Consider the following 103,969-nt stretch of genomic DNA (forward strand, 5'->3'; position numbering starts at 1 on the left):
GGAGGGTGAACCCGTAATAAACAAAAAGCCCCTCACGATCAGGCAAGGGCTTATCAGTTTAACTTAAAGCACTACCAGCCCTTTTTGGCGAAATCTTTATCTTTTTAAGGCCTTGTGGCGGTTGTTTTGCTTTTTTTAGACGTTTATCGGCAGCGATTACAGGTGACGCCGCGACAATACGGACCTCTCTATTCCACCTCTTCAACAATATTAGATTTGATTAGCTCTTGATAAGACTTCTTTAACAATTTCAGGTTCTTTTCTTTGTCCGCCGGCCTTAGTTTGATATTATTTATTAACAATGAAGGTTTATCACCGTGCCCAAGAAAGCCAAATTGCAAGCTTTGAATAGTGTCTTTGCCACCATTCAGGACGAGGTTATTGATCACATAATACTCAGCCCTGCCACCGTTATATTGCGAGGTGTCAATTTCGACCCGGTAACCTTTTGCTTTCAGTTTAGCCAGCGCCTCTTCTTTAGACATCTTCATTGCGTAGGATTTCCCGATGTGAATATCGCCGCCCGGCTGCATATAATAACTGGTTGGCGGTGCGGTGGCCATAAAAACCAGGGCAATAGGAACCATGGACACAAAACGTAAAGAAACAGGCGGAAAATTGCTGACCCTGTATTTGTCGATACGTTGTATCAGGTACCAGGATAAAGGTAAAACAGATAAAGCAATATAATCGCTATAGTCAACTGTCCTGGTGATCTGTATCAATGTGACTTTATTATAAACTTCAATAAAACCCGTTGAAAGAGGCGTTTTCCAAAAAACAAAGAAGAGGCCAGTGATGATAACCGACCACGTGGAGAGTCTAGGAAACAGGAACAATAAAAACATAGGAAAGATCAACAGTCCTGCAAAGTCGGACAACTTCCCGGTCAGCCAGCTGGTATAATGCTGTTTGAAATAATGATCATTGAGCGCTAATAACAGCAAGCCGGCAATAAAGATCCAGTTAAAGACCAGGTAATTGTTACGGTTCGGATGGATAGGGTTTTTCATTGTTTTATGTTTTTAGATTGTGATTCGTTTAATTGCCGGACAATCTCACATACATATAAACTATAAATTGCCGGCTTTGCATAATGTTCGTTTGCGCGCAACAGTTACACAAGTGGCGGCCATATCCGGGTACAACCATTAAGCATTCGAATTGAGGTAATTGTGATGGTTTCATGCCTGAATAGCAAAACATAAGCGCTATTTGAGTCAACGTAAATTTATTAAAATAATTATTCCTTGCGATGTTCTTGTCTGTTCATAGCTTAACAGTCGAGGGGGATAATTTCCATCTTCCCGAAACATGATAGCAGAAAGTGAGCCATTAAACAGGAATTTTTACATTTGGCGTCGAATTCTATTGTATCTGTCAAAACAAAGTTTTAGGTTGCGCTTCAAATCTGCCTTATTTATGAAAACCGCGCTGATATTATTGTTTTCCCTGTTTAGCTGTACTGTTGGTTTCGCTCAAATCTCTGCGTTGAACCAGGGGTGCAATACCGCTCCAAATTATTATGCAGAATTACCCTACACAAGCATAAATGGAAAGCTGTTAGTTGATGCGGAACTATATGGTAAAAAGCATAAATTCTTATTTGATACAGGAGCGCCCGTGCAACTGAGCAACGAGCTGACAGCCGAGCTGAAATTGACTGCGGTGAATAAAATCAATGTGAGCGATGTAAACGGAACAACAGATTCCACCCGCGTAATGAGGCTCGAGATTAAATTAGGCAACGTGATTTTTGCCGATGTACCGGCAATTAATGTTTTTCCGGAAGTTTATAAATGCTGGGGCGTCGACGGTGTAATTGGCAGCAACCTGTTACGTAATTCAATAATACGAATTGATGCAGACAGGCATGTTATTGTTTTGACCGATCATGCTGATAAGCTGTCGCTAAATCCGGACCATAGCCTGCCATTGAGTACGCCTGATGCACAAAGCACGCCTGTTATCCAAATCAGCCTCGATAAAAAATTGAATTTAACCCTCCCTTTTGATACCGGCGATAATGGCTTTTTACGCTTCTCTGAAGATTTAATGACCCGGTTTGATAAAAAGGGGCTTTTTAAAACGCTTGCCAAAGGATATGGAGCTAACCAAATTGGCGTACTTGGGCTGCAGGCTAACGCCGAAAAATACCTGCTGAAAATACCGTTTTTAATGATTGGCTCAGCTCGCTTTAATAACGTTATTACCCAAACCAGCAAAGGCGCCATACCTGGCATAGGCACCAAACTGCTCGACTATGGCAACGTTACCATAGACTTTATCCATGGTAAATTTTATTTCGATGCCAAAGACGAAACAACCGATCTTAACGAAAAGCAGTGGCCGTTTCAACCCACACTGTCGGGCAATAAGCTTGTTATTGGCGTAGTTTGGGATAAGGGGGTTAATGTTGTAAAACCTGGTCAGCAAATCATCGCTATTGATGATAAGGATTTTTCGACGGTAAACATTTGCGATATGGTTAATAGCAAGCCGTTATTATCAGGCAGGGAATCGGCGATCATTACATTGAGAGACGCAGACGGGAAGGAAAAAAAGGTGCCGATCACCCGTGAATAATAGTATACAGCAATGATAACTGGGAGGGAACTTAAATCCTTTTCACCAAAATCCATCCCAAAGCAACTAACGTAGTTATTAAATACGTATACATTAAAGGGGGGTAATTATGCCTGCCCGGTAACCGGCAATCAACATAATAATTTCTACTTTTATTTTAGCAGTATACATAAAGCGGCAAAAATCCGTTATTCAACTTATTATTAACTGCGTACATGATTTAGTTTATATGGGAAAAGTTTACAAAAGTTACCTTCGGACATGTACCGGGGTATTATTTTTAACGGTATTAATGGCATCCTGTAAAAAGGAGAGCACAAATAAAACCAATAATACGGTAACCACGCCAGCCGTGCCTATTGCCACGCTAGGGTTATATGAAGTGCAAAGCTCCATTTACCGCCGGGTGTATATTGGCGTGGCGGTGGGCACTTCAAAAACGGTTTTTTATAGCGTTTTTGACACCGGCTCATCAGCAATGACACTACAGGCCGACAGCACGTTTATTCCCAAATCAATGTTCAACGATAATGGATTTATAATTCCCAACGACTCGTTGAACGTAAATGGCATAACCATAACGAAACAAACAGCTACCTTAGCTTATGGAGATAATACAAGCGGAACAAAGGAGTTTGGCAACCTGGCTTACGCAAAGGTTACCATTGGCGACGAAAACGGTTCAGTAACAACGAAACGGATTCCGTTCTTCCTGTATTACAAAGCTATTGATACACAAACAGGCAAGGCACTTGATCCGCACGAAAATGATGTGTTTGGTGTTGGACCCTACAATAAGTTCCAAAATCTTTCAATTGCCAGTCCACTAAGCTATTTCGACCTGCCGGCTAATGTAACGCAGGGCTTCAAGCTTTCTAAATTTGTTCAGACTTCGTACTCGGGCAATGGTACTTATGTACGCGATTTGCTAACCATTGGCCTAGTTCCTGATGACCTGAGTTCTAAATCCGGTTTTGTTATGCACCCGCTTACGCTTACCACAAGCGGCTATTCACCAAACCTCCCTGCTAGTATAACTTACGGGGGTAAAACCATACAAGGTTTGTTATTATTTGATACAGGGACACCTGCCTTTTCCAATATAGAAGATCCAACGGCGGCGGCCAATACGACAACGCTGCCAAATAATTCAGTTGTGACTATTACAACAAACAGTGGCTTTTCTTATACTTATACAGTTGTAAATACACAAGCCGCAAGTCACAACCTTACTCAAATAGAAAAGCCGTCATTTACAGGCGACACTCGCACAATTTTTAGTATAGACTTTTTTAATGATAACCAGTTTTTATTGGATTATACAAATCACAAAATCGGCTTAAAGAATTAAGGAGGAGTTCAAAGTAAAAAGTCTTGGGTGCCGAGTCTGCTGTAACGCAAACCCGGCACTCAAGACTTCGACCTTAAGACTCAGGACTAACTAATACTTAGCAGGTGTTCCCGGCTTAGGTGTTGATTCCTTTATAAAGTTTCTCAGGCTTTCGGCAGCGCTAATAACATCGTCCTTGCGCAGGTACATCATGTGGCCGCTTTTGTAGCCTTCCCATTTTAAACGATCTTTAAGACGTCCGCTTGGGTCCAGCTGCCAAAGGCTGTATTTGGCGTTGAAATAATCGCAGGCGCCATCATAATACCCTGATTGGATCAGCAAATGCAAATATGGGTTTTGTGCGATAGCCGAACGCAGGTCCTCGCCGGTGTGGTTGTTTTTATCGTCCCATGGCCATACGTTGCCAAACATGTTATATTTCAGGTCGGTTTTGTAATTCAGCTCATCGCGCAGGTAAATGTTGATTGCCGGGGTGAAAGCGTGAAGCCATGCGGTCAGCTCGGCATTATAATCCGGGCTGGTGCCGCCGGCCTGGCGGTCAATTCCCTTATAGCGCGAATCGAGGCGGCCAACGGTAAAGCCCTTTTCGCGCAGCAGTTCCTTCCAGAAGAGATCGTAAGAAACATCAAGGTTGTTGTCCAGGTATACCTTTTCAGAAATACCACTATACCGTGCCATTTTTGCGGCTATGGTTTTGCGTTGTGCATCATCAATAAAGCCACCGCGCGATAGAGCGGGAATCAGCTCATTAATCGTGAAGTTTTCAACCTCGGGCAAAAAGGCAGTTAGATCTTTTTGCTGAATATCGGCAGCCAGCATCCCATGGTACCAGGCAGTGGCGGCAAAATATGGCAATTTCAATGCTGCCTGTACAGGGCCGCTGCGCTCAATACCCAGATCAGTTGGTGATACCAGGATCACGCCGTTCAGGTACATCCACTGTGAGTTTTGCAGCTCGAGCGCCAAACCGGCGGCACGGGTAGTGCCATAGCTTTCGCCAATCAAAAACTTAGGCGATGCCCAGCGGTTTTTGCGTGTAACAAATGTATTTATCCACTCAGCCAGGTAGTGAATATCCTCGTTCACGCCAAAAAATTTAGATCCCGGTGTGCCTTTATTTACGATACGTGAATAACCGGTATTTACCGGATCGAGGTAAACAATGTCGGCAACATCAAGAATCGAGTTTTTATTTTCACCAATACCGTAAGGTTGAATAGGATAGCCTTCACTGTCGATATTAAGCAGGCGCGGGCCGGTATAGCCAATTTCCATCCATACAGATGGTGTGCCCGGTCCACCGTTAAACGAGATCACCAGCGGGCGGGTGCTGCGGTCCGTAACATCGTCACGCTCGTAATAAGTATAAAAAACACCGGCTATCGGGCGACCGTCTTCGTCCCATATCGGCATGCTGCCTGCGGTGGCCGTGTACGGAACAACCTTGCCTTTTATGGTTACCTGGTGCTTGGTAACCACGGCAGAATCCACCGATAAAATGCGGCTTTTGGTTATAGGGTTTGTGTTTTTAGGTGCGTCCTGGGCTTGCGCGAAGGTTATACCGGCAAAGCAGCAAACGGACGTAATTAGGGTAAGGTATTTATTCATGTTGATGATTTTGAAAAGCCGGGAACGGGATAACGACCCCGCTATTATAAATAACAGAACAGCCAGCAAAATACCGGACAGCTACTAATTACAATACTAAACTTTTCCAACAGCTTTTGCAATTTTTATAGGCGAGGCGCACAAGCTATTATGTAAAAAGATTATAACAAATAAGGGCCGCAAAAAATAAATTAAAAAAAATAGACATAGCGCTTGTTTCGTACGAAAATATTCCTATGTTTGTAATATGAATTCAGAACAGGAAAACAACAGCCGCAAATTCGATCCTACAAAATCAGAACTGGAGATCCTGCAGGTGCTTTGGGAACATGGCCCGTCGACAGTAAGATTTGTGAACGATAAGCTGAACGAGAGCAAGGATGTTAATTACACATCAACCTTAAAGCTGATGCAGATAATGGTTGAAAAGGAGATCCTGAAGCGCGATGAAAGCCAGATGAAGCACGTGTACATAGTAATTGAGGACGAGCAGTTAACAAAAAATCACCTGCTGAATAAGTTTGTGGATGCCATGTATAAAGGCTCGGCTGGCACCCTGGTAATGCAACTTTTGGGCAACAACCAGGCATCGAAGGAAGACATAAAAGCAATAAAGGAATTACTGAATAAACTGGACAACGAATAATAACCGGATTTTAAAACGTACCGATATGACACTATCAACCACAGGCAGCCTTTTAACCGATCAGCTTATAAAGGCATTGGGTAATACATTAATGCACTCGCTTTGGCAGGGGATCCTGCTGGCTGTTGCAGGCGGGTTGATCATTGTTTTTACCAAAAGACTAAGCGCTGCCCTGCGTTATAACCTGCTTTTAGGTGCAATGGTGCTGTTTACCTGTGGTGTTGCAGTTACGTTTATTATGCAGTTGCAGCCCTTGCAAAGCCATTCGGTAATTTACAAGGGCGGTGCGATGATAAGCGCGCCGGCTAACCAAAATGCAGTATCGCCTATAATTAATGCCGACGTAAAACAAAGCCCTGCCGACCTGGTCACAGGGTTCCTGAACACACATAGCGATACCATCGTTTTAATCTGGTTCCTGATCATCTGCATAAAAAGTATTAAGCTGGCGGTTGGCGGCTACGAGGTTTACCGGCTAAAACATTCAAAAATTTATTCTGTAAGCGATTATTGGGATAATCGGATTTCCCAATTAGCCAATCAGCTTAAAATAAAACAGGCAGTAAGCTTGCTGGAATCGGGGATTGCAAAGGTGCCAATGGTGATAGGACATTTAAAACCCGTGATTTTGATCCCGATAGGTTTTATAAACGCACTTTCTTCGGATGAGGTGGAAGCTATCCTGGTCCACGAGCTGGCGCACATCCGCCGGCGCGACTACCTGGTGAATTTGCTGCAAAGCTTTATGGAGATCGTGTTCTTTTTTAACCCGGCGGTAATATGGATCTCGCAATTGATAAAAGCAGAACGCGAAAACTGCTGTGACGACATAGCACTCGGGCAGGCGGGCAATAAATCGAACTACATCCAGGCGCTGCTGAGCTGCCAGGAATACCAGGCGCCGGGCTTAAGCATAGCGCTGGCCAACAACAAAAACACCCTGCTGAACAGGGTGAAGCGAATAGTTAACAATCATAATCAATCATTAAATATCATGGAAAAAACATTGCTTACCATTGGTTTGGTAACTGCCGGGTTGTTCACAGTGGCATTCTCGGCAAAGGATACAGTTAAAAAAGCTGCTAAGGTTAACCAGGTTCAACAACCTGCGATAGTGGTTAGCCCGGTTGTTGACGTAAAAGTCGACGCAAAGGTAAAGGTTAACACAAAAGTGGACCTTGGAAAAATTGACACTACTCAAAACATGCATGTGAAGGTTTACAAGCCTTCGGAAATTTCGGAGGGTACAACCATCAGGATGCGCGACCGTAAAAACTGGGACGGGTACGACATGTTCCTGGTTAAACGCAACGGAGAACTATACCAGCTGATGATCAGCCATAATAAAGCAACAAGGCTGTATGTTAATGGCGAAGCTGCGCAAATAGATAAATACAGTGCAAAGGTTGACGACCTGATGAATGAATTTAAAAAGCTGGGTAAGACCCCTCCGGTACCACCGGTTGCCCCGGCACCGCCGACCGGCGCGGTAATAGCTACTCCGCCAACATTGGGTGCGGTACGTGCACCGCGTGTGCCAAAAGCCATGGCAATGACCGGACCTGCTGCGCCTGCGCCGCCGGCTCCCATGATTGCAATGACCGGTCCCGCCTTAACTGCACCGGCAGCCCCCAGGATTGCAATGACCGGTCCCGCCGCACCTGTGCCGCCAACTCCTGTGGTTGCCATGGTAGCAAGCCCCGCCGTACCTGCGGCTCCGGACCGGCCTGCCGTGGTAGCAATGGTAGCCCCCGTAGCTCCTGTAGGCCCTAAAAGTTTAGACTCAGATGTTGTATATAACAAGATGACCGATAAGCTGATCCAAAAGGGGATAATCAACGATAAAAACAACCTGGACATTTCGATAAGCAATGATGAGCTGAAGGTAAATGGCGTAAAACAACCCGAGAACATTCATCAGGAGATCCTGAAATTGTATGTAACACATCCGGGCGACAAGGTGAGCTGGAGTTACAGCAACCATAAGTAATTTACGCCCTTTCCCCTCTTTTTATATTGCTGCCGGCCAGGCAAAGCGTTCCATTTTTGCACATGGAACACGTGGAACACTATGAAACATGCTGATTATAAGCATGTTTCATTTTTGCGCCGACTAAAACTTAATGGTTTTGCCCGGAATAGCTTACACTTTTATTGCTTGTTCCTGTTTTGAGTTTACACTTTCCCGTTTCTCACGCCTTTGTTAGTGTTGTCACCATCGGTGTTCGGAAGAAATCATGCAAGCCGTGGCCATGTGCGATTCCCGCCTCGGGGCGGGGAAGGGTGGGGTTTCTCGAACTAGGATACCATTGATAATCAAGCGTAAAAGCTTGGTGTAGAAACCCCTCCCTACACCCTCCCAAGGGAGGGAACCGACTTTAGGAGCTCATGAATGCATAATCAAGCGTAAAAGCTTGGTGTAGAAACCCCTCCCTACACCCTCCCAAGGGAGGGAACCGACTTTAGGAGCTCATGAATGCCTTAAAAAACAAGGCGATGAGGCTTGTGATTTACAGGCGGTTTTATGGAAGCACAAACCAAATACTGCTTGTTGGAGACAACTCCAACAAGGGCGCAAAAAACCGCTGCAAAGCGTTCCATTTTTGCACATGGAACACGTGGAACGCTATGAAACATCCTGATTATAAGCGCGTTTCATTTTTGGGGCGATTAAATTTTACTGGTTTTGCCCGGAATAGTTTACCCTTTTATTGCTTGTTCCTGTTTTGAGTTTACACTTTCACATCTCTCACGCCTTTGTTGGTGACAACACTATCGGTGTTCAGAAGAAATCATGCAAGCCGAGGCCTTGTGCGATTCCCGCCTCGGGGCGGGGAAGGGTGGGGTTTCTCGAACTAGAATACTACTGATAATCAAGCGTAAAAGCTTGGTGTAGAAACCCCTCCCTACACCCTCCCAAGGGAGGGAACCGACTTTAGGAGCTCATGAATGCATAATCAAGCGTAAAAGCTTGGTGTAGAAACCCCTCCCTACACCCTCCCAAGGGAGGGAACCGACTTTAGGAGCTCATGAATGCCTTTAAAAAACAAGGCGATGAGGCCTGCGATTTGCAGGCGGTTTTATGGAAGCACAAACCGGATACAGCTTGTTAGAGACAACTCCAGCAAGGGCGCAAATACTATAGCCCGTATTTGTTCTTGTGCCATTCCACGTACCGGCGGAGTTTGGTAAACTCAATTAACTCGTCTCTTTCGGGAACTGAAGGCAGGCTTTTCACCTCCACATAGCCTATATCCAACGCACAGGACTTCTCTCCTAATAAGCAATCCAAAGCTAAATAAGCAGCGGTTAAAAACTCCGTTTTGAGGTTGGGGTCATATCCCTCTGCATATATTCTTACCCCAAGTTGCGTGGATGCTTTATTGCTGAGCGGGATAAAATACATTTCTTTGGGATTAAGCCTGATGCCGTTATATTCGGTGACAAAATCGTCCATTACAGGTTTAAAGGCTATTATATTCCAGCGTTCCACTTGCGGGGCTGCTTTTACAAGCGATTCAACCGCATCAAAAAAATCGGTGTTTCCTTCGGCTGAAATAATCAGGTCCTGTTTTTCATCGGGGTGACCCCCAATTTCAAAGAACAATTTGTCGCAATAGCGGTGTAAATGTTCCAGGAAATCATCCAAAAGCCTTTCTCTTTCATCAGCATCATCCACCTGGCAGAGAAAAAAATATTTGCCTTCGTTCTTTATAAACCAATCCCAGAATTGTTGTTCCGTCGACATATTAGCCTGCCTTGTAAATGATAAAATTATAACACCAAAGATATAATTTTCGTTTATGCGGAGGTTGCATATGGCAGATTTGCGTTGGCTTCAATTTCTGTTTAATCTCTCCACCCTCCCGTCCGGATAAATAAAATTCATCGCACCGATCTTTCCCCCGCTGCCGCATAGCGTCCCCGCTTGTGGCCCGCTGATAAGCAACGCGCAGATAGGCATTAGGGCTCTAAATTCCATATTTCTCCCGAAAGTGCAACACGCCATAGCAGCGTGGCTACCTAAACGCGGGCCACAAGCGGGACGCTATGCGGCAGCGGAAAAAAACGCTTGCAGTGCAGGGGCGGCAGCGGGAAAAAGCTTGCGATAGCAGGATAGACCTATTAATATAAAACATAAATTAGCACCTTAATTACTTTATAGTACCTAAGCAACAATAATGGCTAAAACAGCAAAGACAGAACAGGAAGAACCTTTAGAGAAAAAGCTTTGGAAGGCAGCCGACAAGCTCCGCAAAAACATGGATGCGGCTGAATATAAGCACGTAGTTTTAGGCCTGATCTTTCTTAAATATATTTCTGATGCCTTTATTGAGCTGCACCAGCAATTGGTTAATCAGGTTAGCGAAGGTGCAGACGCGGAAGATAAAAATGAATACATAGCCGAAAAAGTATTTTTTGTGCCGGTAATAGCCCGGTGGAATCATATACAGGGGCGGGCCACACAGCCAACCATAGGAAAGGACATTGACGATGCGATGGACGCCATTGAAAAGGACAATCCATCATTACGCGGCGTTTTGCCAAAAGTATTTGCGCAGGAAAAACTGGATAAAGCCAGTCTTGGTGGTTTGGTTAATTTGGTTGGCTCGGCTACATTAGGCACAAAAGAAGCGCAGAGCAAGGATCTGCTGGGTAAGGTTTTTGAATATTTTTTGGGCGAATTTGCTTTAGCCGAAGGCAAAAAGGGAGGGCAGTTTTATACCCCGGGCAGCGTGGTAAAGCTACTGGTTGAAATGCTTGAACCGTATGAGGGACGGGTATTTGACCCCTGTTGCGGCAGCGGCGGCATGTTTGTGCAAAGCGAAAAATTTATTGAAAGCCACCAGGATCATTATAAAAAGAACGGCAAAACCGGCCTGGCATTAAACCCAAGCGACCGCATTTCCATTTACGGCCAGGAAAGCAACCAAACCACCTGGCGGCTGGCTAAAATGAATTTGTCTATCCGGGGGATTGACAGCAGCAATGTAAAATGGAACAATGAAGGCAGCTTTTTAAATGATGCCCATAAGGATTTGAAGGCAGATTTTATTATTGCCAACCCGCCGTTTAACGACAGTGACTGGAGCGGCGAACTTTTACGGGATGATGCCCGCTGGACGGTTTTAGGCGAAAGACTGGTGCCGCCAACCGGCAATGCCAATTATGCATGGATCCAGCACTTTCTGTATCATTTGGCGCCAACGGGGCAGGCGGGTTTTGTGCTGTCAAAAGGCTCATTAACTACCAATACCACCGGGGAGGGCGATATCAGGAAAGCTTTGATTGAAAACGGACTGGTGGATTGCATTGTAAACCTGCCCACCAAATTGTTTTTAAATACGCAGATCCCGGCTTGTTTGTGGTTTTTGTCGCGCAATAAAACCAATGGCGGCTTCCGGAAGCGTGAAAACGAAATTTTGTTTATGGACGCCCGCAATATGGGCTTTTTGGTGAACCGCAAAAACCGTGACCTGAGCGATGCTGACATAGCCTTAATTGCAGGCACTTACCATAATTACCGCAACCCTGATGGCAATTATGAGGACGTTGCCGGTTTTTGTAAAGTAGCCACCATAGAAAAAGTACGGGAATTAAATTATGTATTAACTCCAGGCAGGTATGTTGGTCTTGCTGATGAGGAAGATGATTTTGATTTTGCCGAGCGTTTTACCGCATTAAAAGCGGAACTGGAAGCGCAGATAGCTGAGGAGGCTGAATTGAATAAACAAATAGCAGAAAATCTTGCCAAAATAATTATCAGGTAAATAGCTATGAACGAAATTATCAAAAGACGAACTATCAGGCCGTCGACCAGGTTAAAAACCTCTGAATTTTATAGAGTAGATATTAATAAAATCACGGCATCGGATACTTTGATAGTTAATGTTACCCATGAAAGCAAACCATTTCAAAAGACATTTAAGTTTAAGGGAAGTGAGGTTATAAAGAAAAAAAGCCTTGGCTTTAAAGTAGTAGACAATGGGGAACACATACATTTGAATTGGACAAGCACTCAACCTATAAATGGAAAATAAAGACATCCGCTGGATCCAACGTTTTAATAATTTCCGGAAAGCATTAAAACGGCTTGCTTTTGCCGTGGAGCTAAGCATAGAGCGCCCGCTGTCTGATTTGGAAGAACAAGGCATGATTCAGGCTTTTGAGTTTACTTATGATTTGGCCTGGAAAACCCTGCAGGATATTTTGAGAGAACTTAAAAGGCCGAATGATAATGGCGGCCCTACCATTATACTCGATCAGGCTTTCGCTGATGGTTTTATTACGGACCGGGAAGGCTGGAAGGAATTAAAAAAATCGCGCGAGCTGTCATCTCATACTTATGATGAAGAAACAGCCGATGAAATTGCAGCCAATATTGTAGCGCAATACTACGGTTTGTTTGTGCAGTTGGAAACCCGCTTACAAATAGAAAAAATAAACCAGGAGAAGAACGGATGAGATTTGGATTGGATGATAGCGTAATTGAAAAGCTCACCGAGGTTTTTGAGGCCCACCCAAAGGTGGATAAAGCCTATATTTTTGGCTCGCGCGCCAAAGGGAATTTCCGTGCCGATTCTGACATTGATATTGCCATAAAAGGCTATGGCCTAACGCTGGACGATATTTTAAAAATGAGCGTGGCTTTTGAGGATAAAGGCATAACCCATAAAATTGACCTGCTGGATTATAACGAGATAAAAGAGCCTGCTTTAATTGAACATATTGACAGGGTTGGGGTGGAGTTTTATAGTAGGTGGAAAGAATATAAATTTTCAGAATTATTATTAGATGAAAGTATTTCATACGGAATTGTACAACCAGGAACACATACTGAGATAAATTCAGTTCCAATTATCCGGGGGAATAACTTGAAGAATGGAAAAATCATCACGGATGAAATCATGAAAGTATCAGCTACTATTGAAGAAAAGTTTTTACGTACTCGGCTTATAGGTGGCGAACTTTTAATTACAGTAGTCGGCAGTGTTGGTGAATGTGCCATTGTGCCTGCTGCTTTAAAGGGCTGGAATGTTGCACGGGCAATTAGTGTGGCGAGAATTAAGCAAGGATTTGATACAGAATATATAAAATATGCATTTAAAACAGATGATTTAGCGTTTCAAATGTATGGCAATACTAACGACACGGTTCAGCCAACGCTTAATCTTTCCTCTTTAAAAGGGCTAATACTTACGCTACCCTCATTTAAAGAGCAAAATAAAATAACTTCTATTTTACTCAGCCTTGATAATAAAATAGACCTCCTTCACCGCCAAAATAAAACACTTGAACAACTTGCTGAAACGCTTTTTAGGCAATGGTTTGTGGAGGAAGCGGAAGAAGATTGGGAAGAAAAGCGATTGATTGATGTAATTAAGCTTATTGGGGGCGGTACTCCCAAAACAGAGAATCCGGAATATTGGGATGGCAATATAAAATGGATCTCAGCAAGAGACATTACTCCAAATCACAAAGGCTTTATAAGTAACACTGAAAAATCAATAACTGAATCGGGTTTAAAAAATAGTTCAGCAAAAATTATAGAAAAATATTCAACAATAATTTCTGCACGTGGAACAGTAGGAAAGTATTGTCTTCTATCTGAACCGATGGCATTCAGTCAGTCTAATTACGGTATTCAACCAAAATTAGGAGGACTGTTTTTCTTTACATATTTATTAATTGCCCATAGTGTAGAAGAATTGCAGGCAGCAGCATATGGTAGCGTTTTCGATACTATAACTACTAATACATTTACTGAACATAAAATTAAAATACCACCCGAAACTGATCTTTTTCAGTTTGAAAAAAAAATTGAATCATATTTTAAAAAAATTGAATCTAACCAAACCCAAATCCAATCGCTCACCAAAATGCGCGATACCTTATTACCTAAGTTAATGAGCGGAGAAGTAAGGGTAAAAATGCCGGGATAAATACACACCTTTATAACCTAAACCAAATTATATGAAACCAGAAGATGTAACCCCGGCCAAATTTCACGTTCACACCATTATTTATAACAATGATGGTTTTTCGGTAGCTTATGGCGTTTGGGAAGACGATAAGTCTAAACGCCTTGCTATGCGATGGAACGGGAATAATGAAGAAATTGGATACCCAAGCCAGGGTGGTAACCCACTTTGGTTTCAGTTGCCTAATGAAAGTATTTGGACAAGTGAAATATTAAGGGCTGTTGATAACATAAATACTCATGAAAAGCGGGTAGAAGATTTGGATTCAAAATTGTAATTTCGGCTTAATGAAACCCATCACCGAAAGCCATATAGAAACTTTCGCCATTGAAACCCTGCGAGAGATTGGCTGGGCCTATGTGCCGGGGATTGCTATAGCGCCTGGTGCGGAGCTGGCGGAGCGTGAAAGTTTTGAGCAGGTTATTTTAACCGCGCGTTTGCGCAAGGCGGTTTCGGTATTAAACCCGGACATTCCGCATGATGCACAGGAACAGGCCGTACAAAAGGTGCTGCGCATTTATTCGCCGGAGCTGCTGCACAACAACGAAAACTTTCACAGGCTACTAGTAGAAAAGGTGAAAATCCCCTATCAAAAAGACGGCTTTGAGCGCAGCTATGAAGTTGCCCTTGTTGATTTTGAAAACGTTTTCAACAACGAGTTCAGCGTAATAAACCAATACACCATAGTTGAAAGGAACCAGAACAAACGCCCTGATGTATTGCTTTTTGTAAACGGCATTCCGCTGGTAGTTATCGAACTGAAAAACCCGGTTGATGAAAAAGCCAAAATGCAGAGCGCTTTTAATCAAATTGAAACGTACAAGGCCACTATCCCGACCTTATTTACATACAATGCTATTTGTGTTATATCCGACGGGCATGAGTGCAAAGCAGGTAGTGTATCAGCAGGCTTTACGCGTTATATGGCCTGGAAAACATCAGACGGTAAAAAGGAAGCATCGCGTTTTAGTCCGCAATTGGAAATTTTGCTGAAAGGGTTGATGAACCCGGCTGTGCTTTTGGATATGGTGCGCAACTTTATTGTATTCGAAAAAACAAAAAAAGTTGACGCGGCCGGCATCACCCAAATAGAAACCGTAAAAAAATTAGCAGCCTACCACCAGTATTATGCGGTAAACAAAGCAGTTGAATCAACCATTACCGCATCGGGCATTAAGGGCGATAAAAAAGGCGGGGTAGTTTGGCATACGCAGGGCTCGGGCAAAAGTTTAAGTATGGTTTTTTATTCGGGCAAGCTGATTACTGCTCCCGAAATGCAAAACCCAACTATTTTAGTTATTACCGATCGTAATGACCTAGATGAGCAGCTGTTTGATACGTTTGCCGATTGCAGGCAATTACTAAGGCAAGACCCGGTAAAGGCAGGTAACAGGGAAGAAATAAAACACTTGCTGAAAGTAGCCAGCGGAGGCATTGTGTTTGCCACGATACAGAAATTTATGCCCGAAAACCAGGGCTCGATATATGAGCAGCTTTCGGAACGCAGAAATATAGTAGTAATAGCCGATGAAGCCCACCGTACCCAATATGGCTTTGAAGCGTCGGTAAAACAGGTAAAAGATAAAGAAACCAAAGAAAAAATTGGCGAGCGCATTGCTTATGGCTTTGCCAAATACATGCGCGATGCCCTGCCAAACGCTACTTATATCGGTTTTACAGGTACGCCCATTGAGGGCACCGATATAAACACGCCGCAGGTATTCGGCCAGTATGTTGACGTTTATGATATAGCCCAGGCGGTTGCCGATGGCGCGACAGTTCGCATTTATTACGAAAGCCGGTTAGCTAAAATAAACCTGGACGAGGAAGGCAAGCGGTTGATAGAGGAATTTGATGAGGAACTGGACAGGGACGAGGAAATTTCAGAATCGCAAAAGGCCAAAGCCCGCTGGACAAAGCTGGAAGCTATTGTAGGTAATGCCGGCCGGGTTAAAAACCTGGCGAAGGATATTGTAAGCCATTTTGAACAGCGCCAAACAGTTTTCGACGGTAAGGCAATGGTAGTGGCCATAAGCCGCCGGATTGCCGCCAACCTATACAAAGAAATTATCGCCTTAAAACCGGATTGGCATAGTGATGATTTGAGCAATGGCGCTATAAAAGTGGTAATGACCTCAAACAGCGCCGATGGCCCTGAGCTGCAAAGGCACAATACATCAAAACAACAGCGCAGGGATTTAGCCGAAAGGATGAAAGACCCTGCCGACCCGATGCAACTGGTTATAGTTTGCGATATGTGGCTAACCGGATTTGACGCCCCCTGCCTGCACACGCTTTATATTGACAAGCCCATGAAAGGGCACGGCTTAATGCAGGCTATTGCCCGGGTTAACCGTGTTTTTAAAGATAAACCGGGCGGTTTGGTGGTTGACTATTTGGGGATAGCTACCGATCTGAAAAAGGCGTTGTCCTTTTACTCTGCTGCGGGTGGTAAAGGTGAGCCAACATTAGACATTACACAGGCCATCAACTTAATGGAAGAAAAGATGGAAGTGGTGCAGCAGTTTTTTAACGAAGAAGCCCGTACCCAAAACGATATTTTAGTGGAGGAGCCGGAAGCCTATTATAAAAACAGCTTTAAGTTTAATTACCGCAGGTTTTTCCATGTATCGGCACAGGAAAGAATGTCGATCATATTACAAGCCGAAGAACATATTTTAGGGTTAAAAGATGGGAAGGAAAGGTTTATACGCGAAGTTACCTTATTAAGTCAGGCATTTGCTTTGTCTATTCCGGATGAAAGCGCCATGTTGATAAAAGATGATGTTGCGTTTTTTCAGGCGGTAAAAGCCCGGCTGGTAAAATTTGAAGGAACGGGAACAGGCCGGTCGGACATTGAAATAGAAACTACCATTAAGCAGATAGTTGACCAGGCCATAAGCTCAGACAGGGTAATTGACATTTTTGAAGCCGCCGGGCTTGATAAGCCGGAGATAACCGGGCTTGAAGTGCTTTCGGACGAGTTCCTGATGGAAGTAAAGGGAATGAAGCATCAGAATTTAGCTTTGGAACTTTTGAAAAAGCTGCTGAATGATGAAATAAAAACCCGCTCAAAAACCAACCTTGTAAAAAGTAAAAAGCTGCTGGAAATGCTGGAAGGGGCAATAAAGAAATATCAAAATAACCTGTTATCAACCGCCGAAATTATCCAGGAGCTGATCAACGTCGCCAAAGAAATTAAAAAAGCGGATGCCGAAGGCGAATTGCTTGGCTTAACAAAAGATGAAGTAGCATTTTATAATGCCCTGGAAATAAACGACAGTGCCGTACAGGTTTTGGGCGACGACCAATTAAAAGAAATTGCCAGGGAAATAACGGATAAAGTAAGAGCCAACGCTACCATTGACTGGACCATTCGTGAAAGCGCAAGGGCCAAACTAATGGTAATAGTAAAACGCACCCTTACCAAATGGGGCTACCCACCGGATAAGCAGGCAAAGGCAATTGAAACGGTGTTGAAGCAGGCAGAGCAAATGGCGGAACTTTTTACCAATCTTCCGCGTTAGCGATTGCCGCGGATACCGGCCTAAATCAGTTGGCAGTTTGTAGTTGGCAGTAAGCAGTCGCCTTGCAGTGGGTTAATGGTTTGCAGCAATTGCGCCTAAGGCCTGCAGCCGTATGAGCAGAAAGCGCGGCCCTCGCTTCTACCGGCGGGGAAACGCCCAGATCCCCTCCCAAAACCTGCTCAACTCAATCAACCTGATCCAACCCAATGCAAGTCAATACCCCACAATAGCAAAAAACTTAATTCCCTATAATTAAAACCATTACCCAATATTCCACGTAGTTCACTAACACACACTTTAAAAACATACTACCATGGGATTAGGCGTACCGGAAATCATTTTGATTATTATAGCTATTTTGATATTGTTTGGCGGTAAAAAAATTCCGGAAATGATGAAGGGGATAGGCAAAGGCATGAAGGAATTTAAAGATTCGCAAAACGGCGAACCAGAACAGGCTGCTACTACTGCTTCGGATAGGCCGAGAGTTTAATGGACATTTGCGCCTTTGTTGGTGTTATCTTCATCGGTGTTCGGAAGATTGTTTAACCAAGCGATTTGTCATTCTGAGCGAGAGCGAAGAACTATCTCTTGAGCTTCACTATGTTACCTATGACAAGTTATTTTACCCTAGGAATGGGTGTCACTCTGAGGCACTCGAAGAGCGACGTGCGCAGTGGCCGGTCCGCGTGCTGAGCAAGGTGCAAAGGCCTTTGCCCACATGCTTCACTTCGAGAGCCTCAGTGCAGGCTTGTGCATGACACCCTTTTTTTGTCATTTCACCTTCAGAATCCAACGGATTTAATATCTCAGAATGACAAAATAGTCTTGTTGTGATCATCCGAACAATACGCTAACAAGGGCGGAAAGCATAACCCTGTAAGCGACTGTAGTGCCACCGCCTCCGGGGAAAGAATGAAGCAACATTTACCAAAAAAATCTCCCGGTCTTCCGGACTTTTCCGACTTCCGGACTCCCCCCACAACTAATTCAAAAAAATGTATAAACATGTTCTCACAAAACGTATCTTTGCACCCCGACAAGAAGAATACCGAATTGCGGAATGCGCGCCACCAATCCCGGATGTTTTAAAGTTGGCATTTCGCAGCGGCTCTCTTGAAAAATAAAGAAGATGCCCAAAGACACCTCCATAAAATCCGTTTTAATTATTGGTTCAGGTCCTATTATTATAGGCCAGGCCTGCGAGTTTGATTATGCCGGTTCACAAGCTGCCCTTTCCCTTAAGGATGAAGGCATCTCGGTTTCCATCATCAACAGCAACCCCGCCACCATCATGACGGACAAGGTTATTGCCGATCATGTGTACCTGCTCCCCCTTGAACCCGAAAGTATCGAAAAGATCTTGCAGGAACAGCATATTGATGCCGTGTTGCCTACCATGGGGGGCCAAACTGCGCTCAACCTGTGTATTGCCTGTGCAGAGCGCGGCATCTGGGAAAAGTACGGGGTGAAGATTGTTGGTGTTGATTTAGCCGCAATCGAGAAAACAGAAAACCGCGAGGCTTTCCGCCAGCTGATGGTGGACATTGGCGTGGGTGTAGCAACCTCAAAAATAGCCAACTCGTTTTTAGAAGGTAAAGAAGCTGCGCAGCAGATCGGTTTCCCGCTGGTTATTCGCCCGAGCTATACGCTGGGTGGTAAAGGCGCAGGCTTTGTACATAAAAAAGAAGACTTTGATGCGGCGCTTAGTCGCGGTTTGCAGGCGTCGCCAACCCACGAGGTATTGGTGGAGCAGGCGGTTTTAGGCTGGAAGGAATACGAGCTGGAATTACTGCGCGACAGCAACGACAACGTGATCATCATCTGCTCTATCGAGAACTTCGACCCGATGGGCATCCATACCGGCGACTCGATCACCGTGGCCCCGGCCATGACCCTGAGCGACCGCTGCTACCAGGATATGCGTAACCAGGCTATCCGCATGATGCGCGCCATCGGCAACTTCGCCGGCGGCTGTAACGTGCAGTTCTCGGTAAACCCTGCCGACGAAGCCATCATCGCCATAGAAATTAACCCGCGCGTATCGCGTTCATCGGCACTTGCATCAAAAGCAACCGGTTACCCTATCGCCAAAATAGCTGCAAAGCTGGCCATAGGTTACAACCTCGACGAAATAGAAAACCAGATCACCAAAACAACCTCGGCCTATTTTGAACCGACGCTGGATTACGTGATCGTGAAGATCCCCCGCTGGAACTTCGATAAATTTAAAGGCGCTAACCGCGAGCTTGGCCTGCAGATGAAGTCTGTTGGTGAGGTGATGGGCATAGGCCGCAGCTTTATAGAAGCGTTGCAGAAGGCCTGCCAGAGTTTGGAGATCGGTCGTGCCGGTCTTGGGGCCGATGGTCGCCAGAGCCGTAACCTGGAAGAGATCATGCACAGCCTGGAGCATCCAAGCTGGGACAGGTTGTTCCACATTTATGATGCTTTAAGTTTAGGTGTGCCGATCGAATCGGTACGTAAAGCTACCAAAATTGACCGCTGGTTCCTGAACCAGATTGCCGATGTGGTGAACCTGGAAAATGAATTGAGGAGATATTCACTGAATAACATTCCTGAAGACTTCCTTTTCACCCTGAAACAAAAAGGATTTTCAGATACCCAGATTGCCTACATATTGGGCAACGTAACCGAGGAGGATGTTTACCAGCGCCGCAAAGCGTTGGGCATGCACCGCGTTTACAAAATGGTGGATACCTGCGCGGCAGAGTTCCCCGCCAAAACACCTTACTACTACTCTACGTACGAGGGCGAAAATGAGTCCATCGTATCTGATAAGAAAAAGATCATCGTATTAGGCTCGGGCCCTAACCGTATTGGCCAGGGGATTGAGTTCGACTACAGCTGCGTTCACGGTCTGCTTGCCGCAAAAGAAGCCGGCTTTGAAGCCATCATGGTGAACTGTAACCCCGAAACAGTAAGTACCGACTTTAACATGGCCGACAAGCTATACTTTGAGCCGGTTTTCTGGGAGCATGTGCGCGAGATCATCGAGCTGGAGAAACCTTATGGTGTGATCGTTCAGCTTGGCGGGCAGACTGCCCTTAAAATGGCGGAGAAAATGCACCAGCATGGCATCAGGATCATCGGCACCTCGTTCAATGACATGGACATCGCCGAGGATCGCGGACGCTTCTCCGACCTGTTAAAAGACCTTGACATCCCTTACCCTAAATATGGTGTTGCCGAAAGCGCCGAAGAAGCTATTGAAGTTGCGCACCAGGTAGGTTACCCGGTGCTGGTTCGCCCAAGCTACGTGTTAGGCGGGCAGGGCATGAGCATCGTGATCAACGACGAGGATCTGGAAAAGGCCGTAGTAAGCCTGCTGAAAAATCTTCCCGGCAACCGCGTGCTGATCGACCACTTCCTTGACCGTGCTGCCGAAGCAGAGTCGGACTCGATAAGCGATGGCGACGATGTACACATTGTGGGAATCATGGAGCACATCGAACCTGCGGGCATCCACTCAGGCGATTCATTCGCCGTATTGCCACCGTTTGATTTGTCGGACAGCGTGATAGCCCAGATAGAAGAATACACCGTTAAAATTGCGAAGGCTTTGAACGTGATCGGCCTGCTGAACATCCAGTTCGCGGTTAAAAACGACAAGGTGTATGTGATTGAGGCTAACCCGCGTGCATCACGTACGGTGCCATTCATCGCCAAAGCATACGACGTGCCTTACATCAACATTGCTGCTAAAGTAATGCTGGGCGCCAATAAATTAAAAGACTTTACCATCGAACGCAAATTATGGGGTTATGCCATAAAAGAACCTGTGTTCAGCTTTGATAAATTCCCGGAAGTAAATAAGGAGCTTGGCCCCGAAATGAAGTCGACCGGCGAGGCTATCCGTTTTATACCCAACCTGCAGGACCCCTACTTCAGGCATCTATACAAAGAAAAATCAATGTACTTAAGCAGGTAGCAAATATTTTGCGCTGCCAAAATTAAAGTTTACCGGTGTTGTTTTCAGCGCCGGTAAGCTATGGTTTCACTTAGTGAATTTGTTTTGAAAGTTAACTTTAAGAATGATAACCGGACCATCAATTTAAACACGATTGACCCGGCTGATATCACCCACATGCTGACGAAGATCCAGCATTCATTTGACATCAGGTTTGAGCAGGAAGACCTCAACCCCATAAAAAACTTCAGCGGCCTTTGCGACGCTGTTGTTAAAAAGATGAAGCTCAAAAACGCCGATGCATGCTCAACACAGCACGCGTTTTACATCCTGCGTAATGCCATCAACTTATCTGTCCCTGCGGATAAAGAGCTAATAAAACCACAAACCAAACTCTGCGACATTTTTCCGCGCGATACCCGCTTGCAGGTAATCGCTGAAATTGAAAAGGAAATGGGCTTTAAAATGAACCTGCTGAAACCAAAAGGATCGGTTGTGTTTATTTTCTCGCTGATCCTTGGCGCATCTGCAATTGGCTTATTCTTTTGGCCTGTTTTTGCCGCTGTTGGGTTGATATTATCGGTAGCAGGCTTAGTGCTGGCCGGTAAATTCGGCAAAGAAATGCAGGTTAAAACCTTAGGTGATCTGGCTGAAAAGATCTCCCGCGAACATTACCGCAACTGCCGCAAAAATGCATCAACCGTCAATCATAACGAAGTGTCTGAAAAGGTAAGGGAACTATTTATTCGCGAGCTTTATTTGGAGCCGGTTGTCGCAACAAGGGGAGCGAAGTATTAATATTTTCAAATAGCGATGGGTTTGAAACCCATCGCTATTTGAAATTGAAGCATCATCAACTCTTCGGCCCGCCGAACTCCATTAAATAGGCTTTCAGGAAATCATCCAGGTCGCCGTCAAGTACGCCGGCGGCGTTTGATGTTTCGTGATCTGTGCGGAGGTCCTTAACCAGCTTATAAGGGTGCAGCACGTAGTTACGGATCTGCGAGCCCCATTCAATCTTTTTCTTGTTGCCTTCAACCGCGTTGCTCAGCTCCATGCGCTTGCGCATCTCCGCCTCATACAACTGCGACTTCAGTAACCTGATCGCATTCTCCTTGTTCTGCAACTGTGAGCGCGATTCCTGGTTCTTGATAATGATTCCCGACGGCTTGTGATATAAACGCACCGCAGTTTCCACCTTGTTTACGTTTTGTCCGCCTGCGCCGCCTGAACGGAAGGTTTCAAATTCAATATCCGCATCCTTTACCTCAATCTCGATGGTATCATCAACCAGCGGGTAAACATACACCGACGCAAACGACGTATGGCGTTTGGCATTGGAGTCGAACGGAGAGATGCGGACGAGACGGTGAACGCCGTTTTCGCCTTTGAGGTAGCCGTAGGTAAAGTCGCCCTCAATTTGCAGGGTAACGGTTTTTACACCGGCAACGTCGCCTTCCTGGAAATCCTGTTCGGTAACCTTGTAGCCATGCTTTTCGCCCCACATAATATACATGCGCATTAGCATGCCGGCCCAGTCGCAGCTTTCGGTGCCGCCTGCGCCTGCGGTAATCTGTAGTACGGCGTTAAACTGGTCCTCCTCAGCCGAGAGCATGTTCTTGAACTCAAGCTCTTCAACCTCTTTTATTGCGGCGTTATATTGCTCCTGCATTTCGGCTTCGGTAGCATCACCCGCCTGGAAGAATTCATAAAGCACCCCGGTATCCTCCACCGTGGCCAATACCTTCTGAAAGGCGTCGGTCCAAACTTTTTTGGTTTTGATGGAGGCCAGCACCTTTTCGGCTTCCTTGGGGTGATCCCAAAAATGGGGGCCAATCGTTATATCCTGTTCAATTTGCAGTGCATCGAGTTTCTTATCGATGTCAAAGATGCCTCCTCAGGGAAGTTATTCTATCCCTTAAATCCTGAACTTGTTCTTTAGTCATGCAGCAAATATAATGGTTTATGGGGAAAAGAGGTGGGGTTAGGGGTGAACTGTGTTTATATGCTGATTAGCGGCGAAACGTGGGACTGTCCGCTGCTTCGATTTTCCTAAATTTTAGCTTTATTCCTACGAAGGTTGCTTCATTCTACCACTTAATGATCCTCCCGCTCATAGCCGCGGAGGCCTATTTCTTTTTTCTTGACAAAAAAAACAAGACCGAGCATAGCGAGATAATGAGCGCCATTAAAAAAACAAACAAAACGCGAATAACATCAAGTCACCAGAAAGGCCTCTTGGCGCACGAGGCCTTTTCAGCACAAATCCGAAAAAACCACGGGCCGGAATCTTTTTGCAGTGAGACCCTTTCAGGCGAAGAACCATTATGCAAAAATTTCCTATGCCCTTTCCCACCTCTTAAGGCCACCTGTTTTTCCGGATTTCTTCCGAGGCTTGTCTGCTGACGGGGAATTCATTTTGGAAACCATAATCTTTTGTACGAGAACTTAAAAACCAAAGCTATTTAGTGTTCGGGTATGCACAAAGCTCTTCCCTCCCCCTAAAATTAGGGGGGGAGGTGTCTCCGCGAGGAGACGGAGGGGGTAAAATCGGGTGTCCCAAAAGTTCACCGCCTCCATCGGTTGAAAAAAACACCCCATTGGTTGAAATTCCCAAATTATCTGTATCACCCGGCCAGTTTACCGCGTAAGGGTGAAAAACCAATTATTATGAAAGCAAGATCTATTTTAATACTGGCCGTGATCCTGGCAAGTGTGAGCGCCTGTAAAAAGGATAAACACAACCCTCAATTAACAGGAACCTACACCGGCATGTTTGATGCAAGACCCGATCATCCTACCAATGGCGCGGCGCAACCCGGTCCGTTTGCAGTGCAGTTGATAATTTCGGGTGATAATTTCCAGTCGGGGCAAAGTGCCGCTTATATCACGGTGGGCGGGGGTGCGGTACAGGCAACCGGCAGCACCCTAAATTTTACCGATCTCGAAGCCTTTCCCGACAATACCTCCATTAATTCAGAAGCGGCCCTGAGCAACAGTTATAGCTATACCCTTAAGGGCGATAGCCTGTTGTTCAGCAAAACCGAGTTAAATGTAACCTATACCTATAAGCTGAAGAAACAGTAAGGGGCGGCCCTGCACGGACAGGAAAGTTCAGGTATACCGCTAATCAGCAACCCCCTGGGTATCCAAAAAGCTCTTCTCTCCCCCTAAGTTAGGGGGAGGTGTCTCCGCGAGGAGACGGAGGGGGTAAACCCGCCTGCAAGTCGGGTGCCCGAAAAGTTCAACTATACCGCTAACCCCAGCAGCCCCTGGGTATCCAACAAGCTCTTCCCTTCCCCTAATTTAGGGGGAGGTGTCTCTGCGAGGAGACGGAGGGGGTAAGCGCGCCTCCAAAGCCCTACGGGGATTGGAGGCACTATTTCGTTGTTTTGTGATTTATACGCTAATTTTACTGACATGATAGATTATAATAACCGATCCTTCTCTACAATTAGCAACACAGACAATGGAGAGACCTCCTCTGAAACAATTTTCCATTATGTGCAAAGTGGTAAAATAATAACGGCCGCATACTCCGGTGGAAAAATTAAGCTAGGGCATTTAATAGGAGTGGTAAATGAAGACGGTGTAATTGATATTAGATATCACCAGGTGAATGAGGAAGGAAAACTCATGACAGGGATTTGCAGATCAGTTCCGGAAGTTCTAAAAAACAATAAGATTAGGCTTCATGAAACCTGGCAGTGGACTTCTGGTGATCATTCCAATGGTAAATCTATAATCGAGGAAATTTAATTATGTAACAATTTGTTAGGGTTGAACTTCCGCCCTCGCGGATTCCTGAAAGTGCCCCCCTTCGACGCTTGCTTAGTGTGCGACAGAAATTATACGCTACTCATGCATTTCTGCAAACCATCGCAGGGTTCTCTGCGAAAGTCTTTCGGAGACAAGATGTAGCTGCACTCTTCCACCTAATAATCCTCCCGCTCATGGCCGCGGAGGCCTAGTTACTTTTGGCTTGATCCAAAAGTAACCAGACCGAGCATAGCGAGATAATGAGTGCCTTAAAAAAACAAACCGCCCACGAATAACATCAAGTCAGCAGAAATGCTTCTTGGCGCACGAGGCCTTTTCAGCACAAATCCCCAAAAGCTGCGGGGCTGGAATCTTTTTGCCGGACTACCTTTTCCAACGCACACCTTTTATGCAAAAATCTCCTATGCCCCAGCCCATCTCTGCAGGTCGGCAGCTTTTTCGGATTTCTACCGAAGCTTGTCTGCTGACGGGGGAAAGCTTTTGCAACCCCAAATCATTTTGCTGAACCAAAAACAAAAGCGGGCAATGGCCTGACAGAAAAGCGGGCCGGGGAGTCTGGCATGCAGCGGGGAAGCTTTTTTCTGTCTTGATTTTTTTGGTCCTTTTTGTATCAAGACAAAAAGGACTAGCCCCCGCGGCAACTGAGCGGGAGGATGCCCAAGTTCATCCAATACAACCCCGGGTTTATACCCACATGCCTGCCAACTAAAAACCGCCAACTTTTTACCCCCCTCCTACATCCTTGCCGTTTTAATAAAGGCGTTTAACATTTTAACGGCCAGGTGCTTGTCCTGGATGTCGTTTGCCGGACTGGTTGCCGGGTCCAGGTATTTTTTGAACGGCGTATTGCCGATGGCGCCGATGGATTTAAAGCCCATGGCCCATTCGGGGAAGTTTCTATTTGCCAGGGGGCCGCTTGCTATTTCGGTGATGCCGCGGTGGCGTTCGTCGAGGGAGATTTTTTTATAGGTTTCCAGTACGGCGGCTTCCTCGCCTTCCAATAACTGGATAAAGTTTCCATCCGCATACAACAGCAGGCCGGTTATGCTGTTGCGGTTGTTATTCCTACTACAGGCTGCCAGCAACTCGATTAAGTCGCTATCAGTAAACCAGTTAACGCCGGCGCTCAGGTATAGTATAAAGTACATGTTTTAAAGTTTTTCCCGGTCTTAATTAACCGGCCACATGGTGTAACGCGGGTAATGCAAAGATCCTGCCTGAGTTAAAACCACCGGACAACCCAAAAAAACTCCCGACGCAAAAGGACTGCTACTACCAACTGCTTACTGCTACTTTTCCAAAGAATGGCATTGCCTGCGGCCCGGGCTGTACGTTCATACGCCTACAGCCCTTAGGCGCAATTGCTGCAAACCATCAACCCGCTGCAAGATCACTGCCCACTGCCAACTACAAACTGCATACTGAACAAAGGCCGGTATCCACTGCCATCCCTAATGCTCGCATCGGGGTTAATAAAAATTCGCCCCCTGCTGTTGCAAATAGCCTCAGCGCCAGGCCATCCTGACCCTTTGACCCTTCCTGCTGCTCCTTACATGGCAATAATTTTTTAGATTGGTGATATTTGTATAATGTTGAAGATTTAACATAATTTTATAAAAATCAACCTTACGCCACCATGAAACTTGTTGCATTAATATTAATAGCCCTGGTTGCTGTTGAACATTTTTATATTTTATGGATAGAAATGTTTGCATGGACCACTAAAGGCCGGTCGACTTTTAAAAGCTTCCCCGCAGAATTATTTGAGCCAACCCGGGGCCTCGCGGCCAACCAGGGGCTTTACAATGGTTTTCTTGCTTCGGGTTTAATATGGGCTTTGCTGATTAATGATCCGTTATGGTCAAAAAATGTGGCGATATTCTTTTTAAGCTGCGTGGTAACTGCTGGTTTATATGGGGGCCTCACGGCCGGAAAAGTAATTTTTATCAAGCAAATGCTCCCTGCTGTTATAGCCCTGTGTGCTGTGATAGTGTGGATGTAAGACGATCATTTGTTTTCTGCCCCTGCTGACGCAAGCGTTTTTCCGCTGCCGCACAGCGTCCTCGCTTGTGGCCCGAGTTTAGGTAACCACGTTGCACAGCAGCACAATTTTTAATTGCCCTACACTCTCCCCACGTAATTATACGCATCCCATAACCCGTGATTTTACCTATAAGAACAGGTACCCGCCCTATTGCCGGGGAAGCCGGGGCAAGCTACCTTCACCTGTACAAAAAGCAATAATTATACAGGCCGGGCAGGGGAACCGCAATCGGCCCCATTAACATACTGTTATGACAACCGCTGTTCAAAACGACTCCCACGGAGTAAACTTTATCAACCAAACCACCATTTACGTGTCGACCCGGTCCCGGCTCAACGACGAGCAAACCCGGGGCATCACCAACGAGCTGCTGCGCATCATCGGAACCACAAACCACACCCACGACGTCACGTTCCGCTTCATCGACGAGGACAACCTCACCCAGGCCCACGCCTCTGTTGATGATAAGCTTCGGGTTTCGGTGAATAATTGAGCTCCTTGCTAATCGCATGTAAAAACCTGGCGCTGAAACCCCTCCCTGTACCCTTCCCGGTGGCTACCGTGTACCAACATCTTTTGTCAGTCATATTTTTCCTGCCCCATAGGGTCTACCGCTTTGTAGCTAATGGGAAGAAAAATGTTTTGCCCCGTAGGTGGCTACCCTTTACCATCATTTCCGGCACGATGCGGGTACGATGGTTACAAATCTAACGGCTGGGTAGCCTCCATGAGGCAAAATCTTAATCAACGTTTTTCTACAAAGCGATAGAGCCTACGGCTCATTGTCATTCGCGTGTTCTTAAAAAATGTGTACACGGTAGCTTCCGGGGAGGCATCCGCACGGGGCCGTCGCTTTCCAAAAGCAATAGGGTTTCCAAAAATTCCTTTCCCTCCGTCAGCAGACAAGCTTCGGGAGAAACCCGGAAAGGCTGCCGGCCAAGAGCGGCGGACTGGGGCATAGGAAGTTTTTGCATGCAAGGTATCAAAGCGACGGGGTCACAAGGCAAAAACATTCCAGCCCCGCAGCCTTTTCGGGTTTGTGCTGAAAAGGCCACGTGCGCAAAGAAGCATTTCGGCTGACTTGATGTTATTCGTGGGCGGTTTGTTTTTTTAAGGCACTCATTATCTCGCTATGCTCGGTCTGGTTACTTTGTATCAAGACAAAGTAACAGCCCCCGCGCAATTGAGCGGGAGGATCATCGGGTTATAATACAAAATACCATTCGAAGCTCAACAGCCGCATTTCAATAACCCGCGTATATCACTATATTACCCCAACTTTCAATCATCAAAAATGAAAAGCCTTTCCCACCTCCTTTTATTAGGCGATCCGCGCTTGTATGAAACCTGCGAACCGGTTTTGCAAACGGAGCTGCCCCTGGTTAAAGACTGGGTTGCTGACCTGGATAATGTTATGAAGGAGATCAGGCTGAAATACAATTTCGGCAGGGCCATTGCAGCGCCGCAGCTTGGCATCATGAAACGGCTTATTTATATGAACATCGACAAGCCCGTTGTATTCATCAACCCTGTATTAAACAACTTAAGCACCGACCTTTTTGAGCTTTGGGACGATTGCATGAGTTTCCCTAATTTGCTGGTGAAGGTAAAAAGGCACCAGTCACTAACCATAAACTACCTCGACGAAAACTGGCACCCCCAGGAATGGAAAATGACTGGCGATTTGTCCGAACTCTTACAACACGAGTACGACCACTTGAACGGCATTTTATGCACCATGCGGGCGATAGATGAAAAATCGTTTAAATGGCGGAGTTGAATTGGATTAAGTTTGCACATGAATGAAGCCACATAAATGGACTTATTGCACATCACATAGGAGCCCCGAAAGCCTATTTAACTTGGGATGGGGTGTCACCCTGAGGTACTCGAAGGGCGACGTGCGCAGTGGCCTTGTCCTCATGCTAATCAGGGCGCAAAGGCCTTTGCCCGCATGCTTCGAGTGCCTCAGCATGACACTCCTTTGTTAGTTCTCCAAAAACTCTTTCCTCCGTCAGCAGACAAGCTTCGGAAGAAACCCGGAAAGGCTGCCGGCCAAAAGCGGAGGGTTGGGGCATAGGAAGTTTTTGCATCTAAGGTATCAAAGCGACAAGGTCACAAGGCAAAAACATTCCAGCCCCGCAGCCTTTCCGGGTTTGTGCTGAAAAGGCCCCGTGCGCAAAGAAGCTTTTCGGCTGACTTGATTTTTTTGGTCCTTTTTGTATCAAGACAAAAAGGACTAGCCCCCGCGGCAAATGAGCGGGAGGATGTATAAGTTATAACACAAATACCCTTCGCAGTTCAAAAGCTGCGTTTAAGCGCCCCGCATTTTTGGCATTATCTCCAACAACTGAATATTATCCTATCTTTACCCCGCAATTATACCAACCCGGTACCCATTTACAACCCATCATGAAAAAGTTTAACCTGGTAATAACCATTGTTTGTATCACCATGCTTGCATCCTTTAAACCTGCGCCCAAGACAGATCTGTTTGCTGATTATCCGGCCTATTCCGGGAACGATCTCGGGGTTAACTATTCGCCGCAGCAAACTGTGTTTAAAGTGTGGGCGCCAAGGGCGATCGAGGTGAAGTTGCGCTTGTACGACGCCGGAAATGGCGGCGAGGCTACCGCAACAACCAATATGACAAAGGGCCTCAATGGCACCTGGGAGCTGGCCATCAAAAAGGACCTGAAAAATAAATACTACACCTTCCAGGTAATGCAGGACGGTAAATGGCTGCTGGAATGCCCCGACATTTATGCCCGTGCCGTCGGCGTTAACGGTGCGCGCGGCATGGTGGCCGACCTGGCCTCCACCAACCCCAAAAACTGGCAGAACGACAAAAAACCGGCGCAAAAAAACTTTACGGACATTGTGTTATATGAAACCCATGTACGCGATATCTCCATCTCCTCAAACTCCGGCATAAAAAACAAGGGCAAGTTTTTGGGCCTTGCCGAAACCGGCACCAAAAGCCCCGACGGCGAACCCACCGGCCTAGACCATATCAAACAGCTCGGCGTAACGCATGTTCACCTGCTGCCTTCGTTTGATTTTAACACGGTTGATGAAACTACACCCGAGGCCAACAAGTACAACTGGGGCTATGACCCGCTGAATTATAACGTCCCCGAGGGAAGCTACGCCACCAACCCCTACGACGGCAATGTGCGGATCCGCGAATTTAAAACCATGGTGCAGGCCCTGCACAAAAACGGCCTGCGGGTGATCCTCGACGTGGTGTATAACCATACCAGCGATACCAAAGGGTCGAACTTTAACCAGTTTGCGCCGGGCTACTTTTACCGCCAAAATGCCGATGGCAGCTACGCTAACGGAACGGGCTGCGGCAACGAAGTAGCGTCGGAACGGGCGATGGTAAGGAAGTTTATGATCGAGTCGGTGGTGTATTGGGCTAAGGAATACCATTTGGACGGTTTCCGGTTTGACCTGATGGGCGTGCATGACATTGAAACCATGAACCAAATTAGCGCCGCGCTGCACAAAATAGACCCCACCATTTTTATTTATGGCGAGGGCTGGACGGCAGGGAACAGTCCGCTGCCCGAAGACCAGCGTGCGGTTAAAAAGAACATGGCAAAATTAAACGAGGTTGCTGCCTTCGGCGATGACCTGCGCGACGGCCTCAAGGGCGGCTGGGGCGACCTGAAAGAAAAAGGTTTTGTTAGCGGCGCCACCGATAAAAAGGAAAGCGTAAAGTTCGGCATCGTGGCGTCGACCCCCAACACGCAGGTAGATTATACAAAGGTAAATTACTCTAAAGCCCCCTGGGCCGCCGAACCGTTTCAAACCATTACCTACGTTTCCTGCCATGACGACAACACCCTGTTCGACAGGCTGAAGATCAGTAACCCCAAAGCCTCAGAAGCCGATCTGATAAAAATGGACAAGCTGGCAAACGCCATTGTGCTTACCTCGCAGGGGGTGGCATTCCTGCATTCCGGCGCCGAGCTTTTACGCACCAAAAAGGGCATCGCCAACTCCTACAACTCTCCCGACAGCATCAACAAAATCGACTGGAGCCGCAAAACAAAATACAAGGTCGTTTTCGATTATTATAAGGGAATGGTCGCCTTGCGCAAAGCACACCCTGCCTTCCGGATGCCATCGACAAAAATGATCCAGGACAATTTAAAATTTATCGAAACCGGGGACACCGGCCTGATCGCCTACAAAATCAGCAACAATGCCAATGGCGACAGCTGGAAGAATATTTTGGTGGTGCTTAACGGCAATACCTCGCCCAAAACAATAAAAAAGCCCGCCGGTAAATGGACTTTGGCGGCTGACGAAAACGGGGTTAACCTTAAAGGAATCAGGACCATTGGCACCGGCGATATAACTATTCCGGCTACATCGGCCTATGTTTTATACCGAAAGTAAGTCGCGTTTGTAACATGTTTTGCCCATCGCCATCAAAATATTATTAAACAATCGCCGTTTTATTTAAAAACTTAAAAACATGGGCTTATTAAAATTCATTATAGTTGGCGCTGCCGTAGGATACGGCATTAACTACATTACTCAAAAAGGACCGGATGGCCGATCCATCATCGACGACCTTGCCGAAAACGCACCGGATTGGTTCGACAAGGCCAAACAATTCGCGGAAGACGCACTTGGAAAAGTCGGCAAAACGGCTGAAGACGTTAGGGCTAATTTTTAAGGCCTGAACAAAACTAGCGATGGGTTTGAAACCCATCGCTAGTTTGCATTTTGGTACGCGCTTAACCCTCATTTCCCACAGCCCCTTTATCCCCCATAAAAACTAAACCGCATAAAACAGCGTTATTATTGTGCACATACCACATGAAATAACAAACGTTAAATGGATTCTCCCGCTTTATTTACCCCAAAGGCTAACTTCTCACGTACCCTTAAATCAACAAAAAACATAAAAAAACACCCGCTTTTAATAAAAGTGCTGGCTGTTATGTTGCTGTCATTCCCTTTTTTTACTAACGCGACGGGCTTTAAGTTCAAGATAAAGAACACTGCAAAAACCAATGTTGCCGTGTTTTATAAGATCAGCAAAAGCTCGGGCAATTTTAAACTGAAGACACTTTTAAAGTTGAAACCCGGCGAGGAAAAGATAAAGGAAGTTTCGTTAGCCAAGGGTGATACCATTGCCTTTTACGGGCAGGACGCCGAGGATGAAACCTCCGTCACCATTAAACGTGATTACACCGCGCTACAGCAAAACGGCGACAAAATAGTGTACGTCCCCATTATCATACCGGAAAAGCAAACGTCGAATTTTGAATCGCTGGAGGGATTGAGCGTAAAGCTGGAGCACAACAAGGTGCTGAACTTTTTGCTGAAGATGGATTCATCGTCCATGAGCAGTCTGTCGATGCTGGAAAAGAACTTTCAGAATGTGTACCCGCTGGGCACCTTTATTTTTGTCGACGTAAAAACAAACCGGTTGTTATTGCCGCCGCTTGAGCCATCGTTCTGGAACAACAGCGAGAATTACCTCACCATCCAGGATAGCCTTTACGCCATGGTGAACAAGGGTAAGAGCGGGATGGCCGGCGCGCAAATGGGCTACTTCGTCGCAAAAATGTTCGACTCATTGCATGTAAACAATACCGCCGAACTCGAATTTAAAGCCAAACTTTCTCTCATCCGCTGGAAGCCATCGCCCGAAGCCGATATTTACCAGGTGTTTAACGACAAGGCCGTGGAAACCTTCCTGCAAAATTGCTACGCCCAAATTGATAACCCCGACCAGGAATACCAGCGCTACAGGCTTTACTTTCTGTCGTCATACGAACGTATTGACGACCTGGAGATTTACGGAAAGCAGTATTATAACTTCGGCAACGAGGCTGACCTTTCACTGGGCGGGCCGGCGCAGGTATTCAGTACCAACCTGGGCGTAATGTATACCAAGAATAAAACGCTGAGCAATTATTATTCCGTTCAAAATGCGGTGCTGCGTACCAAGGCTTATGATTTTACCTCCCTGCTGTTCAACAGCTTTAAGAAGAACGTGCGGAACAAAATTATGGCGGATACCTACGCGGATCAGCACAAAATAATCGCCGCCATTGTTGATGAATACAAAAGCTTGGTGGCTTACAACCCCGACCCGGTAAAGCTCACCCTGCAGGCAGTTGACCCCAAGGATGCCAACCCATCTATAGTGCCTATTGAAACTACGGTAAATAACCTGTCGCCATACAACAGCATGGCTCCTGATACTGCCAAGGCTGCAACCGCAGCTGCTAATAATGACAAGATAGATGCTTACAACAATAAGGTTAGGTTCTTTAACTCGCACCTGAAGGAGATCCATAACTTATTCAAGCAGCTTGATCAAACCGAAAGCGACCTTGATAAGCTCTCGCACAGCAACCCTGATAAGGCATTCAGCAGCACGTCAAACTCTGCCGGATTATTGAAGGAGATTGAAGTGAACAGCCAGATTGTGCGGAAGGAATGATAAAGACATATTGCGCTGCTACATAAAAGCAATCTTCCTGTTTCTCTGCAACAAGACAAACCCTGCGGTTGATCACGGGGGCTGGGGCGCCCTGTTTTAAGATGAATTATACTTTCGATTCCCTTTAACGCGCTATAAAATTTGTGTGAACCAAGTTGTACAATCTTGTACGGGCTTGTTAAAGCAAGATGCTTTTTGACGCATTATATTTGTTATAGAGGTTTTAAGAATTTGGTGGGGACACAGATAAGTACAGGGGCACAAATTATACTTAGTGTTATTTCAGCAAGCTCACCGGCAGGGTTTCCATAAACGGATGCCCTGTTTTTTTATGGTCACCCGTGAAAATGAAAACTTCTCCGAACTTCCGCATACAATGAGGCTCCTGTATAAAACCACTGAATTCAACCGAATTTTCAGAAAAATAAATACTTGTTTTCCTTAACTTTATCATACTGGCCTGCCGTAACTTTATAGTCGGCAAAACCTTTAATGCGCCGGCTCCGTAAACCTGTAACAAGCCTTATACATGGCTTGATATTTTACATATGAAATCAACCTAACCGGCCTGCTCCGGGAATGATTTTGAACCAATTTATAGACCATGGAAAACATAAACGTTGCGGTGGTTGACGATCATAAACTGTTCCGTAAGGGCATTGCGGAACTTGTAGCTAACCTTGAGGGTTTCACCGTGCTGTTTGAGTGCGGCAACGGCGACGAGATGAAAACTCAAATGTCAGCCAAAATCAAACCTGATATTATTTTGCTGGATATTCATGATGGAAACCAGGACAGCCTGGCTACTGCCACCTGGCTTAAAAAGCAATACCCATGCATCCCCATTGCCGTACTGGCGATGATTGAAAAGGACGAAACCATTTTATTAATGATCCAACTGGGCGTAAAGTGCTACCTGTGTAAGGATTTCGATCCCGGTGAGCTGGAACAGTCATTACGCAAGGTTGCAGCCGGAGAAGTGTGCATTCCGGAGTTCGTGATAAAGTTGTTATTAAGCACCTACAACAAGCCCATGCAAACCGTACTGAACGTGCGCGAACATCAGTTTATACAGCTATTGAGCACAGAGCTCACCTACGCAGAAATTGCCGCTCAACTGCACATCAGCAAGCGCACTGTTGACGGGTACCGCGATACGCTATTCGAAAAACTGAACGTGAAAAGCCGGGTGGGCGTGGTGTCGTACGCGCTTAGACATAAGTTGATAGAATTGTGAGGGTGTGTTCATGGTGGATGGTTCATAGTTCATGGCTGGGGAAAGTAGGAGGAGGTAGTAGTAGCAGTATAAATTTCCCCTATTTCTTTACTGTTTGCGCAAGAGCGGTCGTCTCCGGGTGAGTCCGCTCTGTGCGATATTCACGCCATAAAATCTCTTCTCCTATCATCCTTTCATCCCTAAATCAAGCACATCACGGTTCAAAATACGCCATAAACTCACGCCATCTCATTAATAAAGCCTTTGCACAACAACGTAATAATCAATCAATTACGCAATAAACCGTTCGCTAAACCCCCAAATAATCAGCAAAATCCTTGAATCATAAAAATCAACGGTTTATCTTTGCACCCATGGACATTCTACCCAATGACCTGCAAACGTACCTTGATGAGCACTGCGAGCCGGAGCCGGAAGCCCTGCAAAACATCAACCGCGAGACCTATTTAAAGGTGTTGCGTCCGCACATGTTGTCGGGCCATTATCAGGGTCGGGTGCTTAGCTTTTTGAGCAAAATGGTGCAGCCGAAGCACATCCTGGAGGTGGGCACCTTTACCGGCTATGCCACCATTTGCCTTGCCGAGGGCTTAACTGATGATGGCATTATCCACACCATCGAAGTTAACCGCGAACTGGAAGAAATGCTTAATTCACATTTTAATTCCACAAATGTTGGCAAAAAAATAAAGCTGCATTTCGGCGAGGCAACGGCTATAATCCCTGAAATTCAGGCAGATAATTGGGATTTGGTATTCATTGATGCTGATAAAAAGAATAATTATACCTATTTTGAACTCGTATTCGAAAAAGTAAGGTCCGGAGGATTAATAATAATTGATAATGTTTTGTGGAAGGGAAAGGTGTATGGCGAAGAAAACGACGCCGATACGCAACTTATCCGTGAACTAAATGACCGCATTTCCGTAGACAGCCGTGTAGAAAAAATGATTCTGCCCGTGCGCGATGGATTGCTGGTCATCAGAAAAAAGTAAATTATGAAAAAACTCGTACTAGTTACCCTGATGCTGGCTTCAGCACTATTTGCTACTGCACAAAAAAACACCCCAAAATCATACATTGAACAGTTTAAGGACGACGCCATTAGAATAATGCACGAAACCGGGGTTCCGGCAAGTATTGTTTTGGGCGTTGCCATGCATGAGTCGGGTTGCGGCAACAGCACACTGGCGCAAAACCTCAACAACCAGTTCGGTGTAAAGGGCGGCGGTGGCGCCGTTTTCTACAAGCACAAAAAGAAAGTAACCACAAAATACAAGCGCTACGAGTCTGTTTATGATTCGTTCCAGGATTTTGCCCGCATCATGACGGAGCGCGCCCAATTCAGCAGCCTTGCTGATAAGTTCACACACTTTGACTATACTGGCTGGGCAAAGGGCATCCAGAAGCATGGCTACTGCAGCAGCCACAAATGGTCGGCCCAGGTGCTGAGCATCATCAAAAAATACCAGCTTTACAATTTCGACGAAAACCCGGCTACTCCTGCGGATACTTCGAACCCGTCGCAGCTGGCCCAAAATAACTAAAAAGCACAATAATAGCGTTTAACGTAACCTCCTGAACCTTACCTCCGTTAAAAGAGATAATCCCCGGCTTGATTTGGCCGGATATTATTTGATTTATTATTGAAGGATGAGGAAATTCGTATTTTTATGTATGGGCCTGGTTTTATTCACCGCATGTTCGGCGCGCAAAACCTCAGTGGGAAGTCGAACGGCCCGCAAAAACAACAAAAGCGTTCAAAAAGCTAATAGTAACGCCATCGCTAATTACACGCCGCTAACATCATTACAGTATATTGATAAGTATAAAGACATTGCCATAAAGGAAATGAACCAATACGGCATCCCTGCGAGCATTACGTTGGCGCAGGGCATGTTTGAGTCAGGAAGCGGCAACGGCGAGCTGGCCAGGGTTGCCAATAACCATTTCGGCATAAAAACCGGCTCATCATGGACGGGCAAGGTTTATTACAAGGATGATGACAACCCCAACGATAGCTTCCGGGTTTATGATTCGCCGGAAGATTCGTTCCGGGATCACTCCGTCTTCCTGCAAAAGAAAAATTACAGCAAGCTTTTTGAACTGGATAAAAACGATTACCAGGGTTGGGCATACGGACTGAAAAAGGCAGGCTATGCCACCAATCCAAGGTATCCGCAACTGTTGATCGGGTTGATCCAGAAGTATAACCTTAACCAATATGATGCCCCCGAAGGTGAGGTCTCCAAAATAAAACGGGTCGACCGCGTGTTTACGCAGATAGACAAAAAGGAGGAAAAGGCCCAAAAGGATTCGATACAAGCTACCCCCGCAATTTTACCGGCACCGCCGGATAAAACTTATACCATTAGGCAGGGCGATACACTATATAACATTTCCAAGCGTTTTGGTTTGACTGTTGACGACCTGAAGGCACTGAACAACATGGCTGATAACAATATTAAAATTGGCCAGAAGATTGTAGTGACTAAGTAGGCCTGTTAATTTTTGTTAAATAGTATACTTGAAATTGACCGAAAGCTGTAGTTTTAGTGTTGCAATGAAATGGGGTTTGGTATTTTGCTTCCTGGTCGTAGGGTTAAAATGTTTTTCGCAGGACAAAACGGTTGCGGGTATTGTATTTGACCGTGACACGAGGGACCGCATTGCCACCATCAGCATTCATAACATCACCACAGGCGCCTCTGCCTATGATAACCTGAAGGGCGAATTTAAAATCGACGCCGCGCCGGGGGATTTCCTGGTGTTCACCAAATTTGCATATTACCCCGATACCGTAAAAGTTTTAAGCGATGCGCCGCTAGCCATTTATATGGCCCGCACGGCTATTGTGCTGAAGGAGGTTACCATACATGATACAGTGCTCAGCCCGCTGATGCGGATGCACGCCAGTAAGCAGGAGTTTAGCAAGGCATATGGCTCATTGGCATATAGCGACTTGTTAACCAGCCCATCCAGCGGCGGCGCAGGCCTGAGCATTGATGCCCTTTGGAACGCCTTTAGCCGCGAAGGCCGCAATGCCGAGAAGCTGCGCGGAGAAATTCAGCGCGATTACGAACAAAACACCATCGATGCCCGCTTTAACCGCACCTATGTGGGCAAAATTACCGGCCTGCGCGATGCAAAGCTTACCGCATTTATGTACCGGTACCGCCCGGGCTATTACACCACCAAAACCGCCAGCGAATATGAGTTTGTGGCCATGATAAGGGCAAACCTTCGCCGGTTTATGCGCAACCAGCGCAATTATACGCTGCCCGCCCTGGTAACCCCTCCGGTTACCAATAATTGATTTTTGGCCTTTGCAATGTATCATTGCTGTTAATAATTGTTAAATTTTTTAACTTCTATAATATGAATCATATAATTGCAGTTCATTTAAATAAAACTGTTTAGCGCAAGCTGCATGGAATAAATTTTACACCCTTTATCTTTTTTTGCATGAAAAACCCCTATTTCCGCAAAGCATCACTGTCTGCTGTGCTTTTATCACTTGTTTTTTTAACCAACAGCTGCAAAAAAACCGCCAGCACCACAACAACTTCCGCCTTGCCTACTATTACAACGGTGGGATTGATCATCAACCTTACATCAACTACAGCGCAAAGCGGGGGAACCATTACCAGCATCGGCGGCTCATATATAACTGAAATCGGCGTCTGCTACAGCTCAACCAATAAAGCGCCCAACACCTTAGATAATAAGGTAACCACAACATTAACGTCAACGGCAACAATACCTGTTACCTATGCTACTGACTTAACCGGACTAACCGCCAATACCACTTATTATGTACGCGCTTATGCCATCAACAGCGGCGGTATCGCATATGGGAATGCCGTTACCTTTACTACCGTTGCCAGCCTTAGCGGTGTTAGTACAACAATAAGCACACTTGCCGGTAACGGCGCGGCAGGCTATGCCAATGGTTCGGGTTCAGCCGCCCTGTTTAATTACCCGATGGGCATTGCTACTGATGCCTCCAACAATATTTTTGTTGCCGATTCATACAATAACCGCATCCGCTCACTTACTACGGGTGGTTTAGCAGGCACTATTGCCGGTAATGGAACACCTGGTTACAGCGAAGGCGCGGCGTTAACTGCCGAATTTTATGGCCCAAGCGGCGTTGCCGCTGATGGTTCAGGCAATATTTACGTTGCCGATTTTGGCAATAACGTAATCCGCAAGATAACCGCAGCAGGCGTGGTAAGCACCTTTGCAGGAAATGGAACCGCCGGTTTTGTAAACAGCACTACAGCTGCTTCTGCCGAGTTTAACAATCCCGCCGGCGTGGCGGTTGATGCTTCAGGAAATGTTTATGTTGCCGACCATGGCAATAACGCCATCCGCAAAATAACACAAGCAGGCGTTGTTACTACACTTGCGGGCGTTAAGACGGCTGGATATGTAAATGCTACAGGAACAGCCGCTTATTTTAATAACCCAACCGGTGTTGCTGTTGATGCCGCAGGCATTGTTTACGTTGCCGACCTTGGCAACTCCGCCATCCGTAAAATTACTGCCGCAGGCATAGTTACTACCATAGCGGGCGGCCCTACGCAACCTACTTTGCTTAACCTGCCCGTTGCGCTTGCGCTTGATAAGCAAGGCAATATTTTTATTGCTGACGAGGGCGGCCGCATCCTGGAATGCACCACCTCGAATGTATTATATACATTGGCAGGAACGGTTGGCACTACAGGCCTGGTAAATGGGGCCGGCACAACTGCGCTATTCAACAACCCACAGGGAATAGCTGTTGATTCCAACAACAATATTTACGTAAGCGACCAGGATAACAGCAGCATCCGTAAGGTGGTTGTTGTTAAAACACCATAAGAAAAGAGCAGAAAGCTAAAAGGTTAAAGGCGAAAGGTTTTGGTGAGTTTCTTAACCTTTCGCCTTTTTTTCTTCCTCCAGCTTCATCAAAGCATAAAATAGCCCGGTGCAGTGCAGTGCCTGGGCTATTTTATTTTCGGCCAGCAGTTGCTTTACTTCGTCGATGGTGTAGGTATTAACTATTAGTTCTTCGTGCTCATCCAAATCCTGGTCCTGCACTTTTTTGCCGCCGCGGGCCAGGTAGCAAGAAGTGTAGTTATTTGCGGTAGATGGATTGGCGTAGGTAACGCACAACAATTCAAAATCATCAAACAGGTAACCGGTTTCCTCCAGCAGTTCGCGGCGCAGGCCATTTTCGGCAGATTCGCCTGCTTCAATTACGCCTCCGGGAAGCTCGGTAGAAACGATGCCTGCTGCGTGGCGGTATTGTTGCACCATCAGGATCTTGCCTTCATCGGTAAGCGCAACAGCATTTACCCAGTTGGGGTATTCTAAAACGTAGTAGTCTTCAACAATGCGACCGTCTGGCATTTCGCACCTGTCGCTCCGAAGCGTGGCCCAGGGGCCTTTGTGGATATAATGTGATGAAAGTTTTTTCCAAACTAGTTCATGGCTCATAGTAAACAGTTCATGGTTGAACGGTGCGAATTTAAGGATTAGCCGTTGAACTTCATAAAGAGGGGAATGCTCCGGGTTATCAAATAATTCCTTTACCTGTAGGCAACCTTGAATTGCAGGCTGTCCGCCAGCATAAGTTATTGAGAGAACTTACTTTTTCTATACACTGCAGGCGTCTGCCCTGTTTTTGATTTGAAGATCCGGTTAAAAGCCGCTTCAGACCGATAACCCACGTTTGCTGCAATTTCCGATATATTACTGCTCTCTGTTGTCAATAGTTTTTGTGCGCGCCTGATGCGCCAGTTGGTAAGGTAGTCCTGCGGTGTTTCATGCACTAATTTTTTAAACTGGTTAAAAAATACAGAGCGCGACATGCCAATTTCCGATGCAAGGGATTCAAGCGTCCAATTGTTTTGTGGCGAATCCTGTATCAATTTTAGCGCTTTACTGATCCTTGGATCGTTTAATGCGGAAAGAAATCCACTGCCGGGCAATGCCTGTTCTAAATATGCCCTGACGATATTGACAAACATGATTTCTGATAAACACTTCAGCATAACACTGCTTCCGGGCCTTTCGTTATTAAGCTCTTCAAATATCAATTGTGCAACCTCTTTTACTAAAAGCTGGTTTTCTGTTACATACTGCCTGATATGGATAATTGGCGGCAGGTCCTTTAAAAAAGGATGTAAGGGCTGGTAATCAAATTCAAAATGGCCTGCTATAAGAATAGTTTTATCTTCCCCCTTATCAAAAAGAGGGATCCCCTCTCTCCGGGCCTTAACAAATTCGGGCGATGGCATGCGAAAGCTTGTAGGGCTGTCTGCTATCCAATGGGCGCTTCCGTGAGGCACAAATACCAAATCGCCCTCTGCCATTTCTATAATACGGCCATCAGGCGAGCCAACTGTACAACTGCCGCTCACCAGCCGCCAAAATTGCGAATTCTGATCCTTAACAATATCCAGCCCCCATGGGGTTGCAAGCGGGAATTTGCTGTAAACAACACTCCTCAACCCAACTGCTTCCAAAATGCTACTTAATGCGTCCATATTACATTTGATACGATTAAGCAAATATACAGCACTATTAAATGCTTTTAGTATGAATCGGCAGAATACCTTTGTACTATTAAAAATAAATCAAAGAAATATGACAACTCAGGAATTAGCCAATCGTTATTATGATCTGTTTAAGCAAAGACAGGTAGCAGAAATTTATGAACAATTGTACAGTGTCGACATCGTTTGTACCGAACCCGAACATGCTTTGGCAATGGGAGTGCCTACCATAACCAGGGGTATTGAAGCGGTTTTAGCAAAGTCAAAAGCCAGGCAGGAAATTATAGCAGAAGTACACAGCTTTTTCAGCAGCGAACCCGTTGTTGGCGGTAGCTATTTTAGCCTGGCCATGGGCCGGGACATGACCTTAAAAAACGGACAGCGGTTACAATTGGCAGAAATTGCGGTTTTTGGCGTAAAAGACGATAAGATCATAACCGAAACCTTTTTTTATTAGCAATGGATTATTCTACGTAAGTTTTCGGAGATCTTCAGAAATGTAGTTCGGGTTTTGCAGCGCTGCACCTCAAATAAGGTGGAGCGCTAGCAGCACTCAAACCGAAAATTAGCAGGATTATCCTGATGACGAAATCCATTAGTGTTATGCTCCCCTGGCTGGGCAGAATTCGAACCGCTTGATCGAAAATCTTCGACATTTGTGTCAATTAGATTTGCAGACCAATTGTATTTTAATATAAAGACTGCTTACAAAAAGTGAACACTTATAATGGTGGTTACGTATATTTATAAGTTTTGTATCTTGCAGACAATTAACCACTTATACTACATAACTAAATGAACCTTTGAGCAAATATATACAATGTCCGTGCCTGCCGGAAAAGAGAATGCTTTTACGGAACTTAGGGTTATTACTATTGGTTTTTGCTTTTATGTCGTGCAAGCATGAGGGTACACCCGCGTCAAAAATAGCGGCGAAACACAGTAAATCGCTTATCCCAGGCGCGACCAAAGCCGGACTCGGGCCTCCAAAGAGTGTCGCGATCACCGCAAATAACCTGCCTGTAGTATCTGTAGCGGGCAGGCCTCTTGTTATCTCTGATTTGTCGCACGGTGGGGTGCCTTTTTTTACTCACTATGGAACGGAACAAGGGCTTCCGATTAATAATATTATCTGTAGTACCATCGACAGGATGGGTAACCTTTGGCTCGGCACCGGTGGAGGCGGCGCCAGCCGGTTCAATGGGAAAAACTTTACCAACTTTACCACAGCGCAAGGTTTGGCCGCCAACGTGGTCTTCGCCATCAGGGAAGACCGGGCAGGCAATATTTGGTTCGGAACAACAGCCGGAGTGAGTAAATTTGATGGTAAAAAATTCAGCAATTATACGGCTGAGCGGGGCCTGGCAGGTAATTTCGTTTCCTGCATCCTACTTGACAAAACAGGCGCGCTGTGGTTTGGTACCCATGAAAATGGAGTAAGCCGGTTTGACGGCAAGCATTTTACAAACTATAACAAGGCTAATGGGTTGTCTGCAAATTATGTCCGTTGTTTATTACAGGACAGGCATGGAAAGGTATGGCTGGGTATGGACGGGGGAAGCTTGTGTGTGTATGACGGAGTCCATTTTGTCAACTATAACGCCGCAAATGGGCTGGCTGGCCAGACGGTTAATTGTTTAACAGAGGATACATCCGGGACGATCTGGGCGGGGACGGATGCGGGGGCTAGCGCTTATAATAATGGACATTTTACAAATTATTTGAGGAAGCAGGGCTTGCCTGATGACGCCGTATATTCGATAGCAGAAGACCAGGCAGGCAAACTCTGGTTTGGAACAGGAACAAAAGGACTCAGTAAATTTGATGGTTACAAGTTTACAAATTACCAGGGCAAAGAATCACTTCCATCGGGTAAGATCAACAGCCTGCTTTTGGACCGGGACGGGAACTTTTGGTTTACATCACAGGGGGGCGGCCTGAACAAATTGGAGCGGCCGGGCCTGACCTATTATACCACCGCGCAGGGGCTTACAGGCAACCTGGTGTTTTTTATTACCCAGGACCGGCCCGGTAACCTATGGTTCGGTACATACGAGGGCGGGGTGAGTAAGTTTGACGGTAAAAGTTTCACTAACTATACTGCGGCCCAGGGCCTGGGTGACAATATCATCTGGAGTATATTGTGTGACAGGGACGGAAATACATGGTTCGGAACCGACCTTGCAGGGGTGACCGAATTTAACGGAAAAACGTTTACCCATTATACTACCGCCCAAGGCCTGCCGAGCAATTCCGTGATCACAATTACGCAAGACCGCGATGGCAACCTGTGGTTCGGAACGCGCGGGGACGGCGTCTGCCGGTTTGACGGGCATCGTTTTACAACCTTTACAACTGCGCAGGGGCTGCCCGGAAATAATATTCAACGGATAGTCCAGGACAGGACCGGCGACATTTGGCTGGCAACACATGACAACGGCATCAGTCGTTTCGATGGACGGTCATTCAAGAATTATAGCACACAGCAGGGTATGGTGAGCAACAATGTTGGTTCTATGGCTATGGATAAAAATGGTCATATCTGGGCCAGTACCTCCCAGGGCCTGAGCGAATTCGACGGAAAGAAATTCACGAACTATACCACGCTTGAAGGGCTGGCAGACAACTACATTACTGAGATTGCGCAAGGCCCCGGTGGCGACGCGATGTGGTTCGGGACAAACAAGGGCTTGTCAATGCTTCTTAATAAGCCTGCAAACCTCAATGGCCCTACCCGGGTGTTCGAGAACTTTAACCAATCAACGGGCTACCCATTTGAAGATGTAAGCACTTCAGGTTTGTTTGCAGATAAGGCAGGAAACATCTGGATGGGTAGCGGGTCTGGTAAATTGATCCGCTTTGATCCAGCAGTTGCAGGCGGGCAAAAGAGACCGCCGCTACCAGCATTGCAGCTACAAACAATTCGCATCAATAACCAATTGATCTGTTGGAACGGGTTGCTGCGGAATAAAACGGCAGATGGCAAGGCCGATAGCCTCACCTTGCTCAACGAGCAAGTCTCCACGTTCGGAAAAAAACTGAGTCCCAGAATTACAGCAAGCCTCAACAAGCAGTTTGGCCGCATTGAGCTCGAAAGCGTTGGGCGCTTTTATCCCATACCAGCAGGCCTGGTATTACCTTTTGATGATAACACCGTCAGTTTCGACTTCGCCGCGATCTCGCCCTCCCTGGGAAGTCTCATAAAATATCAGTACGAATTGGATGGCTATAGTAACAGCTGGAGCCCTTTAAACAATAATACGACAGCCACTTTCGGCAACCTCGGTTCGGGTACTTATACCTTCAGGGTGAAAGCGCTTGTTCCGTGGGGTGTCTGGAGCCGTGTTGCTTACAGCTTCCGGGTGCTGCCGCCCTGGTGGCTTACGTGGTGGATGGAGTTTATCTATTTGTTGGCAGGCGCCGGCGTTTTGTATAGCCTTTATCGTAACCGTATTGGTGTACTTGAACGCCGGCAGGCGGTGCAGCTCCGCCTGCTGGTAGCAACCCAGGAGGACGAACGCAGGCGCATATCACGGGAACTGCACGATGAGGTTGGGATCAAGCTATCGGCGCTGAAACTGTTCTTGTCTGCCTTGTACGAAAAAACATTCCGGGCAGGACAAGAGGATATTCGCCAACTCGCCCAAAACTCTGAGGATCTTATAGGGGAAGTGATGCAGGACGTCAGGCAACTGCTGCATGATCTGAGCCCGAGGGTATTGGAAGAATTTGGGTATCTTACAGCAGTTGAAGGCCTGCTCGGCAAGATCAACAAGGCCCAAAAAGTAGCGTTTAAACTTAACGTATTTGGCCTCGAAAAGCGCCTTAAGAAAGATCATGAGCTTGCCCTTTATCGGATGACACAGGAACTTATTAATAATGTATTGAAGCACGCCAACGCCAGGCAAGTGTTTTTGGAAATTGGCAGGCGCGACGGGCAGCTTATTTTAATGATAGAAGACGACGGCAAGGGCTTTGATACCAGCGGCCAAAAAGAGGGGTTCGGGCTACATAACCTGGCCACGCGGACGAAGCTATTGCGCGGCGACCTGCATATTGATTCGTCACCCGGAAAGGGGACCACTATACTTATAAAAATCCCTTATAACCCGGAATAGCTATGGCACAATATCAATTCCCTATCAGCATATTGATAGCCGACGACCACCGGCTGATCACGGATGGCCTGGCTACTATTCTTGGTGCGGAGAAAGATATCAGCGAGATTTACACAGCCGACAACGGGCGCGACGCGGTCGAATTGGTGATGCAACATGCGATCGACTGCGTGATTATGGATGTGGATATGCCAATACTTAATGGGCTGGAAGCCACTAAACAGATCAAACAGCAAAAACCAAATGTAAAGATCATCGTGGTCAGCATGCTGAGTGATGCTGCTATCGTTAACAAATTGCTACGGGCTGGTGCAGATGCTTTTATCAATAAGGAGAGCGGGAAAGCGGAACTGCTGAAAGCGATCAATGTGGTTATCAACGGCAAAAAATATATCAGCCCGGAAATATCTGCCTATTTATTTACCCGGCTCTCCGGCCCGAAAGCTGATCAGGAGGAAACTGTTGAACGGCAACTTACACCACGGGAATTGGAAATTATCCGGCACATTGCCGATGGCCTTACCAACCAGGAGATCGCAGGAAAACTCTTCCTCAGTACCGTAACGGTAGACACCCACCGTAAAAATATGCTCGCCAAGCTGAACCTGAAGAACACAGCTTCCCTCGTCCGCTATGCGGCAGAGCACGGCCTGCTCAAATAAATAAACTTTCCCAGGTATTTTATCTACACCAAAAAGGGTATGCCCAAAATACACTAAAGCGTGTATTTCAGCGGCGGGGAGTGTTCATGACCTTTGATATCAACAAATTAAAGTTCATTAAACACTTAAAAACTATTACCATGAAACAGTTATCAAATCCAACCCGCACATTCCGTTCAGAAACGTCCCGCTTTTTTTGCCTTATCCTGATTATTGGCATCACTGCCTGCGGCTGCAAGAAAGAGGCCAATGTGAAACAAACTGTTGCTTTCCAGGCAGAGTTTGAAACCGTATCGACCATCGTTCAGCAAGGCCCTCCCGAGATAGACCAGATCAATGGTAAAGGGCAAGGCACGCCCATGGGCAAGGCAACATTTGTGGCCAATGCACAATTCGATGCCAATTATAACCTGACTGGCACCATCGTGGCTACGACCGCAGACGGCGACAAAATTTTAGCCAGTATTTCTGCTAAAACCCCGCCGGATATTGATACCAATGGCAATATTACCCTGCATTTTAACGCAACCATTACGGGCGGCGAGGGTAAATTCGCAAAGGCCACAGGCAGCTTTACAGGGACCGCTCATGAAAGCATCTACAATACCAATGGCGCTGCTTCCTGGGATGGCACGATCACTTATTAACCGAACATAAACTAAGTTCGAACCTTTTTATACGATTTGGGTCAGCAAATTTATATTAAAAACAAAGAGACCACCCTTTAACGGTATGACAACTTAGAAAATTACTTTCAATCTATTTTACAGTTTATGAAAGATCTGCATAATAAGTCTTAAAATATTTTGCAAAAAAGGCCGCATCAAAAAAATGATGCGGCCTTTTCAATAGAAATTTTCTCTAATAATTTTCACACTTTCATACCACTGTGTGAAAACTCCCCCGCCCAACCGAACGTATTCCGCTTGGTTGCAAGCAATTTTGAGCGTCGACGCTCAAGAATTTTACAGCGCTTGTATGTGCAATATTCTGCGAAGTCATAAAAAAAGCGGACACCCTTTTCGATTTTGCTCCCGAGGCCAGGCTCGACCCAGAGACCCTTCTCTGTTAACAGAAGAATTTATGGTTACTGGCAAGATAAAAAATGAAAACGTCGTTTTTTGAGCAGATTCTATAGGAAGAACTATCAGTGAACCAATATTTGAAAATAATTTTTGGTGTTCCCGGAATTCATTGAGGCCCCGTCCATGAACTATGAACCATCCCCCATGAACTCCAGCAACCTACCAGCTTCCGCTTGATCCGCCGCCACCGAAGTCGCCACCGCCAAAACCACCGAACCCGCCGCCGCTGTCGCCTCCTGATGATCCGCCGCCAAAGCCGCCGTCACCGTTCGAAAATCCACCCCAGCCGCCGCTTCCACGACCAAGCATGGCGCCGCCAAGGAACCACCAAAACGGACTTGCACCACCCCGGCTACCAATAATGTGGCCGCCACCGCCGCCACGACTGCGGAATACGATGATAAGAATAACAACAACGATAATAATTATAAATCCTATTGGGCTGCCGCCGTCATCATCTGCTTGTTTTGCCTTCTTATCGCTCTTGTACTCCCCCTTCATGTATTGCATCAGTTTGTCAGTACCGGCATCAAGGCCGCCATAGTAATCGCCCTGTTTAAACCGGGGAGTTATATCGTTTTGGATTATCTCGTGCGTGGTAATGTCGGGCACCGCACCTTCAGCGCCTGTACCTGTTTGAATCGCAACCTTCCGGTCGGTTACTGCAACTAAAATTATAATCCCGTTGTTTTTACCTTTTTCGCCAATGCCCCATGCCCGGCCAAGCCTTTGGGCATAATCGTTAATATCATATGCGCCAACAGATTTGATCATTACCACCGCAATCTGGGTAGATGTTGAATCGGCAAACGTAACCAGTTTATGCTCCAGCAGGGCCTTTTGTTCATCGCCTATACTGTTGGTATAGTCTGTTACCAGCGTGTTGGATTTTGGCGGCAGATCCTGCGAAAACCCGATGAAGGCTATCAGCAAAAACGCGCAAAATAAAATGAGTTTTTTGAACATGAGCTTATATTTTATTCGCCATCCATAAAGGCGATATCGTCAGAAATTTCGTTGCTGCCATCAGCCTGGTGCGGAAAGAATTTTTTCAGGTTATCCCCGGCTATTTCTAACCCGGTAACAATCCCGTCAACAAGGTTGCCATATTTAAAGTGGTTCAGCATATCCTCCTTTGTATCGTCCCAGAAATTATCGGGTACAACTTTATTTATGCCGGCATCGCCGATGATTGCAAATTTACGGTCTACAGTAGCAAGGTATATGAGCACCCCGTTACGCTGCCTTGTTTTATGCATGTCAAGCTGGTGAAAATATTTGGCGGCGCGATCAAGCACGTCCTCACTGCAGGTTTTTTCAATGCAGACCCTTATCTGCCCCGAAGTGTTCTTCTCGGCGTTTTCAATTGCCATACGGATGCGTTGCTGCTCTTCGTCGTTAAATACTGCCATTGTTGAATTATGATTACACTGATTTGTAAAACGATTTCACCGATTTTTAAAGTAACACTACCGATGCAAGGCAATCGGTGTAATCGCTATAAATCGGTGTAATCCCCAATTAAAATTGAACCTTTGGCGCGTTTTGGGCGTTGGCTTCGGCTGCAAAACCGGCCTTTTCGCTAAAGCCGAAGATCTTGGCAGTAATAACAGCCGGGAACGAGCGAATGGTAGTGTTATAGTCCTGCACCGCTGCGTTAAAATCGTTGCGCGCTACGTTGATCCTGTTTTCAGTACCTTCCAATTGCGTTTGCAATGCAGTAAAGTTTTCATTTGATTTTAACTGCGGATAATTTTCCGAAGCAACCAGTAACCTGCCAAGTGCCTGACTTAATTGCCCTTGTGCTGCCTGGTATTTCTGGATAGTTTCAGGATTAAGCTTCGAGGCATCTACCTGTATAGAGGTTGCCTTTGCGCGGGCCTCAGTAACATCAACCAAAGTGCTTTTTTCAAAATTAGCAGCACCCTTAACGGTAGCTACCAAATTAGGGATCAAGTCGCTGCGACGTTGATAGCTCGACTGAACAGTGCCCCATTTTGCCTTCACGGCCTCATCCTTTGTTACCATCCCGTTATAGCTGCATGAGCCTACAAGGCAAATTACAACAACAATACCTAATATTATCAGTAAGTTTTTCATGTTTATTTGTTTTTAGATTTAATGCCGGTAGTTTCCAGCAGGTGAATTTACAAATTAGATTGCAAAATGCATACCGTTGTTACATACCGCTGATTTTAGATGCCATTATGACAATCGGCTTTTGTAAATATAGGTAATTGGATGAGGTTTGGGAATTAAAAAATGGAGAGGATTCCTGTCGCTTTGTTTTGAACCATGATTCTCCTGATTTAAGGATTATCCGATGCCTGTCCTATATATGAGATCAAGAAATCTTCTAATCCTTTGCAGGATTTGAGGATTCGTTTCGCTTTATTTTATTGGAGGGTTAGAGGCTGTAATAAAATGTAAAATACCATGGTGACCAGTGAATTATTGGGACTAATTTATTAATATTGATTTTGCTTTGATCTTATCCCCAATTAATGAAACACCAGGAACTTACTGAAAGAATAATAGGATGTACCATGCGCGTTCACAGCACACTAGGAAACGGCTTCCAGGAATTGATTTACCAAAAGGCATTAGAAATTGAGATGGGCCTGGCTGGCCTCGGATTTTCAAGGGAGATGGAAATGCCAATATTTTACAGGCAACAAGAAATCGGAACCCGGCGTGTGGACTTTTTTGTTGAGGACGTTATTATGGTAGAAATAAAAGCAATAATAAACTTAGAAGACGTCCATCTTGCGCAGGCGATGAACTATTTGGAAGCATATAAAATGGAGATAGGCCTGCTAATAAACTTTGGAGCCAAAAGTTTACAGTTTAAACGGGTACATAATAACAAGATAATATAAACCCTGCAGACAAATAATCTACCACGGCATCCTTCAATCTCCTAATCAGGTGAATCATGGTTCAGAAAAAAGGTAATCAACGGTTAGAAACGCGTGGTCATGTACGACTGCAGCAATATCACCGCCGAAATCGTATCCACCAATTCCTTATTCTGCCGGTGCTTTTTGTTCATGCCGCTTTGGGCAATAGTAGCCGACGCCATTTTTGAGGTAAAGCGCTCGTCCAGCATTTCGATGGGGACCTCGGGGAAAGTTTTTTTCAGCAGGTTTACAAACCCCTTAACATGTATGGCCGATTGCGATGGTGTGTTATCCATCTGCTTGGGTTCGCCAACAATAAAGCGCTCCACCTGTTCTGTTTGGAAATATTTTTTCAGGTAGTCGATGATGTGCAGGGGGTGAATGGTATCCAGCCCGGTGGCGATAATCTGCATAGGGTCGGTCACGGCTATGCCGATTCGTTTAGTCCCGTAATCGAAGGCCATTATTCTCATGGCTTCGCAGAGATTTGAAATTGGAGATTAGAGATCAGGCAATGCATCCGGCAAAGATAGCGGTTATATGTTAGCATCCGAAAGCTCCATAAAGGGATAGTGGTTTTTACTGCCATTTTCAAAACATCATATCATCTGATGTTTTGGGGTTTTTGTAAAAACTTCTTCATAAACAACGCTTCCTGGTTGTTATCTTAATTCTCATATCCTACATCTCAAATCTATTCCCTATTTTGCACCAATGCAGTTTAAACAGATAGTGGGGCAGGATGCCATAAAGCAAAGGTTGATCAACTCGGTGAAGGAGAACCGGGTAAGTCATGCGCAGTTGTTTTTGGGTCCGGGCGGTTCGGGGAGCCTGCCGCTGGCTGTTGCCTATGCACAGTATTTGTCCTGCGAAAATAAGCAGGAAGACGACTCCTGCGGTGAGTGTTCATCGTGTCGCAAGTATCAAAAACTGATGCACCCCGACCTGCATTTCTCCTATCCTTTCTTCGCCAAACATAAAGACGATACTGCAATAACCTTTATTGAACAATGGCGCGATGCTTTTATAGCTAATCCGTATTTAAGCCTGGATACCTGGCGCGGATACCTGGATGCAGAAAACAAGCAGGCCAACATTAATATTGCGGAGTGCCACCAGATCATCAAAAAACTAAGCTTCAAGCCATTTGAATCTGCCTATAAAATTCTGATCCTTTGGCTGCCTGAATATTTGGATAAGGAGGGTAATGCCCTGCTGAAGATCATCGAGGAACCCCAGCCGAATACGCTGTTTATACTTGTCGCCCAAAACCAGGACCAGATCCTGAACACCATTTTGAGCCGTACGCAGCTGATAAAAATTCCGGCTTTAGGGTTCGAAGAAATTAAGAACAACTTAATTGTACAGCATAACCAAACGGAGGATTCGGCTTCAGAAATTGCCTACCTTAGCAATGGCAGCTTAACCGAAGCATTAACCATGCTGCAGTACGATAACAAGGGCTACCATGACAGCTTTGTGCAATGGCTGCGCCTGTGTTTTGCCAATAAAGGACTGGAAGTAATGGGCTTTGTTGACCAGGCAGCCAAAATGGGACGGGAGAATCAAAAGAACTTTTTACGCTACGGCATAAACTTTTTAAGGGAGTGTTGTTTGTTATTATCTGGTGCCGGCAGCCTGGTGCATTTGCCTGCCAATGAGCTGGAAACGGCCCAAAAAATGAGTAATGTGATGATTGTTGAGGAAGCGGCGGCGATAGTTGCCGAACTGGAAAAGGCTCATTACCACGTGGAAAGAAATGGGAACCCTAAAATTTTATTTTTAGATGTATCTTTACAGATTATAAAAATACTTAGCTTTAAAACGATCCGTGCTGAGCGGACACAATATATACCGAATTAATTATGGGATGCGGAAGTTGTTCAACGGGGGGCGGATGCTCGCCGGCTGGCTGCAAAAGTAATGGCTCATGCCTTACTAATGGTTGCAGCAAATTAGATGTTTACGATTGGCTGTCGCACATGGACATGCCGACAAATTATAAGCCCTTTGGCGTAATCGAGGTTAAATTTAAAGGTTCGAGGAAGGAGTTTTTTCTTAATTCCGATAACATTTACCTGGAGGCGGGAGAGCTGGTGGTTGTTGAAGCGGCTACCGGCGGCTACGATGTGGGCCACGTTTCGGTAACCGGCGAGCTTGTGCGCATGCAGATGGTTAAGCGCAGGGTAAGGGAAGAAGACGTGGTGAAAAAAATCTACCGCAAAGCCACCGTTGCCGATGTTGACAAGTGGAAAGCCGCAAAGGACCTGGAATGGGAAACCATGCACAAATCACGCACGCTGGCGCTGGAACTAAACCTGAGCATGAAGCTAAGCGATGTAGATTACCAGGGTGATAAAACCAAGGCGACCTTCTATTATACTGCCGAGGGCCGTGTTGATTTCAGGGAACTGATCAAGAAAATGGCCGAGACTTTCCGGATCCGCATCGAGATGCGCCAGATAGGTATGCGCCAGGAGGCAAGTCGTTTAGGCGGTATCGGGTCATGTGGGCGTGAGCTTTGCTGTTCAACCTGGCTTACCGATTTTAAAACGGTGTCAACTTCTGCCGCTCGTTATCAAAATCTTTCATTAAATACCTTAAAGCTGGCCGGCCAATGCGGTAAGCTAAAGTGCTGTTTAAACTACGAGCTGGATACTTATATGGATGCGCTTAAGCACATCCCCGATAATGTAAATGTGTTAAAAACCGAACGCGGCGATGCCCGTTTACAAAAGACCGACATCTTTAAAAAACTGATGTGGTTTGCCTATCCGCGTGAAGAATCATGGATCCCGATCCCGATCAGCCGTGTAAAGGAATTACAGCAAATGAACCGTGATGGCGTTATACCGCCTGATCTGGGTGAAGTTGTTGAGATAGAAACCAAACCGGTTAAAGTACTTGATTACGAAAACGTAGTTGGGCAGGACAGCCTTACCCGCCTTGACGAGCGCCGTAACCAGAATAACAAAAAGAAAAACAAGAGCCGGAATAAAAACCAGCGCAATGATGGCCCGCGCGAGGGCGGTAATAATGCGCCGCGGCAGGAAGCCGGTGCCGGTCAGCAGCCAAGGCCGCAGGGCCCACGTCCGCAGCAAAATGCCGGAGGGCAGCAGCAAGGGCCGCGCCCGCAGCAGGGACCTCGTCCGCAAGGTGAACGTCCTGAAGGCGGGGGAAATCCAAACCGCAATAAAAACTCAAGGCCGAACAGGAACAATCAAAACCGTCCAAATAATCCCGACAACAACCGGAACAAGGGCGATCAGCCAGGTACACAGGAATGAAAAAAGGGTTAGTTTTCTTTTATTTAGTATTAATGGCAAGCCTGCTTTTGTTTGCAGGCTGCGCCGATCCGAACACGGTTATTGATCAAAACAGCGAGGTGGCCAATCATAACTGGACCTACCTTAACCGTTTTAAATTCACCTTTAAAATTGACGACGAAAAGCCGGGTTATAACCTGTACATGAACCTGCGGGTAACCGGCGACTATAAATATTCAAACCTTTTTGTGCTGATCTCGCAAACCGGCCCGGGCATAAAAAATGCTGTAAAGCGCTACGAAATGCGCCTGGCAAAAAAGGATGGCGAATGGCTGGGCAAGGGCTCGGGTAATTTGTACAGCTTCCAGGAACCGTTCCTGATCAATCATAAATTCCCGGCAAAAGGCACCTATACCTTTACCCTTGAACAAAATATGCGTGATAACCCATTACGCGAGGTGAGCGATGTAGGGATGAGGGTGGAGAAAGCAGCCCCCTAACCCCCTGAAGGGGGAATTCGGTCGATACTTCAGCTTCAGCGCATTCAAGTACCGCAGACGCACCTTCGTCTTCTTATATACCGGTCAAAATTCTCCTAAAATCCTTCATTCCTAAAAATCTTAGTTATTTTTATCAAATGAACGACTACATATTAGTGGCTTCCATCGTTATTCTTTTAATTTCGGTTATTCTGTTCCTTAAGAAGCCAAAATCGGCGGAGGGCATATCGGCAGATGATCTGCTGCGTTTGAAAAATGAAAATAACTTACTAACCATTGCCCTTGCAAAAGCCGAACAGCAAGCCGCCAGCCTTGAATCTGAAAAGGAAAACATCACCAATTTTTTAAAGGACGACAAAACCCGCCTGCTTGACGAACTTGTGGACCTGCGCGACCAATTGGCCGCTGCAAATAAGTCGCTGGAAAGTGCGCGCGCATTTTACACTTCGCAGCAGGAAAAGATCAAAGAACAAAAGATCGAGGTGGAACAGATCCGCAAGGAATTTCAACTTGAATTTCAAAACATAGCCAATAAGCTGCTGGACGAAAAGTCACAAAAGTTTATCGAAACCAACCGCACCAACCTGGATATCTTACTAAATCCGCTTAAAGAAAATATTAAGGCCTTTGAAGAAAAGGTAGACAAGGTTTATAATATGGAAGCCGCCGAGCGGAATACCCTTAAAGGCGTAATCACCCAGCTAATGGACCTGAACAAGCTGATCAGTAATGAAGCGCAAAATTTGACAAAGGCGCTGAAGGGTGATAATAAAAAACAAGGCAACTGGGGCGAGCTGATCCTTGAAAAGGTTTTGGAACGATCAGGCCTGGTTAAGGACAGGGAATACCGCCTGCAGGCCAGCATTACCGGCCTGGATGGAACACGACTGCAGCCCGACGCCATCATTGATTTACCCGATGAAAAACACCTGGTCATTGACTCGAAAGTTTCGCTGATCGCATATGAGCGCCTGGTAAATGCAGAAACTGAGGATGAGCGAAAACTATATTCAAGGGGGCATATCGAATCGATCCGCTCGCATGTAAATAACCTGTCGTCCAAAAACTATCACGACCTGTACCAGATCAACTCCCCGGATTTTGTTTTGCTTTTTGTGCCGATAGAATCGTCCTTCAGCTTTGCTGTGCAACTGGATGCTGAACTTTTCAGCGATGCCTGGGACAAGCGGGTGGTTATTGTAAGTCCGTCGACGCTATTGGCTACCTTACGCACCATCGCCAGCATCTGGAAACAGGAGCGCCAAAACCGCAACGTGCTGGAGATTGCCCGCCTGAGTGGTGTAATGTATGATAAGTTTGTGGGCTTTGTAGGCGATATGGAGGGGATCGGCAAAAACATCAAACAAAGCCAGTCGGCCTATGACAGTGCGCTGAGCAAGTTAACCGAGGGCAACGGAAACTTAACAGTTACCGCCGATAAGATCAAAAAGCTGGGCGCAAAGGCGAACAAGCAGATAGACCAGAAGTATTTGGATGGCGAGGAATCTCCAAATTCTGATCGGGAGCTTTGAAATTAGCCCTTATCTTCGTTTTTGTAAATCAATAAATTCCCGCTATTTTGTCTCAATATCGACACATGCACCAGAAACTAAAGATCATACCCGTTGTTCTGCTTGAGGAGTACCTTAAACAGGTGAGTGTTGATATTACTGCGTCGTTTGATAACTTGAGGGAAGCTGAGATCTCGACAAATACCTTTAGCTTTTATACTTCTGTGTCGGCCATTGCATCTTCACGTATTGAGGGTGAGCAAATGGAGATCGACGGCTTTGTTAAGCACAAAATGCTCGATATTGAATACCTGCCCGACCTTGTTCAAAAACCCAATGATCTGTATGGTGCATACCTGTTTGCACAACAAAATGATCTTACGGACCCTCATTTCCTGGCGACTCATAAATTAATCACCAAACATTTACTCCCCGCCGTCAAGCAAGGAAAACCGCGCACAGGTAACATGGTGGTGATGGAACACAATACCGGCTGCATGCAGTTTGAGGCTGCACCAGCAAGCAGGGTAAAGGAACTTCTTGATTTATTGTGGACGGATATTAAGCAATTAAAAAAGGAATCGTTGTCAACCCCGGAAGTGTTTTACTTCGCTTCGTTCATTCATTTGGTTTTCGTTGATATCCATCCATTTGAAGACGGGAATGGTCGTGCCGGGCGATTGCTGGAAAAATGGTTTATTGCTGAAAAGTTAGGCCGCAAGGCGTGGTACCTGCAAAGCGAGCTGAATTATTATAACAACATCAACCAATATTATAAAAATCTGAACCAGCTGGGTGTTTTTTATGACGAGCTGGATTATACTAAAGCTATACCCTTTTTATTAATGCTGCCACAGAGTTTGGATCTTAATAATCAATAAATCCCTCGCGTTTTTCCCGGCTCCCATTCATTTATTGGCTAAACAGATCTGATGTAAAATTTCTATTCAATCGACCGATAATTCAACCTGCCAAAATGATTGACCCATAGGGTCTACCTATTTGTAGAAATATAAATAGGCTAATTTTTTGCCTCGTAGAGGTTACCCGTCTGCACCTTGCTTTGCGACCGGAGTATGAACAATTTTTCGCTTTCGGCAAATTCTCAATGTAAAACTTCTCCCATTTGTACATAGCGACAAAGGGTAGCCTCTATGAGGCAAAAGAACGTTCTACTGTTTTCTACAAATAGGTAGACCCTATGGGTCATTGCTTTTGTCTTAAATTAAAGAGACTTAAACAATGATGGTACTATCAGTGGGCCGGGGGACTAAACGCATTCCATCCCTGCGCTGTTAATGCATGTACCGCACCGGCCTTTGTAACCAGGTTACAGCCTGCTGATGGCTCGGTGATGTAGCCAATGATGGTGATATCCATTTTAAACTTGATCTTGTCGTAGTCGGCTTGTTTAACGGTGAAGAGGAGTTCATAGTCCTCGCCGCCGCTTAATGCACAAACTGTTGGGTCCAGGTTAAACTCGCGGGCGGTATCAAATGTCATTGGGTCAAGCGGGATCTTTTCCTCGTATAAATTACAGCCCTTATTGCTTTGCTTGCAAATGTGTAAAAGCTCAGAAGCCAGGCCGTCTGATATGTCGATCATTGCAGTTGGTTTTACTTCAATTTCCTGTAGCAGGTCGATGATATCCTTACGGGCTTCGGGTTTTAGCTGGCGTTCGACGATGTAATCCTTTCCTTCCAGGTCGGGTTGGATATTTGGGTTTTCGAGATATATTAGTTTTTCGCGCTCCAGCAACTGTAGCCCGGTATAGGCACCGCCCAGGTCGCCGGATACGCAGATCAGATCACCCTCTTCGGCGCCATTACGGTATACCACATCCTTTTCATCGGCATAACCTATTGATGTTATACTGATCACGAGTCCTTGTTTTGACGATGAGGTATCGCCGCCAACAATGTCGACGCCGTACTTATCGCACGCAAGGTAAATTCCATCATACAATTCCTCAACGGCTTCCAGCGGAAATTTACTGCTGATACCGATAGAAACCGTAACCTGTGACGCTGTTCCGTTCATGGCATAAATATCGCTCAGGTTTACCTGTATGGCCTTATAACCCAAATGCTTCAATGGCGTATATGCCAAATCGAAGTGAATCCCCTCCAGCAGTAAATCGGTTGAAATGAGCGTTTTTTTTCCGGCGAAATCAAGCACAGCGGCATCGTCGCCAACACCTTTTGTGGTGCTTTTTTGGGTTAATTTTATATTTTTTGTCAGGTAATCTATCAACCCAAACTCACCTAACGCTTCAATATTTGTTCTTTCCTTGTTATCAAACATATCTTTTTTATGATTACACCGATGTTTTAGATTTAAAAATCCGCAATCTGTCAACATTATTATCCGCCGTAGGCGAAAAATTTTTGGCTTTTCAGTATAAGCCTGCAAAAATACGAAAGCTAAACGCAATTATCAGGATTACTGTAAAAACACCGTTACGCACCGTCTAAAACTATAAGATTATCAATTAGTTATAAAAACGTAAATTAACTATTTGGTCGTTTTTAATTTATACCATATAAATATTAACATTAGATTAATGTTCACTATGGATATTTGTAGTATAAATTACAAAAACTATGAAATTTAGAAAATTACTTATTGTTTGCGCCAGTATAATGCTTGTTATAGCCAGTTGTAAGAAGGATAATAAACTTCCCGGAGGAGGCAGTACAGGCAAAGGGGACACAACTGTTACCACAAAGCCAACGCCATATACCATTACAGAGACTTTTGAAAGCGGGAAAAAACCAGGTTACGCCGCTGCCGATGTCACCCTTAGCACCGGGTCGTGGAATTTTAACGATGCCCTGATTGGCAACTTGGCTGGTGACGTAAAGGATGGTAACTGGGCTGTTCGCCTGCGCACCGGCGATATCGCCATGAACTTTGATATCAACGGCTTAACCCAGATCAGCATAAAACATGCTAAATATGGTTCGGACGCGAGTTCAGTTTGGCAGTTAAAAATGTCGACAGACGGTGGCGCAACTTATACTCAAGTTGGTGCTGATATCAACGAAACCAATACAACCCTGGTTACCGATTCATTTAAGGTAAGCACCACAGCAAAGGTTCGGTTCGAGATTGTAAAAACAGGCACAACCCGCATCAACATTGATGACATTACCTTTAAAGGTACTGGAGATCCGGGTTTAACTGTTGGTCCGCCGGATACAACCGGCGGAGTGGATACCACAGGTACCGGCACATCTTCTAAAACCCGTGGTGTTACTGTAGGCCCGGATGCACCACCCGCAAGCGGCGACAACAGCGATCTTTTATTCGGCAATCCATCAGGCGCAGTAAATTCCGTAGCCATGATGGATAACTACCTGATAGACCAAGGTTATTACACGGAATCATACAACAGTACCAAGGCTGAACCGAACTGGGTAAGCTGGCACCTGGATGCAAGTAACATCACCAACGTAAGCGACCGCCTAAATAATTTCGCTGGATTCAGTGGTTTGCCATCCGGCTGGTATACGGTACAAAGCAATAGCTACAATTACAGCACCTATGGATTCGACAGGGGGCATAACTGCCCTTCAGCCGATCGTACCAGCTCAGTAAATGCCAACTCAGCTACGTTTTTAATGACGAATATGATCCCGCAGGCACCTCAAAACAACCAACAAACCTGGGGTAATTTAGAGAACTATTTACGTGAACAGGTAGTTGCAGGCAACGAAGTTTATATTATTATGGGCAGCTACGGCACAGGCGGTACAGGTGTAAATGGGCCATTCAGCAGCATAACCGCGCCGGACAACGGCCATGTAAACGTACCAAGTAATGTTTGGAAAGTTGCAGTGATCATACCGGTTGGCGACGGCGATGTTAATAGGGTAACCGCATCAACCAGGGTTATCGCGGTGAATACACCAAACATCAACAGTATAAATTCTGATTGGAAGCAGTATATCGTAACTGTAAAGGATATTGAAACCGCAACTGGTTATAGCTTATTAACAGCTTTATCACCAACTGTGCGGGCAAGTTTGGAAGTGAAAAAGGATAGTGGGAATTAAAGCACAGATTTCACTGATTAAGACTAGGGATTTCACCGATTAAAAGTGGATAATTCCTAGAAAATCGCGCAACCTGTCAACATAATATCCGCCGAAGGCGGGAAAATTTTTTTTGAGTTTTTAGGGTTTGGATTAACCTCCCCCTTTTTTATCATCATTGCGAGGAACGAAGCAATCTCTAAACTATACAGATCAGGGACCGGAAATATTTGTGGCGTGCAGTCAGCGGCTGTAAGGTCCAAATCAACATCAAGGTTCGTTGATTGTCCTGTGCAGAGATTGCTTCGTTCCTCGCAATGACGCTGGGGATATTATAACCCCAACCTCGCCGAGATCTCCAGCATTCTTTCAATAGGTTTTACAGCCTTTTCAATAATATGCTGAGGTACCGTTACTTCGGGATATTCATTTTTAAGGCACAAATACAATTTTTCCAATGTATTCCGCTTCATGTGCGGGCAATCATTACAGGCACAGCTGTTATTTGGCGGGGCCGGGATAAATGTTTTCTCCGGGTTTTCCTTTTGCATCTGGTGCAAAATGCCTGCCTCTGTTGCTACTATAAATTCCTTATCAGTATGATTTGATGCATATTTCAGGATGCCTGTTGTTGAGCCGATATAATCAGCCATCTGCAAAATAACATCCTCACATTCGGGGTGGGCAAGCAGCTTGGCTCCCGGGTGTCTTTCTTTTAGTTTGGTGATCTTCTCCCTCGAAAAAATCTCGTGAACCATACAGGCGCCGTTCCATAAAACCAGGTCTCTGCCGGTCTTTTTTGCTACGTAAGCTCCCAGGTTTTTGTCGGGCCCGAAGATGATCTTTTGATCTGCCGGCAGGCTTTCCACAATTCCTATTGCATTGCTCGATGTACAAACAATATCGCTCATTGCCTTCAGCTCGGCCGTACAATTTACATAAGTTATCACCAGGTGATCAGGATATTTTTCCTTAAACTTTTTAAACAAATGCGGCGGACAACTATCTGCTAATGAGCATCCTGCCTTTACGTCGGGTAATAAAACTTTTTTCGTAGGAGATAGAATTTTTGCTGTCTCGGCCATAAAGTGAACCCCTGCGAAAACGATAATATCGGCATCAGTTTTTGCGGCTTGCTGCGATAATCCCAAACTATCGCCAATGTAATCAGCAATATCCTGGATATCGGGTTCCTGGTAATAATGGGCAAGGATAACAGCATTCTTTTCCTTTTTTAATTTTTCTATTTCAGCAAAAAGATCAAGCGACGGGTCTATTTCCTCGTCAACAAAACCTTTCACATTTATTTCTTCGAAGATATCCATTTCAACAATTCAATTAATAATAACTTCTTTTTATATATAAATAAAACTATTGTTATTAAGGTGTTAGTTATGTGTAAAACTCCTTTTAAAAAAGATGGTAAATATTTCTTTTAATAATTTATTAACATTAAATGTGCTTTTTTAAAGGCTTATTCTATTGATTTTTAGATTTCTATAATAAGCTAATTTTACTTTTAAAACATTTTTGTTAATACTTTATTACTTCTTAAAATGTTAGCTTTGGCACTTACAATGCTCATAAGTCAGTTAAAAATTGTTACTATTTGAGCCAAAACGAAAGGTTATCAACCTTTCAATTACTTACTAAGTTTTTGCTTACACAAAATTAACATCTTTTGCTCGGCTTATTAACATCATATACAATTTTACACAAAGTACATATATAACATGACCAGAACTGTTGATTTCCTGGTAGTAGGATCAGGCATTGCCGGATTAAGTTTTGCCCTTAAGGCAGCCAAACATGGTAAGGTTCTGATAGTTACAAAGAGTAACGAAGACGAGTCGAACACTAAATATGCCCAGGGAGGGGTTGCTGTAGTTGTTGATAAAAAGGAAGATTCCTTTGAAAAACACATCGAAGACACCCTAATTGCCGGTGATGGCCTCTGCGATCGCGAAGCTGTTGAAGCAGTAGTTAAAGAGGGACCTGCCCGAATTAATGAAATTATTGATTACGGAACCAACTTTGATAAGACCAAGGAAGGGATTTATGACCTTGCAAAAGAGGGTGGACATTCGGAATTCCGGGTGCTGCATTATAAGGATATTACCGGGTACGAAATTGAAAGATCGTTACTGGAACAGATCCATAACAATCCTAATATTGAAATTTTAACTCATTATTTTGCTGTTGATCTGATCACTCAACACCACCAGGGTGTGTTTGTTGATAAATCTACGGCGGATATCACCTGTTACGGCATTTATGCCTTTAATAACGAAACGCAGATAGTAGAGAAGATCCTTTCAAAAATTACGGTAATGGCATCGGGTGGTGCGGGACATATTTATTCTATCACCACAAACCCTACTATAGCAACAGGAGATGGCATAGCCATGGTTTACCGTGCTAAAGGAAAGGTGCGGAATATGGAGTTTATCCAGTTTCATCCCACGGCTTTATATAACCCTGGTGAATATCCTTCTTTTTTAATTTCAGAGGCTGTTCGCGGTTTTGGCGGTATACTAAAACGTACCAATGGTGAGGAATTTATGCAGGAATATGACGAGCGTAAATCACTTGCGCCAAGGGATATTGTTGCAAGGGCTATAGATGCTGAGATAAAAAAATCAGGGGAGGATTTTGTTTATTTAGATATTCGCCACAGGAATAAAAAAGATATCCTGGCACATTTTCCAAACATTTATGCCAAGTGCCTGGAAATAGGTATAGATATGACAAAGGATATGATTCCTGTTGCGCCGGCCTGTCATTATATGTGTGGAGGTATTATGGTTGATCATGTTGGCCGCTCGTCATTAATGCGCTTATATGCTTGTGGCGAATGCTCATCAACAGGTTTGCATGGAGCTAACAGGTTGGCTTCCAATTCATTATTGGAGGCTTTGGTATTTGCGCATCGAATTTATAAGGATGCAATTAGCCAGGTAGATAATATTGTTGTTCCTGACAATATTCCTGATTGGGATGAAAAGGGTGTACAATTATCAAATGAGGATATCCTGGTTACACACAATGTTCGCGAGATGCAAAAGCTGATGAATGATTATGTGGGAATTGTTAGATCGGATTTCAGGTTAGAAAGAGCAATGCGCCGTTTAGGTTTGCTTTATGAAGAAACAGAGGATTTTTATAAAAAAACCAAGCTATCTGTAAAGCTTTGCGAGTTAAGAAATTTGATCCAGGTATCATTCCTGGTTGTAAAATCGGCTATGATGCGTAAGGAAAGCAGGGGTTTGCACTGGACAACTGATTATCCTAAGCATGCTGATGTCATTGAGGATACGGTATTCTGAACCGGAATTTACTGATTTTTGAGATTAGTAGATGATCACTGGTGCTTGGATAGTATTTAAATGAATTAATAATTGTTGTATTAAATTGCTGATTTTTTAAATGGGTCTGTTTGATTTTTTTAAGAAAGAAAAGAAATTAAATTTTGATATAAATAGTAGTTCACTAACTGAGTTGCTGGACAATGGAATATTGTTCGAAGATAATAGCAAGTTTTTACAGTGGGGAAAGACGATAAAAGATTTATCGAAGGTTGTTGAGGTAAAAGAAAAGCTTTTTGCAGATCGTACCGTGTATCAATGGGGTGAACGTAATATTTTAAAGGGTCTTGCCTTAAACCTAACTACTACCTATTGGAATCATAGAGAAGATAGTGTTGATAAGAGGTTTAATTCAATTAACTTTTCTATATCCGGTGATGAAGCAATTAAGTATTTTGATTTAATAAAAATACATCTTCAAAAGGAGTTAGGCGAAGCGCGAAAAGAGGATAATTCTGGTACGCAAAGAACTTTAGATTGGCTTTTGAATGAAACCAGGTTGCGGCTTTATTTTTTTGAACAACATACCTATAAATTAAATTTTGAAATAACCCGGCTGTAAAATATAATAAGATTGCTGGTTTTTATCTGGTTTACAATGGGCAGAAGTTATTATTATTTTACATTCTCTTTAGTACTTGTACTCTTTATAATAACTGTAAGGATTATTTACCTCGATTTCAGCGAAAATAATTCAATAGCTTTAGATGACATTTTAGCTGTTTTATTATTGATATTTGGTATCAGACTTATTGTAACAGGCTATAGAACAGGAGAATATATTATACTAGCTTTAATATTACTTTCGGTACTTGATTTAATAAAGTGGCATATTAATTTAAATGAGTCTTATTATATAAGCAGATCATATTTTAAAATTAGTGGTTTACGTTTTAATGTCTTCGCTTTCTTGCTCCTGGTATTTTACTGTTTAATAAACAGAGCCGGGTTGAAATATGCCGTCAATTATTTACTTCATGGATCAGCAGAAGAACAGAGAAGTGACAGGGATAAGAAGATAAATTTCTATTACGATAAGTTTAATAACTGCACCCAAAAAGAATTGGAAGACGCTTTCGGGATGTTAAAAGATTATCCAGTTGAAGCACAAATAGCTTTATATAAAATAAAAGAGGAAAAGGAAGCAAAATGAGCGGAAAACGGGATTCGAACCCGCGGCCTTCAGTTTGGGAAACTGATGCTCTACCAGCTGAGCTATTTCCGCTTATACTTTATAAGATTGCACCGATTTTAAAATGATTAAGTGATATTAAATCTGTGTAATCTTTTTATAATCTGTGAAATCAAAACTTAATACATCAAACATAAATAAAATTTGTTATCAAATAAGTAACAATCACTAATTCGCTAACTCACTAATTAAATAATTACCACATATGCCTGTTATACTGCCGGTTAGAAATATAAGCCCCTCATTTGGAAAGGAATGTTATATAGCACCAAATGCTACAATAGTTGGCGATGTGGAAATGGGTGATAATTGTTCTGTTTGGTTTAATGCTGTGATCCGTGGAGATGTACATTATATAAAAATAGGCAACAATACCAATATACAGGACGGAGCCGTGATTCATGCCAGCTACCAATACGCTGCTACCAATATCGGCGATAATGTGTCTGTAGGCCACAATGCCATTGTACACGGCTGCACATTAAAAAATAATGTGTTAATCGGCATGGGCGCTATTGTAATGGATCATGCCATTGTGGAGGAATATGTAATTATTGGCGCAGGATCTGTCGTGCTGGAGAAAACTATCTGCGAGTCAGGATTTTTATATGCAGGTACGCCGGCAAAGAAGATCAAGCCATTAACTCCTGAACAGAAGGAAATGCTTGATCGTTTACCAAATAACTATATTATGTATTCCGGTTGGTTTAAGGAGTAGGTTCCTTAGGTACCGTTATTGGTGTTACCTGTTCCCAATTGGCACGCAGTGTAATTAGGGTATCATCAACCCAAATATTTTCCGGTTGAGTTTTCTGCTTCACGTTTCCGCTATCCCACTTACCATTTTTATTGGCGTCGTAAACTACCCTTACACCATATTTTCCTGTTAGGTAATTTTTGTATACCAGGTTACCAGATTTATGGATCACGTCTCTTCTTAAAAGATCCTTGTTCTCATTTAATAATTCAACCACATAACTTTTTCCTGTATCAGGCAAAGTTATTGCCAGGGTAAGCAAACTGTAGTTTTCAGGTTTATCAATATTGAACTTTTTAAAGAACCTTTTATTTTTATCACCATAAATATCGGTAAAGGCGTTCTCGCCAATATCCACTATGTAATTGTCGTTCTGTTTCCAACGATATTTCACAAAGAAGTTTTTGGGATTAGCCGTGTCCTTTTCTACGGTGAAGTTAGTCACCTCGGCAGAATCTTCCTTTAAAGTAATTTGGCCGGCATCGAAAACGTCAACAGGATAATTATTTCTTATGATCAGGTCTGTACCTGGTTTTAATTTACCATCGCCGGTGATATTAAAGGAGAAGGCCATGTTGCGCTGAAAAGTTTCCTTTAGTCGTTTTCTTTTTGCAATAGTATCTAATGGTTTATTTTTATCATAGAATGCTATCCGCAATGAGTCAAACGCCATGTTACGCATATACAGCATAGCCGTATCCTTAGTTTTGCTGAAGTCGACTATTTTATATTTATCGAAGTCGGGAGGATAAACTATTTTGATTGATGGATCATCCAGGCGTTTATTTAATATAAAGGTCAATTTACCGTCGGTGTCGAAACTGTTTATGATTCTTAGTTTGGCCGGTTCCTGTTTGAATAGTTTTAATTGAATATTAGAGGTGTCTTTTGTAAGATGAATAACTTCCTTATTAAAGGCAATCAACTCGTCATCCTTATTATAAATTTTATCAGGTGTCGTTTCCTTTAGTGCATAAATGCGATAATCATCAGGGTGCAGGTTATTCAATGAAAAATTTCCGGAGCTGTCTGTTGTGGCATAAACTGTCGGCTTCTTTTTACCAAACAAGGTAGAGTCCTGTTTTAGGGTGAAAAGCATAACCGTTACATCCTTTTCCTTTTGCTGAGTTGTTGAATTTATAACGGTGCCCGATACACTAAGTGAATCGATATGCGGACCGGTTGAAAAAACATAAGTGAAATTTTTTAAAACGTTCGACTCATTTACGTCGGCAATTGCTTTACCAAAATTTATAACATAGGTTGTGTTTTTTTCAAGCGAATCCTTTAACGTAATTAAAACGCTTTTACTTTTTATTTTATACTCCGGTAATTTTGCCGGGGTAGGGCTCATGCTGATTTCTGTATAAGTATTATTCAGTTTAAAATATTCATCGAAATCAAGCTGGATAGTTTTGGCTTTAAAATTCCGCGTCATATTTTCAGGAGTAGCCTTCAACAATTTTGGCGGATCATGATCCCGTGGTCCTCCCTGGGGATTTTGACGGTTAGCGCAGCCGGAAATCAGTAAAATGATGCAAAAAGCAGTTAAAATCGATCCAAAAAAAGAGGCTTTTTTATTTAACATTGTTTTTAAACGCTATAAGCGATTTTTTTATTTTGACGATTACGGATATTAAAAATTAAAAATAATTGATTTAAAAAGATATTTTCGCAATATATTAAATATCAATCAGTTACAACGCTATCTGGAGATGTGAACCATTAAAACTGACACATCCGATGGGGTGACCCCCGAAATCCGGGAGGCCTGTCCTAAAGTGCGTGGTTTTATCTTCATTAATTTTTCACGGGCCTCTTTCGACAAGGATACCAGTTGCTGATAATTGAATTCAGGGTTGATCTCCTTGTCCTCCATTTTTTTCATTCGCGCTACCACTTCCAATTCCTTCTCAAAATAACTCTCATATTTAATTTTTATTTCAGCCTGCTCAATAGTTTCTTTATCATAATTTGATAAAAGGGTACTGAGGTTTTCGTCCGCTTTTTGCAGGTCGGTAAAACCAACTTGCGGACGGCTTAATAAATTAAATAATTTGGTATTTTGATTTAGTGCCGATGTGCCTAATTCTTCAAGCAGACTATTTACCGCGCCAGGCTCAATTGATTTTGATTTGGTATAGGCAACAATATCGTCGGAGTTTTTAACCTTGGAGTTTACCTTTTCCAAACGTTCATCACTTATCAAACCAAGTTCATGCGCCATTGGGCTTAACCTGATGTCGGCATTATCCTGGCGTAATAAAAGGCGATGTTCAGCCCTTGAGGTAAACATACGGTAAGGTTCTTCGGTGCCTTTTGTTACCAGGTCATCTATAAGTACCCCGATATATGATTCTGATCTTTTCATGATCAGTTCATGTTTATCATTTATTTTTTGGTGGGCGTTTATCCCTGCAACAAATCCCTGTGATGCTGCTTCCTCGTAACCGGTTGTGCCGTTTATTTGTCCGGCAAAATATAGGTTACTGATCAGTTTTGTTTCCAGGGTAAGGCCTAATTGGGTAGGGGGGAAGTAATCGTATTCAATGGCATAACCCGGCCTGAACATTTTAGCGTTCTCAAATCCGGGGATCTGGATCAATGCTTTGTATTGAATATCCTCAGGTAACGAAGTAGAAAAACCATTTACATAAATCTCAACCGTGTTCCATCCTTCGGGTTCCACGAAGATCTGGTGGCGGTCGCGCTCAGCAAAACGGTTGATCTTATCCTCAATCGATGGACAATATCTTGGACCTAAACCTTTAATTCTGCCAGTAAACATCGGCGATTTTTCAAAACCTTCCTTTAATGTTTCGTGTACATTTTTGTTGGTATAGGTGATCCAGCAGCAGCGTTGCTCCTTTGCCATCTCTACATCGGTGAAAGAAAATCTGCCGCGTTCCTCGTCTCCCCATTGCTCTTCCATCAGGCTGTAATTTAAACTACGGCCATCAACACGGGGTGGGGTACCGGTTTTCATTCTGCCAGATTCAAATCCTAGTTGTACCAATTGCTCGGTCAAGCCGGTAGCTGCCTTCTCAGCAGTCCGGCCACCACCGAAACGTTTTTCTCCGATATGGATCAAGCCATTTAAAAAAGTGCCATTGGTAAGCACTACCGCATCGGCTTCAATCTCTATTCCCAGGGATGTTTTTACACCTGCGATGGTGTTATTTTTTACCAGTAACGAGGTTACGGTATCCTGCCAAAAATCTACATTTGGGATTCTCTCCAGGGCCAAACGCCACTCTTCAGCAAAACGCATCCGGTCGCTTTGTGCTCTTGGGCTCCACATAGCAGGGCCTTTTGAGCGGTTTAACATCCGGAATTGGAGCGATGTTTTATCCGTAATTATACCTGAATAACCACCCATGGCGTCAATCTCCCGCACAATTTGCCCTTTCGCAACACCGCCCATAGCAGGGTTACAACTCATCTGTGCTATCACTCCCATATTCATGGTAACTAATAAAACTGATGAGCCAAGGTTGGCAGCAGCAGCAGCAGCTTCACAGCCGGCATGTCCTGCACCAACAACTATTACATTATATTTCTTAAACATTTCAGTAACCCTTACAGGCCTCTATTTAGTATTTTGAACGTTTGTTCCACGTGGAACATGGTCTTGTTATAGGTAAATTTTATTGTAGAGACGCAATTTATTACATCTCTGTTTTGTTTATTTATACATGTTCCACGTGGAACATGTATAAATGCTATATAATTAATTATCAAGAGACGTAAAATTTTACGTCTCTACAGAGTGTGTATTGTGTTCCACGTGGAACACAATAACTATCCAATATTTCATTTACTCTCTTGTATATTCTCTGTAGAGACGCAATATATTACGTCTCCTATTATTCTTTATGCAAAATTATCTATTATCATCCGTTGTTCCACGTGGAACATTAAATAATGATAGTAATGCTACAAACGCCCAAACAGCTTCTAATACGATGAAAGGATAGAAGCGGATCAGGTAGGAGGATAAGCAACAGATCCCTGCACCAATAAAGTTCATTAAGCTATATATTTTGCTGCTTGCAGGCAGTTTCTTATATAGATTTAACAGGAACGCGATCAATAAAATGATCACGCCAATTGATGCTAATATATCTGAGAACTTCATTTTACGCTTCCTTTAGTTCGGTTAACTCAATCCAGCGCATGCTTTTTTCATCCAGTTTACTGTTTAAAGTTTTGATCTGGTCAAGAATTTCATTCAACTTAACAGACTCAATTCCCACTACGTTTAATGCATCATTCTTTTCCTGGATCTGTTTTTCAATTACAGCTATTTCACTTTCCAGTATATCCAGCTCCTTTTGTTCCTTAAAGCTTAGCTTGTTCTTTTTAACCTCGGTTGTTTTAGGTGTTTCAATAACGGGATTCTTCTTGCTTTGTTGCTTGCTTTCTTCCAGTTCAATCCGGTACGACGAATAGTTTCCGTTATAAATTCGTACGTTGCCGCCCTCTTCCATAATGAAAAGCTGGTCGGTTAGCTTATCTAATAAGTACCTATCGTGCGATACCATCATCAGTACGCCCGAATAGTTGGTTAAAAATTCCTCTAACACATTTAACGTATCAATATCCAAATCATTTGTTGGCTCATCCAGAATCAGAAAATTTGGATTCTTCATCAAAATGCTCATTAATTGGAGACGCTTCTTTTCGCCACCGCTTAATTTGGAGATAAAGCCATATTGTTTTGCAGGTGGAAACAGGAATAAGGTAAGCAGGGCAGAGGCGGAAATTAGTTTGCCATCGGCCATCGTTATAAATTCGGCTACGTTCTTTACAATATCAATAACACGCTCATCCTCCTTAAATACAATACCCGACTGGTGAAAATACCCGATAACCGTAGTTTCTCCTTTGTCTACAACGCCTTTGTCAGGCTGTAACGATCCGGTAATTAAATTAAGCAGCGTTGATTTGCCGCTGCCGTTTTTTCCGGCAAGGCCAATCCTGTCGCCTTTCTTAAATACGTAGTTAAAATCACTGATAAATGTTTGTCCGCGGAAGGCCTTATAAAGATGACTCATCTCCATAATTTTATTACCCTGGCGGGCAGTCTTTACACTAAGCTCAACTTTAAGCTTAGGTCCGCCGTCTTTTGTTTTTTCTTCCAAATCATAAAAAGCATCTATACGTGCCTTTGATTTGGTACCGCGTGCCTGTGGTTGCCTGCGCATCCATTCCAGCTCTTTTCTTAATAAGTTGCTGTTTTTTTGAAATGAAGCCGCATCTGCGCTTTCGCGTTCCGCCTTCTTTTCCAAATAGTAACCGTAATTGCCAACGTAGGGGATGATCTTGCCCTTATCTATCTCCAGGATCTCGTTACACACATTATCCAGGAAGTACCTGTCGTGTGTAACCATCAGGATTGTTTTTGATCCGTCGGTCAGTAATTTTTCCAACCACTCAATGGTATCGATGTCCAAATGGTTGGTAGGCTCATCTAATATATAAATATCCGGGTCCTCGATCAATAGCTTAGCCAGGGCTAAACGTTTCTTCTGTCCACCTGATAAGGTCGCGATCTTTTGGTTGAGGTGGTGAATATCCAGCCGGCCCAAAATTGTTTTAATTTTGTACTCATATTCCCAGGCATCCACATTGCTCATTTCCTCCATGATGTTTTCAATGGCCTTAGCATTGTCCGGGTCGTTCTCCAGCAATTCCTCGTATTTGCGGATCATTTGCTGCTGCACGTCATCGGCATGAAAAATATAATCGCTGATGGTAACGGCATCTTTAAACCAGGGGTCCTGCTCCAGGTAACCCATGTTAAGGTCACGCATCTGGGCAACCTTACCCTCGGTGGGTTTCAGGCTACCAGCTAATAATTTTAGCAGCGTAGATTTGCCGGCGCCATTGATACCAACTAGCGCAACCCTGCGGCCGCGGTTAATCCCGATGGACACATTTTTGAACAGCCAATGGTCATGGAAGGAGTGGCCGAGATTTTCGGCAGAAATATAATTACTCACGATAGTTCCTTTATTTTATCAGAGAGGTAGGTGTGTACCCCCGGTGTATTTTTTAATGATTGATTGAACATGGCCCGCGCAATAGTTGGCGCAGAAATGCTCCGGTATTTTTTTAGGCTGCCAATTAGTAAATGATCCAGGAGTTTCATCACAACGGTAAGGGTCCCCTCCATTGAACGGTGTTCCTTCCTGTCGCCTTTAATGAAGGCCGGGCGATAGATCTGTAAGGATGGCAACCCAACCTTTTTCAGGTCATCTTCCGTTTCACCTTTCATCTTCGTGTAGAAGTTTGAGGCGCCTGCATCGGCCCCCATTGACGACACTAAATGAAACTGACCGATTTTATTTTTCAATGCGATCTGCGCCAGCTGCACCGGGTAGTCATGATCTATCTTTCGGTAGATTTTGAGATCGGGTGTTTTCTTCCTGGTTGAGCCGAGACACGAGAAAATAACGTCTCCTGTAATCTCGTGGGCATAGCTATCCAGTTTGTCGAAATCAACAACAAGTTGTTTTAATTTGGGGTGCTGCAGGGGTAACTCCTTCCGCACTAAAATAAGCACTTCGTCATAGCCTGGTTCATGCAAAAGAATCTCTAGCAGGCTACTGCCTGTCAATCCGCTTGCTCCTGCTATGATCGCCTTTTTAGACATTTGGCACCCAATTTTTTGCAAAAATACGGATAATTAAATTGTTAGATATTTTGGGGTTTTTGAAGGTGAAATTTCTCAAAAAAATACCGGTTGAATTAACCCGGAATAGTGTCGATCATCAAGTAAAAAACGGAAATCATCTTATCATCTGATGATTAATATATTTACGCTATCTCATTGACTGACTGGTGATTTTGGAACTCCAGAACCAGGCCATTTTTGGGTCCTCGCGCAACACACTATCAAATAATTTATGGTGATTTTCTGACGAATTTTTAAAAAAGGAAGTGTTGTTGTGCGTGTCCAGCAAATCGTTTTTTAGTTGCAGTGCGAAGAGTTTATAAAGGTCAGAAAGGATGTCATTTTTTGAGGCTTCGGCTAGTGCAATATAAAAGCTGATGTGGGCCTCGATGCATTCCTCAACCAGGTTTTCGTCGGCTGCTTTGGTGCGTTTTTTTAGAAAATGTTCCAGCTTTGAGATGTCGTTCCCGGTGCGGTTCGTGGCAGCCATTTCAGCGACTTTGTTCTCCAGTATATCGCGTACTTCGTCAATGTGCTTTGCAGACGCGCGTTTTAAACGCTGCCCTAAAGGTTCATTAATTCCCGAGCTATCCTCAACGAATGTACCTACGCCTTGCTGTACCCGCAGGAAGCCGGAGTTCACCAGGATTTTCACCGCCTCGCGAATGGATGAGCGCCCAACGCCGAAGTCCTTCATCAAATCAGCCTCAACAGGTAGCTTTTGATTTACCTTATAGGACTTTTTTAAAATGCGTTCCTGTAGCTTGGCCGCTACTTCATCGGCCAGTGATTTGCGCGGAATTAGGTTTTGGTTCATCTGATGGTCTGATGAGGGTAAATATAGGCTTAGTTTTAAAAAATATCTATGCCCCGACAATTAAGTTTTTGTAATATTTTCGTTTCCCGCCGGTTTTTCCGGTATATTCCTATCCCGTTTATCTTTAATTTATTGATGTTAATCTTACGCTGATTTTATGTTGTGGGTTTAACTTTGCCTTAATATTGCACCCAAATTATTATGCAACGCAGATCGCTTATCAAAGGTCTTGGCGGGATAATGTTAACACCCGCACTGCCATTTAAAAGTTTCGCAACAGATCAAAAGCCTGTTTTACGAGTAGCACATCTTACCGATGTTCACCTAAAAAATAAATGGGATGCCCCTGCCAGGTTTGCCAAATGCCTGCATCATGTACAGCAACAGCCCAATGTAGATTTTATACTTAACGGTGGCGATGTTGTTTTTGACATGAATAAGGAGAACATCGATACCATAAATACCGAATGGAAATTGTGGCACTCGAGCATAAAGGCTGATTGCGGCTTACCCATCCATTATGTGTTGGGCAATCATGATATTTGGTGGAATGAAGACGACAAAGGCCAGGCGATATACGGAAAAAAGTATGCCATGGACCAGCTTCAGCTATCATCGCCCTGGAATAGCTTTACCAAAAACGGCTGGAAATTTATTTTGCTGGATAGTGTTCACCTTGATATTGACGGTACCTGGTATATCGGAAAATTAGGCGATGAGCAGTTTGCATGGCTCACTAATGAACTGAAAAATACACCGGCCAGCATGCCCGTTTGCGTTTTATCACACATCCCCATTTTATCGGCTACGCTAATGGTTGATGACATTTCTGATAATAGCAATAAGTGGGAGATCCTGGGGGGTGATATGCATACCGATACGGGGAAGATCATTAGTTTATTTTACCAGCATCCCAATGTAAAGCTTTGCCTCAGTGGTCATATCCACCTGCGCGACAAGGTGGTTTACAATAACGTTACCTATATATGTAACGGAGCGGTAAGCGGCGCCTGGTGGGAAGGAAATAAACGCGAAACGGCTCCGGGCTACGGTTTAATTGACTTTTATGCCGACGGCAGCTTTACAGAGCAATATGTAAATTATTGACAGCTAATTGATTATGCGGCCAGCTGGTATTCTACCTTTTTTATAAGGCTATTAAGATCGAACGGTTTTTGCAGGATATCATCCGGCGCCCCTTTTTGTTTGAGTGATGCACTGATAGATTCATCGCTCGAACACATGATAACAGGCAGGTTCTGAGTGGTTTTATTCAGCTTTATCAACTGGCAGATCTCCATGCCATTTATACCCGGTAATATCGCTTCAAGTATTATTAAGTCGGGATGATCCTTTTTAATATGATCAAAAACGTCGCTGCCTGTAGTAGTTACAAAAACCTGGTAGCCACAATTAATCAATATGTAGGTCATCACCTCAACAAGCAAGGCGTTGTCCTCCACTATTAATATTTTTTTTTGCGCTTCCATTTTTCGTTTTACGTGTTAATATTAACCTATAGTGCAAAGCCTGTGCCACTAATAAGCAAATAGAAATATAACTACTTAATTTTGAGGTTATAACAAGTCGCCACCTATATTTAATGAATAAAAAAGGATTTATTATGACAATGCATCACTTTTGTTACATTTGATGGTTAAAATCTTCAAACGGTAAAATGGACAACATTAATATCAAGGTACTGGCTAAGGAATTAAATATTTCTACATCCACCATTTCAAGGGCCTTTAACGGGAGCCCCGATATTAATAAGGACACAAAGGAGAAAATTTTGGCATTTGCCCGCGAGCATAATTTTTTGCCTAATCATTACGCCAGCAACCTCCGCGACAAAAAAAGCCGCACGCTGGCCGTGATCATTCCCGAAATAACCAACGACTTCTTCTCCCAGGCGATAAACGGGATCGAGGAAATTGCCCGCAAAAAAGGCTTTTATATCCTGCTGTATCGCACTGATGATGTTTTTGAAAAGGAGGTGTCGTTTGTAAACTACCTGAATAACGGCAAGGTGGATGGTATAATTATGTCGGTATCCGGTGAGGCCAACGATCACAATTACCTGCGGAAGCTTGAACAAAAGAATATCCCTGTTGTCTTTTTTGACCGTGTTTACGAGGACATTGAGGCAGCCAAGGTAACTACCAATGATTACGACAGCAGTTTTGCCGCAACAGAACACCTTATTGAAACAGGCTGTAAGAAAATTGTATACCTGGTTGTAAACAAGAGCATTTCTATTGGTAAAGTGCGTATGCAGGGTTATGTTGATGCATTACAAAAACATCATATTGCGTTTAATGACGACCTTGTAATTGATTGCAGCAACGACGAAAAGGAAAACTTTGTGATCCTGAAAAAGATGCTGGAGGAGGTTAAACCCGATGGCATCTTCAGCTCGGTTGAGCGTTTGGCCTTTGCCACCTATTACGTTTGTAACGATATGAAGATCAGTATCCCCAATGATTTGAAGGTGATCAGCTTCTCCAGTCTTCAAATTGCACCATTGTTATGCCCGCCGCTTTCAACCATAACACAGCCTGCCTACGAAATGGGCATTAAGGCCGCCACTCTTTTGTTTGATGAGTTGGAACGCAAGGGCCAACCGATCAGCAAAAAGGTGCATGTGTTGAAATCAAAGCTGTTCATCAGGAAATCATCAGGGGGATAAACATTGGTTTATAAGACCTTCATTTAATAACAGCATGAGGCAATCGTCGGTGCGCCAATATAATTGTTACGTTATCAGCGGAATCAATCAATCAAAAAAATCAGCGGTTAATGTTATATTTGGCTCTTCACTACTGTATCCATACAAATGAAGAAAATACTGACCGTTCTCTTTAGCTGCGCAACCGTAATAGCGTCGGCTCAAACAAAATCATCCGACAATTTAGTTCAATATGTGAAGCCTATAATAGGCACACAACGCATGGGGCATGTGTTCCCGGGCGCTACCGTTCCTTTTGGTATGGTGCAACTTAGCCCGGAAACAGATACCGCCAGCTACGAACTCAATGGTAAATACAATCCCGATGTATACAAGTATTGCGCCGGTTACCAGTACGACGACAAAACCATTGTAGGCTTCAGCCACACCCATTTTAGCGGCACCGGACACAGCGATTTGGGCGACTTTTTAGTTATGCCTACCGTTGGTAAGTTGCAGCTAAACCCGGGCACTGCCGATAAACCGGGCAGCGGCTACCGTTCCGCCTTCTCGCACGCCAACGAAGTGAGCGAGGCCAACTATTACAAGGTAAAGCTGGATGCTAATAACATCATAGCCGAAATGACCACCACTACCCGTGTTGGCTTTCACCAATACACTTTCCCGAAATCGGATAACGCACACATCATCCTTGATTTAACCGCGGGAATCTATAACTACCCTGATAAAAACGTTTGGACGTACGTACGGATGGTGAACGACAGTACCATTGTAGGCTACCGCGCTACCAATGGATGGGCCCGCACCCGCACGCTGTATTTCGCTATGACGTTTAATAAACCATTCATCCAGATGGGTTATAAAAAATACGACAAACGCGAGGTGTACGGCGGTTTTTGGGGTAAGTTTGCCAAGGTAAAAAACTTCCCTGATCTTGCCGGTCGCCAGTTAAAAACCTACTTCGACTTTAAAACCGAAGAGGGTGAAAAGATCAAGATAAAATTTGCCATCTCGCCGGTAAGCATCGATGGGGCCATGAATAACATGAAAGCCGAGATCCCGGGATGGGATTTTGAAAAGGTTAAGAACGATGGCCAGGCACAATGGGAAGCTGAATTGCATAAAATTGTAATTGATGGCAGCCAGACCGATAAATTGAACTTCTACACTTCGATGTATCACGCCATGATCAACCCAACCATTTATATGGATGTGGATGGTCAATACAAGGGACTTGACCAGAACATCCACAAGGCCGAAGGGTTTACAAACTATACTACGTTTAGTCTTTGGGATACACACCGTGCCTTGCACCCGCTTTTTAACATCATCGACCCAAAACGAAACTCAGATATGGTTCAAAGCATGATGGCCCACTTCGACCAAAGCGCGGAGCACATGCTGCCGATCTGGAGTAACAGCGCAAACGAAAACTGGTGTATGAGCGGCTACCACAGTGTATCGGTTATCGCAGACGCCGTGGTTAAGGGTAACGCACCTTTCGACGCTAACAAAGCACTGGATGCCTGCGTAACAACGGCACGCCATCGCGATTACGAGGGTATCGGCGATTACATGGATAGGGGCTATATCCCTGATGAAAAGAACGGCAACTCCGTATCATCAACCCAGGAATATGCTTACGACGATTTTTGTATCGCACAGATGGCAAAAAAGCTGAACCGTATGGATATTTACGAGGAGTTTAACAAGCGTTCTCAAAATTGGAAAAACGTATATGATCCTAAATCAGGATTTATGCACCCCAAATTGGCAGATGGAACCTTCCGCAAAAACTTCGATCCGTTCACTACCATTAACCAGGGCTTTATTGAAGGCAACGCCTGGAACTATACGCTGTATGTTCCGCACGATCCGGAAGGGTTGATAAAAATGATGGGCGGCGACAAGCGTTTCATTACTTATGTAGACAGCCTGTTCAGCTACAACCTGCCTGACAAATATTTTGCTGAAACAGAGGATATTACCAAGGACGGAATCATTGGTAACTACGTACACGGCAACGAGCCATCACACCACGTAGTTTACTTGTATGACTGGACCGACAAACCATGGAAGGCACAGGAAAAGATCCGGATGATACTGCCAAGAATGTACAAGCCAACTCCTGATGGTTTGGGTGGTAATGATGATACCGGCCAGATGAGCGCCTGGTATATTTTCAGTTCACTCGGCTTTTACCCGGTTGCCCCGGCTACCGACCAGTATGCCATTGGCAGCCCTGCTGTTAACCACGCAGTGATCCAGGTAGGCGATGGTAAAACATTTACCATCAACGTAAAAAACCAAAGCGACAAAAACGTTTATATCCAAAAGATAACCCTAAACGGACAGCCGCATAACACCATGTTTTTAAGCCATGCCGATATCATGAACGGCGGCGAAATCACGTTTGTGATGGGAAGTAAACATAAATAGAGATTAGTTGATTAGAGACTAGTTAATTAGTTAAGAAGACTTTCCTACGGATATTAGTTAAGCGTTGGCGATTTAAGGATTGCCAACGCTTTTGTTTTATAAGAGAGTTTTTTAGTAAATTTGAATTAGTACGTATTTCAAATTAATTGTATGGAACGGATAGTATTGGAAGTGGATGATCAAACTGCGAAGGCCTGGCGCAATACGTCTGCTAAATTGCGGGAACAGATCGGGAAAAACCTCGAGTTAGTGCTTAATGATTCATTGAGCAAAACCAAAGAAGCAAACTTCGAATTGCTTTTACAGGAAGCAAGGGCTGAAGCAGCCAAAAATGGGCTAACGGAAGAAATTCTGGAAAAACTACTGAATGAAGAGGACTAAGCACTTTGTTTTAGATGCCAATACATTGGTTAGCGCATTTTTACTCTCATCAACATCAATTGCGGCACGGGCATATTATAAGGCAATTTCAGAAGGGAAGATAGTCGCGTCAGAAGAGGTTATCGATGAGTTCAGTGCGGTGTTTATCCGCCCCAAATTTGACCGGTATCTTGAGTTAGAAAAAAGACTGATAATTATTGAAGATTTAAAAGCGGTAATAAAGATTTTACCTGTAATTTCTAATATCAAAGCCTGTCGCGATCCCAAAGATGATAAATATCTTGCCTTAGCAGTTTCATCTGCTGCTGAATGCATTGTCACCGGAGATAAAGACCTGCTGGTTTTAAATCCGTTTCAAAATATTCCGATACTTACCGCCGCCGATTTCCTGGAACAATTTTGAGAGTCGGCCTGATAAACAACAAATGCCCGCATACGCAGGCATTTGAACTAAACTAACTAAACTATTTGATCTTATTGTTTTTTACTTATTGCTCGCCTATCCAGCCATATAATGCATTTCGCTGCCGGTAAGCTTGTTTACCATTTCCTTTAAAATGGCACGGGCACGATGCAGGTTGGTGCGCGATAAAAGTTCGGTCATCCCTAACTTGTTGCCGATCTCCTGGTGCGAGTAGCCTTCAATGGCATACATATTAAATACTGAACGATAGGTTTGAGGGAGTTCCTCAATCATGTTCATCAGGTCCTTTGCTTCAAGGCCGTGAGCGTTATAGCCGCTGCCTGCTCCGCTGTTTTCCTCGGTAAAATCTTCCACTAAAACCATTGGCTTTAGCTTGCGGTAACGTGATATGGCGCAATGGACCATAATGCGGCGGATCCACCCTTCAAGGTTACCGTCACCGCGGTAGTTATGTGCGTTTTTGAACATCTTTATAAAGCCCTCCTGCAAAATATCCTGGGCCTCATCCTTATCGTGTGCATAGCGCATACATACTGCCAGCATCCTGGGTGCTAAGGTTTTATATAAAAGCTCCTGTTGCTTGCGGTCGTTTTTCAGGCAGCCTTCCCACATTTCAGCTAATTTTAAATCGGCGGTTATCATCTTGTTGTTATTTGATGAGCCTATGCCAATATTGATACCCTTATTTTAAATTGTTGATTATCAATAAAATAATTTTTAATGCATCTACGAAACTGTTCGTTTCCGAACGGTCAGTGATACAAAGGCGGACAATTGTTGAGTTCATGGATCATAGTTGATGGTTCATGTAAAACCTGAATGGGATTTTTAGTATTTTAGCCTGTGCCACAATTCCACTAACGCATCTATGTCTAGTATCACCCTAAAAAGAACCGATTCCGACGATCCTCATTTTTTAAATTTAGTTATAGCCCTCGATAAGGACCTCGACGCCCGCTATGGCGAACAACAGGCATTTTTTAACCAGTTTAATAAGCTTACCCACATTAAAAATGTTGTAGTTGCCTACGCGGGTGGTGTTCCTGTTGGCTGCGCTGGATTTAAGGAATATGAGGCGGGTACTGTCGAGATAAAGCGCATGTTTGTTGATGACAATCTTCGGGGCAAAGGAATAGCCGGCAAAATCCTTACAGAGCTGGAAACCTGGGCTACTGAACTTGGTTACCAAACCAGCATCCTTGAAACCGCAAACAAGCAACACGAGGCAATAAGGCTTTACCAAAAATGCGGCTACGAGATCACCGAAAACTATGGCGATTATATTGGGGTGGAGATTAGCATTTGTATGCGGAAGGGGATAAAATAATTTTTGAACCATGATTTTAGGATTAAATGATTTCATGATGTTTTGCGTTTTCAAAATCCTTTCATCCCCTAATCATGTGAATCATGGTTCAAACAATAAGTAACCACATTTTCCCTACCTTTGCCCCATCCGGGATAAAAACCCGGCAATAGCATGATAAAAGAAATTGAAATTGTTTGCCCGCCAGGACAACAGGAAGATGAAGGCGAATTGACAAAGATCGCCGCCACATCGTTAAATATATCCCCGCAAAAAATCTCTGCCGTAAAAACTGTTAAGCGTTCCATTGACGCCCGGGGCCGAAAGGTGGTTTATCGTATGCAGGTGCAGGTTTTTGTCGATGAGGTTTATGTGCCGAAAACATTTACAGTAAATTATCCTGACGTCAAATCCGCCAAGCCGGTAATAATTATAGGTGCGGGACCTGCCGGATTATTCGCCGCCTTGCAATGTATCGAAATGGGATTAAAGCCGATTATTGTTGAACGTGGTAAGGACGTAAAACAACGCCGCCGCGACCTGGCAAACATCAATAAACAGGGATTGGTTAATCCCGAATCGAACTATTGTTTCGGCGAGGGCGGGGCAGGTACTTATTCTGATGGTAAATTGTACACCCGCTCTACGAAGCGCGGCGATGTAAACGCAGTATTGAAAACCTTTGTGGCACATGGCGCAACAGAAGATATTTTGGTGGATGCCCGCCCGCATATAGGCACCAATAAGTTACCGCAGATCATCACCTCGATAAAGGATAGTATTTTAAACGCAGGCGGCGAGGTGCTGTTTGATGCAAAGGTGACAGGCTTAATAGTTGAGTTTGGAAAGATAAAAGGCATAACGCTTGCCAATGGCGATAAGCTGATAGCCGATGCCGTGATCCTGGCGACCGGCCACTCGGCGCGCGATATTTTTGAAATGCTGCACCATCAAAATATATTGATAGAGGCTAAGCCATTTGCACTGGGGGTACGCATCGAGCATCCGCAGGAAATAATTGACCAGGCCCAATACCATTGTGAACTTCGCGGGCCAGATCTGCCGCCATCATACTACAATTTGGTTGAACAGGTAGATAACCGGGGCGTGTTTTCATTCTGTATGTGCCCTGGCGGCATCATCGCGCCGTGCGCAACCGAGGCAGAAGAAATTGTGGTTAACGGCTGGAGCCCCTCTAAAAGAAATAATCCCTTTGCCAATTCGGGCACGGTGGTGCAGATAAATTCGGAGGATGTTAAGGGAGATTTGAGCGATCCTTTAAGGATGCTCCGGTTTCAGCAGCAGATAGAAAAGCTGGCATTTAAAGCAGGGGGCGGAAATATGGTAGCGCCGGGACAACGGATGATTGATTTTGTGGAGAACCGGTTGTCAATCGATCTGCCTGAAAACTCGTATCTGCCCGGTACAAGATCCGTCGAACTAAAAGAAATTTTACCCGGCTGGATCAATGAACGGTTAAGAAAAGCCTTGCCGGCCTTTGGGAAAAAAATGAAGGGTTATTACACCAATGAGGCCATTTTGGTAGGTGTTGAATCACGTACATCGTCGCCCGTGAAAGTGCCAAGGGATAAGGAAACATTTCAGCATCCGCAGGTGGCGGGATTATTTCCCTGCGGCGAGGGTGCCGGTTATGCGGGTGGCATAATTTCTGCTGCGATTGATGGAATAAATTGTGCTATTGCAGCATCAAAAATATAATATGGGCATTTCAGAAAAACTAAGTAAAGAACTGGAGCAGGTATTATCGGGCGATCCGTGGTATGGCACGCCTGTTTATAGCATCCTGGAAAAGGTAAACTTCGAAACGGCGTATGAAAAGCCGGGTGGTTCGGCGCATAACATCGCAGGTATAGTGCTGCACATGCTTTCCTGGGCCGAGGAAGTGATGGACCGCCTGAATGGCATGACCCCCCAAATGCCCTCAAGCGGCGACTGGCCAGATCCCGGGACACCGGATGAGCAAAAATGGCAGCAATATGTCAATGATCTGAAGTTGGTTAACGTAAATTTGTTGGGAATCATCCAGAACTTCCCCGAAGAACAATGGGCCGATCCCATTCCCGACGAACGCAACGCTGAAATCGGTACTGGTGTGAGTAATGAAGAACTGGTACGCGGATTGATACAACACTTTGTGTATCATTCGGCGCAGGTAGCGTTGTTAATACGAATAATCAATGGCTGACAAGAAAACACTGATATTAGGCGCAACACCCAACGAAGGGCGATACGCAAACCTTGCTGCAAACAGGCTGGTGCGTAGCGGGCATACTATTGTAAACGTAGGGATAAAGGAAGGCGTAGTTGCCGGTGTGCCGATTGAAAAGCCTGACACCATCCATGATGATATAGATACCATAACGTTGTATGTTGGCCCGGCACACCAGGAGGATTTATACGACTACATTTTAAATACGCATCCCAAACGTATCATATTTAACCCGGGTACGGAAAATGCTGAATTGCGCCAAATGGCGAATGATAAAGGGATTGCAACGGAATATGCCTGTACGCTGGTATTGTTGTCTGTGGGGCAATATTGAAATGCTACCGCGAGTTTAGCATAGCGTAACTCGTGGAGCGGCATATGGTAAGCTTTCAGCTTACGGAGCAGAAAGCCCGTACTATCCGGCAACGGTTCAATACTTATATTTATCCTGTGAAGCTGAAAGCTTCTAACATGCATTACCACGAGTTACGCTATAGCTAAACTCGCGGCAGCAAAGCTATTTTAGTCGTTCACAGACTTCGATAATAGTATCACTTATCGGCTTAAAATCAAATCCAATTGCCTTCTTGATTTTTGAATTATCATAGTCCCGCGTCACTGAAGCGGCCTGTGCAGAAACTTTATCTAGAGCAGGCGCTTTACCGGTTAGGCTTCCAATAACCCGTGCTGCCCGCCAGGCAATGCCCATCATCCAGGGTTTGGCCAATGTAGCCGGATGTTTTATGCCAAAGCCGTCAGCTATTTCGCCTGTAAGCTGTTTGTAGTTCCGATTTTCGGCGCTGATGATATACCGCTCGCCCGAGATATCGGTGTTCATCAGGGCGATCATACATTTGGCAACATCCTCCACATCAACAAACCCGCAACTTCCGCCGGTATAAAATTTAAGGCCGTTTCTAACGGTTTCGAATAACGCCCCGCTGCCTGCCTTGCCGGCATTTGCCCCGATAATGATGGACGGATTTACGATAACCGCATCCAATCCCTCAGCAATGCCCCGCCACACCTCCATCTCGCTTTCCAGCTTTGATATGGCATAGCCGTCGGTTTCAGTAGCCTGGTCAAGGTGATGATTTTCGGTGATCAGATCGCCGGGTTTGGCGATGCCGATAGCTGCAACAGAGCTTACGTGTACCAGCCGGATGTTGTGCTCCATGCACAAATTAACCAGGTTAGCAGTGCCGGTAACGTTGGTATTGATCATCGGCTTTTTATCCGCCTGCTTTAGCGACACCCATGCGGCGCAATGGTAAACTTGCGTTATGCCCTTAAGCGCATCCTCTAATGCGAAAAGATCCATCAGGTCGGCCTCAACCCACTGTACCTGGTACGGCAATAGGATACCGGGGATTAATGAAGTTGAACGGCGGGTACAGCGGATGCGGTTACCCTGCTGCAATAGTTGCAGCGCCACTTCCGACCCTAAAAAACCTGTTGCCCCGGTAACTAATATCATTTGTGCAAATGTAAACTAAGATTTGTAAGATTTATAGGATGACAGGATGCATTTCTGTGGAGTAGCATGTTTAAACATCTTTTAATCCGAGTATCCAGTAAATCTTAGTTTTTCCTATCTTAGGGCAATGATCCGTAGAAAATTCCTCCAACAATCTTTAATGGCGGCAGCAGGTGTTGCCCTATCGCAGAATTTGCTGGCAGACGCCTTATCAACCCCAAAAATCACAAAAAAAATTTTACTGACCGGTGGCGCTTATGGTCCGGTTTGGATGAAATATTTGATTGCATTAACCGGTAAAGAAAAGCCAAAGGTTTGCTTTATGCCCACAGCATCAGGCGATAACCAGGCGTATATAAATTACTGGATGGAGAGCGCAAAAAAGCTATCAATCGACCCATATGTGCAACGGGTTTTTATCGAGTCATCCTCGCAAAAGCAATCGTTCGAGGAGGTATTGCTGGGAATGGATGCCATTTTAGTGCCCGGGGGAAACACGCTGGATATGATAGCTTTATGGCAGGCTCATGGCATTGATAAAGTTTTGAAAAAGGCGTGGGAGAAAGGGATCGTCCTTACAGGATCGAGCGCCGGGGCCATTTGCTGGTTTCACGAAGGCCTGTCTGATTCAAGGCCCAAAGCGCTCAGCAGCGTTAAATGCCTTGGCTTTTTAAAGGGCAGCGTCAGTCCGCATTACCATTCGTCGAAGGACAGGGCATCAACTTACCAGAACATGGTACTAAAGGGCGATATAAAACCCGGTTATGGCCTTGATGAAAACGCAGGTTTGTTATTTGAGGATGATAAAATTGCCAAAGTATTAGCCGGCGATGCCAAGAGCAAGGTTTATAAAGTTTTTGTTGAAAGCGGCAATATTGTCGAACAGGTTATGGAACCAGAAATTATCACATAGCGCGAAGTTCAACTAATCTCTGATTAACCAGTCTCTAATCTCTAACACTAACGTCTACAACCAAATGACACGAATCCCAGTGCGTTATAGTACATTTGCTACTAAATTATGACAATCACGCGCGAACAAGTATTACAGGCCCTTGGCAATGTTGAGGAACCCGATCTGAAAAAGGACCTGGTTACCCTGAACATGATCCAGGATATCCACATAGACGGCAATAAGGTTAGCTTTTCGGTAATATTAACAACACCGGCCTGCCCCTTAAAGGCAATGATCGAGAATGCCTGCCGAAACGCAATCTTATATTTTGTGAGCAAGGAGGCCGACGTTCATATCAATATGACATCGCAGGTTACCACGCAAAAAAACACCGGGGTGCCGGGGGTTAAAAATATCATTGCAGTAGCATCAGGCAAAGGCGGCGTTGGCAAATCAACTGTTGCCGTGAACCTGGCTTTGGGACTGTCAAAAACCGGCGCAAAAGTTGGATTGATTGATGCCGATATTTATGGTCCGTCGATTCCGATCATGTTCGGATTGGAAAATGTGCGTCCACAGGCAAGCGAGGTGAATGGTAAAACCCGCATAGAGCCAATTGAGAAATATGGCATTAAATTATTATCGATAGGATTTTTTACCGACCCAAATCAACCTGTGCCATGGCGCGGGCCAATGGTTTCAACCGCTGTTAAGCAATTATTTAATGATGCCGATTGGGGTGAGCTGGACTATTTGGTGATCGACCTGCCACCGGGAACCGGCGACATTCATATAACGGTAACCCAAACGTTCCCTGTAACCGGGGCGGTAATTGTTACTACACCGCAAAACGTGGCGCTGGCCGATGCCAGGAAGGGGATTGGTATGTTTATGATGCCGGCCATTAACGTGCCTATTTTAGGGGTAGTTGAAAACATGGCTTACTTTACGCCTGCAGAGTTGCCCGAAAATAAATACTACATTTTTGGCCAGGGCGGGGGCAAAAAGCTTGCGGCACAACTGGAGGTGCCATTTTTGGGCGAGATTCCGTTGATAAAAGGCATAAGCGACAGCGGCGATACGGGCAAGCCTATTGTTTTGGATGAGGACAGCGTAATGGCTGCCGCATTTATTAACATGGCCAAAAGCGTAGCGCAGCAGGTTGCGATAAGCAACGCGAGGGCATTTGAAAAGGCAAACGCGGCACAGGTTACGAATGGATAATTAAGCAGGAAGACAAGCTTCTCCCTCCGCGTCATTGCGAGGAACGAAGCAAACTCTTCACACGCTAATCAGGGACCGACAAGTAATGTGGCGACCAAACAGCCGGCTGTAGGTAACAATGAGCATTATGATTCCTGGACTGTCCTATGTAGAGGTTGCTTCGTTCCTCGCAATGACGGAGTGGATTGTTTGAGTGACCGCTATTTATAGTGATTAGTATACAAATGAAAAATATTTAATAACTTTACTTTATAAAACAGTACAAATGAGTTTATTAGATCAGGTGGAAGCAGCGTTAGATACGATACGTCCGTATTTGCTGACAGATGGGGGGAATGTTTCAATTGAGGAGATAACTCCCGATAATATAGTTAAGCTTAAATTGCTTGGCGCATGCGGATCATGCCCGATGAGCATTATGACGCTTAAGGCAGGCATAGAAGAAGCTATAAAAAAGGCCGTACCCGAAATTAAAGGGGTTGAAGCCCTAAACCTAACCGATATTGACGACCCACATGCAGTGCTTCCTGAAAACCTCAGGTAGTGTTAAGTTTTGTTAAATTGGCACATGCATTGCAGCAATAAACTATTTTTGTTAGCGTTTGAAACTTTCTAATAAAAACCTGTAAACAATTACGGGTATTTCACTGAATGAAGAAGTTAATAGGATTTCTTTTCCTTTTATTTATAACATGCTCCGCCTTTGCACAGAAGCAGGAAGGCGGCATCGTGCAATTTACCGGGATAGTGCATAATGCCGACAGCACCGGTGCAATTGTCCCCTATGTGAGTATTGTAAATGGCACTAATAAAAACCAGGTGAATATTTCAAACTACATGGGTTACTTTTCATTCCCGGCCCATGAGCGCGATACCATTCGCTTTTCCTGTGTGGGCTATGCTTCTGTGACGGTTGTAATACCATCTAATGTTCCGTCAAAAAGCTATACCTTGCAAGTAATGCTTAAACCGCAGATCATCAACCTGCCGGTGTTTAAAGTGTTTCCATGGGCAACCACCGAAGAGTTCAGGAAGGATTTTATCACTATGAAGGTTGCTGATGACGACCTTGAAATTGCCCGTAAAAATTTAAGCCGCTCATCTATACTGGGCTTACAACGTACTCTGCCGCGCGACGGTTCAGAAATGAACGGCTTCCAGGATTTTCATAACAGCGTAGTAAATTCGCACTCCATTACTAACCCATTGCTCAATCCGTTTAACTGGGGTAGTTTGATCCGGGAAATCTCGGAAGGGGATAAGGCAAGGAACCCGGATACGAATTAAAAATATTCGATATAAAAAGAAAATGCCCGGAAAATTTTCCGGGCATTTTCTTTTTATAAGGTATCGATTGCTCCCCTTTAGGGGCAGGGGGCTTCTAACGTCCCTTTTTAACTGCGGGAAACTTCATTTTGTAGTCAACATCAACAAAACCCTTTGAAATATCGTTAAGCTTTTTTTCTATCAGGCGCTTGCGAAGCGGGCTTAATTTGTCGGTGAATAATTTGCCCTCAATGTGGTCATATTCATGCTGGATAATGCGTGCGGCCATTCCGGAAAATGTTTCCTCATAATGTTTCCAGTTTTCGTCGTAGTACGAAATTCTTAACACAGGCTTGCGATACACATCCTCCCTGATATCAGGAATACTCAGGCAGCCTTCATTAAATCCCCATTCCTCGCCGGTCTCCTCTAAAATAGTTGCGTTTATAAAAGCCTTTTTTAAATCCTTTAAATCAGGTTCGGTATCGGCAAAGGTTGATGCATCAATAACAAACAACCGCATGGACAAGCCAACCTGCGGGGCAGCTAAGCCCACGCCATGAGCGCCATACATGGTCTCGAACATATTGTCAACCAACTCTTTTATATGCGGGTATTCGTCTGGCTCAATTGCTGTTGCTTTTCTTCTTAAAACAGGATCGCCGTATGCTATAATAGGAAATTTCATTGCACAAAAATACGGCTTTATTGCTTAGGCTCAAATAGTAAGGTGATCATCCTGTCATTATCAAAAATTTCATTACTTATTTCTAACAATTGATCAGCCGTAACAGCATTTATTCTATCAAAAACCTCCTGCAGCGTATCCACACAATTAAAATCGAGCAGGCTTTTCGCCATGGAGATGATCAGGCTCATGCGGTTTTCCTCGGCTAAGGCAATCTGGCCGATGAACTTTTCCTTTGCCTGGTGTAGTTGCAGGGTGCCTAACTTATTATCGCGCAGTTTTTTTAGCTCTTTATGGATCAGTTTTGCGGCCTTTTCAGCCTTTTCGCTGTCGGTGCCAAAATAAATAGAAAAGATGCCGGTATCGGTTAGCGAGGTATAGTTAGATTCAATGGTATAGGCAATTCCATGCTTTTCCCGGATCTCCAGGTTTAGCCGGCTACTCATTCCCATGCCGCCCAGCAGGTTGTTTAAAAGCAGCAAACCGTTTTTATGCTGATGAGCCGATGGATATGCCCGGCTGCCAATAATGCAATGTGTTTGCGAAATGGGCTTTTCAATACTACTCCTGCCGGCGATAATTCCCCCCGGGGCAATCCTGTTTTTTTGGGTGTGATTAGCCGGAATTGCGCCAAAATACTTTTCGGAAAGCTTTACCACTTTCCTGAAATCGTAATCGCCAAAAACAGCAAAGATCATTTCAGATGTATTGTAATTGGCGGTAATAAATTGGTTGATATCGGCGCCATTGAGCTTTGCAACGCTTTCGGGTGTGCCTAAAATATTGTTACCTATCGGGTGGCCCTTAAACAGCAGTTCTTCAAAATCGTCCTGGATGGCTTCCTCGGGTTGATCGAGGTATGACGAGATCTCATCCAGGATAACGCCCCGTTCCTTTTCCTGCTCATCTTCCGGGAATGTGGAATGAAACAATATATCCTCAAAAAGGTCGACGGTGCGCTCCAAATGCTGGTTCAACAGCGAGGCATGGATACAGGTATATTCCTTGGTGGTGTAGGCATTCAAATCGGCGCCTACCAGCTCAAGGCGGTTAAGGATCTGGCTGGTGCTGCGGCGTTCAGTTTCCTTAAACAGTAAATGCTCGATAAAATGAGCGAGGCCGGTTTGGTGTTCGGTTTCATCGCGCGAGCCTGCATTAACAATAAAACAGCAATGCGTTATGGTTGATGGGGCATGTTTAAAAAGTATCCTGATGCCGTTGGATAACGTGTGAACCTGGTAATCCGTCATATATATCGGGGAGCAAAGATAGGTTTTTAGCGGAGAAGTGCGAAAGGGGGTAAAGGGAGAGCCTTGTGTCAGGATCTCTTTTATAGCGATGGGTTTTAAACCCATCGCTATGAAAAATTCAACTGTAATATTTAAAGGATTTTTGCCTGTTGAAGCATAAGTTATTCAGCGGGAACGTTAGACCCAAACGTCACTGTAAAAAACCTCAACCGAACTAAAACATAAATGCGGTACAGAATAACCCCCAGCGCGGGAATACCCAGCCAATGCGCATGCAGGGAACCTTTAATATCGCCATGAAATAAAAAGGAGATGGAGTGCCCCAGGCCACAGCCGGGGCACCAGGTTATGCCCAGCAATTTTAAGGGACATAAACTAAAATGCGCCTGGTCGTTCGGATCGGCAATGGCCAGTGCAACCAGTGCAGCTATCCAGAATGCCAGCTCGAAATATTTATTGAACGCCGTTCTAATCAAGCTTATTGGGTTTGGTGGTAAACAGTACCGACACGGCTAATGAAAAGAGGAGGCCCACCAGCAACGCGCCAAAGATCCGGCCTGAGAAATCTTTCAATGTGGCTTCTTTTGCAAACTCGTCAATAAAAATTATAGATGCTGCTACTGATATGATCCCGCCTACAATTAAAATTTTAAAGCATTGCATCAGGGCCTCAAAAAAACCCATTTTGCCGCCGCACTCGTTTGTCCGGTAGCTCCGTATTCCAAAATATAAAACTACTAACGGAATAAGCACCGAAGCATATTCTGCCGGCTCCAGGCCGCTTGCCTGCGGTGAGAGCCCCAATGACTTCATTATAAACATCCAGATTACGCTTAATACGCCTATTATAAGGCCGAAAATGATTGCATTCTTCATGGTATACTTGGTTTGGTTGGTCCTCAAAGTTAAACAGGCGCTTAGCTCGCGTCAAAAACTGATCTCTAATCTCCGTTCTCTAATCTCTATCTCCATATAAATTTACTATTTAAAGTAATTATAGCGCAATATTGTTTGCAATAATTTTTCATGTTTGGCCCGCCTGGTATTAAAAAGCCTTTTTTGCGTATATTTGCAGCAGTTTGAACATCCGTGATATTTTAGAAAGATACAAGTCAGACGAACGGGTGAAGGCATTGGCGCAAGCCCTTAATGCCTCTAAAAGCCCAAGAGTTCAGCTGCGTGGTTTAGTCGGATCGAGTGATGCGGCCATTGCGGTAGCATTGTATTTTTTGCAGCATAAGCACATGATCTTTGTGCTGCCTGAACGCGAGGAAGCCGGTTACTTCCAGGCCGATCTTGAAAATCTTACCGGTAAGGAAGTTTTACTTTTCCCATCATCATACCGCAAGCCATTTGAATTTACCCAGCCCGACAGCAGCAATGTTTTGGCCCGCGCCGAAGTATTGAATGAGCTTAACCACTCGTCTGAATTTGGGCAACTAATAGTTACCTATCCCGAGGCCCTGGCCGAAAAGGTGATTGACCGGGCTTCGCTCGAAAAAAACACCTTAGAAATTTCAGTTAACAATAAGCTGAGCATCGATTTCATTAACGAGTTTTTGGTGGAGTATGACTTTGACCGGGTTGACTTTGTGTACGAGCCGGGCCAGTTCTCCATCCGCGGAGGCATAGTTGATATCTTTTCGTTTTCACACGAGCTGCCTTATCGTGTTGAGTTTTTTGGCGATATGATTGAGTCGATCCGTACGTTCGAGATCGAGAGCCAGCTATCTGTTGAGCAGGTGAAAAGCATTACTATTGTGCCAAATGTACAATCGAAGTTTTTGACAGAAAGCAACATCTCCCTGCTGGAATATGTTGATGCAGATACCCAGGTTTGGATTAAGGATGTACAGTTTACGCTGGATATTATTCAAAGCGGCTTTAAAAAGGCCACTGCGCTTTGGAAAGCATTATCTGCCGATGAAAAAAATCAAAACCCGGATTGGATCGACCCTAAGTTTGGCTTTACTGATGAAAAGCTGATTGCAGACCAGCTGCATGATTTTGCACTGATAGAGTTCGGTAAGCAATTCTTTTACCAGCCGGACTTAACGGTTAATTTCGATATGCGGCCCCAGCCATCCTTTAACAAGGATTTCGGACTGCTGATCCATAACTTTAAAACTAACGAGGCAGAGAAGATAGAGAACTTTATCCTTACCGATTCGGCACGACAGGTGGAGCGGCTTTATGCTATCCTTGAAGACCTGGACAAAACGGTGAAGTTTACCCCGGTAAGCATTTCTATCCGCGAGGGTTTTGTTGATAAGGAACAAAAATTGGCCTGCTATACCGATCACCAGATCTTCGATCGTTACTATAAATACAAGCTTAAAAAAGGCTACCAGCGTTCGCAGGCCATCACCCTGAAGGAATTGCGGGAGCTAAAGGCCGGCGATTACGTTACCCACATTGATCACGGAATCGGCAAATATGCCGGGCTGGAAAAGGTGGAGGTTAATGGCAAAATGCAGGAGATGATCCGCCTGGTTTATGCCGATAATGACCTGCTTTACGTAAACATCAACTCCCTTAACCGCATCAGCAAATACAGCGGCAAGGAAGGCGCTGTTCCGCGCATGAATAAACTAGGTACGGACACCTGGGAAAAGCTGAAGAAAACCACAAAAAAAAAAGTTAAGGACATCGCCCGCGACCTGATCAAGCTTTACGCCGTGCGCAAAACGCAGGTGGGTAATGCTTTTAGTCGCGATAGTTATTTGCAAACCGAGTTGGAGGCTTCCTTTATCTACGAAGATACCCCCGACCAGGAAAAGGCAACCGCCGACCTGAAAAAGGATATGGAATCGCCGCACCCGATGGACCGCCTGATTTGCGGCGACGTGGGTTTCGGTAAAACCGAAGTAGCCATCCGCGCAGCATTCAAAGCCGTTGCCGACAGTAAACAGGTGGCGATATTGGTACCAACAACTATCCTCGCAGCACAACACTACAAAACATTTTCCGACCGCCTGAAAGGCTTTCCGGCTAACATTGATTATGTAAACCGCTTTAAAAGCAGCAAGCAGATCAAGGAAACACTGGAGAAGCTGAAAGAAGGCAAGATAGATATCATCATAGGGACACACCGACTGGTGAGCAAAGACGTAAAGTTTAAGGACCTCGGCCTGATGATCATTGATGAGGAGCAAAAGTTCGGCGTATCAACCAAAGAGAAGCTGAAACAGATGCGCGCCAATGTAGATACGCTTACCCTAACGGCGACGCCGATCCCACGTACTTTGCATTTCTCATTGATGGGCGCAAGGGATCTTTCTATTATCTCCACCCCGCCGCCAAACAGGCAGCCGGTGGTTACCGAATTGCATGTGTTTAACGATACGCTGATAAAGGAAGCCGTTGAGCACGAAATTGACCGTGGCGGGCAGGTATTCTTTATCCATAACCGCGTTGCCGATCTGCCGCAGCTTGGTGGAATGATCCATAAGCTTGTGCCGAAGGCCCGCATCGGTATTGCCCACGGGCAACTGGAAGGCGATGCGCTGGAAGATGTAATGTTGAAATTTGTGAACCACGAGTACGACGTGCTGGTAGCCACAACTATCATCGAAGCCGGGCTGGACATTCCAAATGCCAATACCATTATCATTAACTACGCCCACATGTTTGGACTGAGCGACCTGCACCAGATGCGCGGTCGTGTTGGTCGGAGTAACAAGAAGGCCTATTGTTATTTGCTGAGTCCGCCGCTCTCAACGCTTACCAGCGAGGCAAGGAAACGCCTGAGCGCCATAGAAGAGTTCAGCGACCTTGGTAGTGGCTTTAACGTGGCTATGCGCGACCTTGATATCCGCGGCAGCGGAAACCTGCTTGGCGCCGAGCAAAGCGGCTTTATTGCCGAGATCGGTTTCGAGATGTATCACAAGATTTTGGACGAGGCCATCCAGGAGCTAAAGGAAGATGAATTTAAAGGCGTGTTCCCTGATGATAAGCCGCGGCCTTTCATCTCCTTCACCCAGATAGATACCGACCAGGAGATCCTGATCCCCGACGAATATGTAACCAGCATAGCCGAACGCTATAACCTGTACACCGAACTTTCCAAGCTGGAAAATGAAACAGAGTTGGTAGCCTTTCAACAACAACTGCATGACCGCTTTGGTCCGATCCCGCCGCAAGTAAACGACCTATTGAACACCATGCGCCTGCAGTGGCTGGGTAAATCAATAGGTTTTGAAAAGATCTCGCTTAAAAAGAATGTGCTGCGCGGTTATTTCCTCACCAACCAGCAATCGCCGTATTTTGAAACCGAGGCATTCCGCAACGTGCTAAACTTTGTGCAGGCCAACCCAAGGCGTACCAATTTAAAGGAGGTTAAAAATACTTTGCGCCTGAGCATTGAGGGTGTGCATAGTATTGACCAGGCGGTTATTTTGCTGAGCGATATTGGGGAAGTGGTTGGGGTGTAAACGAAAGCTCTTTTTAACACATATTAACTATCCGGCCTTTAGCTAATACCTTATATTTATGCCATGAAGTATTTATTTGCATTTTTAATGCTTGCGGTATGCAGTTCCTCATTGGCGCAATATTCGCTTAAAACCGACTCGGTTTATATTAGCGGAAAAGTGAATAACTTCGAAAAATATAAAGGGCCGGCGATGCCTGTTATGTTCTTAATTAACGATATAGCCCGGGGTGATTATGTGTACATACCTGCAGAAATTAAAAGCGACGGAACTTTCCATACCTCGTTTTTAAAAACAGGCACGGAGGATATTTATATCCAATATGATAATGATACGGGGACGATTATTGTAAGCCCCGGCGATCACATGCAGCTTACTTTCGATATTCCTGATGTTGCCCAATCACTTTCTGTTAAGGGTGATGGGGAACGGGTTAATAACGACCTAAAGGAATACCATGTAGCAGTAACCAAGCAACGGGTAATGTTGTATGGTGACGACAAAGCAGGCAGGTCAAAGCGGCTGGCTGCTGCCGAAAAAAACGACGGTCCCGGTCTTCATAAGCTAGTTTTAGCCAGCAGGTATACCCTCGACAGTGCTTTTTTGGCGGGTTATATTAAACAACATAGGGTAACCAAAACCTTTATTAGTTGGGAAAAAACACAGCTACTGTATGAATATTTCACCAACTTGCTGCGGTATGCCTGGCTAAACCCCATGTACAACAGCCTAAGCCATGTCGATCTTATATTGCCGGCAGACTATTACGATTTTACAAAAACAGCGGCGATAGGCCCCGAATTTACTATCTGCTCTAATTTTAACGGCTATTGTTCCGAATACTTCCGGTACTTTTTGACAAGCAATTTAGGGATGCCGCGTAACGTAAAAGACGAAATAGTTTTCGGGTTAAAACAACCTGTCGGCTTTAACAGAGATATTTTGTTGTGCAACACAGCTTACAGCCTTATAAAGTCGAAACACCTGGACCTGCTGGCCCCTTATTTTGAACAGATTATGGCTTCTATTTCGAATGTAGGATATAAAAACAATATACAAGGGGCATACCGGGAGGCGGAGAATAAGTTAAAGAATTACAAACTGCCGGAAAATGCCCATATTAACGAAACCCCGAAAACATCGACAGATAGCCTATTTGATAAGCTGGTTGCAAAATATCCGGGCAAGACTATTTACCTGGATTTTTGGGCCACCTGGTGTAACCCATGCAGGACCGAGATGCCCGAGTCAAAAGCGCTTCGAAATAAATTTGCCAACAAAGATATTGTCTTCGTTTATCTTGGGGTGGAGTCGGATGAGAATACCTGGAAGTCTGTAATAGCTGAATTGGATATGGAGGGTGAGAACTTCCTGCTCAACAAAAATGAATACGCTGCCCTGGCTGAAAAATTTAAAGTTAACGGGATCCCGCATCATGTGCTGGTAAACAAAAAAAGCGTTGTTGTGGACGATAACGCCAAACCACCGGGCGATGAAAAATTGACACCGGAAATAGAGGCACTGTTGGCAGAGAAGTAAACGCTATTAGAAAAACGTAAAGGCTTACTAAACACCATACCTAAAAGGCAAAAGCATCCTACTGTCCAACACCCTCATAAATCAATCCCTTCCTGATTAATATACCGTAGTTGTAAAAGTAGTATTCGTGTTTACGGTAAGGGAAACTGAAGGTGCCGCTACATCATCGGCAGCACTAATTTTCCCATCGCCATTGGTATCCTGGAACTTTACACTTCCTATAACGGCAGCGGGGGTTTGTATGGCGCTATTTTGAATATCGGTCTGTGTTTTAAAAATACCGACAGGGAGAAAGCCGTTGTAATAGTTTTTTTTGCTCCCCAGCTGAGCAGTAACATAATACTGGCTTAAGTAGGCTACGCCTATTTTAGCCTTTCCGGTTTGGTCTGTTGTTTGCGTGTACTTTGGGGTATTGCTGTTTATTGCGGCGGAGCTTTCATATAAACTTACCGTTGCGCCTGCAGCTGCGGAGCCGGTGCTTCCATCAACAACTGATATTTCAACAGTAGTGCCCGTTTTTGTTTGATCTTTTGTGCATGACAACAGGGCGATTGCCATTAATGTAAATAATAATATTTGTAGCTTTTTCATAGAGGGAGATATGGGGTTCAACTTATTTATGACAAGGACTAAGGTACCGGGATTATTTTATCCGCAAAATACCTGTTTGTAGGGATTAATTGCCGTTTATTAAAGGGATATTGATTGTTATTTCCTTTTTATTCAATTTTAACCCATCCCGGCTATTTCTGTGACGGCTGCATCAAAGAGATTCGGCGATAAAAAGGTATTTTTGAGCCACAAAGTTCCTTTCAAATGCAAAAGTTTATCGACTTGAGTCACACTATTTTCGACGGCCTTATTACCTACAAAGGCCTGCCCGCACCAATAATTTGCGATTACCTGAGCCGGGAAAAATCAAAGGGGATTTATGAAGAGGGCACCTCGTTCCAGATAGGCAAGATAGAAATGGTTACCAATACCGGAACCTACCTCGACTGCCCGTTTCACCGGTTTGAGCATGGTAAAGACCTTTCGCAAATAGCGCTGGAACAATGCGCCGGACTGGATGCCATTACTATCAACGCGAAGGGTGTTACTTCAATTGGCAAGGAATATTTTTCGGGTAAGGAGATCAGGAATAAAGCCGTACTTGTTTACACCGGTTGGGCAAAATACTGGAACACGGAAAACTATTTTGAGGGCCATCCATTTCTTACCGAGGAGGCCGCTATCTATCTGCGCGACTGCCAGGTTAAGCTGGTTGGTATTGATAGCCATAACATTGATGATACTACCGGTAAGACAAGGCCGGTGCATACCACGCTGCTTGGGGACGAGATCCTGATTGTTGAGCACTTATGTAATTTGGAGCTGCTGCCTGAATGCGGCTATCAGTTCAGCGCTGTACCACCGAAAATTGAAGGGGCAGGAACATTTGCGGTAAGGGCATATGCCCGGCTTTAAAGAAAAAAGCAGGATCCTCTTTAATGGAACCTGCTAAGACATTTTTTCAAATCCGAAATCGAACATCCGACTTCTGAAATCTCTCTACTCGTCCTTCTTCTTCAAGCTCACCATCTCCGTAAAGCTTTTAGCGGCATTTGTAAAATCCGACGGCACCAAAACTATGGTGGTTGTGTTGTTGTCGATGCCAATTTCCGAAAGCATTTGCATACGGCGGAGTTCCAAAGCTATCGGGCTGCCTTCCATTTGCTTGGCGCCCTGGGTTAGCTTGATGGAGGCCTCCAATTCGGCCTCGGCTTTGATGATGCGGGCGCGTTTTTCGCGGATGGCTTCGGCTTCGCGGGCCATGGCGCGCTGCATGGATTCGGGAATCTCTACATCCTTCATTTCCACCATTTCAATTTTAATACCCCATGATTCGGTTGCGGCATCAACAATTTTTTGAAGCGTGCGGTTAATCTCCTCGCGTTCGCGCAATACTTCATCCAGATGGTGCTGGCCAATAATGTTACGCAGGGCAGTTACTGAAAATTGGTAAACGGCGCGCTGGTAGCTGGCGACTTTAATAATGGCATCCTCGGGGTTGGTCACCTTGAACCATAAAACCGCGTTTACCTTTATGGTAACACTGTCCTTGGTGATGGTTTCCTGTTGCTCCAGGTCCACGGTGTTGGTGCGGATATCAACGGTTACCTGGCGGTCGATAAAGGGAATGATGAGATAGAGGCCTGGTCCTTTGGTTTTATGGAAACGGCCTAAACGGAAAACAACTGCGCGCTGGTACTCCTGCGCAATGCGGACACCCATTGCGATTAACACAAGGGCAATAAATGCTAAAATTAATAAATACATGATTTTTGGTTTTTGATTGTCGCCTGCCTGTTAATTCCGGGAGAATATTGACATCGGGGAAGGTTTCACCGGTACGCGATCGTTAAGTAAATGTAGATACATTTATATGGATAGCGAAATATTTAGGAAGAATTATTTGCGATCAAAACAGGCCATAATATAAAGCCCGATACCTGTAATTACACGCATCGGGCCTAAAAATAAATTCCGAAATCGATTTCTACTTTACTCTTTTATAAATATCCTGTAAGTTCCGGCCCATTTCCTTGTAGTCGAGGCCATAACCGACAACAAATTCATTCTCTATTTCGAAGCCCACATATTTTAGCTCACCGATGGGTTTTAGCAACGCAGCCGGCTTTAACAGCAGCGAGCAAAGCTTTATGGAGGCAGGTTGCTTCACCTTTAATTTTTCGAGTAAATAATTGGCGGTGTTTCCTGTATCAACAATATCTTCAATTACCACTACATCGCGGCCCTTAATATCAACACTGAAATCAATATCATCGCGGATCTTGAGGCTGCTTTTTGTGCCGCCATAGTAAGAGGCTAGTTTGGTAAAGGTAATTTCGCAGGGAATATCTATCTGTTTGATAATATCGGCAATAAACAAAAAGCTGCCGTTCAAAACACCAACAAACACGGGTATGGTATGCTGATAATCAGCATTCAATTGTTTGCCGATAGCCTTGATGCGCTCTTCAATAGCGTCAGATTTTATAAGGGGTTCAAACTCTAAATCTGCTATTATCTTTTTCATGAGGCCAATTTAGTAAAAATAGTCCGAAAGTTAGAAAAGTCACAAAGTTGTGAAGCTAAACACAGGTGTACCACCAATAATTCACCGCTTCAATCCCCTGTTTTGCCGACATCTTTAACCGTTCAGCCAACTTTGCATTGTCCGAAAATTAATTCTACATTAGTTTTATATCACAATTTAAAAAGATCACCTTAAAATAATTAAAAAAATGGACATGTATCAAAATCCTTATATGGCGTTTCCGGGCATAACACCAGAGGAAATGGCTTTCCTTCAGCAAGGCACTGCCGACCTGACCGAAAACCAGAAAAAATACTTTTATATGGTTTACTCCAGCAAAAGAAAATCGCCGCAGGATATCTTAATATTCACGCTTATTGGCTTTGTGTTTGTTGCTGGCGTTCAGCGCTTTGTTTTAGGAGAAGTTTTGATGGGCTTGCTCTACCTTTTTACCGGGGGCTTTTGTTTAATAGGAACTATTGTTGACCTGGTAAACCATAAAACCCTTGCCAGCGAATACAACCGTAAGATGGCCTATGAAAGCTATCACATGGCAAAAATGGCCGCTCAATAAAATAAAAGCTAAAAGGCGAAAGCTGATAGGTTAAACGGAGATTGAAACTGATGTAAGAGCTAATAAGCAGGGATTGCCTGTTTATGGAAAATATCTTCATCGTTTTGATCTTTTTTATGCGATGGCACGGGGTTATTTCACTCGGGCGGTCACTCGAACAAAAGGCGGGATGGATGATTGATAAGTAAGCATTTAAACGCTATGGCAATTAGGGGGCACCTACGGAGCCATTTTTATATTCATTTATGCTATAAACAGGTGACTCCGCCGGAGTCTTGATTGAAACCCGCAATAGTTCCAGCGGAACTACCTGTTTATAGGATATAAGGTAATGTTTTAACGGCTCCAGCGGAGCCTCCTGTTTTTAAAAGCGATTTACGTGAGCTTTTTTTAGCCGGTGCTAAATCTTTATCTGAAAACTATTAACTTCGGCTATAAATGAGCCGATGAAAAATAAACTTACTCTTATACTGCTGCTTGCAGCTTTTTGTGTAGTTAAAGCACAACAACACCAGGAATATATTACCCCCGCCGACCCTGCAGTACAGCAGAAGCTTGGCCAATGGCAGGACCTTAAGTTCGGCTTGTTTATGCATTGGGGACCTTACAGCGAATGGGGCGTAGTGGAAAGCTGGAGTATTTGCCCCGAGGATGAGGGCTGGACTCAGCGAAAGGGCCCATATAGCGCCGATTACAATACCTACGTAAAGGCCTATGAAAATTTACAGACGACCTTTAACCCAACGCACTTTGATCCGGATAAATGGGTAAAAGCAGCAAAGGACGCCGGCATGAAATACGTTGTTTTTACAACCAAGCATCATGATGGTTTTTGCATGTTCGACACGAAGCAAACTGATTATAAGGTAACCAGCCCGAAAACACCGTTTTCAACCAACGCCAAAAGTAATGTAGCCAATGAGGTATTCAGCGCCTTCCGCAAGGAGAATTTTATGATTGGCGCTTACTTTTCAAAACCAGATTGGCACAGCCCCTATTATTGGTGGCCCTATTTTCCGCCAAAGGACCGGAACGTGAATTACGACCCGGCCAAATACCCGGAACGCTGGCAGCAGTTTAAAGATTATACCTACAACCAGCTGCAGGAATTAATGACCGGCTATGGTAAGATTGATATTTTGTGGATGGATGGCGGCTGGGTGAGGCCGTTAAAAAAGGAAGATTCGGTTTTAGCGCACGAAATGGGCAGCAAATTCAACCAGGACATCGACATGCCCAAAATTGCCAAAATGGCCCGCGCCAATCAGCCCGGACTGATAATGGTTGATCGCGCTGTTCCGGGCGCATATGAAAATTATACCACGCCCGAGCAACAGATCCCCGCTGCGCCCATTGACCATCCCTGGGAAACCTGTATGACCATGGGCAACTCATGGAGTTATGTACCGGGCGATAACTATAAATCGTCGCAACAAATAGTGCAGCTGCTTGTAAAAATAGTATCGCGCGGCGGAAACTTGCTGATGAACATTGGTCCGGGGCCTGATGGCGACTGGGACCCCGAGGCCTATAAGCGCCTTGCCGATATTGGCAAATGGATAAAAATTAATGGCGAAGGCATTTACGCGTCAAAGGCCATTGCGCCCTATTCCGACGGGAATATATTTTTTACACAAACAGCCAATGGCAATAATGAATACGCTTTCCTTCTGGGTGGCGATAAAGGCCTGGCTTTGCCGGGTGTTGTTAGTATTAAAACAGGCAACGTAAAAAAGGCAAAGCAGTTAACATTGCTGGGTGTAAAGCAAAAGCTAAAGTGGAAACAGGTAGCGGATGTTATTAATGTCACCATACCTGCCGGCCTGCAAAGCAACAGCGGGCTGCAATATGCAGCGGCGTTTAAAATTGTGTATTGAAAAGAACAATCATTCACCCAATAGGTGAAATCAAATAATATCCGTGTAATCATTTAAAATGAAATTATCCCAATTAACATCCTACCTCGAAGGCCTTGCGCCGCTTGCCTACCAGGAGGACTATGATAATGCCGGCCTGATTGTTGGCCATCCGGAGCAGGAGATCTACCAGGCGCTTGTGTCGCTTGATTGCACCGAGGCTGTGGTTGATGAGGCCATTGCTAAAAATTGCCAGGTGATCGTTTCGCACCACCCTATTGTTTTCCGCGGATTAAAAAAGTTTAACGGCAAAACCTATGTTGAGCGCGTGGTCGAAAAGGCCATCCGCCATAACATCGCCATTTATGCCATCCATACCAACCTGGATAACATCATGGCCGGTGTTAATGCCAGGATCTGCGAAACGCTTGGCCTGAAAAATTGCCGTATCCTTGCTCCAAAACATAAGCTGTTAAAAAAGCTGGTTACCTATGTGCCCCAAAACAATGCCGATGAGGTGCGTAATGCACTGTTTAATGCCGGAGCTGGTAACATTGGCAATTATAGTGAAGTCAGCTTTAACGCGGAAGGAACAGGGACCTTTAAGGGAAACGATCAAACTAATCCCTATGTTGGCGAACCCGGCAAGCTACACCTGGAAAATGAGGTGCGTATAGAAACCATTTACCCCGCCATATTGGAAAGCAAAATTTTAATGGCGCTGGTATTGGCACACCCATACGAAGAGGTGGCGTATGATTTGTACGAGCTCACTAATCAAAACCAACAAGTGGGGTCCGGAATGATTGGCGAGCTGGAATTCCCGGCAGATGAAGAAGCTTTTTTATATTTTGTGAAAGAAAAAATGCATTGTCATGTCATCAGGCATACGGAATACTTAGGTAAACGCGTTCAAAAGATAGCGGTGTGCGGTGGCTCGGGCGGCTTTTTATTAAAGCAAGCCATAGCTGTCGGAGCCGACGTTTTTATAACGGCAGATTACAAATATCATGAGTTTTTTGACGCCGATAAAAGGTTGCTGATTGCAGACATTGGACACTTTGAAAGTGAGCAATTTACGCAGCAATTATTATATGAAATAATTACAAAAAAATTTACTAACTTTGCCGTCCGTTTAACAGAAGTAAATACAAACCCCGTCAAATATTTTATTTAATGGAACAAACCGTAGAACAGAAGCTTAAAGCTTTATACGAACTACAAACCATCCACACCAAAATTGATAAAATTCGCCAGGTTAGAGGTGAATTACCTATGGAGGTTGCCGACCTTGAAGATGATGTTGCAGGTCTTGAAACCCGTATACAAAAAATAAAAGCCGAGCTGGATGATTTGGAAGACGATATTGTTACCCGCAAAAACCTGATAAAGGATGCGCAGGCAAACACTAAAAAATACGAAACGCAGCTTAACGAGGTTAAAAACAACCGCGAGTATGATGCAATTTCGAAAGAGATCGAGATCCAGGGATTAGACATCCAGGTAAGCGAAAAAAAGATCAGGGAATTTGGATTTGAAATAACTTCAAAAACTGCGATCTATGAAAAAGCGCTTGCTGACCTTGAAGCACGTAAAAGCGACCTTGACGCCAAGAAGGCTGAACTAGGCACAATTACTGCCGAAACTCAAAAAGACGAGAACGAGCTTACCGAGCTTGCTGATAAAGCAATTGTGAACATCGATGAGCGTTTACTGATAGCTTACAACCGCCTGCGCCAAAATGCAAAGAATGGCCTTGCAGTAGTAACCATCCAGCGCGATTCATGCTCTGGATGCTTTAACCAGATCCCGCCACAGCGCCAGTCTGACATCCGCCAACGCAAAAAGATCATCGTTTGCGAACATTGCGGACGCATCCTGGTTGATGAGCAAATGGCCCTGGAAGCAGAAACAGTATAGCCCCCCGGCCCCTAAAGGGGAGCGGAATATAGAATTAAAAGGCACTCAGTTATGGGTGCCTTTTTGCTTGAGACTCTTTTCATACGCAGCAACATCCTGCTCTACTAATAACCTTAATTTATTTAAAATGGATTTTTGGTTTTTGTAATAATTTCGGTTTAAGTGTTTATCGTAATCTGATTTTTTTTCCAAATCAAAGTCATTTATTTCTTTTTTAATAAGTTTTCTCCCGTCATAAATTTCAAAAACATAATGGCAACTATGGTCAATGAACATAGTAGAGCGTTTCTTTTTGCCATTAACAATATCCGTTATTCCGAAAGGCTTGATTTTGCTTTTTTCAATCGTTTTGGAGTTGTTTTTAAGTAGCATTAAGAACGACGGTGGTATAATGACTGAAGAATAAATAGAACATTCGTCAAACTTTTGAATTAAAGAAACATTGCCTTTAAGCCATAGCAAATATTTTATTTGTGAAGATATGCAGGTATCTGGGGCATACGGCCTAAGCATATTCCCGATGCAATAAATATAATAACACACTATAGTACCTGTTTTTTCTTCTTGCAGTTCTTTAATTTTATCGACGACTTGTTTATCAGTTTTGCTTTGATATAGGCTGTCCTGTGCACAGCAAAAAGATATGGATATTGAACAAATGATAAGGGTTAGATAAAGTTTCATACGTAAATGTACATTTAAAAGTATTTCTGTAGCTTTATGAGGCCTAAAAAACAAAGATTGAAACCACGCCTTACGTATTTCCTCCTTATCGTCGCCACCATCATCCTCGGCCTGCTATCCCGCCACATACCCGGCATCCCCTTATTCATTGGCGATATTTTATGGGGCTTGATGGTTTATTTATAGTAAAGTTTTTGTTTATCAGTAAAACCATAAAATGGGTAACCATAGCCAGCCTGTTGTTTTGTTATGGGATAGAATTCAGCCAGCTGTACCAGGCGCCGTGGATCAATAACATTCGCCACACCGTAATAGGCGGCCTGGTTTTAGGCGAGGGTTTTTTATGGGGCGATATGCTTTGCTATACAGTTGGGGTAGCGATTGGAATATTTGTAACCATCTTATTAAACAAATATTGGGATAGTCGCCGGGGTATATCGTAGAGGTTTCGCACCTACGGAGCGAGAAACCATTAATCATTTTTTCTACCAATATTTGACCCCGATGGGGTCACTTTTGCGCCGGTAAGGTTGGTTGTTGTATCGTATCAATTGCTTTTCCTTTTCACAGGTCATGAATTTGATCCCCAAGAGGACTTTGCATTTGTGGAGCGAGGGTACTATTCATTTTCCTCTACTACTACCAATATTTGCCCTCGATGGGGGCCCTTTTGCGCCGGTAAGGTTGGTTGTTGTATTGTGTCAATTGCATTTCCTTTATACAGGTCATGAGTTTGATCCCCATGAGGGTTTTGCATTGGAAAAAATATAGATGAGAACAAAAGCCAGGCATTCTATTTAACAGCGATAAGCAAAACCACAATACGATCAATAATATGGAATCGTTCGGTACTGCAACCCAACCGTCTCGCTGGCACCAGCGGTGCCCAATATCGGTAGAAAAATCAATGCAAGAAAGTCAGCGTGCCGTAGGTCAATGTCATTAAGTTAAGGGATAATGGACTGGCCTATATGTTATTAAGTTAGGAAAAAGGGAATAAAAAAAGGATTGCAGCAAGTA

General features: G+C 44.5%; 94 protein-coding genes and 1 tRNA gene. 64 read left to right on the forward strand and 31 right to left on the reverse strand.

What is annotated here, in order from left to right:
• Positions 1–188: 188 nt before the first annotated feature.
• The gene (locus KXD93_RS24880) at positions 189–1,013 is read right to left on the reverse strand and encodes a hypothetical protein (RefSeq protein ID WP_258140164.1); all 825 of its coding nucleotides are present in this window, start codon (positions 1,011–1,013) and stop codon (positions 189–191) included.
• A 409-nt stretch (positions 1,014–1,422) separates the two neighbouring features.
• Here KXD93_RS24880 and KXD93_RS24885 point away from each other — a divergent pair, with 409 nt between their 5' ends.
• Together KXD93_RS24885 and KXD93_RS24890 are read left to right on the forward strand one after the other, a co-directional pair.
• Positions 1,423–2,586, forward strand: a complete 1,164-nt coding sequence (locus tag KXD93_RS24885; protein WP_258140166.1) for a retropepsin-like aspartic protease — start codon at positions 1,423–1,425, stop codon at positions 2,584–2,586.
• 292 nt (positions 2,587–2,878) lie between these two features.
• A complete protein-coding gene (locus KXD93_RS24890) occupies positions 2,879–3,937 on the forward strand; it encodes a pepsin/retropepsin-like aspartic protease family protein (protein WP_258140167.1) in 1,059 nt (352 codons plus the stop codon).
• Positions 3,938–4,027: 90 nt separating this feature from the next.
• On the opposite strand, the gene KXD93_RS24895 is transcribed toward KXD93_RS24890, so the two are convergent.
• Positions 4,028–5,545 carry a S10 family peptidase gene (locus tag KXD93_RS24895; RefSeq protein ID WP_258140168.1) on the reverse strand — a complete coding sequence of 506 codons (1,518 nt, stop codon included), beginning with the start codon at positions 5,543–5,545 and terminating at the stop codon, positions 4,028–4,030.
• Positions 5,546–5,792: 247 nt separating this feature from the next.
• On the opposite strand from KXD93_RS24895, the gene KXD93_RS24900 reads away from it, so the two are divergent.
• Both KXD93_RS24900 and KXD93_RS24905 read left to right on the forward strand, forming a co-directional pair.
• On the forward strand, positions 5,793–6,191 hold the full coding sequence (locus KXD93_RS24900) for a BlaI/MecI/CopY family transcriptional regulator (RefSeq protein WP_258140169.1): 399 nt from the start codon (positions 5,793–5,795) through the stop codon (positions 6,189–6,191).
• 25 nt (positions 6,192–6,216) lie between these two features.
• The gene (locus KXD93_RS24905) at positions 6,217–8,181 is read left to right on the forward strand and encodes a M56 family metallopeptidase (protein ID WP_258140170.1); all 1,965 of its coding nucleotides are present in this window, start codon (positions 6,217–6,219) and stop codon (positions 8,179–8,181) included.
• Positions 8,182–9,330: 1,149 nt separating this feature from the next.
• On the opposite strand, the gene KXD93_RS24910 is transcribed toward KXD93_RS24905, so the two are convergent.
• Positions 9,331–9,939, reverse strand: coding sequence for a hypothetical protein (locus tag KXD93_RS24910; RefSeq protein WP_258140171.1), 609 nt, complete (start codon positions 9,937–9,939; stop codon positions 9,331–9,333).
• Between the two features lie 433 nt (positions 9,940–10,372).
• Between KXD93_RS24910 and KXD93_RS24915 the strand changes: the two genes are divergently transcribed.
• The 9 genes from KXD93_RS24915 to KXD93_RS24955 all read left to right on the forward strand — a co-directional run bounded on the left by KXD93_RS24915 (position 10,373) and on the right by KXD93_RS24955 (position 22,426).
• Positions 10,373–11,962 (forward strand): type I restriction-modification system subunit M, encoded by a 1,590-nt coding sequence (locus tag KXD93_RS24915; RefSeq protein ID WP_258140172.1) that lies wholly within the window; start codon positions 10,373–10,375, stop codon positions 11,960–11,962.
• Between the two features lie 6 nt (positions 11,963–11,968).
• Entirely contained in the window at positions 11,969–12,232 is a 264-nt protein-coding gene (locus KXD93_RS24920) for a hypothetical protein (RefSeq protein WP_258140174.1), read from the forward strand.
• Complete coding sequence (locus tag KXD93_RS24925; RefSeq protein ID WP_258140176.1) at positions 12,222–12,656, forward strand: nucleotidyltransferase substrate binding protein; 435 nt, start codon at positions 12,222–12,224, stop codon at positions 12,654–12,656. Before KXD93_RS24920 ends, KXD93_RS24925 begins: the two co-directional genes overlap by 11 nt.
• Entirely contained in the window at positions 12,653–14,134 is a 1,482-nt protein-coding gene (locus KXD93_RS24930) for a restriction endonuclease subunit S (RefSeq protein WP_258140178.1), read from the forward strand. Before KXD93_RS24925 ends, KXD93_RS24930 begins: the two co-directional genes overlap by 4 nt.
• 31 nt (positions 14,135–14,165) lie before the next feature.
• On the forward strand, positions 14,166–14,450 hold the full coding sequence (locus tag KXD93_RS24935; RefSeq protein WP_258140179.1) for a hypothetical protein: 285 nt from the start codon (positions 14,166–14,168) through the stop codon (positions 14,448–14,450).
• A 10-nt stretch (positions 14,451–14,460) separates the two neighbouring features.
• Positions 14,461–17,700 (forward strand): type I restriction endonuclease subunit R, encoded by a 3,240-nt coding sequence (locus KXD93_RS24940; RefSeq protein ID WP_258140180.1) that lies wholly within the window; start codon positions 14,461–14,463, stop codon positions 17,698–17,700.
• Positions 17,701–18,013: 313 nt separating this feature from the next.
• Positions 18,014–18,193: a twin-arginine translocase TatA/TatE family subunit gene (tatA, locus tag KXD93_RS24945; RefSeq protein ID WP_258140182.1), complete on the forward strand. Its 180-nt coding sequence runs from the start codon at positions 18,014–18,016 to the stop codon at positions 18,191–18,193.
• Between the two features lie 639 nt (positions 18,194–18,832).
• Positions 18,833–21,649, forward strand: coding sequence for a carbamoyl-phosphate synthase large subunit (gene carB / locus KXD93_RS24950; RefSeq protein WP_258140183.1), 2,817 nt, complete (start codon positions 18,833–18,835; stop codon positions 21,647–21,649).
• A gap of 84 nt (positions 21,650–21,733) precedes the next feature.
• Positions 21,734–22,426, forward strand: a complete 693-nt coding sequence (locus KXD93_RS24955) for a hypothetical protein (protein WP_258140184.1) — start codon at positions 21,734–21,736, stop codon at positions 22,424–22,426.
• A gap of 55 nt (positions 22,427–22,481) precedes the next feature.
• On the opposite strand, the gene prfB is transcribed toward KXD93_RS24955, so the two are convergent.
• Positions 22,482–23,574 (reverse strand): peptide chain release factor 2 gene (gene prfB / locus KXD93_RS24960; protein ID WP_258140185.1). Its coding sequence is split into 2 segments (ribosomal slippage): positions 22,482–23,513 and positions 23,515–23,574, totalling 1,092 coding nucleotides; the frame shifts between segments, so codons are not numbered across the junction.
• Between the two features lie 724 nt (positions 23,575–24,298).
• On the opposite strand from prfB, the gene KXD93_RS24965 reads away from it, so the two are divergent.
• Positions 24,299–24,715 (forward strand): hypothetical protein, encoded by a 417-nt coding sequence (locus tag KXD93_RS24965; protein WP_258140187.1) that lies wholly within the window; start codon positions 24,299–24,301, stop codon positions 24,713–24,715.
• A 333-nt stretch (positions 24,716–25,048) separates the two neighbouring features.
• On the forward strand, positions 25,049–25,387 hold the full coding sequence (locus KXD93_RS24970) for an avidin-fold protein (RefSeq protein WP_258140188.1): 339 nt from the start codon (positions 25,049–25,051) through the stop codon (positions 25,385–25,387).
• Between the two features lie 755 nt (positions 25,388–26,142).
• Here the strand turns inward: KXD93_RS24970 and KXD93_RS24975 are convergent.
• On the reverse strand, positions 26,143–26,556 hold the full coding sequence (locus KXD93_RS24975; protein ID WP_258140189.1) for a BLUF domain-containing protein: 414 nt from the start codon (positions 26,554–26,556) through the stop codon (positions 26,143–26,145).
• Positions 26,557–27,044: 488 nt separating this feature from the next.
• On the opposite strand from KXD93_RS24975, the gene KXD93_RS24980 reads away from it, so the two are divergent.
• The 12 genes from KXD93_RS24980 to KXD93_RS25035 all read left to right on the forward strand — a co-directional run bounded on the left by KXD93_RS24980 (position 27,045) and on the right by KXD93_RS25035 (position 40,027).
• The gene (locus tag KXD93_RS24980) at positions 27,045–27,410 is read left to right on the forward strand and encodes a DUF1304 domain-containing protein (protein WP_258140190.1); all 366 of its coding nucleotides are present in this window, start codon (positions 27,045–27,047) and stop codon (positions 27,408–27,410) included.
• A 292-nt stretch (positions 27,411–27,702) separates the two neighbouring features.
• The gene (locus tag KXD93_RS24985) at positions 27,703–27,945 is read left to right on the forward strand and encodes a hypothetical protein (protein ID WP_258140192.1); all 243 of its coding nucleotides are present in this window, start codon (positions 27,703–27,705) and stop codon (positions 27,943–27,945) included.
• 801 nt (positions 27,946–28,746) lie between these two features.
• Positions 28,747–29,232: a peptide deformylase gene (locus KXD93_RS24990; protein WP_258140194.1), complete on the forward strand. Its 486-nt coding sequence runs from the start codon at positions 28,747–28,749 to the stop codon at positions 29,230–29,232.
• A gap of 632 nt (positions 29,233–29,864) precedes the next feature.
• Positions 29,865–31,862 carry a type I pullulanase gene (pulA, locus tag KXD93_RS24995; RefSeq protein WP_258140196.1) on the forward strand — a complete coding sequence of 666 codons (1,998 nt, stop codon included), beginning with the start codon at positions 29,865–29,867 and terminating at the stop codon, positions 31,860–31,862.
• Positions 31,863–31,941: 79 nt separating this feature from the next.
• A complete protein-coding gene (locus tag KXD93_RS25000) occupies positions 31,942–32,145 on the forward strand; it encodes a YtxH domain-containing protein (RefSeq protein ID WP_258140197.1) in 204 nt (67 codons plus the stop codon).
• A gap of 162 nt (positions 32,146–32,307) precedes the next feature.
• Positions 32,308–33,927: a hypothetical protein gene (locus KXD93_RS25005; RefSeq protein WP_258140199.1), complete on the forward strand. Its 1,620-nt coding sequence runs from the start codon at positions 32,308–32,310 to the stop codon at positions 33,925–33,927.
• Between the two features lie 604 nt (positions 33,928–34,531).
• On the forward strand, positions 34,532–35,164 hold the full coding sequence (locus tag KXD93_RS25010; protein WP_258140201.1) for a response regulator: 633 nt from the start codon (positions 34,532–34,534) through the stop codon (positions 35,162–35,164).
• A 353-nt stretch (positions 35,165–35,517) separates the two neighbouring features.
• A complete protein-coding gene (locus KXD93_RS25015) occupies positions 35,518–36,156 on the forward strand; it encodes an O-methyltransferase (RefSeq protein ID WP_258140203.1) in 639 nt (212 codons plus the stop codon).
• 3 nt (positions 36,157–36,159) lie between these two features.
• Positions 36,160–36,708 (forward strand): glucosaminidase domain-containing protein, encoded by a 549-nt coding sequence (locus KXD93_RS25020; RefSeq protein ID WP_258140205.1) that lies wholly within the window; start codon positions 36,160–36,162, stop codon positions 36,706–36,708.
• 106 nt (positions 36,709–36,814) lie between these two features.
• On the forward strand, positions 36,815–37,660 hold the full coding sequence (locus tag KXD93_RS25025) for a glucosaminidase domain-containing protein (protein ID WP_258140206.1): 846 nt from the start codon (positions 36,815–36,817) through the stop codon (positions 37,658–37,660).
• A 28-nt stretch (positions 37,661–37,688) separates the two neighbouring features.
• The gene (locus KXD93_RS25030; RefSeq protein ID WP_258140208.1) at positions 37,689–38,477 is read left to right on the forward strand and encodes a peptidase associated/transthyretin-like domain-containing protein; all 789 of its coding nucleotides are present in this window, start codon (positions 37,689–37,691) and stop codon (positions 38,475–38,477) included.
• Positions 38,478–38,626: 149 nt separating this feature from the next.
• The gene (locus KXD93_RS25035) at positions 38,627–40,027 is read left to right on the forward strand and encodes an NHL repeat-containing protein (RefSeq protein WP_258140209.1); all 1,401 of its coding nucleotides are present in this window, start codon (positions 38,627–38,629) and stop codon (positions 40,025–40,027) included.
• Between the two features lie 51 nt (positions 40,028–40,078).
• On the opposite strand, the gene KXD93_RS25040 is transcribed toward KXD93_RS25035, so the two are convergent.
• Both KXD93_RS25040 and KXD93_RS25045 read right to left on the reverse strand, forming a co-directional pair.
• On the reverse strand, positions 40,079–40,645 hold the full coding sequence (locus KXD93_RS25040; RefSeq protein WP_258140211.1) for an NUDIX hydrolase: 567 nt from the start codon (positions 40,643–40,645) through the stop codon (positions 40,079–40,081).
• A gap of 137 nt (positions 40,646–40,782) precedes the next feature.
• Positions 40,783–41,697, reverse strand: a complete 915-nt coding sequence (locus KXD93_RS25045) for an AraC family transcriptional regulator (RefSeq protein ID WP_258140212.1) — start codon at positions 41,695–41,697, stop codon at positions 40,783–40,785.
• Positions 41,698–41,797: 100 nt separating this feature from the next.
• Between KXD93_RS25045 and KXD93_RS25050 the strand changes: the two genes are divergently transcribed.
• The 4 genes from KXD93_RS25050 to KXD93_RS25065 all read left to right on the forward strand — a co-directional run bounded on the left by KXD93_RS25050 (position 41,798) and on the right by KXD93_RS25065 (position 47,133).
• Positions 41,798–42,163 carry a SnoaL-like domain-containing protein gene (locus KXD93_RS25050; RefSeq protein WP_258140213.1) on the forward strand — a complete coding sequence of 122 codons (366 nt, stop codon included), beginning with the start codon at positions 41,798–41,800 and terminating at the stop codon, positions 42,161–42,163.
• Between the two features lie 346 nt (positions 42,164–42,509).
• Positions 42,510–45,824: a sensor histidine kinase gene (locus KXD93_RS25055; protein ID WP_258140214.1), complete on the forward strand. Its 3,315-nt coding sequence runs from the start codon at positions 42,510–42,512 to the stop codon at positions 45,822–45,824.
• Positions 45,825–45,826: 2 nt separating this feature from the next.
• Positions 45,827–46,486, forward strand: coding sequence for a response regulator (locus KXD93_RS25060; protein WP_258140215.1), 660 nt, complete (start codon positions 45,827–45,829; stop codon positions 46,484–46,486).
• A 140-nt stretch (positions 46,487–46,626) separates the two neighbouring features.
• Complete coding sequence (locus KXD93_RS25065; RefSeq protein ID WP_258140216.1) at positions 46,627–47,133, forward strand: hypothetical protein; 507 nt, start codon at positions 46,627–46,629, stop codon at positions 47,131–47,133.
• A 597-nt stretch (positions 47,134–47,730) separates the two neighbouring features.
• Here KXD93_RS25065 and KXD93_RS25070 read toward each other — a convergent pair.
• From KXD93_RS25070 to KXD93_RS25080, 3 genes are all read right to left on the reverse strand, one after another.
• Positions 47,731–48,537: a TPM domain-containing protein gene (locus tag KXD93_RS25070; RefSeq protein WP_258140217.1), complete on the reverse strand. Its 807-nt coding sequence runs from the start codon at positions 48,535–48,537 to the stop codon at positions 47,731–47,733.
• Positions 48,538–48,548: 11 nt separating this feature from the next.
• A complete protein-coding gene (locus KXD93_RS25075; protein WP_258140218.1) occupies positions 48,549–48,983 on the reverse strand; it encodes a TPM domain-containing protein in 435 nt (144 codons plus the stop codon).
• Between the two features lie 109 nt (positions 48,984–49,092).
• On the reverse strand, positions 49,093–49,671 hold the full coding sequence (locus KXD93_RS25080) for a LemA family protein (protein WP_258140219.1): 579 nt from the start codon (positions 49,669–49,671) through the stop codon (positions 49,093–49,095).
• Positions 49,672–50,075: 404 nt separating this feature from the next.
• Here KXD93_RS25080 and KXD93_RS25085 point away from each other — a divergent pair, with 404 nt between their 5' ends.
• The gene (locus KXD93_RS25085) at positions 50,076–50,450 is read left to right on the forward strand and encodes a GxxExxY protein (RefSeq protein WP_258140220.1); all 375 of its coding nucleotides are present in this window, start codon (positions 50,076–50,078) and stop codon (positions 50,448–50,450) included.
• An 83-nt stretch (positions 50,451–50,533) separates the two neighbouring features.
• On the opposite strand, the gene ruvX is transcribed toward KXD93_RS25085, so the two are convergent.
• Positions 50,534–50,944, reverse strand: coding sequence for a Holliday junction resolvase RuvX (gene ruvX, locus KXD93_RS25090; RefSeq protein WP_258140222.1), 411 nt, complete (start codon positions 50,942–50,944; stop codon positions 50,534–50,536).
• A gap of 241 nt (positions 50,945–51,185) precedes the next feature.
• Between ruvX and KXD93_RS25095 the strand changes: the two genes are divergently transcribed.
• The 5 genes from KXD93_RS25095 (at position 51,186) to KXD93_RS25115 (ending at position 56,629) form a co-directional block, all read left to right on the forward strand.
• Positions 51,186–52,334 (forward strand): DNA polymerase III subunit, encoded by a 1,149-nt coding sequence (locus KXD93_RS25095; protein ID WP_258140224.1) that lies wholly within the window; start codon positions 51,186–51,188, stop codon positions 52,332–52,334.
• Between the two features lie 2 nt (positions 52,335–52,336).
• A complete protein-coding gene (locus tag KXD93_RS25100; RefSeq protein WP_258140225.1) occupies positions 52,337–53,758 on the forward strand; it encodes a PSP1 domain-containing protein in 1,422 nt (473 codons plus the stop codon).
• The gene (locus KXD93_RS25105; protein ID WP_258140227.1) at positions 53,755–54,237 is read left to right on the forward strand and encodes a gliding motility lipoprotein GldH; all 483 of its coding nucleotides are present in this window, start codon (positions 53,755–53,757) and stop codon (positions 54,235–54,237) included. Before KXD93_RS25100 ends, KXD93_RS25105 begins: the two co-directional genes overlap by 4 nt.
• A 137-nt stretch (positions 54,238–54,374) precedes the next feature.
• Positions 54,375–55,769: a DNA recombination protein RmuC gene (locus KXD93_RS25110; RefSeq protein WP_258140228.1), complete on the forward strand. Its 1,395-nt coding sequence runs from the start codon at positions 54,375–54,377 to the stop codon at positions 55,767–55,769.
• Positions 55,770–55,834: 65 nt separating this feature from the next.
• The gene (locus tag KXD93_RS25115) at positions 55,835–56,629 is read left to right on the forward strand and encodes a Fic family protein (protein WP_258140229.1); all 795 of its coding nucleotides are present in this window, start codon (positions 55,835–55,837) and stop codon (positions 56,627–56,629) included.
• A gap of 373 nt (positions 56,630–57,002) precedes the next feature.
• On the opposite strand, the gene thiL is transcribed toward KXD93_RS25115, so the two are convergent.
• The gene (thiL, locus tag KXD93_RS25120; RefSeq protein ID WP_258140231.1) at positions 57,003–58,052 is read right to left on the reverse strand and encodes a thiamine-phosphate kinase; all 1,050 of its coding nucleotides are present in this window, start codon (positions 58,050–58,052) and stop codon (positions 57,003–57,005) included.
• A gap of 299 nt (positions 58,053–58,351) precedes the next feature.
• Between thiL and KXD93_RS25125 the strand changes: the two genes are divergently transcribed.
• Positions 58,352–59,806: a DNA/RNA non-specific endonuclease gene (locus KXD93_RS25125; protein ID WP_258140233.1), complete on the forward strand. Its 1,455-nt coding sequence runs from the start codon at positions 58,352–58,354 to the stop codon at positions 59,804–59,806.
• A gap of 311 nt (positions 59,807–60,117) precedes the next feature.
• Here the strand turns inward: KXD93_RS25125 and nadA are convergent, their stop codons facing one another.
• Positions 60,118–61,110 carry a quinolinate synthase NadA gene (nadA, locus tag KXD93_RS25130; protein WP_258140235.1) on the reverse strand — a complete coding sequence of 331 codons (993 nt, stop codon included), beginning with the start codon at positions 61,108–61,110 and terminating at the stop codon, positions 60,118–60,120.
• 408 nt (positions 61,111–61,518) lie between these two features.
• Between nadA and nadB the strand changes: the two genes are divergently transcribed.
• The 3 genes from nadB to KXD93_RS25145 all read left to right on the forward strand — a co-directional run bounded on the left by nadB (position 61,519) and on the right by KXD93_RS25145 (position 64,303).
• Positions 61,519–63,111: an L-aspartate oxidase gene (gene nadB / locus KXD93_RS25135; protein WP_258140237.1), complete on the forward strand. Its 1,593-nt coding sequence runs from the start codon at positions 61,519–61,521 to the stop codon at positions 63,109–63,111.
• A gap of 100 nt (positions 63,112–63,211) precedes the next feature.
• Entirely contained in the window at positions 63,212–63,712 is a 501-nt protein-coding gene (locus tag KXD93_RS25140; protein WP_258140239.1) for a hypothetical protein, read from the forward strand.
• Between the two features lie 36 nt (positions 63,713–63,748).
• Entirely contained in the window at positions 63,749–64,303 is a 555-nt protein-coding gene (locus tag KXD93_RS25145; protein WP_258140241.1) for a hypothetical protein, read from the forward strand.
• On the opposite strand, the gene KXD93_RS25150 is transcribed toward KXD93_RS25145, so the two are convergent.
• Positions 64,303–64,375 (reverse strand) — tRNA-Gly (locus KXD93_RS25150). The two genes, KXD93_RS25145 and KXD93_RS25150, sit on opposite strands and share 1 nt — an antisense overlap.
• 172 nt (positions 64,376–64,547) lie before the next feature.
• On the opposite strand from KXD93_RS25150, the gene KXD93_RS25155 reads away from it, so the two are divergent.
• A complete protein-coding gene (locus KXD93_RS25155; protein ID WP_258140242.1) occupies positions 64,548–65,060 on the forward strand; it encodes a gamma carbonic anhydrase family protein in 513 nt (170 codons plus the stop codon).
• Here the strand turns inward: KXD93_RS25155 and KXD93_RS25160 are convergent.
• From KXD93_RS25160 to KXD93_RS25185, 6 genes are all read right to left on the reverse strand, one after another.
• Entirely contained in the window at positions 65,050–66,687 is a 1,638-nt protein-coding gene (locus tag KXD93_RS25160) for an Ig-like domain-containing protein (RefSeq protein WP_258140244.1), read from the reverse strand. The two genes, KXD93_RS25155 and KXD93_RS25160, sit on opposite strands and share 11 nt — an antisense overlap.
• A 117-nt stretch (positions 66,688–66,804) precedes the next feature.
• Entirely contained in the window at positions 66,805–68,667 is a 1,863-nt protein-coding gene (gene mnmG, locus KXD93_RS25165; protein WP_258140246.1) for a tRNA uridine-5-carboxymethylaminomethyl(34) synthesis enzyme MnmG, read from the reverse strand.
• A gap of 315 nt (positions 68,668–68,982) precedes the next feature.
• Positions 68,983–69,237 carry a CBU_0592 family membrane protein gene (locus KXD93_RS25170; RefSeq protein WP_258140247.1) on the reverse strand — a complete coding sequence of 85 codons (255 nt, stop codon included), beginning with the start codon at positions 69,235–69,237 and terminating at the stop codon, positions 68,983–68,985.
• A 1-nt stretch (position 69,238) separates the two neighbouring features.
• Positions 69,239–71,104 carry an ABC-F family ATP-binding cassette domain-containing protein gene (locus tag KXD93_RS25175; protein WP_258140249.1) on the reverse strand — a complete coding sequence of 622 codons (1,866 nt, stop codon included), beginning with the start codon at positions 71,102–71,104 and terminating at the stop codon, positions 69,239–69,241.
• Positions 71,101–71,757 carry an NAD(P)H-binding protein gene (locus tag KXD93_RS25180; RefSeq protein ID WP_258140251.1) on the reverse strand — a complete coding sequence of 219 codons (657 nt, stop codon included), beginning with the start codon at positions 71,755–71,757 and terminating at the stop codon, positions 71,101–71,103. The genes KXD93_RS25175 and KXD93_RS25180 overlap by 4 nt, the downstream gene beginning before the upstream one ends.
• A gap of 169 nt (positions 71,758–71,926) precedes the next feature.
• Positions 71,927–72,595 (reverse strand): FadR/GntR family transcriptional regulator, encoded by a 669-nt coding sequence (locus KXD93_RS25185; RefSeq protein ID WP_258140252.1) that lies wholly within the window; start codon positions 72,593–72,595, stop codon positions 71,927–71,929.
• A gap of 201 nt (positions 72,596–72,796) precedes the next feature.
• Here KXD93_RS25185 and KXD93_RS25190 point away from each other — a divergent pair, with 201 nt between their 5' ends.
• Positions 72,797–73,702: a metallophosphoesterase family protein gene (locus tag KXD93_RS25190; protein WP_258140253.1), complete on the forward strand. Its 906-nt coding sequence runs from the start codon at positions 72,797–72,799 to the stop codon at positions 73,700–73,702.
• An 11-nt stretch (positions 73,703–73,713) separates the two neighbouring features.
• Here KXD93_RS25190 and KXD93_RS25195 read toward each other — a convergent pair whose 3' ends face one another.
• The gene (locus KXD93_RS25195; protein ID WP_258140254.1) at positions 73,714–74,085 is read right to left on the reverse strand and encodes a response regulator; all 372 of its coding nucleotides are present in this window, start codon (positions 74,083–74,085) and stop codon (positions 73,714–73,716) included.
• 188 nt (positions 74,086–74,273) lie between these two features.
• On the opposite strand from KXD93_RS25195, the gene KXD93_RS25200 reads away from it, so the two are divergent.
• From KXD93_RS25200 to KXD93_RS25215, 4 genes are all read left to right on the forward strand, one after another.
• Complete coding sequence (locus KXD93_RS25200) at positions 74,274–75,284, forward strand: LacI family DNA-binding transcriptional regulator (protein ID WP_258140255.1); 1,011 nt, start codon at positions 74,274–74,276, stop codon at positions 75,282–75,284.
• 147 nt (positions 75,285–75,431) lie between these two features.
• Positions 75,432–77,723, forward strand: a complete 2,292-nt coding sequence (locus KXD93_RS25205; protein WP_258140256.1) for a GH92 family glycosyl hydrolase — start codon at positions 75,432–75,434, stop codon at positions 77,721–77,723.
• 150 nt (positions 77,724–77,873) lie between these two features.
• Entirely contained in the window at positions 77,874–78,104 is a 231-nt protein-coding gene (locus tag KXD93_RS25210; protein ID WP_258140257.1) for a hypothetical protein, read from the forward strand.
• On the forward strand, positions 78,091–78,507 hold the full coding sequence (locus KXD93_RS25215) for a putative toxin-antitoxin system toxin component, PIN family (RefSeq protein ID WP_258140258.1): 417 nt from the start codon (positions 78,091–78,093) through the stop codon (positions 78,505–78,507). Before KXD93_RS25210 ends, KXD93_RS25215 begins: the two co-directional genes overlap by 14 nt.
• Positions 78,508–78,603: 96 nt before the next feature.
• Here the strand turns inward: KXD93_RS25215 and KXD93_RS25220 are convergent, their stop codons facing one another.
• The gene (locus tag KXD93_RS25220; RefSeq protein WP_258140259.1) at positions 78,604–79,170 is read right to left on the reverse strand and encodes an RNA polymerase sigma factor; all 567 of its coding nucleotides are present in this window, start codon (positions 79,168–79,170) and stop codon (positions 78,604–78,606) included.
• A gap of 226 nt (positions 79,171–79,396) precedes the next feature.
• Here KXD93_RS25220 and KXD93_RS25225 point away from each other — a divergent pair, with 226 nt between their 5' ends.
• The 4 genes from KXD93_RS25225 (at position 79,397) to KXD93_RS25240 (ending at position 82,398) form a co-directional block, all read left to right on the forward strand.
• Positions 79,397–79,855, forward strand: a complete 459-nt coding sequence (locus KXD93_RS25225; RefSeq protein WP_258140261.1) for a GNAT family N-acetyltransferase — start codon at positions 79,397–79,399, stop codon at positions 79,853–79,855.
• 153 nt (positions 79,856–80,008) lie between these two features.
• Complete coding sequence (locus KXD93_RS25230; RefSeq protein WP_258140262.1) at positions 80,009–81,553, forward strand: NAD(P)/FAD-dependent oxidoreductase; 1,545 nt, start codon at positions 80,009–80,011, stop codon at positions 81,551–81,553.
• A 1-nt stretch (position 81,554) separates the two neighbouring features.
• Positions 81,555–82,040, forward strand: a complete 486-nt coding sequence (locus tag KXD93_RS25235; RefSeq protein ID WP_258140264.1) for a DinB family protein — start codon at positions 81,555–81,557, stop codon at positions 82,038–82,040.
• On the forward strand, positions 82,033–82,398 hold the full coding sequence (locus tag KXD93_RS25240; protein WP_258140265.1) for a CoA-binding protein: 366 nt from the start codon (positions 82,033–82,035) through the stop codon (positions 82,396–82,398). The genes KXD93_RS25235 and KXD93_RS25240 overlap by 8 nt, the downstream gene beginning before the upstream one ends.
• Positions 82,399–82,581: 183 nt before the next feature.
• Here KXD93_RS25240 and KXD93_RS25245 read toward each other — a convergent pair whose 3' ends face one another.
• Positions 82,582–83,541: an NAD-dependent epimerase/dehydratase family protein gene (locus KXD93_RS25245; RefSeq protein WP_258140266.1), complete on the reverse strand. Its 960-nt coding sequence runs from the start codon at positions 83,539–83,541 to the stop codon at positions 82,582–82,584.
• Between the two features lie 127 nt (positions 83,542–83,668).
• On the opposite strand from KXD93_RS25245, the gene KXD93_RS25250 reads away from it, so the two are divergent.
• The 4 genes from KXD93_RS25250 to KXD93_RS25265 all read left to right on the forward strand — a co-directional run bounded on the left by KXD93_RS25250 (position 83,669) and on the right by KXD93_RS25265 (position 86,947).
• Complete coding sequence (locus KXD93_RS25250; RefSeq protein ID WP_258140267.1) at positions 83,669–84,454, forward strand: Type 1 glutamine amidotransferase-like domain-containing protein; 786 nt, start codon at positions 83,669–83,671, stop codon at positions 84,452–84,454.
• A 108-nt stretch (positions 84,455–84,562) separates the two neighbouring features.
• Positions 84,563–85,660: an Mrp/NBP35 family ATP-binding protein gene (locus KXD93_RS25255; RefSeq protein ID WP_258140268.1), complete on the forward strand. Its 1,098-nt coding sequence runs from the start codon at positions 84,563–84,565 to the stop codon at positions 85,658–85,660.
• Positions 85,661–85,925: 265 nt separating this feature from the next.
• Positions 85,926–86,204: a NifU family protein gene (locus KXD93_RS25260; RefSeq protein WP_258140269.1), complete on the forward strand. Its 279-nt coding sequence runs from the start codon at positions 85,926–85,928 to the stop codon at positions 86,202–86,204.
• A 107-nt stretch (positions 86,205–86,311) separates the two neighbouring features.
• Positions 86,312–86,947, forward strand: coding sequence for a peptidase associated/transthyretin-like domain-containing protein (locus KXD93_RS25265; protein ID WP_258140271.1), 636 nt, complete (start codon positions 86,312–86,314; stop codon positions 86,945–86,947).
• 94 nt (positions 86,948–87,041) lie between these two features.
• Here the strand turns inward: KXD93_RS25265 and def are convergent, their stop codons facing one another.
• The 4 genes from def to KXD93_RS25285 all read right to left on the reverse strand — a co-directional run bounded on the left by def (position 87,042) and on the right by KXD93_RS25285 (position 89,740).
• On the reverse strand, positions 87,042–87,614 hold the full coding sequence (def, locus tag KXD93_RS25270) for a peptide deformylase (protein WP_258140273.1): 573 nt from the start codon (positions 87,612–87,614) through the stop codon (positions 87,042–87,044).
• A gap of 17 nt (positions 87,615–87,631) precedes the next feature.
• Entirely contained in the window at positions 87,632–88,864 is a 1,233-nt protein-coding gene (locus KXD93_RS25275) for a M16 family metallopeptidase (RefSeq protein ID WP_258140298.1), read from the reverse strand.
• A 161-nt stretch (positions 88,865–89,025) separates the two neighbouring features.
• On the reverse strand, positions 89,026–89,340 hold the full coding sequence (locus tag KXD93_RS25280; protein ID WP_258140275.1) for a DUF2752 domain-containing protein: 315 nt from the start codon (positions 89,338–89,340) through the stop codon (positions 89,026–89,028).
• Positions 89,333–89,740, reverse strand: coding sequence for a DUF4199 domain-containing protein (locus KXD93_RS25285; protein WP_258140276.1), 408 nt, complete (start codon positions 89,738–89,740; stop codon positions 89,333–89,335). The genes KXD93_RS25280 and KXD93_RS25285 overlap by 8 nt, the downstream gene beginning before the upstream one ends.
• A gap of 203 nt (positions 89,741–89,943) precedes the next feature.
• On the opposite strand from KXD93_RS25285, the gene mfd reads away from it, so the two are divergent.
• Together mfd and KXD93_RS25295 are read left to right on the forward strand one after the other, a co-directional pair.
• Positions 89,944–93,297, forward strand: coding sequence for a transcription-repair coupling factor (mfd, locus tag KXD93_RS25290; RefSeq protein ID WP_258140278.1), 3,354 nt, complete (start codon positions 89,944–89,946; stop codon positions 93,295–93,297).
• Positions 93,298–93,360: 63 nt separating this feature from the next.
• Positions 93,361–94,836 (forward strand): TlpA family protein disulfide reductase, encoded by a 1,476-nt coding sequence (locus KXD93_RS25295; RefSeq protein WP_258140279.1) that lies wholly within the window; start codon positions 93,361–93,363, stop codon positions 94,834–94,836.
• A 96-nt stretch (positions 94,837–94,932) separates the two neighbouring features.
• Here the strand turns inward: KXD93_RS25295 and KXD93_RS25300 are convergent, their stop codons facing one another.
• On the reverse strand, positions 94,933–95,427 hold the full coding sequence (locus KXD93_RS25300; RefSeq protein WP_258140281.1) for a hypothetical protein: 495 nt from the start codon (positions 95,425–95,427) through the stop codon (positions 94,933–94,935).
• A 225-nt stretch (positions 95,428–95,652) separates the two neighbouring features.
• Here KXD93_RS25300 and KXD93_RS25305 point away from each other — a divergent pair, with 225 nt between their 5' ends.
• On the forward strand, positions 95,653–96,303 hold the full coding sequence (locus KXD93_RS25305; protein WP_258140282.1) for a cyclase family protein: 651 nt from the start codon (positions 95,653–95,655) through the stop codon (positions 96,301–96,303).
• An 84-nt stretch (positions 96,304–96,387) separates the two neighbouring features.
• Here the strand turns inward: KXD93_RS25305 and KXD93_RS25310 are convergent, their stop codons facing one another.
• Both KXD93_RS25310 and hpt read right to left on the reverse strand, forming a co-directional pair.
• A complete protein-coding gene (locus KXD93_RS25310; RefSeq protein ID WP_258140283.1) occupies positions 96,388–97,155 on the reverse strand; it encodes a slipin family protein in 768 nt (255 codons plus the stop codon).
• 220 nt (positions 97,156–97,375) lie between these two features.
• A complete protein-coding gene (gene hpt / locus KXD93_RS25315) occupies positions 97,376–97,915 on the reverse strand; it encodes a hypoxanthine phosphoribosyltransferase (RefSeq protein WP_258140284.1) in 540 nt (179 codons plus the stop codon).
• 208 nt (positions 97,916–98,123) lie between these two features.
• Here hpt and KXD93_RS25320 point away from each other — a divergent pair, with 208 nt between their 5' ends.
• The 4 genes from KXD93_RS25320 to KXD93_RS25335 all read left to right on the forward strand — a co-directional run bounded on the left by KXD93_RS25320 (position 98,124) and on the right by KXD93_RS25335 (position 102,265).
• Positions 98,124–98,489, forward strand: a complete 366-nt coding sequence (locus tag KXD93_RS25320) for an NINE protein (protein ID WP_258140285.1) — start codon at positions 98,124–98,126, stop codon at positions 98,487–98,489.
• Between the two features lie 446 nt (positions 98,490–98,935).
• Positions 98,936–100,366 (forward strand): alpha-L-fucosidase, encoded by a 1,431-nt coding sequence (locus KXD93_RS25325; protein WP_258140286.1) that lies wholly within the window; start codon positions 98,936–98,938, stop codon positions 100,364–100,366.
• A gap of 58 nt (positions 100,367–100,424) precedes the next feature.
• On the forward strand, positions 100,425–101,522 hold the full coding sequence (locus KXD93_RS25330) for a Nif3-like dinuclear metal center hexameric protein (RefSeq protein WP_258140288.1): 1,098 nt from the start codon (positions 100,425–100,427) through the stop codon (positions 101,520–101,522).
• Positions 101,522–102,265: a zinc ribbon domain-containing protein gene (locus KXD93_RS25335; RefSeq protein WP_258140290.1), complete on the forward strand. Its 744-nt coding sequence runs from the start codon at positions 101,522–101,524 to the stop codon at positions 102,263–102,265. The genes KXD93_RS25330 and KXD93_RS25335 overlap by 1 nt, the downstream gene beginning before the upstream one ends.
• 45 nt (positions 102,266–102,310) lie before the next feature.
• Here the strand turns inward: KXD93_RS25335 and KXD93_RS25340 are convergent, their stop codons facing one another.
• Positions 102,311–102,949 (reverse strand): hypothetical protein, encoded by a 639-nt coding sequence (locus KXD93_RS25340; RefSeq protein WP_258140291.1) that lies wholly within the window; start codon positions 102,947–102,949, stop codon positions 102,311–102,313.
• A 57-nt stretch (positions 102,950–103,006) separates the two neighbouring features.
• Here KXD93_RS25340 and KXD93_RS25345 point away from each other — a divergent pair, with 57 nt between their 5' ends.
• Entirely contained in the window at positions 103,007–103,135 is a 129-nt protein-coding gene (locus tag KXD93_RS25345) for a hypothetical protein (RefSeq protein WP_258140292.1), read from the forward strand.
• A gap of 8 nt (positions 103,136–103,143) precedes the next feature.
• Positions 103,144–103,392, forward strand: a complete 249-nt coding sequence (locus KXD93_RS25350) for a ribosomal maturation YjgA family protein (RefSeq protein ID WP_258140294.1) — start codon at positions 103,144–103,146, stop codon at positions 103,390–103,392.
• Positions 103,393–103,969: the final 577 nt, after the last annotated feature.

It is taken from the genome of Mucilaginibacter phenanthrenivorans (assembly GCF_024721155.1).
Classification (GTDB): Bacteria; Bacteroidota; Bacteroidia; order Sphingobacteriales; family Sphingobacteriaceae; genus Mucilaginibacter; species Mucilaginibacter phenanthrenivorans.

Coding starts and splice junctions, on each gene's coding strand:
- KXD93_RS25220 (WP_258140259.1), bottom strand. CDS start 79,170: ATGATAACCGCCGATTTAAAATTAGCTGAAATGTGGGAAGGCTGCCTG.
- thiL (WP_258140231.1), bottom strand. CDS start 58,052: ATGTTTGATAACAAGGAAAGAACAAATATTGAAGCGTTAGGTGAGTTT.
- KXD93_RS24900 (WP_258140169.1), top strand. CDS start 5,793: ATGAATTCAGAACAGGAAAACAACAGCCGCAAATTCGATCCTACAAAA.
- KXD93_RS24905 (WP_258140170.1), top strand. CDS start 6,217: ATGACACTATCAACCACAGGCAGCCTTTTAACCGATCAGCTTATAAAG.
- KXD93_RS25300 (WP_258140281.1), bottom strand. CDS start 95,427: ATGAAAAAGCTACAAATATTATTATTTACATTAATGGCAATCGCCCTG.
- KXD93_RS25025 (WP_258140206.1), top strand. CDS start 36,815: ATGAGGAAATTCGTATTTTTATGTATGGGCCTGGTTTTATTCACCGCA.
- ruvX (WP_258140222.1), bottom strand. CDS start 50,944: ATGAGAATAATGGCCTTCGATTACGGGACTAAACGAATCGGCATAGCC.
- KXD93_RS25225 (WP_258140261.1), top strand. CDS start 79,397: ATGTCTAGTATCACCCTAAAAAGAACCGATTCCGACGATCCTCATTTT.
- KXD93_RS24985 (WP_258140192.1), top strand. CDS start 27,703: ATGACAACCGCTGTTCAAAACGACTCCCACGGAGTAAACTTTATCAAC.
- KXD93_RS25125 (WP_258140233.1), top strand. CDS start 58,352: ATGAAATTTAGAAAATTACTTATTGTTTGCGCCAGTATAATGCTTGTT.
- KXD93_RS24970 (WP_258140188.1), top strand. CDS start 25,049: ATGATAGATTATAATAACCGATCCTTCTCTACAATTAGCAACACAGAC.
- KXD93_RS25075 (WP_258140218.1), bottom strand. CDS start 48,983: ATGGCAGTATTTAACGACGAAGAGCAGCAACGCATCCGTATGGCAATT.
- KXD93_RS24965 (WP_258140187.1), top strand. CDS start 24,299: ATGAAAGCAAGATCTATTTTAATACTGGCCGTGATCCTGGCAAGTGTG.
- KXD93_RS25140 (WP_258140239.1), top strand. CDS start 63,212: ATGGGTCTGTTTGATTTTTTTAAGAAAGAAAAGAAATTAAATTTTGAT.
- KXD93_RS25020 (WP_258140205.1), top strand. CDS start 36,160: ATGAAAAAACTCGTACTAGTTACCCTGATGCTGGCTTCAGCACTATTT.
- KXD93_RS24890 (WP_258140167.1), top strand. CDS start 2,879: ATGGCATCCTGTAAAAAGGAGAGCACAAATAAAACCAATAATACGGTA.
- KXD93_RS25200 (WP_258140255.1), top strand. CDS start 74,274: ATGGACAACATTAATATCAAGGTACTGGCTAAGGAATTAAATATTTCT.
- KXD93_RS25170 (WP_258140247.1), bottom strand. CDS start 69,237: ATGAAGTTCTCAGATATATTAGCATCAATTGGCGTGATCATTTTATTG.
- KXD93_RS25105 (WP_258140227.1), top strand. CDS start 53,755: ATGAAAAAAGGGTTAGTTTTCTTTTATTTAGTATTAATGGCAAGCCTG.
- KXD93_RS25245 (WP_258140266.1), bottom strand. CDS start 83,541: ATGATATTAGTTACCGGGGCAACAGGTTTTTTAGGGTCGGAAGTGGCG.
- mnmG (WP_258140246.1), bottom strand. CDS start 68,667: ATGTTTAAGAAATATAATGTAATAGTTGTTGGTGCAGGACATGCCGGC.
- KXD93_RS25180 (WP_258140251.1), bottom strand. CDS start 71,757: ATGTCTAAAAAGGCGATCATAGCAGGAGCAAGCGGATTGACAGGCAGT.
- KXD93_RS25240 (WP_258140265.1), top strand. CDS start 82,033: ATGGCTGACAAGAAAACACTGATATTAGGCGCAACACCCAACGAAGGG.
- KXD93_RS25160 (WP_258140244.1), bottom strand. CDS start 66,687: ATGTTAAATAAAAAAGCCTCTTTTTTTGGATCGATTTTAACTGCTTTT.
- KXD93_RS25195 (WP_258140254.1), bottom strand. CDS start 74,085: ATGGAAGCGCAAAAAAAAATATTAATAGTGGAGGACAACGCCTTGCTT.
- KXD93_RS25100 (WP_258140225.1), top strand. CDS start 52,337: ATGGGATGCGGAAGTTGTTCAACGGGGGGCGGATGCTCGCCGGCTGGC.
- KXD93_RS25305 (WP_258140282.1), top strand. CDS start 95,653: ATGCAAAAGTTTATCGACTTGAGTCACACTATTTTCGACGGCCTTATT.
- KXD93_RS25320 (WP_258140285.1), top strand. CDS start 98,124: ATGGACATGTATCAAAATCCTTATATGGCGTTTCCGGGCATAACACCA.
- KXD93_RS25070 (WP_258140217.1), bottom strand. CDS start 48,537: ATGTTCAAAAAACTCATTTTATTTTGCGCGTTTTTGCTGATAGCCTTC.
- KXD93_RS25110 (WP_258140228.1), top strand. CDS start 54,375: ATGAACGACTACATATTAGTGGCTTCCATCGTTATTCTTTTAATTTCG.
- pulA (WP_258140196.1), top strand. CDS start 29,865: ATGAAAAAGTTTAACCTGGTAATAACCATTGTTTGTATCACCATGCTT.
- KXD93_RS25005 (WP_258140199.1), top strand. CDS start 32,308: ATGGATTCTCCCGCTTTATTTACCCCAAAGGCTAACTTCTCACGTACC.
- KXD93_RS24990 (WP_258140194.1), top strand. CDS start 28,747: ATGAAAAGCCTTTCCCACCTCCTTTTATTAGGCGATCCGCGCTTGTAT.
- KXD93_RS25275 (WP_258140298.1), bottom strand. CDS start 88,864: ATGACGGATTACCAGGTTCACACGTTATCCAACGGCATCAGGATACTT.
- KXD93_RS25045 (WP_258140212.1), bottom strand. CDS start 41,697: ATGGACGCATTAAGTAGCATTTTGGAAGCAGTTGGGTTGAGGAGTGTT.
- KXD93_RS24930 (WP_258140178.1), top strand. CDS start 12,653: ATGAGATTTGGATTGGATGATAGCGTAATTGAAAAGCTCACCGAGGTT.
- KXD93_RS25035 (WP_258140209.1), top strand. CDS start 38,627: ATGAAAAACCCCTATTTCCGCAAAGCATCACTGTCTGCTGTGCTTTTA.
- def (WP_258140273.1), bottom strand. CDS start 87,614: ATGAAATTTCCTATTATAGCATACGGCGATCCTGTTTTAAGAAGAAAA.
- KXD93_RS24915 (WP_258140172.1), top strand. CDS start 10,373: ATGGCTAAAACAGCAAAGACAGAACAGGAAGAACCTTTAGAGAAAAAG.
- KXD93_RS25310 (WP_258140283.1), bottom strand. CDS start 97,155: ATGTATTTATTAATTTTAGCATTTATTGCCCTTGTGTTAATCGCAATG.
- nadB (WP_258140237.1), top strand. CDS start 61,519: ATGACCAGAACTGTTGATTTCCTGGTAGTAGGATCAGGCATTGCCGGA.
- KXD93_RS25080 (WP_258140219.1), bottom strand. CDS start 49,671: ATGAAAAACTTACTGATAATATTAGGTATTGTTGTTGTAATTTGCCTT.
- KXD93_RS25050 (WP_258140213.1), top strand. CDS start 41,798: ATGACAACTCAGGAATTAGCCAATCGTTATTATGATCTGTTTAAGCAA.
- hpt (WP_258140284.1), bottom strand. CDS start 97,915: ATGAAAAAGATAATAGCAGATTTAGAGTTTGAACCCCTTATAAAATCT.
- KXD93_RS25260 (WP_258140269.1), top strand. CDS start 85,926: ATGAGTTTATTAGATCAGGTGGAAGCAGCGTTAGATACGATACGTCCG.
- KXD93_RS24895 (WP_258140168.1), bottom strand. CDS start 5,545: ATGAATAAATACCTTACCCTAATTACGTCCGTTTGCTGCTTTGCCGGT.
- KXD93_RS25210 (WP_258140257.1), top strand. CDS start 77,874: ATGGAACGGATAGTATTGGAAGTGGATGATCAAACTGCGAAGGCCTGG.
- KXD93_RS25000 (WP_258140197.1), top strand. CDS start 31,942: ATGGGCTTATTAAAATTCATTATAGTTGGCGCTGCCGTAGGATACGGC.
- KXD93_RS25255 (WP_258140268.1), top strand. CDS start 84,563: ATGACAATCACGCGCGAACAAGTATTACAGGCCCTTGGCAATGTTGAG.
- KXD93_RS25295 (WP_258140279.1), top strand. CDS start 93,361: ATGAAGTATTTATTTGCATTTTTAATGCTTGCGGTATGCAGTTCCTCA.
- KXD93_RS25060 (WP_258140215.1), top strand. CDS start 45,827: ATGGCACAATATCAATTCCCTATCAGCATATTGATAGCCGACGACCAC.
- KXD93_RS24940 (WP_258140180.1), top strand. CDS start 14,461: ATGAAACCCATCACCGAAAGCCATATAGAAACTTTCGCCATTGAAACC.
- KXD93_RS25015 (WP_258140203.1), top strand. CDS start 35,518: ATGGACATTCTACCCAATGACCTGCAAACGTACCTTGATGAGCACTGC.
- KXD93_RS25190 (WP_258140253.1), top strand. CDS start 72,797: ATGCAACGCAGATCGCTTATCAAAGGTCTTGGCGGGATAATGTTAACA.
- KXD93_RS25065 (WP_258140216.1), top strand. CDS start 46,627: ATGAAACAGTTATCAAATCCAACCCGCACATTCCGTTCAGAAACGTCC.
- KXD93_RS25215 (WP_258140258.1), top strand. CDS start 78,091: ATGAAGAGGACTAAGCACTTTGTTTTAGATGCCAATACATTGGTTAGC.
- KXD93_RS24975 (WP_258140189.1), bottom strand. CDS start 26,556: ATGTACTTTATACTATACCTGAGCGCCGGCGTTAACTGGTTTACTGAT.
- KXD93_RS25265 (WP_258140271.1), top strand. CDS start 86,312: ATGAAGAAGTTAATAGGATTTCTTTTCCTTTTATTTATAACATGCTCC.
- KXD93_RS25115 (WP_258140229.1), top strand. CDS start 55,835: ATGCACCAGAAACTAAAGATCATACCCGTTGTTCTGCTTGAGGAGTAC.
- tatA (WP_258140182.1), top strand. CDS start 18,014: ATGGGATTAGGCGTACCGGAAATCATTTTGATTATTATAGCTATTTTG.
- KXD93_RS24925 (WP_258140176.1), top strand. CDS start 12,222: ATGGAAAATAAAGACATCCGCTGGATCCAACGTTTTAATAATTTCCGG.
- KXD93_RS25010 (WP_258140201.1), top strand. CDS start 34,532: ATGGAAAACATAAACGTTGCGGTGGTTGACGATCATAAACTGTTCCGT.
- KXD93_RS25155 (WP_258140242.1), top strand. CDS start 64,548: ATGCCTGTTATACTGCCGGTTAGAAATATAAGCCCCTCATTTGGAAAG.
- KXD93_RS25085 (WP_258140220.1), top strand. CDS start 50,076: ATGAAACACCAGGAACTTACTGAAAGAATAATAGGATGTACCATGCGC.
- KXD93_RS25205 (WP_258140256.1), top strand. CDS start 75,432: ATGAAGAAAATACTGACCGTTCTCTTTAGCTGCGCAACCGTAATAGCG.
- KXD93_RS25325 (WP_258140286.1), top strand. CDS start 98,936: ATGAAAAATAAACTTACTCTTATACTGCTGCTTGCAGCTTTTTGTGTA.
- carB (WP_258140183.1), top strand. CDS start 18,833: ATGCCCAAAGACACCTCCATAAAATCCGTTTTAATTATTGGTTCAGGT.
- KXD93_RS25335 (WP_258140290.1), top strand. CDS start 101,522: ATGGAACAAACCGTAGAACAGAAGCTTAAAGCTTTATACGAACTACAA.
- KXD93_RS25230 (WP_258140262.1), top strand. CDS start 80,009: ATGATAAAAGAAATTGAAATTGTTTGCCCGCCAGGACAACAGGAAGAT.
- KXD93_RS25235 (WP_258140264.1), top strand. CDS start 81,555: ATGGGCATTTCAGAAAAACTAAGTAAAGAACTGGAGCAGGTATTATCG.
- KXD93_RS25185 (WP_258140252.1), bottom strand. CDS start 72,595: ATGAACCAAAACCTAATTCCGCGCAAATCACTGGCCGATGAAGTAGCG.
- KXD93_RS24885 (WP_258140166.1), top strand. CDS start 1,423: ATGAAAACCGCGCTGATATTATTGTTTTCCCTGTTTAGCTGTACTGTT.
- KXD93_RS24935 (WP_258140179.1), top strand. CDS start 14,166: ATGAAACCAGAAGATGTAACCCCGGCCAAATTTCACGTTCACACCATT.
- KXD93_RS25145 (WP_258140241.1), top strand. CDS start 63,749: ATGGGCAGAAGTTATTATTATTTTACATTCTCTTTAGTACTTGTACTC.
- KXD93_RS25250 (WP_258140267.1), top strand. CDS start 83,669: ATGATCCGTAGAAAATTCCTCCAACAATCTTTAATGGCGGCAGCAGGT.
- KXD93_RS24920 (WP_258140174.1), top strand. CDS start 11,969: ATGAACGAAATTATCAAAAGACGAACTATCAGGCCGTCGACCAGGTTA.
- KXD93_RS24880 (WP_258140164.1), bottom strand. CDS start 1,013: ATGAAAAACCCTATCCATCCGAACCGTAACAATTACCTGGTCTTTAAC.
- nadA (WP_258140235.1), bottom strand. CDS start 61,110: ATGGATATCTTCGAAGAAATAAATGTGAAAGGTTTTGTTGACGAGGAA.
- KXD93_RS25095 (WP_258140224.1), top strand. CDS start 51,186: ATGCAGTTTAAACAGATAGTGGGGCAGGATGCCATAAAGCAAAGGTTG.
- KXD93_RS24910 (WP_258140171.1), bottom strand. CDS start 9,939: ATGTCGACGGAACAACAATTCTGGGATTGGTTTATAAAGAACGAAGGC.
- KXD93_RS25040 (WP_258140211.1), bottom strand. CDS start 40,645: ATGAGCCATGAACTAGTTTGGAAAAAACTTTCATCACATTATATCCAC.
- KXD93_RS25340 (WP_258140291.1), bottom strand. CDS start 102,949: ATGAAACTTTATCTAACCCTTATCATTTGTTCAATATCCATATCTTTT.
- KXD93_RS25285 (WP_258140276.1), bottom strand. CDS start 89,740: ATGAAGAATGCAATCATTTTCGGCCTTATAATAGGCGTATTAAGCGTA.
- KXD93_RS25330 (WP_258140288.1), top strand. CDS start 100,425: ATGAAATTATCCCAATTAACATCCTACCTCGAAGGCCTTGCGCCGCTT.
- KXD93_RS24980 (WP_258140190.1), top strand. CDS start 27,045: ATGAAACTTGTTGCATTAATATTAATAGCCCTGGTTGCTGTTGAACAT.